This window comes from Pseudomonas sp. MH9.2, from assembly GCF_034353875.1.
Classification (GTDB): domain Bacteria; phylum Pseudomonadota; class Gammaproteobacteria; order Pseudomonadales; family Pseudomonadaceae; genus Aquipseudomonas.
The window spans coordinates 3,433,144-3,543,302 of record NZ_CP133784.1; the positions used below are offsets into that span (position 1 = coordinate 3,433,144).

116 protein-coding genes and 2 tRNA genes (2 of these 118 only partly in view) are annotated in these 110,159 nt (G+C 57.8%); 56 read left to right on the top strand and 62 right to left on the bottom strand.

All coding sequences use genetic code 11. The annotated features are described in order from the left end of the window. From RHM55_RS16040 to RHM55_RS16105, 14 genes are all read left to right on the top strand, one after another. On the top strand, positions 1-869 hold the 3' end of the coding sequence (locus RHM55_RS16040) for an aminotransferase (RefSeq protein ID WP_322177306.1). It extends 2,044 nt beyond the left edge of the window; only the last 869 of its 2,913 coding nucleotides appear in the window; its start codon lies off the left edge, out of view; it ends in the stop codon at positions 867-869. A 200-nt stretch (positions 870-1,069) separates the two neighbouring features. Beyond that, a complete protein-coding gene (gene aguB, locus RHM55_RS16045; RefSeq protein ID WP_322177307.1) occupies positions 1,070-1,948 on the top strand; it encodes an N-carbamoylputrescine amidase in 879 nt (292 codons plus the stop codon). Positions 1,949-1,953: 5 nt separating this feature from the next. Further along, positions 1,954-3,060: an agmatine deiminase gene (aguA, locus tag RHM55_RS16050; protein ID WP_322177308.1), complete on the top strand. Its 1,107-nt coding sequence runs from the start codon at positions 1,954-1,956 to the stop codon at positions 3,058-3,060. 141 nt (positions 3,061-3,201) lie between these two features. Further along, the gene (locus RHM55_RS16055) at positions 3,202-3,405 is read left to right on the top strand and encodes a hypothetical protein (RefSeq protein ID WP_322177309.1); all 204 of its coding nucleotides are present in this window, start codon (positions 3,202-3,204) and stop codon (positions 3,403-3,405) included. 202 nt (positions 3,406-3,607) lie between these two features. After that, entirely contained in the window at positions 3,608-4,870 is a 1,263-nt protein-coding gene (locus RHM55_RS16060) for an OprD family porin (RefSeq protein WP_322177310.1), read from the top strand. Between the two features lie 182 nt (positions 4,871-5,052). Further along, a complete protein-coding gene (locus RHM55_RS16065) occupies positions 5,053-5,835 on the top strand; it encodes a helix-turn-helix transcriptional regulator (RefSeq protein WP_322182978.1) in 783 nt (260 codons plus the stop codon). Positions 5,836-5,985: 150 nt separating this feature from the next. Next, positions 5,986-6,945 (top strand): zinc-binding alcohol dehydrogenase family protein, encoded by a 960-nt coding sequence (locus RHM55_RS16070; RefSeq protein ID WP_322177311.1) that lies wholly within the window; start codon positions 5,986-5,988, stop codon positions 6,943-6,945. A 259-nt stretch (positions 6,946-7,204) separates the two neighbouring features. Beyond that, on the top strand, positions 7,205-7,459 hold the full coding sequence (locus RHM55_RS16075) for a DUF2790 domain-containing protein (RefSeq protein ID WP_322177312.1): 255 nt from the start codon (positions 7,205-7,207) through the stop codon (positions 7,457-7,459). A 377-nt stretch (positions 7,460-7,836) separates the two neighbouring features. Further along, positions 7,837-8,091 (top strand): DUF2790 domain-containing protein, encoded by a 255-nt coding sequence (locus RHM55_RS16080; protein WP_322177313.1) that lies wholly within the window; start codon positions 7,837-7,839, stop codon positions 8,089-8,091. Between the two features lie 205 nt (positions 8,092-8,296). Next, the gene (locus tag RHM55_RS16085) at positions 8,297-8,536 is read left to right on the top strand and encodes a DUF4177 domain-containing protein (RefSeq protein ID WP_322177314.1); all 240 of its coding nucleotides are present in this window, start codon (positions 8,297-8,299) and stop codon (positions 8,534-8,536) included. A gap of 41 nt (positions 8,537-8,577) precedes the next feature. Further along, the gene (gene yidD / locus RHM55_RS16090) at positions 8,578-8,739 is read left to right on the top strand and encodes a membrane protein insertion efficiency factor YidD (RefSeq protein ID WP_322182980.1); all 162 of its coding nucleotides are present in this window, start codon (positions 8,578-8,580) and stop codon (positions 8,737-8,739) included. Positions 8,740-9,029: 290 nt separating this feature from the next. Next, positions 9,030-10,445, top strand: a complete 1,416-nt coding sequence (locus tag RHM55_RS16095) for a DUF2252 domain-containing protein (protein ID WP_322177315.1) — start codon at positions 9,030-9,032, stop codon at positions 10,443-10,445. Further along, positions 10,445-11,518: a hypothetical protein gene (locus RHM55_RS16100; RefSeq protein WP_322177316.1), complete on the top strand. Its 1,074-nt coding sequence runs from the start codon at positions 10,445-10,447 to the stop codon at positions 11,516-11,518. Before RHM55_RS16095 ends, RHM55_RS16100 begins: the two co-directional genes overlap by 1 nt. 116 nt (positions 11,519-11,634) lie before the next feature. Continuing rightward, positions 11,635-12,219 carry an HD domain-containing protein gene (locus tag RHM55_RS16105; protein ID WP_322177317.1) on the top strand — a complete coding sequence of 195 codons (585 nt, stop codon included), beginning with the start codon at positions 11,635-11,637 and terminating at the stop codon, positions 12,217-12,219. 95 nt (positions 12,220-12,314) lie between these two features. Here the strand turns inward: RHM55_RS16105 and RHM55_RS16110 are convergent. From RHM55_RS16110 to RHM55_RS16130, 5 genes are all read right to left on the bottom strand, one after another. Beyond that, positions 12,315-12,390: transfer RNA gene (locus RHM55_RS16110), tRNA-Thr, on the bottom strand. A gap of 479 nt (positions 12,391-12,869) precedes the next feature. After that, positions 12,870-13,559 (bottom strand): ABC transporter permease, encoded by a 690-nt coding sequence (locus RHM55_RS16115; RefSeq protein WP_219063680.1) that lies wholly within the window; start codon positions 13,557-13,559, stop codon positions 12,870-12,872. Beyond that, positions 13,556-14,251: an ABC transporter permease gene (locus RHM55_RS16120; protein WP_322177318.1), complete on the bottom strand. Its 696-nt coding sequence runs from the start codon at positions 14,249-14,251 to the stop codon at positions 13,556-13,558. The genes RHM55_RS16115 and RHM55_RS16120 overlap by 4 nt, the downstream gene beginning before the upstream one ends. Before the next feature lie 73 nt (positions 14,252-14,324). Continuing rightward, the gene (locus RHM55_RS16125) at positions 14,325-15,089 is read right to left on the bottom strand and encodes an ABC transporter substrate-binding protein (protein ID WP_322177319.1); all 765 of its coding nucleotides are present in this window, start codon (positions 15,087-15,089) and stop codon (positions 14,325-14,327) included. A 13-nt stretch (positions 15,090-15,102) separates the two neighbouring features. Further along, positions 15,103-15,876 (bottom strand): ABC transporter ATP-binding protein, encoded by a 774-nt coding sequence (locus RHM55_RS16130; protein WP_219063677.1) that lies wholly within the window; start codon positions 15,874-15,876, stop codon positions 15,103-15,105. Between the two features lie 555 nt (positions 15,877-16,431). On the opposite strand from RHM55_RS16130, the gene gabP reads away from it, so the two are divergent. Further along, on the top strand, positions 16,432-17,826 hold the full coding sequence (gabP, locus tag RHM55_RS16135) for a GABA permease (RefSeq protein WP_322177320.1): 1,395 nt from the start codon (positions 16,432-16,434) through the stop codon (positions 17,824-17,826). 104 nt (positions 17,827-17,930) lie between these two features. On the opposite strand, the gene RHM55_RS16140 is transcribed toward gabP, so the two are convergent. The 3 genes from RHM55_RS16140 to RHM55_RS16150 all read right to left on the bottom strand — a co-directional run bounded on the left by RHM55_RS16140 (position 17,931) and on the right by RHM55_RS16150 (position 20,474). Further along, positions 17,931-19,085 carry a Fic family protein gene (locus RHM55_RS16140; RefSeq protein WP_322177321.1) on the bottom strand — a complete coding sequence of 385 codons (1,155 nt, stop codon included), beginning with the start codon at positions 19,083-19,085 and terminating at the stop codon, positions 17,931-17,933. Positions 19,086-19,524: 439 nt separating this feature from the next. After that, positions 19,525-19,914 (bottom strand): bacteriocin, encoded by a 390-nt coding sequence (locus RHM55_RS16145; RefSeq protein ID WP_322177322.1) that lies wholly within the window; start codon positions 19,912-19,914, stop codon positions 19,525-19,527. 68 nt (positions 19,915-19,982) lie between these two features. Further along, complete coding sequence (locus RHM55_RS16150) at positions 19,983-20,474, bottom strand: hypothetical protein (RefSeq protein WP_322177323.1); 492 nt, start codon at positions 20,472-20,474, stop codon at positions 19,983-19,985. A 1,054-nt stretch (positions 20,475-21,528) separates the two neighbouring features. On the opposite strand from RHM55_RS16150, the gene RHM55_RS16155 reads away from it, so the two are divergent. Beyond that, complete coding sequence (locus RHM55_RS16155) at positions 21,529-22,002, top strand: hypothetical protein (protein WP_322177324.1); 474 nt, start codon at positions 21,529-21,531, stop codon at positions 22,000-22,002. Positions 22,003-22,199: 197 nt separating this feature from the next. On the opposite strand, the gene RHM55_RS16160 is transcribed toward RHM55_RS16155, so the two are convergent. Together RHM55_RS16160 and RHM55_RS16165 are read right to left on the bottom strand one after the other, a co-directional pair. Then, positions 22,200-22,400 carry a hypothetical protein gene (locus tag RHM55_RS16160; RefSeq protein ID WP_322177325.1) on the bottom strand — a complete coding sequence of 67 codons (201 nt, stop codon included), beginning with the start codon at positions 22,398-22,400 and terminating at the stop codon, positions 22,200-22,202. A 601-nt stretch (positions 22,401-23,001) separates the two neighbouring features. Beyond that, a complete protein-coding gene (locus tag RHM55_RS16165; RefSeq protein WP_322177326.1) occupies positions 23,002-23,430 on the bottom strand; it encodes a hypothetical protein in 429 nt (142 codons plus the stop codon). Positions 23,431-24,038: 608 nt separating this feature from the next. On the opposite strand from RHM55_RS16165, the gene RHM55_RS16170 reads away from it, so the two are divergent. Continuing rightward, entirely contained in the window at positions 24,039-24,569 is a 531-nt protein-coding gene (locus RHM55_RS16170; RefSeq protein WP_322177327.1) for an ImmA/IrrE family metallo-endopeptidase, read from the top strand. Beyond that, positions 24,569-25,165, top strand: coding sequence for a hypothetical protein (locus RHM55_RS16175; protein ID WP_322177328.1), 597 nt, complete (start codon positions 24,569-24,571; stop codon positions 25,163-25,165). The genes RHM55_RS16170 and RHM55_RS16175 overlap by 1 nt, the downstream gene beginning before the upstream one ends. A 467-nt stretch (positions 25,166-25,632) precedes the next feature. Here RHM55_RS16175 and RHM55_RS16180 read toward each other — a convergent pair whose 3' ends face one another. The 25 genes from RHM55_RS16180 to panM form a co-directional block, all read right to left on the bottom strand. Next, positions 25,633-26,031, bottom strand: coding sequence for a hypothetical protein (locus tag RHM55_RS16180; protein WP_322177329.1), 399 nt, complete (start codon positions 26,029-26,031; stop codon positions 25,633-25,635). Between the two features lie 170 nt (positions 26,032-26,201). After that, positions 26,202-26,822, bottom strand: a complete 621-nt coding sequence (locus RHM55_RS16185) for a hypothetical protein (protein WP_322177330.1) — start codon at positions 26,820-26,822, stop codon at positions 26,202-26,204. 111 nt (positions 26,823-26,933) lie between these two features. Continuing rightward, positions 26,934-27,554 carry a tail assembly protein gene (locus RHM55_RS16190; RefSeq protein ID WP_322177331.1) on the bottom strand — a complete coding sequence of 207 codons (621 nt, stop codon included), beginning with the start codon at positions 27,552-27,554 and terminating at the stop codon, positions 26,934-26,936. Beyond that, on the bottom strand, positions 27,551-28,171 hold the full coding sequence (locus RHM55_RS16195; RefSeq protein ID WP_322177332.1) for a tail assembly protein: 621 nt from the start codon (positions 28,169-28,171) through the stop codon (positions 27,551-27,553). The genes RHM55_RS16190 and RHM55_RS16195 overlap by 4 nt, the downstream gene beginning before the upstream one ends. Positions 28,172-28,179: 8 nt before the next feature. Beyond that, the gene (locus RHM55_RS16200) at positions 28,180-28,560 is read right to left on the bottom strand and encodes a hypothetical protein (RefSeq protein WP_322177333.1); all 381 of its coding nucleotides are present in this window, start codon (positions 28,558-28,560) and stop codon (positions 28,180-28,182) included. Positions 28,561-28,675: 115 nt separating this feature from the next. Continuing rightward, positions 28,676-29,284, bottom strand: coding sequence for a hypothetical protein (locus tag RHM55_RS16205; RefSeq protein ID WP_322177334.1), 609 nt, complete (start codon positions 29,282-29,284; stop codon positions 28,676-28,678). Continuing rightward, positions 29,281-29,595 (bottom strand): hypothetical protein, encoded by a 315-nt coding sequence (locus RHM55_RS16210; protein WP_322177335.1) that lies wholly within the window; start codon positions 29,593-29,595, stop codon positions 29,281-29,283. Before RHM55_RS16210 ends, RHM55_RS16205 begins: the two co-directional genes overlap by 4 nt. Next, the gene (locus RHM55_RS16215) at positions 29,592-29,954 is read right to left on the bottom strand and encodes a hypothetical protein (protein WP_322177336.1); all 363 of its coding nucleotides are present in this window, start codon (positions 29,952-29,954) and stop codon (positions 29,592-29,594) included. The genes RHM55_RS16210 and RHM55_RS16215 overlap by 4 nt, the downstream gene beginning before the upstream one ends. Next, entirely contained in the window at positions 29,951-31,747 is a 1,797-nt protein-coding gene (locus RHM55_RS16220) for a DUF927 domain-containing protein (RefSeq protein WP_322177337.1), read from the bottom strand. Before RHM55_RS16220 ends, RHM55_RS16215 begins: the two co-directional genes overlap by 4 nt. Beyond that, the gene (locus RHM55_RS16225; protein ID WP_322177338.1) at positions 31,734-32,615 is read right to left on the bottom strand and encodes a toprim domain-containing protein; all 882 of its coding nucleotides are present in this window, start codon (positions 32,613-32,615) and stop codon (positions 31,734-31,736) included. The genes RHM55_RS16220 and RHM55_RS16225 overlap by 14 nt, the downstream gene beginning before the upstream one ends. After that, complete coding sequence (locus RHM55_RS16230; RefSeq protein ID WP_322177339.1) at positions 32,608-32,895, bottom strand: hypothetical protein; 288 nt, start codon at positions 32,893-32,895, stop codon at positions 32,608-32,610. Before RHM55_RS16230 ends, RHM55_RS16225 begins: the two co-directional genes overlap by 8 nt. Before the next feature lie 6 nt (positions 32,896-32,901). Then, a complete protein-coding gene (locus RHM55_RS16235; protein WP_322177340.1) occupies positions 32,902-33,180 on the bottom strand; it encodes a DUF3077 domain-containing protein in 279 nt (92 codons plus the stop codon). Further along, complete coding sequence (locus tag RHM55_RS16240) at positions 33,177-33,404, bottom strand: hypothetical protein (protein ID WP_322177341.1); 228 nt, start codon at positions 33,402-33,404, stop codon at positions 33,177-33,179. The genes RHM55_RS16235 and RHM55_RS16240 overlap by 4 nt, the downstream gene beginning before the upstream one ends. Beyond that, positions 33,401-33,574, bottom strand: a complete 174-nt coding sequence (locus RHM55_RS16245) for a hypothetical protein (protein ID WP_322177342.1) — start codon at positions 33,572-33,574, stop codon at positions 33,401-33,403. The genes RHM55_RS16240 and RHM55_RS16245 overlap by 4 nt, the downstream gene beginning before the upstream one ends. 305 nt (positions 33,575-33,879) lie before the next feature. After that, positions 33,880-34,401 (bottom strand): Rha family transcriptional regulator, encoded by a 522-nt coding sequence (locus tag RHM55_RS16250; RefSeq protein WP_322177343.1) that lies wholly within the window; start codon positions 34,399-34,401, stop codon positions 33,880-33,882. Beyond that, positions 34,398-34,751, bottom strand: a complete 354-nt coding sequence (locus RHM55_RS16255; protein WP_322177344.1) for a hypothetical protein — start codon at positions 34,749-34,751, stop codon at positions 34,398-34,400. Before RHM55_RS16255 ends, RHM55_RS16250 begins: the two co-directional genes overlap by 4 nt. Position 34,752: 1 nt before the next feature. After that, positions 34,753-35,013, bottom strand: coding sequence for an AlpA family phage regulatory protein (locus RHM55_RS16260; protein WP_322177345.1), 261 nt, complete (start codon positions 35,011-35,013; stop codon positions 34,753-34,755). A 173-nt stretch (positions 35,014-35,186) separates the two neighbouring features. Further along, positions 35,187-35,984, bottom strand: coding sequence for a hypothetical protein (locus RHM55_RS16265; RefSeq protein WP_322177346.1), 798 nt, complete (start codon positions 35,982-35,984; stop codon positions 35,187-35,189). Between the two features lie 123 nt (positions 35,985-36,107). Further along, positions 36,108-37,313, bottom strand: a complete 1,206-nt coding sequence (locus tag RHM55_RS16270; RefSeq protein ID WP_322177347.1) for a tyrosine-type recombinase/integrase — start codon at positions 37,311-37,313, stop codon at positions 36,108-36,110. Beyond that, positions 37,300-37,752, bottom strand: coding sequence for an Arm DNA-binding domain-containing protein (locus RHM55_RS16275; protein ID WP_322177348.1), 453 nt, complete (start codon positions 37,750-37,752; stop codon positions 37,300-37,302). Before RHM55_RS16275 ends, RHM55_RS16270 begins: the two co-directional genes overlap by 14 nt. Positions 37,753-37,915: 163 nt before the next feature. Beyond that, positions 37,916-37,991, bottom strand: a tRNA-Phe gene (locus tag RHM55_RS16280). A 101-nt stretch (positions 37,992-38,092) separates the two neighbouring features. Further along, on the bottom strand, positions 38,093-38,365 hold the full coding sequence (locus RHM55_RS16285; protein WP_219063674.1) for an oxidative damage protection protein: 273 nt from the start codon (positions 38,363-38,365) through the stop codon (positions 38,093-38,095). Next, entirely contained in the window at positions 38,362-39,429 is a 1,068-nt protein-coding gene (gene mutY, locus RHM55_RS16290; protein WP_322177349.1) for an A/G-specific adenine glycosylase, read from the bottom strand. Before mutY ends, RHM55_RS16285 begins: the two co-directional genes overlap by 4 nt. Beyond that, positions 39,426-41,657, bottom strand: a complete 2,232-nt coding sequence (locus RHM55_RS16295) for an AsmA family protein (protein ID WP_322177350.1) — start codon at positions 41,655-41,657, stop codon at positions 39,426-39,428. Before RHM55_RS16295 ends, mutY begins: the two co-directional genes overlap by 4 nt. Positions 41,658-41,750: 93 nt before the next feature. Further along, complete coding sequence (gene panM / locus RHM55_RS16300; RefSeq protein ID WP_322177351.1) at positions 41,751-42,167, bottom strand: aspartate 1-decarboxylase autocleavage activator PanM; 417 nt, start codon at positions 42,165-42,167, stop codon at positions 41,751-41,753. 255 nt (positions 42,168-42,422) lie between these two features. Between panM and RHM55_RS16305 the strand changes: the two genes are divergently transcribed. Further along, positions 42,423-44,084, top strand: a complete 1,662-nt coding sequence (locus RHM55_RS16305) for an OFA family MFS transporter (protein WP_322177352.1) — start codon at positions 42,423-42,425, stop codon at positions 44,082-44,084. Positions 44,085-44,185: 101 nt separating this feature from the next. On the opposite strand, the gene RHM55_RS16310 is transcribed toward RHM55_RS16305, so the two are convergent. From RHM55_RS16310 to tssI, 7 genes are read right to left on the bottom strand one after another with little or no spacing between them, the layout of a single operon-like run. Beyond that, the gene (locus RHM55_RS16310; protein ID WP_322177353.1) at positions 44,186-45,322 is read right to left on the bottom strand and encodes a hypothetical protein; all 1,137 of its coding nucleotides are present in this window, start codon (positions 45,320-45,322) and stop codon (positions 44,186-44,188) included. Between the two features lie 39 nt (positions 45,323-45,361). Then, positions 45,362-46,498 (bottom strand): hypothetical protein, encoded by a 1,137-nt coding sequence (locus RHM55_RS16315; RefSeq protein ID WP_322177354.1) that lies wholly within the window; start codon positions 46,496-46,498, stop codon positions 45,362-45,364. Further along, positions 46,491-46,925 (bottom strand): hypothetical protein, encoded by a 435-nt coding sequence (locus tag RHM55_RS16320; RefSeq protein ID WP_322177355.1) that lies wholly within the window; start codon positions 46,923-46,925, stop codon positions 46,491-46,493. Before RHM55_RS16320 ends, RHM55_RS16315 begins: the two co-directional genes overlap by 8 nt. Positions 46,926-46,964: 39 nt before the next feature. Then, positions 46,965-48,101, bottom strand: a complete 1,137-nt coding sequence (locus RHM55_RS16325; protein WP_322177356.1) for a hypothetical protein — start codon at positions 48,099-48,101, stop codon at positions 46,965-46,967. Further along, a complete protein-coding gene (locus RHM55_RS16330) occupies positions 48,094-51,651 on the bottom strand; it encodes a toxin VasX (protein WP_322177357.1) in 3,558 nt (1,185 codons plus the stop codon). Before RHM55_RS16330 ends, RHM55_RS16325 begins: the two co-directional genes overlap by 8 nt. Then, positions 51,648-52,535: a DUF4123 domain-containing protein gene (locus RHM55_RS16335; RefSeq protein ID WP_322177358.1), complete on the bottom strand. Its 888-nt coding sequence runs from the start codon at positions 52,533-52,535 to the stop codon at positions 51,648-51,650. Before RHM55_RS16335 ends, RHM55_RS16330 begins: the two co-directional genes overlap by 4 nt. Beyond that, positions 52,532-54,544, bottom strand: a complete 2,013-nt coding sequence (tssI, locus tag RHM55_RS16340) for a type VI secretion system tip protein TssI/VgrG (RefSeq protein WP_322177359.1) — start codon at positions 54,542-54,544, stop codon at positions 52,532-52,534. Before tssI ends, RHM55_RS16335 begins: the two co-directional genes overlap by 4 nt. 297 nt (positions 54,545-54,841) lie before the next feature. Here tssI and hisB point away from each other — a divergent pair, with 297 nt between their 5' ends. From hisB to RHM55_RS16370, 6 genes are all read left to right on the top strand, one after another. Beyond that, positions 54,842-55,435, top strand: coding sequence for an imidazoleglycerol-phosphate dehydratase HisB (hisB, locus tag RHM55_RS16345; protein ID WP_219063669.1), 594 nt, complete (start codon positions 54,842-54,844; stop codon positions 55,433-55,435). Continuing rightward, positions 55,435-56,073 carry an imidazole glycerol phosphate synthase subunit HisH gene (gene hisH, locus RHM55_RS16350; protein WP_322177360.1) on the top strand — a complete coding sequence of 213 codons (639 nt, stop codon included), beginning with the start codon at positions 55,435-55,437 and terminating at the stop codon, positions 56,071-56,073. The genes hisB and hisH overlap by 1 nt, the downstream gene beginning before the upstream one ends. Then, on the top strand, positions 56,073-56,330 hold the full coding sequence (locus RHM55_RS16355) for a DUF2164 domain-containing protein (protein ID WP_322177361.1): 258 nt from the start codon (positions 56,073-56,075) through the stop codon (positions 56,328-56,330). The genes hisH and RHM55_RS16355 overlap by 1 nt, the downstream gene beginning before the upstream one ends. Before the next feature lie 42 nt (positions 56,331-56,372). Then, positions 56,373-57,110: a 1-(5-phosphoribosyl)-5-[(5-phosphoribosylamino)methylideneamino]imidazole-4-carboxamide isomerase gene (gene hisA, locus RHM55_RS16360; RefSeq protein WP_322177362.1), complete on the top strand. Its 738-nt coding sequence runs from the start codon at positions 56,373-56,375 to the stop codon at positions 57,108-57,110. 10 nt (positions 57,111-57,120) lie between these two features. Continuing rightward, entirely contained in the window at positions 57,121-57,891 is a 771-nt protein-coding gene (gene hisF, locus RHM55_RS16365) for an imidazole glycerol phosphate synthase subunit HisF (RefSeq protein WP_322177363.1), read from the top strand. A 78-nt stretch (positions 57,892-57,969) separates the two neighbouring features. Further along, positions 57,970-58,755, top strand: a complete 786-nt coding sequence (locus tag RHM55_RS16370; protein ID WP_322182982.1) for an ABC transporter substrate-binding protein — start codon at positions 57,970-57,972, stop codon at positions 58,753-58,755. Between the two features lie 31 nt (positions 58,756-58,786). On the opposite strand, the gene RHM55_RS16375 is transcribed toward RHM55_RS16370, so the two are convergent. The 4 genes from RHM55_RS16375 to gpmI form a co-directional block, all read right to left on the bottom strand. Then, entirely contained in the window at positions 58,787-59,578 is a 792-nt protein-coding gene (locus RHM55_RS16375; protein WP_322177364.1) for a divergent polysaccharide deacetylase family protein, read from the bottom strand. Positions 59,579-59,582: 4 nt separating this feature from the next. Then, positions 59,583-60,902, bottom strand: a complete 1,320-nt coding sequence (locus RHM55_RS16380) for a S41 family peptidase (RefSeq protein ID WP_322177365.1) — start codon at positions 60,900-60,902, stop codon at positions 59,583-59,585. 31 nt (positions 60,903-60,933) lie between these two features. Then, a complete protein-coding gene (locus tag RHM55_RS16385; RefSeq protein ID WP_322177366.1) occupies positions 60,934-62,262 on the bottom strand; it encodes a murein hydrolase activator EnvC in 1,329 nt (442 codons plus the stop codon). 157 nt (positions 62,263-62,419) lie between these two features. Beyond that, a complete protein-coding gene (gene gpmI, locus RHM55_RS16390; RefSeq protein ID WP_322177367.1) occupies positions 62,420-63,955 on the bottom strand; it encodes a 2,3-bisphosphoglycerate-independent phosphoglycerate mutase in 1,536 nt (511 codons plus the stop codon). Between the two features lie 145 nt (positions 63,956-64,100). Between gpmI and RHM55_RS16395 the strand changes: the two genes are divergently transcribed. Genes RHM55_RS16395 through secB form a run of 3 tightly spaced genes read left to right on the top strand, consistent with a single transcriptional unit; the run spans position 64,101 to position 65,301 of the window. Then, a complete protein-coding gene (locus RHM55_RS16395) occupies positions 64,101-64,514 on the top strand; it encodes a rhodanese-like domain-containing protein (RefSeq protein ID WP_322177368.1) in 414 nt (137 codons plus the stop codon). Between the two features lies 1 nt (position 64,515). Next, complete coding sequence (gene grxC, locus RHM55_RS16400) at positions 64,516-64,770, top strand: glutaredoxin 3 (protein ID WP_322177369.1); 255 nt, start codon at positions 64,516-64,518, stop codon at positions 64,768-64,770. Between the two features lie 42 nt (positions 64,771-64,812). After that, positions 64,813-65,301 (top strand): protein-export chaperone SecB, encoded by a 489-nt coding sequence (gene secB, locus RHM55_RS16405; RefSeq protein ID WP_322177370.1) that lies wholly within the window; start codon positions 64,813-64,815, stop codon positions 65,299-65,301. Positions 65,302-65,357: 56 nt separating this feature from the next. On the opposite strand, the gene trmL is transcribed toward secB, so the two are convergent. Then, the gene (gene trmL / locus RHM55_RS16410) at positions 65,358-65,813 is read right to left on the bottom strand and encodes a tRNA (uridine(34)/cytosine(34)/5-carboxymethylaminomethyluridine(34)-2'-O)-methyltransferase TrmL (protein ID WP_322177371.1); all 456 of its coding nucleotides are present in this window, start codon (positions 65,811-65,813) and stop codon (positions 65,358-65,360) included. On the opposite strand from trmL, the gene RHM55_RS16415 reads away from it, so the two are divergent. Next, complete coding sequence (locus RHM55_RS16415; protein WP_322177372.1) at positions 65,812-66,252, top strand: hypothetical protein; 441 nt, start codon at positions 65,812-65,814, stop codon at positions 66,250-66,252. The two genes, trmL and RHM55_RS16415, sit on opposite strands and share 2 nt — an antisense overlap. 318 nt (positions 66,253-66,570) lie before the next feature. On the opposite strand, the gene tauC is transcribed toward RHM55_RS16415, so the two are convergent. Genes tauC through tauA form a run of 3 tightly spaced genes read right to left on the bottom strand, consistent with a single transcriptional unit; the run spans position 66,571 to position 69,198 of the window. Then, positions 66,571-67,410, bottom strand: coding sequence for a taurine ABC transporter permease TauC (tauC, locus tag RHM55_RS16420; RefSeq protein ID WP_322177373.1), 840 nt, complete (start codon positions 67,408-67,410; stop codon positions 66,571-66,573). Beyond that, a complete protein-coding gene (gene tauB, locus RHM55_RS16425) occupies positions 67,407-68,201 on the bottom strand; it encodes a taurine ABC transporter ATP-binding subunit (RefSeq protein WP_322177374.1) in 795 nt (264 codons plus the stop codon). The genes tauC and tauB overlap by 4 nt, the downstream gene beginning before the upstream one ends. A 19-nt stretch (positions 68,202-68,220) precedes the next feature. Next, positions 68,221-69,198, bottom strand: coding sequence for a taurine ABC transporter substrate-binding protein (gene tauA, locus RHM55_RS16430; RefSeq protein WP_322177375.1), 978 nt, complete (start codon positions 69,196-69,198; stop codon positions 68,221-68,223). 597 nt (positions 69,199-69,795) lie between these two features. Between tauA and RHM55_RS16435 the strand changes: the two genes are divergently transcribed. Further along, complete coding sequence (locus tag RHM55_RS16435) at positions 69,796-71,139, top strand: OprD family outer membrane porin (protein ID WP_322177376.1); 1,344 nt, start codon at positions 69,796-69,798, stop codon at positions 71,137-71,139. A gap of 94 nt (positions 71,140-71,233) precedes the next feature. On the opposite strand, the gene RHM55_RS16440 is transcribed toward RHM55_RS16435, so the two are convergent. Further along, on the bottom strand, positions 71,234-71,797 hold the full coding sequence (locus RHM55_RS16440; protein WP_322177377.1) for a histidine phosphatase family protein: 564 nt from the start codon (positions 71,795-71,797) through the stop codon (positions 71,234-71,236). Positions 71,798-72,242: 445 nt separating this feature from the next. Here RHM55_RS16440 and RHM55_RS16445 point away from each other — a divergent pair, with 445 nt between their 5' ends. The 5 genes from RHM55_RS16445 (at position 72,243) to RHM55_RS16465 (ending at position 76,017) form a co-directional block, all read left to right on the top strand. After that, positions 72,243-72,881, top strand: coding sequence for a peroxiredoxin (locus tag RHM55_RS16445; RefSeq protein ID WP_322177378.1), 639 nt, complete (start codon positions 72,243-72,245; stop codon positions 72,879-72,881). Positions 72,882-73,146: 265 nt separating this feature from the next. Further along, entirely contained in the window at positions 73,147-74,112 is a 966-nt protein-coding gene (locus RHM55_RS16450) for a sulfonate ABC transporter substrate-binding protein (RefSeq protein WP_322177379.1), read from the top strand. A gap of 28 nt (positions 74,113-74,140) precedes the next feature. Beyond that, a complete protein-coding gene (ssuC, locus tag RHM55_RS16455) occupies positions 74,141-74,938 on the top strand; it encodes an aliphatic sulfonate ABC transporter permease SsuC (RefSeq protein ID WP_322177380.1) in 798 nt (265 codons plus the stop codon). Beyond that, a complete protein-coding gene (gene ssuB, locus RHM55_RS16460) occupies positions 74,935-75,750 on the top strand; it encodes an aliphatic sulfonates ABC transporter ATP-binding protein (RefSeq protein WP_322177381.1) in 816 nt (271 codons plus the stop codon). Before ssuC ends, ssuB begins: the two co-directional genes overlap by 4 nt. A gap of 51 nt (positions 75,751-75,801) precedes the next feature. Then, the gene (locus RHM55_RS16465) at positions 75,802-76,017 is read left to right on the top strand and encodes a TOBE domain-containing protein (RefSeq protein WP_219063645.1); all 216 of its coding nucleotides are present in this window, start codon (positions 75,802-75,804) and stop codon (positions 76,015-76,017) included. A gap of 111 nt (positions 76,018-76,128) precedes the next feature. On the opposite strand, the gene RHM55_RS16470 is transcribed toward RHM55_RS16465, so the two are convergent. Beyond that, positions 76,129-76,770: a TetR/AcrR family transcriptional regulator gene (locus tag RHM55_RS16470; RefSeq protein WP_322177382.1), complete on the bottom strand. Its 642-nt coding sequence runs from the start codon at positions 76,768-76,770 to the stop codon at positions 76,129-76,131. A gap of 108 nt (positions 76,771-76,878) precedes the next feature. Beyond that, complete coding sequence (locus RHM55_RS16475) at positions 76,879-78,255, bottom strand: glutamine synthetase family protein (protein WP_322177383.1); 1,377 nt, start codon at positions 78,253-78,255, stop codon at positions 76,879-76,881. 278 nt (positions 78,256-78,533) lie between these two features. Here RHM55_RS16475 and RHM55_RS16480 point away from each other — a divergent pair, with 278 nt between their 5' ends. From RHM55_RS16480 to RHM55_RS16515, 8 genes are all read left to right on the top strand, one after another. Next, on the top strand, positions 78,534-79,310 hold the full coding sequence (locus RHM55_RS16480) for a gamma-glutamyl-gamma-aminobutyrate hydrolase family protein (protein WP_322177384.1): 777 nt from the start codon (positions 78,534-78,536) through the stop codon (positions 79,308-79,310). Positions 79,311-79,348: 38 nt separating this feature from the next. Beyond that, positions 79,349-80,707, top strand: coding sequence for a glutamine synthetase family protein (locus RHM55_RS16485; RefSeq protein WP_322177385.1), 1,359 nt, complete (start codon positions 79,349-79,351; stop codon positions 80,705-80,707). 55 nt (positions 80,708-80,762) lie between these two features. Then, positions 80,763-82,127 (top strand): aspartate aminotransferase family protein, encoded by a 1,365-nt coding sequence (locus tag RHM55_RS16490; RefSeq protein ID WP_322177386.1) that lies wholly within the window; start codon positions 80,763-80,765, stop codon positions 82,125-82,127. A 223-nt stretch (positions 82,128-82,350) separates the two neighbouring features. After that, the gene (locus RHM55_RS16495; RefSeq protein ID WP_322177387.1) at positions 82,351-83,451 is read left to right on the top strand and encodes a polyamine ABC transporter substrate-binding protein; all 1,101 of its coding nucleotides are present in this window, start codon (positions 82,351-82,353) and stop codon (positions 83,449-83,451) included. Positions 83,452-83,697: 246 nt separating this feature from the next. Further along, positions 83,698-84,792 carry a polyamine ABC transporter substrate-binding protein gene (locus RHM55_RS16500; RefSeq protein WP_322177388.1) on the top strand — a complete coding sequence of 365 codons (1,095 nt, stop codon included), beginning with the start codon at positions 83,698-83,700 and terminating at the stop codon, positions 84,790-84,792. Positions 84,793-84,851: 59 nt separating this feature from the next. Further along, positions 84,852-85,994 (top strand): polyamine ABC transporter ATP-binding protein, encoded by a 1,143-nt coding sequence (gene potA / locus RHM55_RS16505; protein ID WP_322177389.1) that lies wholly within the window; start codon positions 84,852-84,854, stop codon positions 85,992-85,994. A 35-nt stretch (positions 85,995-86,029) separates the two neighbouring features. Then, entirely contained in the window at positions 86,030-86,911 is an 882-nt protein-coding gene (locus RHM55_RS16510; RefSeq protein WP_322182984.1) for an ABC transporter permease subunit, read from the top strand. After that, the gene (locus RHM55_RS16515) at positions 86,908-87,798 is read left to right on the top strand and encodes an ABC transporter permease subunit (RefSeq protein WP_322177390.1); all 891 of its coding nucleotides are present in this window, start codon (positions 86,908-86,910) and stop codon (positions 87,796-87,798) included. Before RHM55_RS16510 ends, RHM55_RS16515 begins: the two co-directional genes overlap by 4 nt. Before the next feature lie 76 nt (positions 87,799-87,874). Here RHM55_RS16515 and RHM55_RS16520 read toward each other — a convergent pair whose 3' ends face one another. Together RHM55_RS16520 and RHM55_RS16525 are read right to left on the bottom strand one after the other, a co-directional pair. After that, entirely contained in the window at positions 87,875-90,262 is a 2,388-nt protein-coding gene (locus tag RHM55_RS16520; protein WP_322177391.1) for a penicillin acylase family protein, read from the bottom strand. A 102-nt stretch (positions 90,263-90,364) separates the two neighbouring features. Next, complete coding sequence (locus RHM55_RS16525; protein ID WP_322177392.1) at positions 90,365-90,943, bottom strand: DUF6436 domain-containing protein; 579 nt, start codon at positions 90,941-90,943, stop codon at positions 90,365-90,367. A gap of 119 nt (positions 90,944-91,062) precedes the next feature. On the opposite strand from RHM55_RS16525, the gene RHM55_RS16530 reads away from it, so the two are divergent. Continuing rightward, positions 91,063-92,028, top strand: coding sequence for an alpha/beta hydrolase (locus RHM55_RS16530; RefSeq protein WP_322177393.1), 966 nt, complete (start codon positions 91,063-91,065; stop codon positions 92,026-92,028). Here the strand turns inward: RHM55_RS16530 and RHM55_RS16535 are convergent. Next, a complete protein-coding gene (locus RHM55_RS16535) occupies positions 92,025-92,795 on the bottom strand; it encodes a DUF2059 domain-containing protein (RefSeq protein ID WP_322177394.1) in 771 nt (256 codons plus the stop codon). The genes RHM55_RS16530 and RHM55_RS16535 overlap by 4 nt on opposite strands. Before the next feature lie 108 nt (positions 92,796-92,903). Here RHM55_RS16535 and RHM55_RS16540 point away from each other — a divergent pair, with 108 nt between their 5' ends. Continuing rightward, positions 92,904-93,536 carry a 2OG-Fe(II) oxygenase gene (locus tag RHM55_RS16540; RefSeq protein ID WP_322182986.1) on the top strand — a complete coding sequence of 211 codons (633 nt, stop codon included), beginning with the start codon at positions 92,904-92,906 and terminating at the stop codon, positions 93,534-93,536. Between the two features lie 5 nt (positions 93,537-93,541). Here RHM55_RS16540 and RHM55_RS16545 read toward each other — a convergent pair whose 3' ends face one another. Then, positions 93,542-94,315, bottom strand: a complete 774-nt coding sequence (locus tag RHM55_RS16545) for a transporter substrate-binding domain-containing protein (protein WP_322177395.1) — start codon at positions 94,313-94,315, stop codon at positions 93,542-93,544. Between the two features lie 139 nt (positions 94,316-94,454). Here RHM55_RS16545 and RHM55_RS16550 point away from each other — a divergent pair, with 139 nt between their 5' ends. Then, on the top strand, positions 94,455-94,907 hold the full coding sequence (locus RHM55_RS16550; RefSeq protein WP_322177396.1) for a DUF4399 domain-containing protein: 453 nt from the start codon (positions 94,455-94,457) through the stop codon (positions 94,905-94,907). Positions 94,908-94,967: 60 nt separating this feature from the next. Here the strand turns inward: RHM55_RS16550 and serA are convergent, their stop codons facing one another. After that, positions 94,968-96,197: a phosphoglycerate dehydrogenase gene (serA, locus tag RHM55_RS16555; RefSeq protein WP_322177397.1), complete on the bottom strand. Its 1,230-nt coding sequence runs from the start codon at positions 96,195-96,197 to the stop codon at positions 94,968-94,970. Positions 96,198-96,356: 159 nt separating this feature from the next. On the opposite strand from serA, the gene RHM55_RS16560 reads away from it, so the two are divergent. Then, positions 96,357-97,751 carry an FAD-binding oxidoreductase gene (locus RHM55_RS16560; protein WP_322177398.1) on the top strand — a complete coding sequence of 465 codons (1,395 nt, stop codon included), beginning with the start codon at positions 96,357-96,359 and terminating at the stop codon, positions 97,749-97,751. Positions 97,752-97,801: 50 nt separating this feature from the next. Then, complete coding sequence (locus RHM55_RS16565; RefSeq protein WP_322177399.1) at positions 97,802-98,467, top strand: fumarylacetoacetate hydrolase family protein; 666 nt, start codon at positions 97,802-97,804, stop codon at positions 98,465-98,467. 39 nt (positions 98,468-98,506) lie between these two features. Here RHM55_RS16565 and rpiA read toward each other — a convergent pair whose 3' ends face one another. Beyond that, on the bottom strand, positions 98,507-99,178 hold the full coding sequence (gene rpiA, locus RHM55_RS16570) for a ribose-5-phosphate isomerase RpiA (protein WP_322177400.1): 672 nt from the start codon (positions 99,176-99,178) through the stop codon (positions 98,507-98,509). Between the two features lie 147 nt (positions 99,179-99,325). Between rpiA and ilvA the strand changes: the two genes are divergently transcribed. After that, positions 99,326-100,840 carry a threonine ammonia-lyase, biosynthetic gene (gene ilvA, locus RHM55_RS16575; RefSeq protein WP_322177401.1) on the top strand — a complete coding sequence of 505 codons (1,515 nt, stop codon included), beginning with the start codon at positions 99,326-99,328 and terminating at the stop codon, positions 100,838-100,840. A 63-nt stretch (positions 100,841-100,903) separates the two neighbouring features. Then, a complete protein-coding gene (locus RHM55_RS16580; RefSeq protein ID WP_322177402.1) occupies positions 100,904-101,332 on the top strand; it encodes a DUF2269 family protein in 429 nt (142 codons plus the stop codon). A 66-nt stretch (positions 101,333-101,398) separates the two neighbouring features. Here the strand turns inward: RHM55_RS16580 and RHM55_RS16585 are convergent, their stop codons facing one another. After that, positions 101,399-102,055, bottom strand: coding sequence for an HAD family hydrolase (locus RHM55_RS16585; RefSeq protein WP_322177403.1), 657 nt, complete (start codon positions 102,053-102,055; stop codon positions 101,399-101,401). Positions 102,056-102,197: 142 nt separating this feature from the next. Between RHM55_RS16585 and RHM55_RS16590 the strand changes: the two genes are divergently transcribed. Next, positions 102,198-102,677 carry an RNA pyrophosphohydrolase gene (locus tag RHM55_RS16590; RefSeq protein WP_322177404.1) on the top strand — a complete coding sequence of 160 codons (480 nt, stop codon included), beginning with the start codon at positions 102,198-102,200 and terminating at the stop codon, positions 102,675-102,677. A gap of 22 nt (positions 102,678-102,699) precedes the next feature. Beyond that, positions 102,700-104,979 carry a phosphoenolpyruvate--protein phosphotransferase gene (gene ptsP, locus RHM55_RS16595; protein ID WP_219063619.1) on the top strand — a complete coding sequence of 760 codons (2,280 nt, stop codon included), beginning with the start codon at positions 102,700-102,702 and terminating at the stop codon, positions 104,977-104,979. A 310-nt stretch (positions 104,980-105,289) separates the two neighbouring features. On the opposite strand, the gene RHM55_RS16600 is transcribed toward ptsP, so the two are convergent. Further along, complete coding sequence (locus tag RHM55_RS16600) at positions 105,290-106,036, bottom strand: NRDE family protein (RefSeq protein ID WP_322177405.1); 747 nt, start codon at positions 106,034-106,036, stop codon at positions 105,290-105,292. Between the two features lie 116 nt (positions 106,037-106,152). On the opposite strand from RHM55_RS16600, the gene RHM55_RS16605 reads away from it, so the two are divergent. The 3 genes from RHM55_RS16605 to RHM55_RS16615 are packed head-to-tail and all read left to right on the top strand — an operon-like array spanning position 106,153 to position 108,809. Beyond that, on the top strand, positions 106,153-106,938 hold the full coding sequence (locus RHM55_RS16605) for a sulfite exporter TauE/SafE family protein (RefSeq protein ID WP_322177406.1): 786 nt from the start codon (positions 106,153-106,155) through the stop codon (positions 106,936-106,938). Between the two features lie 36 nt (positions 106,939-106,974). Then, positions 106,975-107,787, top strand: a complete 813-nt coding sequence (gene lgt, locus RHM55_RS16610; protein ID WP_322177407.1) for a prolipoprotein diacylglyceryl transferase — start codon at positions 106,975-106,977, stop codon at positions 107,785-107,787. 50 nt (positions 107,788-107,837) lie between these two features. Continuing rightward, on the top strand, positions 107,838-108,809 hold the full coding sequence (locus tag RHM55_RS16615) for a thymidylate synthase (protein ID WP_322177408.1): 972 nt from the start codon (positions 107,838-107,840) through the stop codon (positions 108,807-108,809). A gap of 98 nt (positions 108,810-108,907) precedes the next feature. Here the strand turns inward: RHM55_RS16615 and cadR are convergent, their stop codons facing one another. Continuing rightward, positions 108,908-109,354, bottom strand: coding sequence for a Cd(II)/Pb(II)-responsive transcriptional regulator (gene cadR / locus RHM55_RS16620; protein ID WP_322177409.1), 447 nt, complete (start codon positions 109,352-109,354; stop codon positions 108,908-108,910). Between the two features lie 80 nt (positions 109,355-109,434). Here cadR and RHM55_RS16625 point away from each other — a divergent pair, with 80 nt between their 5' ends. Beyond that, on the top strand, positions 109,435-110,159 hold the 5' end (the start) of the coding sequence (locus RHM55_RS16625; RefSeq protein ID WP_416152022.1) for a heavy metal translocating P-type ATPase. The gene runs 1,540 nt beyond the window's last position; 725 of the gene's 2,265 nt are visible here — the first part of the coding sequence; the start codon lies at positions 109,435-109,437; the stop codon falls past the right edge of the window.

A 110,159-nucleotide genomic window follows, 5' to 3' on the forward strand; every position in this document is an offset into this window, starting at 1 on the left:
CCGATGCCATCTCCACCTCGATTGCCGACAATCCGCAAGCCTTGAGCACCCGGCCTGATTGGGTGCACCCGGTGACAGCGCCGAATACCTATCGCGGTGAGTTCCGTGGCAGCGACAGCGCGCCGGATTACGTACGCAGCGTCGAACACACGCTGGCGGAGCTGGCCAGCCAGGAACGTCAGGTCGCCGGTTTCATCTGTGAGCCGGTGTACGGCAACGCGGGCGGAATCTCGTTGCCACCAGGCTATCTGCAGCAGGTATATGCCAAGGTCCGCGCCCAGGGCGGGGTGTGCATCGCTGACGAAGTTCAAGTGGGTTACGGCCGTTTGGGCCATTACTTCTGGGGCTTCGAAGAGCAGGGCGTGGTGCCGGACATCATCACCATGGCCAAGGGCATGGGCAACGGCCAGCCATTGGGTGCGGTCATCACCCGTCGGGAAATTGCCGAAGCGCTGGAGGCCGAGGGTTATTTCTTCTCATCTGCGGGCGGTAGTCCGGTCAGTTGCCGCGTCGGCCTGGCCGTACTGGATGTGATGGACAAGGAACAGCTGTGGGAAAACGCCCGAGTGGTAGGCGGTCATTTCAAGGCACGCCTGGAAGCCTTGATCGATAAACATCCATTGGTCGGTGCGGTGCATGGCTCCGGCTTCTATCTGGGCGTGGAGTTGATCCGCGACCGTGAAACTCTGGAGCCTGCCACTGAGGAAACCGCCTACCTGTGTGATCGACTGCGTGAGTTAGGGATCTTCATGCAGCCCACCGGTGACTACTTGAACATCCTCAAGATCAAGCCGCCGATGTGCACCACCCGGCAGAGTGTGGATTTCTTTGTGGATACGGTGTCGAAGGTGCTGGGCGAACTCGGCTGACTCGAATTCATTCGCGAAGTGTGAGGCAAGGAAAGCAGGCCTGATAATCGATTGTTATCGACTTAAAGGCCTGATTATTTTTGCTTTCCGTCTAATCATCCTTCCAAAGCCGATTTTTATCGTCTATAAAGTTGCCAAGATTGTCACGGGTCCTCTGCTAAGGTGAGGGCCCCACCGCATTTGCCCAGGAGGAGATTTCCATGAGCCGTATCGTTACTGTCGCCGCCACCCAGATGGCCTGTTCCTGGGATCTTGAAGCGAACATCGAAACCGCTGAAAAGCTGGTGCGCGAAGCCGCTGCCAAAGGCGCGCAGATCATCCTGATTCAGGAATTGTTCGAGACCCCGTATTTCTGCCAGAAGCCGAACCCGGACTATCTGCAGTTGGCCACGCCCATGGAAGAAAACGTCGCCATCAAGCACTTCCAGAAAGTCGCTAAAGAACTGAAAGTCGTGCTGCCTATCAGCTTTTTCGAACTGGCGGGGCGTGCACGCTTCAACAGCATCGTGATCATCGACGCTGACGGCACCAACCTCGGGATTTATCGTAAAAGCCACATCCCGGATGGCCCTGGCTATCACGAGAAGTACTACTTCAACCCGGGCGACACCGGCTTCAAAGTCTGGCAAACCCGTTACGCGAAAATCGGCGTGGGTATCTGTTGGGATCAGTGGTTCCCGGAATGCGCCCGCAGCATGGCGTTGCTGGGTGCGGAAATCCTGTTCTACCCAACGGCCATCGGCAGCGAGCCGCATGACAAGACCATCAGCTCCCGCGACCACTGGCAGCGCGTGCAACAAGGCCATGCCGGCGCCAACCTGATGCCGCTGATCGCCAGCAACCGTATCGGTAACGAAGAGCAGGACGGCTACGACATCACGTTCTACGGCTCGTCGTTTATTGCTAACCAGTTCGGCGAAAAAGTCGCAGAGCTCAACGAAACCGAAGAAGGCGTACTGGTTCACAGCTTCGACCTCGACGAGCTTGAGCACACGCGTAGCGCGTGGGGCACTTTCCGTGATCGTCGTCCTAACCTGTACGGCGCGATCAAAACGCTCGACGGTTCCCTGGAGTCCTGATCGCCATGACCACGCTGAAAAGCACACCACGCGCCGATGGCTTCTACATGCCTGCCGAATGGGCGCAGCAGACCCAGACTTGGATGATCTGGCCCGAGCGCCCGGACAACTGGCGCCTGGGCGGCAAGCCGGTACAGAGCGCCCATGTCGCGCTGGCCAAAGCCATCGCGCGTTTCGAACCGGTGACCGTGGGTGTTTCTGCCGCGCAATACGACAACGCTCGTGCGCGCCTCGATGTGCCGAACATTCGCGTCGTGGAGATCAGCAACAACGATGCCTGGATACGCGATACCGGGCCAACCTTCGTCATTAATGACAAGGGCCAAGTGCGCGGCGTCGACTGGGGCTTCAACGCGTGGGGTGGTTTCGACGGCGGTCTGTACGCGCCGTGGAACTTCGACGAGCAGGTGGCCAGCAAGGTGCTGGAGATTGAACGTTGCCCACGCTATGTGACCGAAGGCTTTGTGCTTGAGGGCGGCTCGATTCACGTCGACGGCGAAGGCACACTGATTACCACCGAAGAATGCCTGCTCAATCGCAACCGTAATGCGCATCTGTCTCGCGAAGAGATCGAAGCGGTGCTGCGTGATCATCTGGCGGTAGAGAAGATCATTTGGCTGCCGGACGGCCTGTACAACGACGAAACCGACGGCCATGTGGATAACTTTTGTTGCTACGTGCGCCCCGGTGAAGTGTTACTGGCGTGGACCGATGATCCAAAAGACCCCAACTATCCACGTTGCCAGGCGGCGATGCGCGTCCTGGAACACGCGCACGACGCCAAGGGTCGCCCGTTTATTGTGCATAAAATGCCCATTCCCGGTCCGCTGTTTGCCACCGAAGAAGAGTGTGCAGGCGTCGATCAGGTGCACGGCAGTCAGGAGCGCAACCCGACGGTGCGGCTGGCTGGCTCTTACGTTAACTTCCTGATAGTCAATGGAGGCCTTATTGCGCCTAGCTTTGACGACCCTCTCGACGAAACGGCGCGTGAGATTTTGCAGCGTCTGTTCCCGGAACATGAGGTTGTCATGGTGCCAGGCCGCGAACTGTTGCTTGGTGGCGGGAATATCCACTGCCTGACCCAGCAGCAACCGGCCCCGCACAAAGGCTGAGTTGGTCTTGTTCTTGCTATTAAAGCCCATCAATTGATGGGCTTTTTATTGGCGTCAAATCGCTGACCCATACTGTCCTTCTCGGGGCTGTCATAAAGCACAGGTACATTTAGCCGCTCAAGACTCAAGAGGTTGTCCCCCATGAACGCAGGTATTGAGCAGCCCTTTGCTCGTAGTTTGTCTGCAAGTAGCGAATCACGCCAGTTGATGGCGGACTGGTTAAGGACAACCAGAAGATCCCAGGCGCCGGAGCCAGACTCACGACAGTTGTTGCAGGCTCGCTACCCGGTTGGATTGATCAGCGACGCAGAGCTAGACGCATTGATGCTGATTCTGGACCGCTGAGTTTTCAAAATTGACACCCCGGTAACCCACGGCTAGGATTCGCGCCCGCCTGTGGCTACCCGCCATGTACGTAGCATCAGTAGTCCACTGCGATGATTTCGTGCGGGCCTTCTGAGTCGGTCCGATTGACCAGACTCAAAGGCCGCAACCCCTGTCCGGCCAAGGCCACAGCGCGTGATCAACTCGCATTAAGGAAAACAAGATGTTGAATGTACGTATTGGCGTGATCGTCATGTGCGCCACTCAGGCAATGGCCGATGGACAAGCGGATTCCAAAGGTTTTGTCGAGGACAGCAGCCTCAACCTGCTCTTGCGCAACGCTTACATCAGCCGTGATTACAAGAACGGCGTTCAGGACAGGGCCGAATGGGGTCAGTCCGTCACCGCTGATTTCGCATCGGGCTTCACCCAGGGCACCGTTGGCTTTGGCGTCGATGCATTTGCGATGTACGCGGTGCGTCTGGACGGCGGTAAAGGCAAAAGCGGCCGTGCGGGTATCGACTTTTTCAAGCAGGACAGCAGCGGCGAAGCGGCTGACGACCTGGCCAAAGGCGGCGGTGCCGTCAAAGTACGTTTCTCCAATACCGTGATCAAGTACGGCGAGCAAATGCCGTCGCTGCCAGTGTTGAGCTACGACAACGTGCGTCTGCTGCCCGAAAGTTTCACCGGCACCCTGATCACGTCCAAGGAAATCGAAGGCCTTGAGCTGAATCTGGGCCGGTTCACCGCCGAGTCGCGTAAAAGCGCTGAAGGCCGTGACAGCGGCGATCTGAAGAAAATCGACGTCTACGGAGGTAGCTACAAATTCACAGACAGTTTCAGCGCAGCGTTCTATGCCTCCAACGACGAAGATGTACTGAAGAAGCAATACCTCAACCTTAACTACGTGTTTGCACTCCAGAAGGACGAGTCGCTGACATTCGACTTCAACGGGTACAAGACCACGCTGGACAAAGATTTCGCTGTCAACGATGCACGCGACAACAAAATCTGGAGCCTGGCGGCGACCTACGCCCTCGGTATCCACTCCTTCACCCTCGCTCACCAGCGCAGCACCGGCGATACCGGCTACAAATACGGCGGTTATCGCAACGCGGGCGGTACGGGTGATGGCGGTAACACCATCTACCTCGCCAACTCCTACTGGTCTGACTTCAACGCCAAAGACGAACGTTCCTGGCAACTGGGTTACGGGGTCAACCTGGGCACGCTCGTGATGCCAGGCCTGACCTATAAAGTCGCCTACGTACGTGGCGACCACATCGACGACGGCTCCGGCCGCGGCAATGGCGAAGAACGCGAAATCTTCAGCCAGTTGCAATACGTCGTACAGACTGGCCCGGCGAAAAACCTCTCCGTGCGCCTGCGCAACTCCTTCTTGCGCGTCTCGGACAACGCCAGTTTCTACAATGATGAAGGTAACGAAACCCGTATCTTCGTCGACTACCCGATCAACATTTTCTGATGCTTGAACGTGTGACGCGCTGATAAAAAACGCCTCGGGTCGATCGGGGAGTTTTTGTGTGCGGGGTACATTAAATACAAGGCCGCAACCGCCTTCGTCTATAGAGGCAGGCTCATGGACTGATGGCGACAACCCATGACGCTCGTTACCATGCGCCTATCTTCTCGCTCCCGGTCACCGTAATGGCCCTCGCTGCTCCGCCCGACCTCAGTGACACCGCCGTCCCCGTGCAGCCCCTGGCGCGGACGTATCCGCGTGGCCTGTATATCGAGCCGCACGAGCATGTCTGGGGGCAGGTGCTGTACGCCATGTCCGGCGTCATGTGGCTTGAAACCCCGCACGAAGCGCTGGTCGTGCCGCCGCAACGTGCGGTGTGGTTACCGCCGGGCGTGGTGCATGGGATTCGGGTGGTGTCGGACCTGGAAATGCGCAACATCTACCTGCGCCCGGCGATTGCCGTGACGCTGGAAAGCACAGTGCAGGTCATCGAAGTCGGACGGCTGCTGCGTGAGCTGATCCTCAATCTGGTGGAGCAGGCTCAGGATCAACAGCGGCAGGACTATTACGACGCGGTCGTAGACCTTGCGTTGCTGGAGTTGAGGCGAGCCAAGCGCACCGTGCTGAAAATCCCCTTGCCCGATAGCTCCGACCGGCGCCTGATCAACCTGTGCCAGGCGGTGATGGCGTCGCCCTCGCTGGATGTGTCCTTCGAGCAACACGCGGAAAATGCTGGCGCCAGCGTGCGTACCCTGGCGCGTCTGTTTCAAGCTGCACTGGGCATGGGCTTCGCTGAGTGGCGGCGACAGGTGCAATTGGCAACGGCGGTCGCCGAGCTGATTCAGGGGGTACCGATCAGCACCATCGCGCGCGATCTCGGTTATTCGCCCAGCAGCTTCAGCGATATGTTCCGTCGTGAACTGGGCATGAGCCCTTCGCAGTACCCGGTCGGCGAGCGTGCGGCCTGACGACGGCCCGCGTGATTGTCTGACGTTGTTTGGCAGTAAAGCAGAAGCAGTTGACCGACAGCTTCCTGCGCCTCCTCCTACACTCGGGACACCTAAAACACGGTCGCTCAGCCGCACAGCGCAACGCGACGTCCAGAGATGGAGTTCCTTATGAATGCCCTGCAATTTGCCAAAACCGGCGACCTCGCGGCCCTGCACTACATTGACGTGCCCAAACCCACCCCCGCTCAAGACGAAGTACTGATCCAAGTGAAAGCCGCCGGCCTCAACCCCAGCGACGTGAAAAATGTACTCGGGCGCTTTCCCTACACCACCCTGCCGCGCATCCCCGGTCGGGACTTCTCCGGTATCGTCGTGGAAGGTCCGCAGGCACTGATCGGACAGGAAGTCTGGGGCACGGGTAAAGAACCGGGCTTCATCCGCGACGGTTCGCATGCCGAGTATTTGACCCTGCCCGCCAAAGGCGTCGCCCTCAAGCCCAAAGCCTTGAGCTTTGCCCAGGCTGCCAGCCTTGGCGTCCCGTTCACCACTGCGTGGGATGCACTGGAACGGAGCCTGGTGACTGCTGACACGCGCCTGTTGGTGATCGGCGCCAACGGTGCAGTCGGCAGTGCCGCCCTGGCTCTGGCAAAAATCCGTGGTGCCCACGTGCTCGGCGCAGTGCGTCGCCCCGAGCACGTTAAAGCGCTCAACGACCGAGGCTTCAACGCCATCCAGCTCGACACACCCGAAGACCTCGCCGCCAGCGTCAACGCAGTTTTCACCGGCGGCGCCGACGTCATCTTCGACACCACTGGCTTCTGGCTTCCTGCCGCCGTCACTGCCCTGGCCCCCTTCGGCCGCATCGCCATCATCGCCGCGCCTGCGGATGGGCACGTGCATCTGCCCGCGTTGGCGCTGTATCGCAAAGGTGGGTCTGTTGTGGGCATCAACTCATTGCTCTACGGGACAGAGGCGTGTGCCGGGATGCTGGATCAATTTGGGCGGTTTTTTGATGAAGGATTATTGCCTTTGCCGACCGGGTTGTTTGAGTCGCCATTGAGTGAGGGGCTGGCGCGGTACGAGGAGGTTAACAAGGGGAGTGGGGATAAGGTGGTTTTGCTGCCTTAAGACAGGGGTCAGAGGCCGGTTTTCCGGCCTCCAAGACGTCGCGCCAGGGATTGTTACCGTTTCGGTAAAGAACATTATGCTTCTTTTGGGTATAACTATATAACCATCCTTGTAAACTACACACATGCCCTAGCAAACGAACTCAGCAGAGCATGGTACTTCGTGTTAGACCTAACTTTAAAAGGGTCTAGCAACTTCTTCCGCCTCCTCGGCAAGTGAAGTCAGTCGGTTGTGATTGATTTAAAGGCCTGTAAATAACATGAAAAGTTTAATCGTACTTGCGTTGGTCGGCTTCTCTACAATCGCCGCGGCTGACGAAGTGCAAGCTGTTAATAGCGCAGCTGTTGAACAGTACACGTACTCTATGAATCTCGATATTGCTAAAGTTATTCACATGGATTCAGTGCCGGACACCTGCGGTGTCGTTCCGATGCACATGACTTACGAAGACCACAAAGGTCAGCGTCACACCCTCGAATACAGCGTGATGGGTAACGGCTGCTCAAACGGCTAAGCCTCACGCTTCAGATCGACATGTGACCCAAGCCCCCTCTTATGAGGGGGCTTTTTGTTGTGTGCTCGATAAGGCGTACGTCCTCGGTAACGGCTGCTGGTCATCCGCAGCCCGCAGGCCAAGGCACGGACTGATCGGCGCAACGCCTGGGAAAACACCGCCTCAGGGATTGTTACCGTTTCGGTAAAGAATATTATGGTTCTTTTGGGTTTAACTAAATACCCACCCTTGTAAACTAACCCCATTCCCTGGTAACCGAAACAAACAGGGCATGGTACTTCGTGTTAGACCTAACTCTAAACGGTTTAACAACTTCTTCCGCCACGTTGGCAAATGAAGTCAGTCAGTTGTGATTGATTTAAAGGCCTGTAAATAAAATGAAAAGTTTAATCGTACTTGCGTTGGTCGGCTTCTCCTCAATCGCAGCAGCTGGCGAAGTGCAAGCCGTCAACAACCCAGCCGTTGAACAGTACACATACGCCACAGAACTTGATGTCGCTAAAGTGATTAGCATGGACTCAGTCCCTGACACATGTGGTGTTGTTCCGGTGCAAATGACTTACGAAGACCATCAAGGTCAGCGTCACACCCTCCAATACAGCGTGATGGGTAACGGCTGCTCAAACGGCTAAGCCTCACGCTTCAAGCAGAGACGTGACCCAAGCCCCCTCCTGATGAGGGGGCTTTTTGTTGTGTGTGGCGGAAAGGCATCAAGGGTGCAGAGATCTGAAATTTAAGTAGGACGGATCGCAAAGTGCTTCAGCGCTGCGATTAAGGTCATGCCTTACCGTAGACTCGGAGCGTGGCATGAGGCCACTCAGCGACTAAGGACGGCAGATGTATCAATACAAGATGGTTCAGGTTCCACCCAACATCGAAGTAAAGGTCAAGAACTCAGGCACTGAAGCCGCCGTGTATTTGGAGTCGATCGCCAATCAATACGCAGAGCAGGGTTGGGAGTTCTACCGCGTAGACAGCGTCGGGGTTCAGATCAAGCCCGGTTGCTTTGAAGCACTTTTTGGAAAAAAAGCCGATTTCAGCACCTACTACGTCATTACCTTCCGCAAGCCTCGGTGATGATTCGGCTGTTACTGGCGCTCATACGCCTGTATCAAGCCATGGCCCCTCAAAGGTTGAGAGGGGCCTGCCGGTTTGAGCCGTCGTGTTCCTGCTATGGCAAATTGGCCATCGAAAGATACGGTCCCTGGAAGGGGAGCCGGATGACGTTCAATCGTATCTGCCGATGCCGAATCCCCAACGGCGGAGAGGATTACCCGTAAGCTCTCCAGAGGAATTGTGCCCGTGCCGAGCCATTCCTTCCGTGCTTGTCGACTCCATGCAGCTGCCAGCACCCTGGATTGCAGCTGCTACGCTTGTCTTTGTGACGATTATTCGTTTTTTCCCCATGATTTCGCCGGAAAAACGGCAGAGAGAACTGCTCGCGCCAGTTATTTAGACGCGCCGGAAAATAAATAACCTCACCCAGTAAACACTAAGCCTAATGGCTGGCCGTGGTTTGACTAGTTCTGGCGCCCAAGCGAGTTGGATTTCGTTGAGCAAAGGAGTGGACATGTCTGCCGACAAGAAAAAAACTATCAAAAGTAAAACAAAAGCAGAGGCATTCGGGATTTTCGAGCCGGTCTTTCGCTCGCGCAAAGAACGCGTGCATGCAGGCGAGAGCTTGCTTGAGGGCATGCCACATTCGAGTCACGCCGTATGGAAAGCACCGCGCAAACACCGTGACCCTACCGATGTCCTGGAAGAGTCCAACCGGTATCGGCTAGCCAGTCTGGTACCTGTCCGCTATGGGCGTATGTTGCGCAGCCCGTTTACTTTTCTGCGCGGCTCTTCGGGGTTGATGGCATATGACTTGGCCACCACCCCGAACACAGGTATTCAGGTACAGGCCTGCGGGGATTGCCACCTATTGAACTTCGGATTGTTTGCGACCCCCGAGCGCAATCTGATTTTCGACATTAACGATTTCGACGAAACGACGCCCGCACCGTGGGAATGGGATATCAAGCGTCTGGCGATCAGTTTTACCGTGGCCGCGCGCGATAACGGCCTCACCGACAAGGAGGCCGAGGCGAGCGCCGTCGAATGTGTGCGTGCTTATCGCGAGCGTCTGCGCGAATGTTCGAAGATGAGTCCGCTGGAGGTTTGGTACGACCGTCTGGATGCCCAAACGATTGTTGATATGGCCCCCAATGCCAAAGTCAAAAAGGCGCGGGAGCAATTGATTGAAAAAGCAAAGATGCGTGTAGGTGATTACCTTTATCCCACAATCAGTGGCGAGGTCGGGGGGCGGCGGCGTCTGATCGATCAACCGCCCATACTTTTTCACATTTATGAAAAAGACTTTGAGCAGCGCGTTTATAAGGCATTGCAGGATTATCGATTATCCCTGCCGCACGAGCGCCGCGTGCTCTTCGATCGTTACCGTCTGGAAGACATCGCTCTCAAAGCCGTCGGCATCGGTAGCGTGGGTACCCGTTGTTTTGTCGGTCTGTTTTTTTCCGCAGAAAACCATCCTCTGCTCCTGCAATTCAAGGAAGCTTGTCCCTCCGTACTCGAGCCTTATGCGGGCAAGAGCATTTATGACAATCACGGGCAGCGCGTTGTAACGGGGCAGCGGCTGATGCAGTCCTCCAGCGATATTTTTTTGGGCTGGACGCAAGGCCAAAGAGGACGGGATTTCTTTGTGCGCCAGTTACGGGACATGAAAATGTCCGCGCCTGTAGAAGGCGCATCGTTCGCACAAATGAAGATGTATGCCGAGCTGTGCGGTCTTACCCTGGCCCGTGCTCACGCCAAATCCGGGGATGCGGCGCTGATCAGTGGCTACCTGGGCAAGTCGGACACGTTCGACCAGGCCATCGGCGAATTTGCCCTGACCTATGCGGATCAAAATGCAAAAGACCATGCGGCGCTGGTGGCTGCAGAGAAGTCCGGACGGATCAAAGCGCTGATAGAGGAAGATTGATGACGCCGATCCGTTGTGTAGCATTGCTCACCGCAGCCTGCTACTTAGGTGGGTGCGGAACAATGGGGCCAACCTCGATTCAGCGCGATCGTACAGACTACGGCGGTGTTCTTTCCACGACCTGGAAAGAGCAGACGCTGCTCAATGTCGTCAAGTTGCGCTACGGGGACGTACCGGTGTACCTGGATGTCACGTCGATGATCAGCTCCACCGCGATGGAGAGTCAGGTCAGCCTGGGCGCGAGCTGGTTTTCGGGATGGCCTAACGATGGAGATAGCCAAGCCATCGGCGCATACGGCCGTTACACGGACCGACCGACGATCAGCTACACACCACTCTCCGGGGAGAAATTCTCACGCTATCTGCTGCACCCGCTATCACCGGCTTCCGTGTTCTCCCTTGTCCAGGCGGGCTATCCCGTGGATCGCGTGCTGCAATTGACTACCCGCGCCATTAACGGCGTCTACAACCGATCCACATCGCCCACCCGTGCCCGGGCTGCGGATCCACGTTTCTATCAGGTGCTTGAGACGCTAAGACGGATACAGCGGTCGGAATCGCTGGGCATGCGAATTAATCCGGGCGCTGACAGTGACGCCGTTCTGGTTATCATCAATCAGGGCGTTCCTGAAAGCGTCCTGAAGGACAGCCACTTTGTGCGCGAAACCCTTCATCTGCGTCCCGACACAAGTGAACTGACATTGACCTTCGGTATGGTGTCGAGGAGCGATACGGAGGTCGCCCTGCTCACACGTTCCATGTCGGAAATATTCCTAGAGCTTGCCGCGACCATCGAGGTGCCTCCCCAGCACCTGAAGGAAGGACGCGCAAACCCGGCAGCGGCCGCACCCGATAACCCAAGCCCGTGGGACGACCCGCTGGTACGTATCCACTCGAGCGTGGAGCGACCCGCCGATGCGTATTCCGCCGTTCGCTATCGTGGCTATTGGTTCTGGATCGACGACCGCGACATGAAGTCCAAATCGGAATTCCTGTTCATTCTCGTGCTGTTCTCCCTGGCCGAAACCGGCGTACCGCCGCAGGCGCCAGTGATCACCGTGCCCGCGAACTGATACCTACGTGCTGTACACCCGGGCCACTGGCTGGCGAAATCAGGCCAGAGGATCAGGCCTGACTATTGATTACCGCAGTCTTTAAATGTGTAAAAACTACATTTTGGAGGGTCGCAATGAATCCGAATTTCCAACCTTCATTCCGAATCGCAGACGCCGTCGCCCTGGCGACAACGCTTCACGCCGATCAAACCCGCAAGGCCACCGGTATTCCCTATTTGTCCCACCTCATGGGGGTCGCCTGCCTGGTAATGGAGCACGGAGGGGATGAAGACCAGACCATTGCGGGCTTACTCCACGATGCCGTGGAAGATGCTGGCGCGCACGCCGAAGCACAGATCAGAACGCAGTTCGGCGAGCGGGTCACCCGCATCGTGCTCGGCTTCACCGATGGTGTACCGGATGAAAATGGCAAGAGGGGTGATTGGCATACCCGCAAGCAGCGTTATCTGGATCATCTGCCCGATGCGCCAGCAGAGGTCTTGTTAGTCTCCGGCTGCGACAAACTGCACAACGCTCGCGCAATCGTGAGCGATCTCAATACCCATGGCCCCAAGATGTTCTCTCGTTTCAATACTGGGAAGGACGGCACCCTGTGGTACTACGATCAACTGGCAAGCGTCTTCCAGACTTGCCTGCCGAGCCCACTCGCCGACGAACTGACCCGCACAGTGGCCGAGATGAAGCGTTTGGCGGATTGACGTAGGCTGACAGAACCCCAAAACGAAAAAACCCGCCAGAAGGCGGGTTTTTCGGGGGTTTCAGAGATTTTGAAAGCTTTCTCTGGAACCTTGTATGGTGCCGGCACCAAGAGTCGAACTCGGGACCTACTGATTACAAGTCAGTTGCTCTACCAACTGAGCTATACCGGCGTGATGGGCGCAAAGTATATCCAGATTTTTTGGGTTGTAAACCCCTAGCTGACTGATTCGATTGCAAAAACTTTCAGCGATGAGCTTTTTCACTGCTTCTGTCCCGCTGCTTCCCTGATCCACCCTCGACAGTTGGGGTTTTTTCCTTGTGTTGGTCAGGTTCTGTGCACGTTCTGCACCCCTATGTACTGCCGGTAAAACAATGGCTTTGCGGGCCATATTCACTTTTGCTGGAATGCTTATGCACAATCGGAGTTAGGGGTGGCGCGCCAGTGGCTGATTTTGTGCGGCCGTTCTCAACTGCTGCAACTTACTGTTTTTTGGGCGGTTTAGGCTTGAGTGAAAAATGATCAGTCATGAACTTGGCCAGCAGGCTGCGGTTTTCGTGCCTTCTTCGAATTGTTATTAACAGACTTATCCACAGACTGGGCGCGGATGAGTGGAGTATTCAGGCTGCTCCATTCACCCGCGCGTTTGTCTCACCGCCCTTGGCAGGCGTCCACGCGCAGTACGCGTTCCAGTAGCTTGAAGCCGCGTACCAGGACGTAAGCCATCAGCAGGTAGAACATCCCGGCGGCGAAGAATATTTCGACCGGCAGGTAGGTCCTGGCGATGATGGTGCGTGCCATGCCGGTCAGTTCCATTAGGGTGACGGTGCTGGCCAGCGCGCTGGCTTTGAGCATCAGAATCACTTCGTTGCTGTAGGCCGGCAGCCCGATGCGCGATGCGCGCGGCAGGATGATGTAGAACAGGGCTTTCCACTTGGACATGCCCAGCGCCCGCGCCGCTTCGATTTCGCCCGGCGGGATGGCCTGGATCGCGCCCCGCAGGATCTCGGCGATGTAGGCTGCCGTGTGCAGGGTCATGGTGACGGTCGCACACCAGAACGGGTCGCGCAGATACGGCCACAGCGCGCTCGCCCGTACCGAGTCGAATTGCGCCAGCCCGTAATAGACCAGAAACAACTGCACCAGCAGTGGCGTACCACGGAAGAAGAAAATGTACGCGTACGGCAAGGCACGTACGGACAAATGCCGTGACGAGCGCGCGATGCCCAGGGGTATCGCCAGAATCAGCCCGGCGACCACTGCGATGGCGACCAGCTCCAGGGTCAGGGTTGCGCCCTGGGCCAGCCTTGGCAGCCATTTGATGATGACTTCCCAGTTCATGACGAACTCCTCAAGAAACCGCGTGCGGCGCGTTTTTCCAGCAGGTACATGCCGATCATCGCCAGGACTGTCAGCCCCAGGTACATGAAGGCGGCGACCATATAGAAGGTGAACGCCTGTTTGGTGAAGCCCACGGCGATCTGCGAGTGACGCATGATTTCTTCAAGGCCGATCACTGACACCAGTGCTGTGTCCTTCATCAGGATCATGAACAGGTTACCCAGGCCGGGCAGGGCGATGCGCCACATCTGCGGCATGATCAGCTTGATGAAGATCCGCGATGTGGACATGCCCAGCGCCATACCGGCTTCGCGATGACCTTTAGGGATGGCGAGGATGGCCCCTCGGAACACTTCGGTCGCATACGCGCCAAAGCACAAACCGAGCGCGATCACCCCGGCCGCAAAGGCGTTTAGCTCAAGGTCGGGTTTGCCGAGCGCTTCGCCGAGGCTGCGCATAAGGTTGACCGTGCCGAAGTAGATCAGCAGGACCCAGAGTAATTCCGGGATGCCGCGCACCAGCGTCGAGTAGGTACCGCCAAGCCATTGCAGCGACTTGTAGGGTGATGTTTTTGCCAAGGCGCCGAGCAGACCGAGCACCAGCCCCAGGCATAACGCCGACAGGGCCAGTTTGACGGTCATCAGCGCGCCAGCCGCAAGGGCCGGGCCGAATCCGTAGATATCAATGTTCATAGGCAGGCTTTGCTAGGGACCGGCACCGCGACGCTGTCACTGAAACAAGAAGCGGCGGTGCCCGTCGGGCAGGTCAGAGAATACTGAACGGGAAATACTTGTCGTTGATTTTTTTGTAGGTGCCGTCGGCGATGATTTCTTTCAGCGCTTTGTTCAGCTCCTCACGCAGTGGATCGCCTTTGCGCACGGCGATGCCGATTTTGTCGTTGCCGAACACTGGCTCGCCTTTGAATTCAAAGTTTTTGCCCGCGTCGCTTTTGAGCCATTCGTAGTTGACGAATTTGTCTGCCAGCAGTGCATCGACACGCCCGGAGGTCAGGTCGAGGTAGGCGTTTTCCTGAGTGTCATAGAGCTTGATGGTGACGGTGTCACCCAGGTTGTCTTCGAGCCAGCTACCTGCCAGCGTCGCACGCTGGGCACCAATGATTTTGCCTTTCAAGGTTTCCTTGAGGGTGGCCTTGTCGATGGTCAAATCAGTGGTCTTGGGCGCAACGAACTGCAGCTTGTTGGAATAGTACGGGTCAGTGAAGTCGACGGCCTGTTTGCGTTCCTCGGTGATCGACATCGACGAGATCAGGAAATTGAATTTATTCGCGTTCAAGGCCGGGATGATGCCGTCCCAGTCGGACGTGACGATTTCGCATTCGACTTTCATCTTGGCGCAAAGGGCGTTGCCGATGTCGACGTCGAAGCCCACGACCTGGCCGCTGGCGTCTTTGTTATTGAACGGCGGGTAGGCGGCTTCGATGCCCATTTTCAGTTTTTCTGCGGCAAAGGCGCTGGTCGCGAATGTCAGAGTGACGGCAGCGGCCAGGAGAAATTTTTTGTAGGTCTGCATGCGTGTTGCTCCGTTAGCGGTTGCTGGACATGAATTGTTTACAACGCGCCGACAAGGGGTTTTCAAACACCTGTTGCGGCGATCCTTGTTCTTCGACGAGGCCCTGATGCAGGAACACTACTTCGCTGGACACTTGGCGGGCAAAGCTCATTTCGTGGGTTACGAGCAGCATGGTCCGGCCTTCTTCGGCGAGGGCTCTAATGACGTTGAGCACTTCCTGAACCATTTCCGGATCGAGGGCGGAGGTCGGTTCATCGAACAGGATTACTTTAGGCTGCATCGCCAGGGTGCGGGCGATGGCCGCGCGCTGTTGTTGACCGCCAGACAGTTGGGCCGGGTACACATGACGCTTGTCGCCGATGCCGACTTTGGCCAGCAGGGCTTCAGCGACTTCAATGGCTTCAGCCTTGCTTTGCCCCAGTACGCGACGCGGCGCCTCGATGATGTTGTCGAGTACGGTCATGTGCGGCCACAGATTGAAGTTCTGGAACACGAAGCCGATCTCGCTGCGCATGCGATTGATCTGCTTGTTGTCGGCGGCGATCAGATCGCCATTCTTGGCGGCCTTGAGTTTCAGTTCTTCACCGGCCACCAGAATCTGCCCTTGATGCGGGTTTTCCAGCAGATTGATGCAGCGCAGCAGGGTGGATTTACCGGAACCGGAAGAGCCAAGGATCGAGATCACATCGCCATCGCGGGCGGTCAGCGAAATACCTTTGAGTACTTCAAGCGAACCGTAGCGTTTGTGCAAGTTACGGATTTCCAGCGCGGGCGTGGCCTCAGCCATGTGCGGTCCTCATTGTGTTCTGTGTGCTCCTGCTATTGGCGGCCTTCCTTGGCGAGCGCCAAGCTAGCATAGCGTTTGGAAGCAAGCTTCCGGCTATCGAAGGGTTGTCGCATTGCTAACGCAGACTGTCGCGCGGATACAAACCGCACCTCGGAAGGTGCGTTGGTCACGCGACGGCTGGGCAAAAAAGGGCCGCGATGGTGCCAGTTTCGAGAGGGTGTTGGAAGGTTTATTGCCTCGGAGGCAATCCTCTCGGTCATTTTGCGAGCGCACCACATCGGGGCGACAAATGCGCCCTGTGTGTATTTGTCATGCACGCCATCGTTAAGTGGGTGAGGCGTTCAGTAACAAACTCTGGAAAATGGCAAAAGGCCATTCCTATCAAACGCTTATGGAACGAGGCGCAAGCGCGTATATCCGTGGACGACGTCGTTATAGACACATTTTGGCGTAAATCTTGCGTAAAAAATAAGGAACAGCGTCGTTGCTTTCTTTTTACGGGGTGCGCGACGTGTACGACGAACTGAATCTCGCTTCTTTGCAAAGGTAGTTTTAATGAGCAGTGCGCAAAAATCCAACGACCTCGATCAGGGGCTCAAATCGCGACACATCACCATGCTTTCTATCGCCGGTGTGATTGGCGCTGGCTTGTTCGTCGGCTCCGGGCACGCCATCGCCGAGGCGGGCCCGGCTGTGCTGTTGGCCTACTTGGCGGCGGGCACGCTGGTGGTTCTGGTCATGCGCATGCTGGCCGAGATGGCGGTGGCCTCACCTGACACCGGTTCGTTCTCCACCTACGCGGACCGTGCTATCGGCCATTGGGCCGGTTTCACCATTGGTTGGCTGTACTGGTGGTTCTGGGTGCTGGTTATCCCTCTCGAAGCCAACGCCGCCGCGACAATCCTGCATGCCTGGTTTCCCGGCATGGCAATTTGGGCGTTCACGCTGGTTATCACCTTGCTCCTCACGGCCACCAACCTGTTCAGCGTGAAGCATTACGGCGAGTTCGAATTCTGGTTCGCTCTGATCAAGGTGTTGGCCATTATCGGTTTCGTCATTTTGGGCGTTCTGGCGATTTTCGGTCTGTTGCCGGGCAGTCAGGTCAGCGGCGTCAGTCATCTGGTCGACACGCACGGCTTCATGCCCAACGGGATGGGCGCTGTGCTGGCGGCCATGTTGACCACCATGTTTTCGTTCATGGGCACCGAGATCGTTACGATCGCTGCCGCTGAATCGAAGAACCCGGGTGAGCAGATCACCAAGGCCACCAACTCGGTGATCTGGCGGATTTGCCTGTTCTATCTGGTGTCGATTTTCCTTGTCGTCGCGCTGGTGCCGTGGAATGACAGCCGTCTGACCGCGCTGGGTTCTTATCAGACCGTGCTCGACATGATGGGCATTCCTAACGCCAAACTGATCGTCGATCTGGTGGTATTGGTCGCCGTAACCAGTTGCTTGAATTCGGCGCTGTACACCGCCTCGCGGATGCTCTTCTCCCTCGGCAAGCGCGGCGATGCGCCTGCTGTTGCAAGACGCACTAACCGCAGCGGCACGCCTTACTGGGCGGTCATGCTGTCCACCTCAGCGGCCTTCCTGGCGGTATTCGCCAACTACGTCGCTCCGGCGGCGGTTTTCGACTTCCTGCTCGCCAGCTCCGGCGCCATTGCGCTGCTGGTGTACCTGGTCATCGCCATCTCCCAGTTGCGCCTGCGCCACAAACGCACCGCTAATGGCGAGACCATTGCCTTCCGCATGTGGCTGTTCCCAGGGCTGACATGGGCCGTCATCGTCTTCATCGTCGGCGTGCTGACCATCATGCTGTTCCAGGAAGAACACCGCGTCGAAATCCTCGCCACCGGCGTGTTGAGCGCGTTGGTCATCGCAGCAGGATTGCTGGTGGCACGACGCCGCAACATCGCGGTACGGCAGGGCAAGCCGGTACTGAGTTAATGGGGCAGGGCTGTTATAGGGCTCGATAAAACAAAACGGCCGCGATCAGTGATGATCGCGGCCGTTTTTGTTGGGGGGGTAAGCTCAAGCAGCGACGAGCGCTTTCAGGGCTTCTCCAATGGCTCGGGTATGAAGCCCTGATCTCTAAGTGCTTTGATAACGCCGCGTATCAAATAATTATTGGAAAAACCAATCGTGTACTGCCTTGCACCTTCGCTGATAGGAAGTAGCATGTCTTGGTCGACGAGTTTCTTTATCAGGTAGGTTCGCTGAGCGCTTTTAAGCTTGGGTAACACGCCCGATAAATCTGCGGATTTAACGACCTTCGCCTTTATCGCCACGGACAGCACAGACTCTTCTGTCTCGGTGATCCAGCGTCTTTCACGGGCGAAAGCAATGGCAGGATTGAGGATCGACTTCGTCAGGTATGCATACTGTGTGAGTCTATCAACCTTGGCCAGTTCGTCGCGAACGCCTTCCAGGACATAGGTGCACCAGGCTTCGAGCCCTTCTTCTGTGCCTGTATCTGCTGTCGCGAGCATTGTGTAGTAGCGCTCTCGATCATTACAGAAAACGGCTGTGGGGTTGAGAACCCGCCCTCCAGTGCTCACATTGAAACCATACTTCATCAGCATTGCGTAGGTGAGTAGTCTCACCACCCGACCATTCCCATTACCGAATGGGTGTATCCATCCGAACCTATGATGAGCCAACGCCACTTTCATCAGGTCGTATTTTGGCGAGTCGTCCTTGTTTATGAAGTCGACCAGCTCTTGCATGTACCCTTGCACAAGGACGAAGTCAGGCGGCAAGTGCTCTGACTGGGATATGCGTACCGTGCCTTGTCGATAAGCCCCTGGCGTCTTGTCACCTTCGCGGTGGAGTTCCTGCACCGTCATGGCATGCAGCTCGCGGATAACATGCTCGGTAAGCGGGGTGCCGGGCTCCATGATTTTTTCTATGTAATCCATGGCCTTTTCAATGTTGGCCACCTCGCCCAATTGATCGGTGTCTTCCACCCTGCCTTCTACCTTGCTGTCGATGTAGTCAGCAAGGGTGGTGTGGTTCCCTTCGATGCGCGCAGATCCCAGGCTCTCAAGCGTGTGGAATATGGATTTGAGCTGGAAAAAGACCGGGGCGGGCGTGTCCCCTTCAAGTTTTAATCGGCGAAGGTGCTCAAGCTCGCTCAGGACGTCCACCAAGCCTGAGTCAAAGGAGGGATTCAATAGCTTAAGGTCATGGTGAAGAAATTCAGGCATGAGCGGAATATCTCTAATCGCCAAATAGATTATCTATAAAAATTTCAGCGAAAAGCTTGTATTCACTGAGTCCCTGATTAGGGCCTGATAAACATTATATTAAATCAACGATTAAGCTAAGTTAAATTTCTGCGGAAATTATGTGTAAAAACGACAGGTCTTGGGGCGTCGTGGGCAGAGTCAGCGGGCAGGGAAGATCGGCTCGGCGGGCGAGCTTGCCCTGCATGACTCTTAAAAACAAAACGGCCGCGATCAGTGATGATCGCGGCCGTTTTGTTTGGAGCGGGCTTTATTTGAACGGTTCGAGCAGGTCGCCTTCGGCAGCCAGTAGCGCTGCTCCTTTCTTAGTCACGATCTCATTCAGGGAGGCCATGCCTGCATTCCCCGGGTGAAACCGCAAAACCAAAGCCCGGCAAAAAAGCGTCAGGCTGCAAACGAATCAGTCATGTTTGCGCTTGTGTTTGCTGCCACTGGCCATGTCATTGGCAATGGCGCCACCTGCTGCGCCGCCCAGGCCTGCGCCAACGGTTGAGCCGGTAGTACCGCCCAGTTTGCCGCCGATCAGCGAGCCGCCTGCTGATCCGAGGCCGCCACCGAGTGCTGCGGAGGTCTTGTGACCTTTGGGTGCAGAGATCGCGCCTCCTGCTGCGCCGCCGACACCGGCACCCAGTGCTGCACCGGTGCTGCCGCCCATTTTCTGGCCGACGACGTTACCCAGTGCGCCGCCGATGCCCCCGCCAAGTGCGGCGTTGAGATCGCCCCCGGCCATGGCGCTTTGGGCGGCCAGAAGTCCTAGGGCGAGGGTAAGGGCAGAAAGTGTTGTACGCATGTTACTAACCTCAAAAAAAGACGATGCAAAGGTGGGGGACGGCAGACTCCTGGAGCCTGTCCGGTGGATCAGTCTCGGCGAGACAGGGTTTTGTTTTTTTCCTGCAGAATCCGTGATGCCTCGTTGTAGTCGGCCTGGAACACAGGGCCTTCCATCCATACAACGGCAGCGTCTTCGTCTTCGTCGTAGAACATCGCCCGGTACGCGATGAGCAGGCTCATCAAGAAGTCGGTGGCGTCCTCTTCTTCCTCTTCGGCAATGACCAGTTCCAGCACCGGGTATTGAAGAAAGACCACGCACATTGCCAGTTGGCTAATCGCTTCGGCGGCTTTCATGGTCTGGAACAGGTCGTCGAAGTCGGCCGGATCGAAGCCGTTTTCAAGGATGTCCTTGAAGTCGAACGTGCTCAGGTCAATGTCGACGTCATCGAAAGGCTGGTTGATCAGGGGTGACGCGAGAACCGGGTGGACGACGCTCTGCGCGGGTTTGCTCACGCGGTTCTGCCTGGCCTTGGTCTTCGCCCGTTTGGCGCGTTTCTGCTGTTTGTCTGACGAGGCCATGGGCTTGAGTCCTTTTGCAGGCAGGGGGGGCGTTGGGGCGCCATTGAAGCGCATACCTTTCGAATAGCCAAGGGGGGCGTCGGCCGCTGTGCGAGCGAACGATAAATGGCGCCCAATAAAAAACCCCTGAATCTTTCGATGCAGGGGTTTTTCGGTATTTATGGTGCCAGAGACGGAATCGAACCATCGTCTACAGACCGCGTATTTACTGGTATTTGCTGGTTATGTGTCTGGTCAATGCCCCCAAATATGCCCCCAAAACGAAAAGTACCCCTCTCATCCGGTCAATTTTCCCCGGTAATGGGGCCGCTAAGATTCGAGCTATCGGATGAGCGGCCAGACTTGGCCTATTTAGATACCGTCAGAATTTGCACGGCGGCCTTATGCCCCAACTCTGGGGAGTGAGCCTCTGGCTGAGTAAGGTTTTCGCTATCGAGTTCTTGAGGCGTTACCGGGGCCACTCGGTCAGCCAGCATTAAAGCCAGAACTAGAGAGACAAAACCCAATATCACAGGGAATGATCCGCGCCAGAACACGATGCGTTGGCGGCGCTGGTGTGCGTTCATTTGTGCCACCCCTTCTCGGTTCCGGCTAGATTATTTTGTTCGCCTGGCTATGCCGATTCAATGTAGCGTCAGCCGCCGATGTTCGCTAGCCCGTGAAAAGTTGCGGGGGCACCGACTCCTGAAAGTTTAGGACGACTCAGACCATGCCCGTAAAAAGGGGGCACATTTCAAAAAGTGAGTAGATTTGTGAGTAGAAAAAGTCACTGCCGATGACTGACTCCAGTAAACACGCGGGCTGTAGCCAATAGTACGGTTCCTGTAGACAGAACAATCGGCATTTCTCCCGCTTTTACCCTCTGCTCAGGATGGATCAAAACTGAGCCATCCGGTAATTACTGGATATTCCGTAATTAGCCTGGCCTCCCGTTTCGGTATGGCAGGTGTGCGTGGGGTAGATAGCAAACGGCCATCAATCCAGTACAATCATTTTTGTTCTGCGCAACGCAGCTCATGCCAATGAAGGCAGCCATATTTCCCAAGGAGTTACTTTGAAAGCCATCCATAAGACCATCTGCGCTGCCGCCGCAATAGGCGCTACGTTGATCTCTGGCTGCGCCAGCATCGTCAGCGAAAGCAAGCCGAAGGTTGCAATCTACAGCATGCCTACTGGTGCCAAATACGACGTTTTGAACAGTAGCGGCCAAGTTGTAGCGTCCGGAGTTACGCCGGGCGGCGCGATCCTTAAATCGAGCCGTGGTTACTTCAAGAGCGAGAGCTATAGCGTAGCTTTCCACAAGGAAGGGCATGCGGACACGGTGACGCCATTGAAGTCGTCAGTGAATGGCTGGTATTGGGGGAATATCGCGTTCGGCGGCCTGATCGGCATGCTGATCGTTGATCCGCTGACTGGCGCCATGTACACGCTACCCGATGATGTCACTGGGAATCTCCCAAGTCTGGCGAAAGCACAAGCTCCAGCACCTGTACAGACGAAGCCAATCGAGCAGCTATCTCAGCAGTAGGTTGCGACGAAGGGTGCGGCGCAAGGGCGGTCTTGATCTGCCTATCAGTGGGGCTGCCTGCCGGGGAGCAATCGCAGTGATTCAGCTTCCCGGTTTCAAACAGGAGAACTACCCGGATTTTGGGTAGTTTGTCCGCGACACAATCCGCGCATAACGAAAACGTGTCGCGCACTAGATGCCGGAAAGCTTGCCGCTATCTACAGCCGCATTTCCCTGATGATCCGCCGAGGCTCCGAACCCTGCGAGAGCGCACGCCTGGCGTCCTTGGTGAGCTGGTCGAGTGCCTGGCTCTCGAACTCTTCGGCCATGGCTGCGGCCTTCCTCACGATCAGCAATGCCAGCTCGGGTGGAAACACCACCTTGTCGATGGGCAGGTAATCACAGTCAATCACGGACATGGGGTGGCCCTCGCAGATGTGGTCGTGCTCAACAGTCGCTGAACAGGCGTTCGATTATCTGATAACTACCGTGATCCTGGTAGTTTGCTTGGGGCGTCCTGTCACCTATCGAGGCCGGTTGCGAGCGTCAATTCTCCCTTGACGAGCCCACCGAGAATTTTTGACGGGCCGCGCTCGCTGCTACCTCGCTAAATCCTCGCCAGCCCTTACAGATAAAGGCGTCCAGCCAGGCGCTGGCGCATGGTCGTCTGGCAATCCGTCAAACCCTGTCAAAAATTCCGTCAAGGCTGGGTCAAGGATTTTGGCATTCTTGACGGAGTGCGGCGCTCGGATGTGCTGAGATACTCTGCGCACCAGGTGTGCCGCTGCTTTCCGGGCAATCGTCTTGCTGAGCCAGGCCACAATCCGTCCAATGCCTGTCCAGAATCCGTCTGGGGTCTGTCAGGGGTATGAGACGACCAAGCCTGCTTGTTTGACGGCACTCGCATGGATAAAGCCTCGGACGTCCACCTGGCGCGGGTTTCGTCTCATGCCTGTCTCACATCCGACTACCGTTCCGTCAAAGCGTGGTCAAAGTACGCTCACTGCCTTGGTCTGATACTCATAGAATTTGGCCTCTGCAAAACGGCCAGAATGAGTAAAGCCACGAACCGCCTAGATCTCCGAAAGCATTCACTAAGGCCCCCACGATGGAAACCACGATTCCGACGGCGACATTGCTTCCGATACGGCGCTCCTCTGCGGTTGTCGTGACCAGGTCACCACCCTGCAGATCTCCAAGACGTCCGGCCCCCGACTGGGATCGGTAGATTCCATTGGAAAACACAGGTGCCATAGTGAACAGAAGACCAGCCACGGCAATAACCGCCCCGAATCTGTTGAGCATTGTCCAGTCGCCCTTCCAAATCGAAAGGCCGACACCCGCGATTAACGACACGGCCACCAGCACATAGAGGAATGTTCTGTTTGCCAGCCATTGCACCCAGGGGTCAAGCAGGTGGCTGTCCACTCCGTGGTGATTTGCACTCATTGCGTCCTTCCTTTGCTCGTATGAGCCCACAGCAGGCCCTAGGTCGCGAATATAGCGTACTCCCATCGTCGTCTTGCCTGATTGTCCTAAACCTTGATGTGTCGCGGATTGCATTTGCCTGGGAAGACGCAAAGTTGCCAGTCAAACCACCTGCTTTTGGTGGAAACCACAGTGGAAACCAGCGGCTGGCAACCATAGCTTTTGATAACAGGCAGGCTGACCAGGTACGCATTAGCTGGTGCGAACCAGAAGTGCGAACTTGCTGCCGGTACGGCTTGGTGAGCGCATACCGAGAGCGCTGTGCGCGAGACGCGTCTATTTACTTTTTTCCAGATGTGCCAGATTAATAGAGGTGAAGGCATCGGGCGCGAGACTCTCGGCTTTCTCGGTGTAAGAAAAGGCTTACATGGGGAGGCGCGTATGGATTACGAGAATGAATTTCTTTGTTGCGTCATGCTCAATGATCATGCAATGTGCCGCCGCTTCTTAATTACGCATCAAACTGGCGTAATTTGAGGATAGAAGCGACCATCCTTGAAAAACTCATGATCGCACCCATCTGACGGTGTCTTGATAACGCAGCAGAGCAACCCATAGGAGGTTCGGAAATGTCGATTCGTAAAGCCGTTTCTCTCGCCGAGAAAGCCTTAGGCCTGTCTTGGGATGGCGCGTTGCCTGTTGATCCGCAAGAGATAGCAGAAGACCTGCTGATCAAGAATTTTAGCGAGTCGGGCGATGACAGTCTTCCTGTCGTGGTTCGTGGTCGCTCGTCCGAGTTCCTTGACGGATGTAGTGGTCAGGCCAGGCTCGCAAAGGACAGTAGCGGCTACTACTACCTCTGTGAGTACAACAAGGAAGAAATTAGCTACAGGACGCGCTTCACCATCGCTCATGAGCTGGCTCACGTTATGTTAGGCCATGTCCGGGAAGGGAGGGCTCCAAAGCGAGACAAGTCCTTCAACAACTATAACGATCCAGATGAGGTCGCTGCGAATGCGTTCGCGGCCAACCTGCTGATGCCAGAAGATCTTGTGAGAGACCTTTATGGTTCAGCCAGAAATGTGCAGGACTTGGCAGAGGCGTTCGGCGTTTCGTCAGTGGCGATGACTTATCGTCTCAAAAATTTAGGGATAATTTGATGAGTTCGGCGAATGAAACCGTAGCCCATATTGACCGGAGTAGTGATCGAGACCAAGGCGGGCCTAAAGCGACAGCTCCTCGGGATACGGACGATTCTCTTAGTCGAATTACCAACGACACAATGGTGCGGAACGGTCTTGGGCGCGCGCTCACGCTTTGGCTTGCTATCGGAATGGGTGTCTTAGCCGCACTGTGCATAGGGTTTGCCCTATACACAGGAATGCATTTCCTCTCCAACATTGAAGCAGCTGCTGCGAAAGCCGACGAAAGAGAGCGGAATGTATTTTTGGCAAATGAAATTGCTAAGGCTGTACGGACTGCGAACCCAGATGCAGTTAAGGTTGAGCTGACGGCTCTCCCAGATAAACCAAAATTGTTCAACAACTCCGACGCTTTGCAGTTGATGGCGCCTCTAATTCCAGCAACCTTCTCATCTGCACTCGGTTTGATCATCCTAGTAACTTTGACTAGGTTTGTATCAGGCTTCGTTTTGTCTGATCGTAAAGATCCGCCGAAAGATTCGGACTACGGTGCGATTGCGGTATTGGTGCAAGAAATTGTTTCTGCTGTGAAAGCCATACGTAGCAAAGACTAGGGCTTGTCTGGACGCTTTCGCGCACTCCAGGTGCGTGAAAAGTCTGCGTGAAACACTGCGTGAAAACATGCCGATAGGCACTTGACGCGGGTCATTCATGGGGTTATTTCACAAACACGTCATTCGACCTCGATTTGGCGTGTTTTTGCCTCATTCATGGGGTTTGTTTCGCAAGTCAGCTTTCGACCAGTGAAAAGCACTGCGATACCGTAGAAACCTCAGTGGAAACCAGCGCTTTATGAGCCGCGCAAAGTGTCGGCTTTCGGTGGCAACCAGCGTGGCAATCTCACGTTTGGCAACCGCCCGGACTGGTAACCATTGGTGGTAACTTTGCTGGTAACCGCGATCCAGGTTCGCGCCAGCACTGCGAACCAAAGGTACGAGCTTATAACTGGCGCGCCTCTGTCGCGTAGGCGTTGAGGACCTTTCCGCCTCATTGCCTAAGTCATGGCTGGCCCTGGTCTAGGCTACAAGATTTTTTTCAGCGTTCCTTGTGGCATGACTTCTATCACCCTGACGAGCTTTCCGTCGTGAAATATCAGTCTGTATTCGACTGCCCCGGTGTAGCCACCATAACTATTTTTCGCGTTAACAGAAGCTATCAGCATGTAGCCTGCGGTCAGTTCGCGCGATTCAAATGCATTCCCTACGTAGTAGCCGCGGTTAACCGTCGAAAATTGATACTGCGCAGAATATGGATCTTTAAGGTACAAGCTAAAAAACTCTGTCGCCTTCTTTTCTGCCTCCCAAGAGGCTATGGGCGCGCCGTAGTTAGCGGTGGCAATGTCGTACTGGGATGGCGCGGACGCACATCCTGTAAGCATTACCGCTACTAGCAACATTGACCATATCCATCTGTTTTTCATGTCACCCTCCATAGTTGAGCTCCGACTCTATCATGTCGCGATGCCATCATTCGGTGGGCGATCACCCTATAAGTTCGCCTCGTGCCTTCTCCTGATCTCGCAATTGCCTTGATAGGTCGCGCATGAATGGACGGAACCCTCCTTGCCAAGCATTGCGCGATGATGCTTTCTTACCTTCGGCGGTCGTCGGGCCTGTGCTGTTTGCCCACGGTTGCCAGCTCCGAATCATTGCCGATTGCCGTGCTCGTCGCTCGGGTGTCCAGCCGTTGCACATGTTCTGCCTCCAATAGTTCGTTCTGCGCCTTTTTGGGGTTCCTTGTGCGCATGTGCGCGTCGGAACCGCCGTTGTTCACTTGTACGTTTTGACCGATGTTCGCCTGCTTCACGAAAGCAATTTGCTTGGGCGCCTTGAGTTCGGCCAAAGTCTGCAATGTGGCGCGGCTCTGGTTCTGCGCCCTGAAGGCTAACCGGAAAAGGGTATCGAGATTTTCCATATGCTTTGATTTCATTGCCCGCGTGGCAAGGTTGGCAAATAGTGCGTCCAGGGTATGGGCCTGAGCCAATAGCATGTTCTCGGCTCGGGTCAGGTCGCCTTTGTTGACTGCCTCGGTCTGTCGGCGCAGCTCGCGGGCGAGGTCAGTGACGGGCACGTTTACCAATCCGCTGCTGACCAATACAGCCGCGCTAAGGTTTTCCGGCATGACGTGGGCGCGGGCCAGGGTTTGCCCATGTGTCTCGCTTCCTTCCGGCGTTACCTTCAGCACGTCGGTATTGTCTTTGGGTTCGGTCATGGAGTTTGATTCGCGATGGGTGTACATGGCATCGGCGATCAATGAATGCGACTGCCGATGATGAAAGCCGCCCGAAGACGGCTGCCCTGTGAGGTTGAGTTTCCGGCTTGGCTACTGCTTATCCTCGGCAACGATGCCAACCGACACGCAAGCAGACCCCACGGTCATCTCGCCGTAGCAGAGCGGAACCGGGTTGCCTTGGGTGGTGGTGTTCTTGATGCCGGAGAAGTTATAGCTGGGTGTGTTGTTGGCTGATTCGGACGAGCTGAGACCTTTTTGCGTACCAGTCATAATCTGAGCCACACCGCCCATGGCAAGCGACATTCCGATTGATCCAAAGACAGCACCAGTCGTAGTGCCAAACAGCGACGTAGCACCCGCTCCGGCGGCCAACCCGCCAGAGAAATAGCTTGCCGCCGCTACCAGTGCGATGCCGACGATTGTTTGCAGTCCGCCACTGTTCTTGCTGCCCTGTACAACAGGAGTAATTCGGATAACCCCATTTCCTGGCGGATCACCCAATTCATCCACGCCGATGTTGCGCCCACCGTAGAAAACCGCGAACACAATGCCTTTGTCCTTCGACTCGATCATGTATTGATTGAAGCCTTTGTGAAGAACGCCAAGCGCGCGCATAAGCTCCCGGCCTGAGTTAATTGCCAAGTGATGCTCTTTGCCAAAGCGCTTACCTAGCGCTCCGTCCAGGCGGATTTCTCGAATTCGCTCACTCATACCTGATCCTCAGCATAAATCCCCGCGCTGATGATCGCGCCTCCCACCCTCCGCTTGCCGTAGCACAGCGGCACAGGGTTTCCGGAAGCGGTAGTGTTTTTGGCGTTGCCGAATGCGTAGCCCGGTGTGTTCTCGGGCGCAGCGCTGGTTTTTAGGCCGCCAGCTTGAGGGCTGAGCATTTGGATCACGCCGCCAATCGCCATGGCCCAACCAGTAGCAGCCATCGCACTTGTAAGCGGTGTGGCCGTGCCGCCTGATGCGGCGGTGATGAATGCAGCCGCGACGATCAGCACCGCTCCTACGACGGTTTGCATGATGCCTGCGCGCTTGCTGCCGCATATCACCGGAACGATGCGGATCTCCCTGGCGCCCCCAAGCTTTAGCTCATCCTCACCGACGTTTTTCCCGTTGCGGAAGATGGCGAACTCCAGGCCCATGGCCTTAGCGTTTGCGAGGTACTTCAAGAAGCCCGGATGGTTTACATCGATTGCCTTCGCAACCTCATGCACGCTGCCGGTTGAAAGTTCGTAAATGTGTTCCCGACCGAACAGCTTCGCGGCTGAGCCGCTGAGCAGGATTCGGGTTTTTGGTCTGTATTCGATTGCTGATGCGCTCATGTTGGCTCCTATCTGTTGGCAGTGTTGTGGGTTGGAACTTCGACGCCGATCTGCATAGCCAGCATCATTCGGGATGCCATGGCATCGTCACGGATTGCCTTTTCTCGGCCAAAATCCGGGTTCCAGGCCCAGCAGTGAGTGGCCTGATAGGCTCGAGCCCCACGGAACGTTCCGCGTAGTAGGTCGGCTGAGATTCTGGCCTCATCCTCTGTGAAGTAGGGGCCGTCGATAACCACTTTCTGGCCCTCCTGAACATACTGAACATCCCAGACTAAATAGCCGCCAACCATGCGAATGTCGCTGGCAAAGTCAGCGGCCTTGCACGCCTCGGCAAAGCGCTCTTTGTGGGTGGGCGGTTGCTGGGCGGTATTGCTGTGTTGGTTTGTCATGCGTACCTCTGGTGCGCCGCTGGCGCTGGTAATGGGCTGATGCCCGGTGGCGTTGCTCTGGTGGTGCGCGACACGTTTTGCGTTTGAAGAAAACGTGTCGCGACACGGGAAGGGTTTATTTGCCGACGATGCGCAGGTCGGGCGGTAACTTCGGCCCGAACAATTCACCAGGCGCGAACGGATCTGGCAGCAGGTCTTCCGGGCATTCCTTGATGAAATGGATCATTGCGGCATTACAGGCGCGATACAGCGGGCCACCGGCACCCCATTCGCCGCCGTACCCGGTGGCGCTGTCCTCCAGTTGGGATAGGTAGGCCACTCCGCGAAGACTGGTGTCACCGTCCTTGTGCGCTTGCTGGCGATGAACCGGGTTGACGCTCATCAGGTCGCACATGCGGTCGAAGCCCAGCGCATCGGCCAACCCTTCGCGGTCGAACATCAGTGATTGTCCAAACCCAGTCAGTACGCGGCGCGCCCCACTGCGCTCATCTTCTCGGTGTGCCTGCGCTCGCTGCTCCAGATCTGCAATGGCTTGCCGGGTGAATGGCATAAACGCTTTCAATTTTCCCGCTTCACGGCGCATGGCACGGCGTTCGCTGTGGATTGAGTCGAGTTGATGAGCAACGACGCGACAAATACGCCGGTTGGTGATGAGTTTCGTGGTGGCGCTGGTGTTTGGCTTCAATCCGATGTTGCACAGCGCGATGATGAGGTTCGGCGTCATTGGTGCGACTCCATAGGTGTGCGGTCATAAGTGGCGCGCAGGTCAGCGCCAGCAGCGCAGTAGCGGCCGGTGGGCGCGCAGCAGGAACGACACGCCATAAGGTGGTTGATGTATTGGTCGCGGGTATGGCGCCACTCAGGCGTTGCCATGGCGGAATTGGTGTAAGTGCGTGCCGGTAATTGGACTGGCCGCTCTGCGCGATTGACCAGCACCAGGCGTGGACGATCCGGGGAACGATTCGCCATGGTCGATTTGTCGGCGCCAGCGATGGTCGGCGGCATGTGATCGAGCAGGCTGGAAAGCAGGCTCATGACGTCACCCGCCCCGGACTTTTAACAAGCACATGTTCCTGTGATTTCAAAAACACCGGCAACAGTGGCAACAATGGCAACAGCCCCGTAAACCATGGCCTCCAGCCGTTGCCGATGCTGCCATTTTGTTGCCACTCGGTTTTTTGTGGCAACAGTGATAACCAAAACAGGCAGTAGGCGAAGTCTCTTATATTGAAACTTAGGTGTGTGTTGCCAGTTGTTGCCACTTTTTTTATAGGGTGGCAACGGCTACAAGCCACGTTCCACAAGGCCGTTGCCGGTGTTGCCACTGTTGCCAGTGATTCTAGGTTCCTGTGAACTTGGGCAATCCGGGAAAGTGGTGTTTGGGTGCCATTCATACGCCGCCACCCTCCATGTCCACGGCTTCTGGATCGACGACATACAGCCGGGCTTGGCCGCCACCAGGGAGACGATAGTTCTTCGTTTTCCGCTCGTTGTCACGGCGCGCCAGAACGCCAGCTCCCTCCAGCGCTTTGACGACACGGCTCAGACCGTAGCCGGGCGCCGCCTCACCCAATGCCGACTTGTTGAACAGGTACAGCCGTTTACCCATGGACAACTCCCAGTACCCGGCCCGGTTGAACACCTTGGTGTCGGGCGTCTGGTCGTTCACGTCGGAGAATCGGCTACTGCCGTGCTTGTCGATGAAGTCCAGGATGCCAGCGAGGATCTGCCGGTCTTCGGCATTGCCACTGCCAACACGGCTCAGCCACTCGCCATAGAGCAACTGGCAGTCAGCAAGTGCGCTACCAGGCGTCCAGGGCAACAGGCCATAGGCGATAGCCATTTCCCCGGCCAGCGCAATGACGGCGAACCTGTCCGCTACCCGTCCGGCTTGAGCGTTGTCCTCGACGAAGCTGGCGCGTATACCGGCGAAGTCTTTCAGCAGGCCGGGCCGGTCATCGCTGGCGAGCAACTTTTCCACGAATGCCGATCCAATGTGCCCATGGTGTGCGGCGACAGCGACGGTCAGCAGGCGGTGAAAGTCGGCGCCCGCCAGGCCATGCAATTCGTCGAAAGCGCGGTGGGTGCGCGTACCGGCGTTCACGTCCACCATGCGCAACTCAGCGCCAGCGTGGGCCGCATTGCCGCCGATGGCCGCGTGTTCAGACAGGGAGCGTTCGCCGCTGGAGAGCGTCAGCAGGCGCCAACTCAGCTTGGCCCGACCTTCACGCTCACGGGTCATGGTGCCTTTACCCTGGCCGTTGGCGAGCGAGTACGCCATTTCCTGTACGCGCTTGGGGTCGGCTCGTTTGATTTCGTCCAGAGGCAACAGGGTGTCATTGCGGCCCGAGGCTTCAATCTCCAGCCCGCCCTTGGTCATGTCCCAGCTGGCGGCGAATATGCCGGGGTCACCCCATACTGACGAACCGATCAGTTGCGCCAGTGACTTACCGCTGGAGCTGTCGCCCACCAGGTGGACGCCGCCACCCAATACGCCCACCAGACTCAGCAACGGGCCAGCCAGCGCGCAGCCAATCGCCAGCGTCAGTACCGGGTTGCCCTCACACTTGGCCGCAACTTCGGTTTTCCAGCTCTCCAGATCGCCACGGACGCTGAATAGGTTCTGTCCCTTGCCGCTGGCCTGATAACGCACCTTGTCACTGCCGATGGTGCGGCCCGGCAACACGAACGCGCCCGACTCATGCCAGCCGGGGCGGCAAGTGGTTGCGAATACTTGGTCGGGGCGCTGGTCTAGGAGGTACTCCATGAACGCGCCACGTTTCTTGAGCGCGATAATCACGCCCATCCCGAACAGTTGGCGCCTGGCGTCCTCACCACTGCCGCCGAACACTTCCATTGGGATAATCCATTCCTTGATGCCGTTCTCCGTCACCAGGCGCAGGAAGCGGCCTTCGCTGCCGTCGTCACTGTTGGTCGTCCGGGCCGCTACGGTCACGGGGCTGGATATCCATTCATCCGTGATGGGACGTTCGACGCCATCGTTATCGTCGTCGCTGTCATCTTGGCCAGCCACTCGCTTGAAGCCGTGCCGATACACGCCGGGGCGCAGCCTGCGGCCTTTCTCGTTCGTCACCCAGTGCTCATACACGGCCCAGCAAGGGCGCTCAGGCTTAACCATGGGTGCCTCGGGGCGCAGGTTGATGACGTTGTTTTCAGGCGATGCCATGGGCTTTGCTCCATACGGCCAAATCATTGAAGTCGGTCAGCGTGTCGGGCGCATCGGCGGGCCATTCGGGAAAGGTCACCAGACAGCCAGCAAGAGCGGCGGCGGCATTGGCGGCGGCGCGCCCGGGGTTGCCGTCGGTACGCCTGTCGTCGTCACCGGCGATGATGATTTCTTGATTCGGGTACCGGGCACGAAGCGCCAGCGCCACCGGTTTGAGGTTGCCGGCGTTCATCGCGCAGGCGACGGTGTAGCCGCCGTCCTGATGGAGCGTTGCGCCAGTCGCCCAGCCCTCGCAGACACAAAGCGGACGATTAGGGGTGATGGTGCCGAACGTGGAATAGCTGGCGTTGACCTTGCCGCCAGCGAGGAAGCGCTTGCCGCCGTCCGGGGTAATCCGTTGCAGGTTGACCAGCTGGCCGTTGGCGTAGAGCGGGACTAGCAGCTCGTCACCGCGCTGGCGCAGGCCGTGGCCACGTACACCCTTGGCGACCAGATACGCGTGGTCAGGGTCGGCTCGGCGGGCGTGACTCCACCAGCGACAAGCCCATTCGGCGGCGTTCTTCTGGCGCCGCCGGCGTTCGGCTTCGCGCTGGTGCCGGGCCTGCTCAATGCGTTGGCGCACCTGCTCGGCTTCACGGGCGTCGACCGGCACACGGCTACACCAGGTGTTAGAGCCGCCAGACTTCCAACTGCCGAACGCGCCCGAGGCGATAGCGTCCAGGTACAGGACAAGCCAACCATTGAGGGTGCCGGGTTTATCGCCGGGGACGTGGAAACGGTGAATCTGCCCATCAGGCACGGGCAGGAAGTCGAGCGGCCCAAAAACCGACTGGAGCGCATCACGGAAAAGGAGCGTCACGTCACTCATGATTCACCTCCAGGCGATCAGCGCCAGCAAAGGCCCGGACTACTTGCCCGTTATTCACGGCGTGCCAGTAAGTCAGATCGTCCAGCGAATCAATGAGGCAGGCCGTCACTACGGCGTCGGCACTGCGCATCACGACACGCCCACACTCTGCGTCGGCCTGGCTCAAGAACGGCCCCAGCAAAGCCTTGGGCGCTTTCGGATGCGTGACGTAAAACAGTTCGGCGACTTTCTTCGGGCAAGCCGGTAGCGCACCCACTGTGTTGCAGGTTTGGTTATTCATGGTGGGTTAAGCCTCTACGGGGTCAGGGCTATCGAACTGCAATGTGGCCCACAGCGCGTCAATGATCGCCTTAGCGCTCTCTATGGTGTGATAGGCCATCCAGGCTTGATTGCCCTTGAGCGGCGTCCCCATACCGGCAAGCTCGATGCTGTCAGCGACGCAAGACAGGAGGTCGGACGCTTTGTTTAGCGCGAACTCAGCATTAATACCGGGGGTAACGCTGAAGATTTTTTGACTGCCAATCTCTGAGAATCCTTCCTCGGTAGTAATCAGCGGCTTAATCACAGATCACCCCCATTCGACTCAATCACGCCTTCGAGCAGTTCGGCCCAGGCCATGGCGGTGTGCTGGGCGAACGTCGCCAGAACTTTCGACGCAAGCGGCTGCGTGGTTGGCGCGGCAATCACTGAGAGAGCCAGTGCGAGCATGACAAGAATTTCTTGCACGTCGCGCAGATCGTCGAGGGGGCTATCGACGGGCGATGCGGCGGATTGGATAGGGCAGGTCATGCGGCACCGCCTACAGCTTCCAGGCTGCGGGCTTGTTCCATGTGGGCGTTGTAGCGTTTCAAGCGAACGGAGAGGGATGAGTCGGCATGAAGTGCGGCGATTGCCATAGCGCGGTGCGCGGCGGCTTTACCGGATGTTGCGGACGGATTTTGAGTGCGGGAGAACTGCATAGTTACGGCTCCAATTTCATTTTTGGAGCTGCCACGGATCGTCGCCAAACGATTTAAGGGTGACAGCTGTGCGCAGGTTGGCGAACCGGGGAAATTGAAACCCGGCAGACCCGAAGATCTCCCACGCACAGCCGTCATAGAGCGAAATTGCAGACAAACAAAAGGCGCCTGCTTTCGGATCATAGACGCCTGTGCGTCAATTTCATTTCCGGGTCGCCAAACCCGAGTCGCTGATTTTGCAGCGACGGGCGCACCATACCGCCGATGTGCGAACTTGGCAACACTCGGGAATGATTGAGTGGTGTTCATGGGCGCCCCTCTTCCAGTGCGAGGGGCAGCTTCAGTTGCTCCCTCAAGTGGGCGACGTGCTGATGCATGCCTGGCTTGTCATAGCGCCAATGAGCCAGCCGACTACCGCTCTGGCTCGCCTCCTTCTTGCGAGCCTCCAGCGTCTGGCAGGCGTGCCCGTAACGGGCTTCACGGAATGCCATTATCAGACTCGACTTCAGCTCCACGACGCGATCAGTGTTGCGAGACAGCGCCAGTAGGAAGAACGCTTGATCCTCGTTCAGCAGGGAAAACTTCATGTGCTTAACGCCGCGAGACTCCAGCGTTTTCACTGCCTCCGTTTGAAACGGAACAAGCCCAAACTCTTTGAACTTACCAAGGTAACGCTCGATCAGTTCCATGGTGTTCTTGTGTTGATTGCCCGTCTGCTCGGCCAGCAAACGGCTATCTATGCGTAGCTCACCCTTGTATTGGATCAGGGTAACGTGTGATTTCCCCACATTACTTTCGTCCATTGGCTTGATGATCTTGGCTGTCATTCCGCCACCTTCTGGCGTTGCTTCAAGGGCTTGCCTAGCATCAGCAACACGTTGACGGCGCGGCGGCGCTCACTGTCTGGCAGGGTGTAGCGCGTGACGGTGCAAGGTTCGCCCCAGTGGTTAGGCACGCGTTCAAGCTGGCGCTCGAATTTCAGGCCGTAGCCATTCGCCAAGCTGCTGATGGTCGAATGTAGGCAGTGGTCGCCCAGGTGTTCGGCTTCAAACCGGATCAGGCTACCGTCATACAGCATGTGTTCCAGTACGCGGGCGATCTTGCTCGGTGCTTTGGGGGTGGTAATATCGCCATGCGAGGGGCTGGTCGGCTGGTAAAGAGGCTGGTCTTTTTTCATGTCAGGCCACCGCTCGGCTTTCGGCGATGCGGTCATTCATCCATCCGTAAATTTCAGCCTCGACCCACACTACGCACTTCGGCCCCAGTACGACCTGTTTTGGGAAGTTGTCGGCGGCGATGCGGCGGTAAATCTCGGTACAGGAAAGGCCGGTGATGCTTTCCACTTTCTGGCGCTTGATGAACTGGATTGCTGGTTTATCACCAGCGACCAGAACGGCCTGTTCGGTTTGTTTGCGGATAGGGTGGGTAGTGGCTGTCATCGTCTAGTCGCTCCAGGGCGGTTTGGGTAATCGACGATGGCAATGCTGGGGTGGCGTGATCGAAGAGTCATTGCAATTGCAAAAAACAGATTTGCAATTGCAAATCGTGGGCTTGTGATTGCAAAACAAATCAGGCGCAGCGCAAATCAGTTTCGATGCGGCGGGAAGGGACCTTAAACGCGGGACCTCGCGGCTAACTCGGCTTGTTCGGCAAACTTTTTGGAGTCAGCCAAAAGGTGCTTGATAGTGGTTTCACCTGCGCCATGCCAGCCCTTATCGACTATTTCGGCCACGATTGTTTCTTGTGTATGGTTGGATCGAGATGAGTTGATGATGTAATCACACATGCCTGCAATCACTAGGTATGCGGATTTCTTCGGTGACTCAGACGCTTGCGCAGATATGTCATGGAGTCTCGATATCTCACATCTGAGATCGCCAATTTCTGCGATGGCACCCTGTAACTCTAGCTGGACCTGCTCTTTTCCCCGTCTATGGTTCTCGGCTGCTGTCTTGAACTTTTCGACTTCTGTTGCCGTTGCGGCCAGCTCATCAGCATTGATCGTGTCGCCCAGAGCCTCTACATGAAAATTTTGGAATGCTAGCGAGTAATCATCTACGTTTGCCGCGGTGAACCATTTTAGCTGCTCTTTGGTATTCCTCCCGTCCTGTCCAAATACCATCACCTCGCCTTGCAAGCACAGGCACGCCCCTTGAAGACCTGGCTTCAGCGTCAAAATTTCCGGGTTATCCAGGCGATGGTAGCCAGAAGCGGCCACGTCTCTATCCCAGTCATCGTCGTCAGTACCAAAACACCCCATGCCAACATTGATAAAAACCTCAATGCTGCGAGCAGCGCAATAGCAGAGAACGATGTCCTCTGTGACTTTGGCGCCGGTAATGATGCGCAGATAGTCGGCTGTCTGGCTTAGATTGAGCCATGGCAGGCTTTTATAAATCTTGCGCATCATGGGAGCTAACCGATTAGTAGGGCTGTATGGGCATACATGAGTTGCTAATAGCAACATGCTACCAACAAAGCCCCACGACAACCAACCAATGGTCAGCACTTGCGGATATCTTGCGCTTAGGTGCTAAGCCTTTCGCTTGATGCTCACCACGTTGGCGCCAACGCACACGGCGTCGATTGAGTCAGCCCAGGCTTGCATCATTTCCCGGCGCTGCTCGACATAGGCCGCATGGTTGTAGGTGCCGCGTATCTCGTCGCTGTCACCGTGAGCAAGCTGGCGCTCGATCCAATCCTTGTTGTACCCGCGCCCGTTCAACTCGGTGCTGAGCAGGTGGCGGAACCCGTGCCCTGTCTGTCGTCCTTCGTACCCGGACAACCGTAAAGCCTTGTTGATGGTGTTCTCGCTCATGGGGCGCTCAGGATTGGCGCCAGCAAAGACCAGTGAGTAACGCCCGGTGATTTCGTGGAGCTGGCGCAGGATGGCGACGGCTTGGCGGGGCAGGGTGACGATATGCGGGCGGCGGGCTTTCATGCGCTCTTTCGGAATCGTCCAGGTCGCGGTGTCTAGGTCGAACTCAGACCACGGCGCTTGGCGTAACTCACCAGGGCGAACCGCCGTCAGCGTCAACAGTCGGACGGCGTGCTTGGTCAGGGTATGAATGTTCGCGGCTTCGACCTTGCCCAGTAGTTCGGGCAATTCGGCAAAGGTGACGTGCGGGTGATGGCGAACGGTTTTGGCTGGCGCAGCGACCACGTTTAAATCGGTGGCCGGATTTACCTCCACGACGCCCCTTGCCAAGCCGTATCGGAATATCTGGTGTAGCCATTGGCGGATCTTGCCAGCGGCATTCAACGTGCCCCGCGCCTCAACCGTGCGCACCAGTTCCACCAGTTCGGGCCGAGTGATGGATTTTATCGGGCGGGCGCCGATGCCTGGGATGATGTCGTTGTCCAAATACAGTTTGGCCTTGTAGGCGGTGGCCTCTGCCCATCGTGGCGAGTTGTAGTCGTACCATTCCCGCGCTAGCGTCTCGAAAGTCAGCCCATCGACCTTCTGTGCGACCTTGGCGGCTTTCTTCTGTTCTCCGGGGTCGGTGCCTTCGGCTAGTTGCTGACGTGCTTCGTCGCGGCGCTGGCGGGCTTGTGAAAGGGTGATCGCCGGATATGCGCCGAAGGCTAGTTTCTTTTCTTTGCCCGCTACCCGGTACTTGAGCCGCCACAGCTTGGAGCCGTTCGGGGTTATCTCCAGGTACAGCCCTTGCGCGTCGCTCAGCTTGTATGGCTTTTCTTTGGACTTGGCGGTTTTGATGGCACTGTCAGTAAGCGGCATTTGAGGCACCCTCCGGTTCGACGGCCAGCAGGAAGGCGCGGACGGCGGCGGTCTGCTCAGGCGTCAGGCTAAGAATCTGGCGGGGTGTTTCGATGGTTAGCGAGTTTTCCAGCGTCATAACTAAGCGAAAGGATTTTGCCCTTGATCTATGGGCGGCGCGCTCGGTTCGTTCAGCTTTGCGTGCCGCGCTTGGGTCGTCACCGGCTTTCAGTAGGGCGCGTGCTTCGTCCCTAGCCTTGATCGCTTGCGCAAGTGTGACTCCGGGGTAGGCGCCCATGCTCAAGCTTTTTGCTACCCCATCCAGGCGATAGCGGAATCGCCACAGTTTCGAGCCTGTGGGATTGACCAGCAGGTAAAGCCCTTGGCCGATAGTTGTTTTGTACGGCCTTGCCTTGGGCTGTAGTGCGGCAAGCGTTTTTCCGTCGGGCGCTGCGTCCATTCTGGGGGCCTATTTTTCGACCGAACTGATAGGCCACCAATTAAGCCCCCATTTGTTTGGGCTTACAAGGGGCCGCTCGGGAATCATAGGCAACAAAAAACCCGCACTAGGCGGGTTGTCTGTGGGCTTTCAGGTGTTTTTGGCACCACCTGAAAACGAAAGGTGGTGCCCAGAGACGGAATCGAACCGCCGACACGGGGATTTTCAATCCCCTGCTCTACCGACTGAGCTATCTGGGCAACGGGGCGCATTAGACTTGTTTTTCAGGGGGTCGTCAAGCGTGTTGTTAAAAAAATTTCAGTTATTACCGTCGCTTACGACCCTTACCTGCTGGAAACGCTTATTTCTCTGGGGGAACGTAGCCTTCGGCCTGGGCGTATTCTTCGCCGGACAGGTACTTGTCCATCTCGCCCTGGATGAATTTGCGGTCGTCGATGTTCATCATGTTCAGGCGACGTTCGTTGATCAGTAGCGTCTGGTGTTTCTGCCAGTCGCCCCAGGCTTTTAGTGAGACGTGGTTGAAGATATCTTCGCCTTTGGCACCTGGGTACGGAGGGCGCTCAAGGCCTGGCAGTTCTTCTTTGTACTTGCGGCACATTACGGTGCGGGTCATGACAACTCTCCTGCGTTCAATACGTCGGCTGCGCGTTTCAACAGCTTCTTCACCGGGGCAGCAAGGCCCAGGCGCGGTGGGGTGGCGAGGTTATACCAGAGCCAGTCGGCCTCGGCCACGTGGTGGCTGGACTCTTCGACCTGTATCAGCCACGGCTCGATGCTCAGTTGGAAGTGGCTGAAGGTGTGGATCAGGCCTGGCAGTTCGTGGTGGTTGCCCAGTTCCAGGGCATGTTGATTCGCCAGATGCTCCAGATCGCTGAAGTGATCCAGCTCCGGCAGGCTCCACAAGCCGCCCCAGAGCCCCGTGGACGGGCGCCGGTAAAGCAGAATGGCGCCGTCGCGGTTGGCGAGCATCGGCATCAGCGTGCGCTTCTGTGGGATGGTTTTACGCGGCTTGGGGATCGGGTAGCGAGTCTCCAGCCCGAGCAGGTGCGCTTCACAGCCTTTTTCCAGGGGGCAGAGCAGGCAGCTCGGTTTGCTCCGGGTGCACAGGGTCGCGCCCAGGTCCATCATCGCCTGGGTGTAGTGATTGACCCGTGACTGCGGGGTAAAACACTCAGCCGTGGCCCATAGCTGTTTGGCGACCTTCGGCTCGCCGGGGTAGCCCTCCTGGGCGGTGTAGCGCGCCAGAACGCGTTTGACGTTGCCGTCGAGGATCGGCGCACGCAGGCCCATGCTCAGGCTGGCGATTGCACCGGCGGTAGAAAGACCGATCCCCGGCAGTTCTGTGAGCTGTTCGACATTGCGGGGAAACTCGCTGCCGTGGTCTGCCACGACGATTTTTGCAGTCTTCTGCAAGTTGCGTGCGCGGGTGTAGTAGCCCAGCCCGGTCCACAGGTGAAGTACTTCGTCCTCCGGCGCGTCGGCCAGGGCCTGGACCGTCGGCAGCGCATCCATGAACCGGTCAAAGTAATTGAGCACGGTACTGACTTGGGTCTGCTGCAACATGATCTCCGAAACCCACACCCGGTACGGCGTGATGCCCTGTTGCCAAGGCAAGTCATGCCGACCGTGACGCTCATACCATTCCAGTACGGCCGCTGAAAACTGCTCGGGTTTCATCGATTGAACAGACCTTTGAGGGCGTCTTTGAGTTGTGGGCTGACTTTATCGCCGAGCTTGTCTTCGATTTTCTGCTGGAGCTTGTCGCCGGCCAGTTTCGCCGCGACTTGGCCCAGTTTTTCGTTGTCCAGGCGGCAGGCTTTGGCGCCCAGTTCCAAAGGACCACGGCAGCGCACGGGCCATTCGATGCCGGCGTAGCGTTCGTTGACCTGACACGCTGGGTCGGGCATGTCGCTCTTGTCGCCTTCGATGATGATGGCGATGCGGTAATCCATGCCCAGAACGCGCAGGTCTACGTCACCATCGCCTTTGACCGTGAGCCCCGGAATGCCCACTTTGAGGTCCGGGTTACTGGCGACACCGTTATGAAAGACCAGATTGCCGTTGAGCTGCTGGAACGGGGTGTCCTTGCCGCGCGGTTCGCTGTCGAGGGTTTTGCGGTTGAGCTTGGCAATGCCCTGGCAAAGCTGTTGTTCCAGGTTGGCGTTGACCAGCACGCCGTCGTTGAGCATGAAGCTGGCGGTGCCGTTGAGTCCGTCGATCAGGACTTTTTCGCTGTTGCCTTTGCTGGTCAGGTCGCTGCTCAAGGTCAGCAGGCCTTTGACCGGCGGCGTTTGGTCCTTGCTCTGGATGAAGCGTTCGACCGGCACTTTGGCGATGTGGGTTTGCACGCGCATCAGCGGAATGTCCGGGCGCACGTCAAGGTTGCCTTTGACTTCGAAATTGCCGTTGTAGAGATCGCCACGCAGGCTTTCGAGGGTGATCTGCCCGGCCTGGGCCTGGGTTTTGAGTACGGCATTCTGGATCGGCAGCTTGTTGAGGGTCAGCGTGCCGAAGTTGAGATCAGCCTGGACATCGAGTGTGCGCATGCGCTCCAGCGGCAGTAGCTGGGTGTTGCTCCATGCGCCTTGCGTCGGCGCGTTCGGCAGCGGGGTTGTGCCGCCACTCGCTGCAAAGGCCTGGCTTTGGGTGCTCTCAACTTCGGATTTACGTGCTGCGCCAGCGCTTTTGGCGGCTTCGGACTTGCCCGGGCGATAGCGATCAGCGTCGAAGGTGTCACCCTTGAGCTGGACGCGTAGCGCCTGTTTGGCGAAGTCGTCGACGGCAAGGCGTCCGGTGAAGGTGCTGTCGTCGACCTTCAGGTTGAGGTCTTCGAAGGCCACGCTGGTCGGGTTACCGGTGAGGCGGCTGACCATTTCGAACTTGTTCAGGCTGCCTGCGGCCATCTCGGGTACCGGTTGACCGATACCTTCGAGGAAATCGTGCAGGTTGAACTGCGCGATGGACAGGCCGCCACTGAGCTGTGGTGTCTTGTCCAGGTCGCGAACGTGCAGTTCGCCCAAGGCGCGCAGTTGGTTGGCTGAGAGCTTCAAGCCGTTCCACTCCGCGACGTTGGCTGCCAGGTCCACCAGCAGTTGCCCTTGTGCAGCAAAGGTCAGGGTTTTCCCGTCCAGCGGTTCGCCCGATGCTTCGCCGGACAGGCGCATGTCTTCGAATTGGTAGCGTTTGAGCACACGATCGAAGCGCAGTTGCCCGGCCAGTTCGGTCTTGGCGCGGATCACCGGCTGGTTAGTGCTGAAGAAGGCGGTGAGTTTGACCGGGATGTTGGTCCCTTCATGCACTGCGCCGGTACTCAGTTGAATGCTTTCGGCACTGAATTGCCGACCATTCTTGGCATCGTTGAAGTCGATGCGCGCGTTGTTGACGGTCAGGCTGTCGATGTCCAGTTTGATCGGTTGCGAGGTTTTTTCCGGCGTTGTTGCCGTGCCTTGTGCAGTCTGACCGGCTGCGCCTGGTTCAACCGGGGGCGGCGTTGCGGGCTGTGCCGGACGCCCAATGTCCTCCCAGTTGCCATGGCCATTTTCGTCGCGGTTCAGCGTCAGGTTGAGGCCTTCGACCCGAACATCGCTCATCTGCACTTCGCGGCGCAATAGCGGCAGGACGCGCACGGAGAGCCCGAGCATCTGCAGGTCGGCAAAGGGTTTGGTGGGGGCGGTCAGGGTCGCCACGCTGGCGTCATGCAACTCCAACCCAAGCCAGGGGAACAGGCTCCAGCCGATGTCGCCGTTGAGTGTCAGCTCTAGGTGGGCCTTGTCGCGTGCCAGCTGGCGAATCTCGTCTTTATAGTCGTTGGGATCAAACAGATGGCTCAGAGCAAAGCCCAGAGCCACGATGATCAGCAACAGCCCGAGAATAACCAGACCCAGGATTTTGCCGAACGCTTTCATGGGCGAGTCCTTGTAATTGAATCATTCAAAATTTAGCCCGCGAGTATAGCCTCCACAAACAGTAACCGGGCTGCCGATGCCTCCGGGTGTGACTTACCCTTGGTTCAGGGCCTGTTGCGCGTCCAGTTGCAAGTCGAGTTTAGCCGCCAGCGCCTGAGCCTCCAGTTGTCCGACTGGCGCCAGCAGGCGTAGTTCACAACCCGCCTCATGAGCCATTCTTTGCGCCTCGACCAGCAAGCGTTCGGCCACCCCCCGGCGCCGGGTGAGCTTGCGTACGCACAGCTGCGACAGGTGCCAGACGTTGCCCTGGCGTTGCACGCGAGCGGCACCCAACAGGCGGTCATTGAACCGAGCAGCCAGCAAGCTGCCGTTGCTCAGGCCTGCGGTGATCAACGCCTGACTATCGCCAAACGGTGCAAGCAGCCACTCCGGTGCATCGCGGTAAATCTTCTGCAGATCTTCCTGATCCTGATAGGAGGCTGAATGTACGGACTCAATGACGATGGGCATTACGTTTCCTCGATCAAGCGTGAGTGGTGTAGAGCGTAGTGGCATTAGGGCCAGACAGCGCGAATAAAGGTGCTGGCATATAGCCTTCCTTAGAGGCCGTGATGGTACCCTCTGGGCCATCGTCAGTCCTCCTGCGTCTTTTTGTCACGTCTGGGGGATCTCTGCCGATAAGACAAGCGTTGCCTGCGTGCATGGAAGGTTGTGGGTGAAACACGTAATTGCCTTGCGAGCTACATCCAATCCGGGGAAATAATAATGAACACACACGCTACGCTGAGCGGCATTGTCGCGCAGCCCGCGTTCTTGTCCAAAGAACGCATCATCGCCAAGCCCGGTTTCAACCGTTGGCTGGTACCCCCAGCAGCATTGGCCATCCATCTGTGCATCGGCATGGCGTATGGTTTTTCGGTGTTCTGGTTGCCGCTGTCCAAAGCCATTGGCATGACCGCGCCGGTTGCTTGCGCGCCGAACATGAGCTTCCTGGCCCAGGTGTTTGCATCGGATTGCGACTGGCCGATTTCGATGCTGAGCTGGATTTTTACCCTGTTTTTCATCTTCCTGGGCTGTTCCGCAGCCATTTGGGGCGGCTGGCTGGAGCATTCCGGTCCGCGTAAGGCGGGCGTCGTTTCGGCGTTGTGCTGGTGCGGCGGGCTGGTGATTTCCGCGTTGGGTATTTATACCCACCAGATATGGCTGATGTGGCTGGGCTCCGGTGTGATCGGCGGTATCGGCCTGGGGTTGGGCTATATCTCGCCAGTCTCGACGCTGATCAAGTGGTTCCCGGACAAGCGCGGCATGGCGACCGGCATGGCAATCATGGGTTTCGGTGGCGGGGCAATGGTCGGCGCACCGTTGGCTGCAGCCTTGATGGGCCATTTTGCTTCGCCCGCTGGTGCTGGTGTGTGGCAGAGCTTCCTGGTGATGGCGGCGATCTATTTTGTCTTCATGATCGGCGGTGCCCTGGGTTACCGCGTTCCACCGACCGGCTGGAAGCCTGAGGGTTGGACTGCTCCGGCAAAGAAAGCCAGCAACGCGATGATTACTCACCGCCATGTGCACGTTAGCGTGGCGTGGAAAACTCCGCAGTTCGCTCTGGTGTGGCTGGTGCTGTGCCTGAACGTGTCGGCGGGCATCGGCATCCTCGGCATGGCCTCGCCACTGCTGCAGGAAGTGTTCGCCGGTAAATTGCTCGGCAACGGTTTGGCGTATGGCCAACTGGACGCCGTTCAACTGGGGCAGATTGCTGCCATCGCTGCGGGTTTTACCGGTTTGCTGAGCTTGTTCAACATCGGTGGACGTTTCTTCTGGGCGACTTTTTCCGATTACATCGGCCGTAAAGCCACGTACTTCGTGTTCTTTTTTCTGGGCTTTTTGCTCTACGCGTCAGTGCCTTCGTTGAGTCACTTGGGCAGCATTGCACTGTTTGTGGCAGCGTTCTGCGTGGTTCTGTCGATGTACGGTGGTGGCTTTGCGACTGTTCCGGCTTATCTGGCGGATCTGTTTGGCACGCAAATGGTCGGCGCGATTCATGGTCGTCTGCTGACTGCCTGGGCTGCAGCGGGCGTATTGGGTCCGGTGTTGGTCACCTACTTGCGTGAGTATCAGTTGAGCATCGGCGTTGCACGCGCTGACGCCTACGACATCACCCTGTACATCCTTGCGGGCCTACTGGTGCTGGGCTTTATCTGCAACCTGCTGATTCGTCCGGTGGCCGATAAGCATTTCATGACTGACGAAGCGTTGGCTGTGGAGCAATCCTACGGTCACGATGCCGGTGCGGATCACACCACCGTGCTGGAGTGGAAAGCTTCGCCTGCCAGCATGCCTCTGGTCGTCGCGGCCTGGTTGGCGGTAGGCATCCCGCTGACTTGGGGCGTGTGGGTCACCCTGCAAAAAACGGCCGTGTTGTTTCACTGACAGCCGACTGTAAACGCGCGTTTGTGTGGCACGGGTGTTGATTTAAGTGCCACATGAACGTCTGGGGGATGATGCAGGCGTTGGTTTCAGAGTAACCATAATTACGCGCTACGCCTCCCCGACTTCTCGGCGCGATAAACCTCGGCGAAAATATCGGTGATCGGGCGTTGTGGATGACGTGTGTGCAGCGCCCGGACCTGAGCGCTCATCCGCAGCAACTCGGGGCTGGGCTTGGCCCATTGTTCTTTGGGCAGCGGTTCCGACCAGTCGCGCATCGCCTCTGGCAGCGCTTGACGAGCCATGCGTTTGACCCGGCCAACCTCCCACTCAGTCAGGTAAAACGGCAAGGTCCAGAAGGTCATGACGTGAAACAGGTACCAGAAAAAGCCATAGACCCAGCCGCGCTGCTTGTCGCGAATCTCCTGATGCAGGCGAGCGCGGGCGTTGCGGAAGGTGTGCAGGCCTTCGTGGGGTGGATCGTCGGGACCTTGTAGATCGAGCGGGTCGGTGATCTCTTTCAGGGTGTGGACTTCGTACTCCATGTACGCGCGGATGGCCTCCCAGTTGCTGATGGCGATGGGCAGTGCGGGGCAGACGAACTCCAAGGTAAAACGCTCGCCGCTGGCCTCATGGTAAAAACCCACGCCCATGCCGTATTGACGTTGGACGCCGTATTGATTGGCGCCCTGGGCTTGAATCACCCAGGCGGTGACCGATTCCCAAGGCACGATCACGGGTTCGCTTTCGCCGTTGGGGACGAAGCAGACTTCACGGCGTTGACGGTTGAAACGCGTGGGGATGACTTCTTCGTATTTGTTGTGGACGTAGAACCAGATAAGGAGGGTCGTGGCGAGTGCACAAAGGCTGACTCCCACAGTCAACCCCCAGCTAACTCGGTGCGTTCCAACGACCACTGCCCAAGCCTCGGATGAGCCAGCGCCGACCGACATAGCAATCAGCCCCAAAATCAGCGGCAATACAAAGCTGGCCGCGACAAAACAATTAAAAGGGCCACCCAAGGTGACCTGCCATGAAAAAGCTTCCGGCCACCCCAATCCAAAATCCAAATACACATCGTTAAGTTCTCCCACATAGGGACATTGCGGCGGCAGCTGTGTAGGTAAAGGCAGTGGGGCCAGATAGGTAATACGACCGCTGGGAAACGGTTCCACATCACCCGCCTGCTTGGGTTGCTGAAGCTGCGGTTCGGGCAGAGTTATTTCAGGCGCCTTACTCATCAGCGCCCTCCAGCTTTAGCGGGTCGGTATGACTGCCCATCATGCGCTGCGCTTCCCCGACTTCTCGGCGCGATAAACCTCGGCGAAAATATCGGTGATCGGGCGTTGTGGATGACGTGTGTGCAGCGCCCGGACCTGAGCGCTCATGCGCAACAATTCGGGGCTGGGCTTGGCCCATTGCGCTTGAGGCAGCGGTTCCGACCAGTCGCGCATTACTTCTGGCAACGCCTGACGGGCCATGCGTTTGACTCGACCCACCTCCCACTCGGTCAGGTAAAACGGCAAAGTCCAGAAAGTCATGACGTGGAACAGGTACCAGAAGAAGCCATAGACCCAGCCGCGCTGCTTGTCTCGAATCTCCTGGTGCAGGCGAGCGCGAGCGTTGCGGAAGGTGTGCAGGCCTTCGTGCGGCGGGTCGTCGGGGCCTTGCAGGTCTAGGGGGTCGGTGATCTCTTTCAGGGTGTGGACTTCGTACTCCATGTACGCGCGGATGGCTTCCCAGTTGCTGATGGCGATGGGCAGTGCGGGGCAGACGAACTCCAAGGTAAAACGCTCGCCGCTGGCCTCATGGTAAAAACCCACGCCCATGCCGTATTGACGTTGGACACCGTATTGATTGGCGCCCTGGGCTTGAATCACCCAGGCGGTGACCGATTCCCAAGGCACGATCACGGGTTCGCTTTCGTCGTTGGGGACGAAACAGACTTCACGGCGTTGACGGTTGAGGCGCGTGGGGATGACTTCTTCGTATTTGTTGTGCATGTAGAACCAGATGAGGAGAGCCATGGCGAGAGTAAAAAGGGTGACCCCCACAGTCATTCCCCAGCCAGCTCGGTGCGTACCAGCGATCACCTCCCAAACCTCTGGCAACTCCGCGCCCATCAACATAACCATCAACCCCAAAATCAGCGGCAACAAAAAACCGGTCATGACAAAGCCGTTGAATGGAAGGCCTAAGGTGACCTGCCATGAAAACACCTGCGGCGAACCCAATCCAAAGTCCAAATAAACGTCGTTAAGCTCCCCCACATAGGGACATTGCGGCGGCAGCTGTGTAGGTAAAGGCAATGGGGCCAAGTAGGTGATGCGACCGCTGGGAAACGGCTCCACATCACCCGCCTGCTTGGGTTGCTGAAGCTGCGGTTCGGGCAGGGTAACTTCAGGCGCCTTACTCATCAGCGCCCTCCAGTGTCAGCGGATCGACCGTGAACAACTTCGCCGTATCGTATCGGGGCTCAAAGGGCGCCACCGGGAAAACACCTCCGCCATTAGGGTCCAGCCGCAAATGGTAGAGATGCGTCTGGGCCTCACCCTCGCTGTCGTAGGTTTGCACGGCGACAGCCAGGACCAGTGCGGCCTTGGCCACGGTCGAGGGTCTCTCCCATTCATCCGGGTAATCCAGCCTAAGTATCAATGGCGCGGACTGCACCACCCGCAAACTGGCAATCACCCGCTCACTGACGATGGCCCATTGGTCGCTGTCGAAGCCGCGGTCCCACTGGGCGGTGATGATCCGATACGCAGCGATGCTCAGGCGATGCGAGGTGTTGTGGCGGTTGTAGCGCGAGGTGCCACCCCGTTCAACTTCAGGCGACTTACTCATCAGCGCCCTCCAGCTTTAGCGGGTCGGTATGACTGCCCATCATGCGCTGCGCTTCCCTGACTTCTCGGCGCGATAAACCTCGGCGAAAATATCGGTGATCGGGCGTTGTGGATGACGTGTGTGCAGCGCCCGGACCTGGGCGCTCATCCGCAGCAACTCAGCACTTGGCTTGGCCCATTGCACTTGACGCAGCGGCTCCGACCATTCGCGCATCGCCTCTGGCAGCGCTTGACGAGCCATGCGTTTGACTCGGCCAACCTCCCACTCAGTCAGGTAAAACGGCAGAGTCCAGAAGGTCATGACGTGGAACAGGTACCAGAAAAAGCCATAGACCCAGCCGCGCTGCTTGTCGCGAATCTCCTGATGCAGGCGAGCGCGGGCGTTGCGGAAGGTGTGCAGGCCTTCGTGGGGTGGATCGTCGGGACCTTGTAGATCGAGCGGGTCGGTGATCTCTTTCAGGGTGTGGACTTCGTACTCCATGTACGCGCGGATGGCCTCCCAGTTGCTGATGGCGATGGGCAGTGCGGGGCAGACGAACTCCAAGGTAAAACGCTCGCCGCTGGCCTCATGGTAAAAACCCACGCCCATGCCGTATTGACGTTGCATACCGTATTGATTGGCGCCCTGGCCTTGAATCACCCAGGCGGTGACCGATTCCCAAGGCACGATCACGGGTTCGCTTTCGTCGTTGGGGACGAAACAGACTTCACGGCGTTGGCGATTGAAGCGCGTGGGGATGATTTCTTCGTATTTGTTGTGCATGTAGAACCAGATAAGGAGAGCCATGGCGAGTGCATAAAAGGTGACCCCCACAGTCATTCCCCAGCCAGCTCGGTGCGTTCCAACGATCACCTGCCAAACCTCGGGCAACTCAGCGCCCATCGACATAACTATCAACCCCAAAATCAGCGGCAACACAAAACTGGCCAAGACAAAAAAATTAAATGGGAGGCCTAAGTTGGCCTGCCATGAGAAAGCCCCCGGCCACCCCAATCCAAAATCCAAATACACATCGTTAAGTTCTCCCACATAGGGACAGTGGGGTGGCGATTGTGTAGGCAGCGGCAGCGGAGCCAGGTAGGTAATACGACCGCTGGGAAACGGCTCCATATCACCCGCCTGCCTGGGTTGCTGAAGCTGCGGTTCGGGCAGGGTAATTTCAGGGGCCTTACTCATCAGCGCCCTCCAGTGTCAGCGGGTCGACCGTCAACAGCTCTGCCGTAGCGTATCGGGGCTCAAAGGGCGCCACCGGGAAAGTGCCTTCGCCATTTGGGTCCAGCCGCAGGTGGTAGAGATGCGTCTGGGCCTCACCCTCGCTGTTGTAGGTGTGCACGGCAACAGCGAGGATCAGTGCGGCCTTGGCTACGGTCGAGGGTCTCTCCCATTCATCCGGGTAATTCAGCTGAAGTATCAATGGCGCGGACTGCACCACCCGCAGGCTGGCGATCACCCGCTCACTGACGATGGCCCATTGGTCGCTGTCGAATCCGCGGTCCCATTGGGCGGTGATGATCCGATACGCAGCGAGGCTCAGGCGATGAGAGGGCGTATCCGACAGCGGTGTTCGCAGGTTGGCGAGACTGAGGCCGGGCAGTGTTAGATGGATACTGCCTCGCCGGGCTTGTCGCAGCATGTCTTGCCAGCGGTCGCTGTGGAGTTTAGGACCGACCTGTACCTGTGGCGCCTGCAATAGCCACTTCAGGTTTCGTTGATATTCAACGAGGCTCAGGAATTTGCGTTTGTCGCCATCCAGGCTCCAGGGGGTGCTTTCCAGCCATTGATCATGAGGCGAGGTGTTGTGGCGGTTGTAGAGCCAGGTGCCACCCAGTTCAACGAGGGTGAAAAACGCGCCAGCTATATTGACGCGAAAGAACACTGTCGACATCCGTACTCCGGCGGCGGCCCAAGCAGCGATGCGCGCGGCGCTATTAGGCGCAACTATAACTCTATAGGCCGAATGCAATACATTACCTAGGTCATAAGAATGACTCGCGAGTTGCCCTCCTGCACCTACCATGGCCAACGTTGCGCTGTTTTGAAGTGTACGGTTGCCGCTACGCACAGCCTGCTGCCAGTTGCTATGATGTGCGTTGAGACTAGCGCCAGTTGCGAAAACCCCAAAAAGCGAACCTAGCCCCCCCAACCCAACATGCACTTTGCCCAACTGCACATGCACGTTATTCAAAGCATGCCGCTGAAAAACGCTCGCAAGCGCGGCAGCCCTCGCCGTCAAGGCCGTGTCAAAAATTCCACGAACCGCCGTAAACCCAGAAGTGGCCGTAGCAGTACCGGCAACAACAAATGAACGAAACGCCTCATCGTTCCACGTCTGCGCCTTGGCCTCCCTCCCCACCACCACCAAATTCACCATCTGCGCCACAAACAGCAGCACCCCCACCCCATCGCCCAGCACATTCAGCTTCGGCGCAGTCTGTATCCCCTGGCGCACGTTCCCCATCAAATGTCCCAACTCCTGCTGTTGCGCAGGCGGGAACAGCAAGGTCACGCCCGCCTTGCCCTGCGCGGCGCCGTAGAGTCTGACGGATTCATGGGGCAGCTCGGGGATGGGGCTGATGGCTTTGGCCAGGCGCGCCTCTATCGTGTCCAGTGTCCCGCGAATTTGGTAGATTTCGGTCTGCAGTCTTTTCGCTTCGGGCTCCTTGTGGTCCCTGCTGCGGAGGATCTGGTTGCGTTCATGGGTCACCCGCTTGAGCGCTCGACGCTGCTCAAGCACTTCTTTGAGGTCGTTCTGCAAGGCGGTTTGTTCGGCCGGGGTGGCGAAGGTGAAGGTCGCGCCTTCGCGTTTTGCGGCTTCGAGAATTCGCCCCGGCAGGGCTTTGGGCAGGTTGCGGAACAGTTGGTCCAGGTCTGGCATCTGTTCGCGTTGAATGCCCTGGATGAATGCGCTTTGTATCCGTTCCATTCCGCGACTCAGGGCTGGCGCCAAGGTATCGCGCGCGCCTTCTGCGACCACGCGAACGTTGTCGGGCAATTGATCGAGGGCCGGGAGTCTGCCCTGAGTGATCCGTTGCCACTCGCTGATCCAGTGCGGCAGATTGTTGAGCAACGCATAACCGACGTTGACCAGCGTGGCGTACTGGGTGGTCAGTTGGCTTTGTTCGCTCAACGGCAAGGTATGCAGGAGCGGCAGGCTGAACTGCGGATTTTTCTCCAGCCACTCGAGCATCGCTTGGCTGGACGTGTCGCTGCGGCAGATGTCTTTCAGGCAGGCGTATTCGGCGCTGAACGCCGCCAGTTGCTGCGCGGCCTGTTGTGCATCGAAATACCAGGCGGCACGATGGAAGCGGCCGGCAGCGACCAACGCCACCCGGTCTTCGCTGATGAGGTCGAGCAAGGGATTCCAGCGCGCCAGATTTGCCCTGTGCTCAGCCAGCACGTGATCCATGGCGGCACGGTCGATCAGTTCATTGACGCCGCGCTGCCCGATTTTTGCACCCGCGAGCACGTCCTTGATGCGTTGGTTCTGCTCTTTGCCCAACTGGACCAGCGCCTTGAGGTGGCGCTCGACAAAGTCGTCCGGCGCTGGCCGCATGAACTGGCGAGTGTGATAGCGCCAGTCAACATCCTGAAGGATCACGACCTTTATCGACCCCAAGGCGAGGCTGCCGAAAAAGCCTTGCTCCTTGCGAAACTGATCAAGCGCTTCCTGACGCTCTTCCAGCAAGGCCTCGGGGGGATCGGTTTTTTGACTGGAAACGGCCTGACCGCTGTTATTCAAATGATCGAGTAATGCGCGCCCGGCATGGTTGCGCTGTGGTGACGGCAGGTCATCCAGGTCCTGAAGCATGGCCTTGATCGCCGGATCATCGCTGGCATTGGCCAGTCCCGTCAGGTTGCTTTCATTGAGCAGGGTCAGGGATTCGATGTAACAGGCCAGCAAGTAATCGCGCTCGTTGGCGTTCTCCTGCGCGCCACCCTCGGCCCACCCCTCGATCCAGCCGACCACCGCGTCTTGATAGTTGGCCAGATCGGTCAATACGCCGATGTCGTCGTGCACCACCAGACACAGCGTGTCGTGTTGGTAAAGCGGCAGCACGCGCGTTAGCAGTTCGCCGACATGCGCCTCGCGAAAGCGTTTGGGGGTCTCCCACAGATAAGGCATGCGCTCCTTCGCTGGCAGGTCGGCGTCGGGCAGCAGCGCATCATCTTCGGCCAATTCAGCCAGCCAGCGCTCAGTCTGTTGCAAGGTGAGCAGGTCCTTGCCACCGGTTTCGCAATTGACGTTGGCAAGCGCGACAGCTTGCATGAAGTGCGCGCGCTCGTCGGCGCTATTCAGCATCCGGTTGCATTGGTCGGCGGTCCATTGCACGTCGGCAAAACTGACATGCAGGGTGCTGCTCCTGGCAAATACCAAGGCCGGTTCCGCACTTTGCGGTTCACGCTGGTCGTTGCTGACCTCGGCACCTTGCCAGAGCAACGCGCTGATGACGCCTTCGAGAACGCGGTATTCGTGCAGCTCACGGGTCGCGCTGTCGATGATGTACAGCCAGCCGTCACGCAACAGGCGCACGCCCAGCGGCCGGCTTTTCAGCGCATAAGGCAGCGCCAATTCGGTCGACGGATCAGCGCGCTCGACCAGACCGTAACGCAACGGAAGTAACTGCACCTTGGGCTGGCGCAGGGGGCACATGCCGTAGCCGAGGACATCGCCTTTGGATTCGGCGGCGGCAGCGAGGTTGGGGTCTTTGCGGCGATTTTGGGTCATGGGCGGTCCTTGTCTGCCGAGTGGGCCGAGGCCGAGGCCCAGGCGCTTGCCAGTTGGGCGGCTGCGGCGATGCGAGCACTGGGTGTCTGAGCCGACGGGGTGCTCAGCAGCCGCGCAATCTGTGGGTGTTGCTCCAGAGGCGACGAACCCAGCCACGCGAAAATGTTGGCGTAATACGTCAAGTCGGACTGGCTAGTAAAACCCTGCGCGTAGGCGGTGCGGACCTGTCGGTCGAGCGCAGGCCAGCGCTCCGGCAATGGCCTGACGCGGTCGTCGGGAAAATACGCCAGCAGGTGCGCATCGAGTTTCAGTGTGGCTCGACGCAGGTCGACGGCATCCAGCGCAGCATTCTGTTCGGTGCTCAACTCATAACGCTTTGGCAGGTCGGCAGGCGTTGTCAACGCACGTGTGTGCCGATGCCAACCGCCCGTGACACTGTCAGGGATGACCCAGGTATGAATCGGCCCGAACAATCGCTCGTCGCGGGTTTGCGTACTGATCAAAGCGTGCGCCACCGCTGGATCAGCCAGACGTAACATCACCTCGGGCCCCTCACTGACGTGTACCGTCAGCAGTTTGCGCAGATGTTTCGTTAGTTGATTAAGCGGTTCGCGGGTGAACAGCAACGAGCCCCACTCTTGCGCGACATGTTCGAGGTAGAACTGAAACGCCGGATCGTCGGGCGGTCCGATGGTCACCAACAAGGGGGAAATATCGCGGAGGGCGTTGAAACGCGTTTCCTTGTACAGCGGGATTTTGAGGATGCCGGGCGCACATGCCGCCAGCCTGAGGGGTAAGTCGGGTACCGCTGCGCCATCGAGAAGCAGCACGGCCTGCCCCTGACCCCAAGGCAGGTCCTGAGGAAGTGCAGTGAGCGTATTCATGCTTTCACGGCCTCCTCACAGAGCACGCAGCGTGATCGATGCTCAACGACCAGGTTATGTTTCTGATCGCCCGGTAGAACATCGCGCACCAGCACAGGTACCTCGCCGGGTGCCAGCGGCATGGCCAGCGTCCCCGGTACCGGTGCGCCGCCGATCTGGATCGGTGTACTGCTGAAAATCCCCGCCGGATTGATGACGATGTGCTGACCGTTGATCGACAGCGTCAAGCTGAGGCCACCGTTAATGACGATGTCGCTGCCAGTGATGTGCACTTCTTGGCTGGCGGCCATCAACAGGTCGCCACCGACGCGGGTGTGACTGCTGCCAGAGACGTCGAGGTGATCATCCGCCAACAACTGCACTTTGCGGGCGCCGGTAACGGTGACGTTTTCCTCGGCCTTGAGCACGGTGGTGCTGTTGCCTTTGATGGTTTCCAGACGTTCGTTGCCGATTTCGATGCGGCTGTCGTTCTGGATCAACTGCTCCATGTCGCGCTGGGCGCGGAGGTAGATCAGCTCTGCCCCGCTCCTGTCTTCCAGGCTCAGCTCATTGAAACCAGGCGTTTTTCCGGTGCTTTTACTGCGCAACACGGTTTTGGTTTTGTTGTCCGGCAGGTTGTAAGGCACTTGATGGGTGTTGTTGCTCAGGCATCCGACCACAATCGGCTTGCAGGCGTGCCCTTCTTCAAAGGCGACCAACACTTCCATGCCCACGCGCGGGATGGTGACCGCGCCGTATCCGGCGCCGGCCCAGCTGGAGGCCACCCGCACCCAGCAGCTGGTGCTTTCGTTTTCTTCACTGCGGTCCCAGTGAAAACGGACTTTTACCCGCCCGTATTGATCGCAGTGGATTTCTTCTTCGGCAGGGCCGGTCACCACGGCGGTTTGCATGCCTTGAATCTTCGGAACTGGATGCTTGAGGGCCGGCCGAAACTGCACGGTCTCGCGGATAGCGATGAACTCATTGCGATAACCCTGAGTGATTCGACCGGACTCCACCGGCTCGTCACTGACCGCGTACTCCTCTAATACAGCAGGCTGGCGACCGTCATGAAACACCCAAGTCGGTAGCCAGGCCATGTTCCAACCCGGCTCCGGGTGTTCTTCTACCTTTAACGGCGTGCCACTGCGCAGCAAAGGTTGGTCGCTCTGACCTTGAGCGAGTTCGGCGTCGCCGCGAAGCCGCTCCAGCGCCCGGCGCGTTCGCACCCGCCCTTGGTGCGCGGTATCAAACTCTCCGGGGTAGATGTACGTCTCAAGGTTCGGAAATACCTTGGAGTCCCGGTCCGCTTCCAGCGAGATGTGTGCGTTTTGGAAGTCGTAATCGCGGTGGGTGACGCGGCTGGCGCGGGTGCTCAGGCCTACGCCGAACGCCTGGATCACCGGATGCTCTGCCGCCATGCCGTTGATCGGCCGAAACGGCATCACCACGGTGGGATTGCCCGCGTGATAGAACTCGGTTTCCTGGTCGGCGAAGATCAGTTGGTGCCCATCGGGGGTGTGTTTGAAGTAATAGAAGTAGCCTTCGGCCTCGCACAAACGGCTGACGAAATGCAGGTCAGATTCATCGTACTGAACGCAATATTCGTGCGGGACCGGTTTCTCCGGGCCGATGTTGAACAGCACGTGCAAACCGTTCAGCAAACCATGCCCCTTGAGCACGTCGCGGAGGATGGCTTCAGTGGTCAGGTTCTGGAAAATCCGCCGATTACTGGCGTGCTGCAAATAGCGCAGAAACGGCACCATTACCAGTTGGTAGTGGCTCAACCGGGTGCCCACTTTGCCTTTCCGGATGGAGTAGATATGGCCGTGCAGGCCCTGATCGCCAAAGGCCAGATAGGCTTCTTTGTGCAGCAGGCTTTCCAGCTCGCGCGGCGGTCGGTCGGTGACCACATCGACGGTGATTTCGAAGCACTCGCTGATGGCCTCTTCGCCGGAAAAGGCTAGAACAAGTAACTCGTTGTCTTTAGCTCCTTTGATGCTGAGCGTGAATGTCGGGGTGTTGGACATCGGCCGGTTTCCATATCTGAAGGACTCGGCAAGTGTCCAGCAGCAAATCATAGATATATAGATTCCATGGCTGACAGGGTGGGTAGGACGATTCCCATTGTTCAGTGGGGATTTGCTTAGGCACCCTTCGACGGCGCCTGTACGTACTCATTTCTCTGGGCTGAACACGCTCCAATCGGGTGCATCCGACCGGTTGCACCCGTGATATTCCTTTCCCTGCTTCTGTTTGCTTCATGCCAGCCGGTTCTGGGTCTATAATGCTCGCCTTTTTCGCCCAATGATTTTGCGGAGTTGGTGATGGCCGAACGTAAGGCGTCCGTCGAGCGCGACACTCTGGAAACCCAGATCAAAGCCTCGATCAACCTGGATGGCACCGGAAAGGCCCGATTCGATATCGGTGTTCCCTTCCTTGAGCACATGCTCGACCAGATCGCCCGACACGGGCTGATCGACCTGGATATCGAATGCAAAGGCGACCTCGCTATTGACGACCACCACACGGTGGAAGACGTCGGTATCACCTTGGGTCAGGCCTTTAGCAAGGCGATTGGCGACAAAAAAGGCATTCGTCGTTACGGCCACGCTTACGTGCCGCTCGATGAAGCACTGTCGCGCGTGGTCATCGACTTCTCCGGCCGCCCTGGCTTGCAAATGCATGTGCCGTATACCCGCGCTACCGTGGGTGGCTTCGATGTGGACTTGTTCCAGGAATTCTTCCAGGGCTTCGTCAATCACGCCAACGTCACTCTGCACATCGACAATCTGCGTGGGCACAACACCCACCACCAGATCGAGACCGTGTTCAAAGCCTTTGGTCGTGCCCTGCGCATGGCGATAGAGCTTGATGACCGTATGGCCGGGCAAATGCCTTCGACCAAGGGCGTGCTCTGATGCAGACGGTCGCGGTTATCGATTACGGCATGGGTAACCTGCACTCGGTTGCCAAGGCACTGGAACACGTCGGCGCCGGCCGGGTACTGATTACCAGCGATGCCACGGTGATTCGCGAAGCCGACCGGGTGGTATTCCCCGGCGTCGGCGCGATCCGCGATTGCATGGCGGAAATTCGTCGCCTGGGCTTCGATGAGCTGGTGCGTGAAGTCAGTCAGGATCGGCCATTCCTCGGCATCTGCGTCGGCATGCAAGCCTTGCTTGATCGCAGCGAAGAGAACGGCGGCGTTGATTGCATCGGTCTGTTTCCAGGTCAGGTGCGTTTCTTCGGCAAGGATCTGCATGAAGACGGCGAGCACCTGAAAGTGCCGCATATGGGCTGGAACGAAGTGTCTCAGTCGGTGAATCATCCGCTGTGGCATGACATCCCGGACCTGGCGCGTTTCTATTTCGTGCACAGCTACTACATCGATGCCGCCAACCAGCGGCAAGTCGTTGGGCGCGGGCACTACGGCGTCGACTTCGCTGCCGCGCTGGCGGACGGTTCGCGCTTTGCCGTGCAGTTCCATCCAGAGAAGAGCCATACCCATGGCCTGCAACTTTTGCAGAACTTCGCCGCATGGGATGGTCGCTGGTAATGAGCAAGAAGACCAAGCCGCCGATCTTGACCCTCACGCCCGAACAGGAGCGTGATGCGAATCACAAGATCAAGCGCTTCATGGAGGAGCGCTTCGAGCTGGATCTTGGTTCGTTCGAGGCCGGTGAAATCCTCGAACTGTTTACCCGCGAAATTGCTCCGCATTATTACAACAGGGCGATTTTCGATGTGCAGACGCACCTCAAAGAGAGGTTCGAGAGCATCGAAAGCGACGTGTGGGCGCTCGAGAAAAGCTGATTTCCGAGCGATGCTGAACTACTGAATTTGAAGGTTTTCCAGATGCTGATTATCCCCGCTATCGATCTTAAAGACGGTGCCTGTGTGCGTCTGCGCCAAGGCCGCATGGAGGACTCCACCGTGTTCTCCGATGACCCGGTGAGCATGGCTGCCAAGTGGGTGGAAGGTGGCTGCCGTCGTTTGCATCTGGTCGATCTGAACGGTGCGTTCGAAGGCCAGCCAGTCAATGGCGAGGTGGTCACTGCAATCGCTAAGCGCTACCCGCGTTTGCCGATCCAGATTGGCGGCGGTATTCGCTCGCTGGAAACCATCGAGCATTACATCAAGGCTGGCGTCAGCTACGTGATCATCGGCACCAAGGCAGTCAAAGAGCCTGAGTTCGTCGCTGAAGCCTGCCGCGCATTCCCCGGCAAAGTCATCGTCGGTCTGGATGCCAAAGACGGCTTCGTCGCCACCGACGGCTGGGCTGAAATCAGCACCATTCAGGTGATCGATCTGGCCAAGCGCTTTGAAGCGGACGGCGTGGCTGCCATTGTTTATACCGACATCGCCAAAGACGGCATGATGCAGGGCTGCAACGTAACCTTCACGGCGGCGCTGGCTGCGGCGACGCGGATTCCGGTGATCGCTTCGGGCGGTATCCATAATCTGGGCGATATCAAGACTCTGCTCAACGCCAGAGCCCCGGGCATTATCGGTGCGATCACCGGGCGGGCGATCTACGAAGGCACACTCGACGTGGCAGAGGCGCAAGCCTTCTGCGACAGCTACCAAGGCTAAGGAGCAACTCATGGCGCTGGCGAAACGCATCATCCCTTGCCTAGATGTCGACAACGGTCGAGTGGTCAAAGGCGTCAAGTTCGAAAACATCCGCGACGCCGGTGACCCGGTGGAAATTGCCCGTCTTTACGATGAGCAGGGCGCGGACGAAATCACTTTTCTCGATATCACCGCCAGTGTCGACGGGCGTGATACCACGCTACACACCGTCGAACGCATGGCCAGTCAGGTGTTCATCCCGCTGACCGTCGGCGGCGGCGTGCGCACCGTGCAGGACATTCGTAACCTGCTGAATGCCGGTGCGGACAAGGTCTCGATCAACACCGCTGCGGTATTCAACCCGGATTTCGTCGGTGAAGCGGCCGCACACTTCGGTTCGCAGTGCATCGTGGTTGCCATCGACGCCAAAAAAGTCTCTTTGCCGGGCGAAACGCCGCGCTGGGAAATCTTCACTCACGGCGGGCGCAAGCCGACGGGCCTGGATGCCGTGCTGTGGGCGAAGAAGATGGAAGACCTTGGTGCCGGCGAGATCCTGCTGACCAGCATGGATCAGGACGGTATGAAAAACGGTTTCGACCTGGGTGTGACGCGGGCGATCAGCGACGCGCTGGGTATTCCAGTGATCGCGTCTGGCGGTGTCGGCAATCTGGAGCACTTGGCAGCTGGTGTATTGGACGGGCACGCCAGCGCGGTGTTGGCGGCGAGCATCTTTCACTTCGGTGAATACACTATTCCAGAAGCCAAGGCCTATATGGCCAAGCGTGGCATTGTGGTCCGCTAAGCCCGCCGGCTGATGTCCTCTGGACATCAGTCGCGACGCACTGCACTCTGGGCATTGCCATGGATAGGGGTGATGCACGTGTTGAAACGTCTTCTCGTTGCACTCGCAAGTGCGGGTGTTCTGCTGACAGGTCTTGCCCACGGTGAGGCCGCCCCGGCTCAAGGCGCTTCTGGTGGAGATCCCCCCGCCTATTCAGTGGTCTTGCTGACCGAAAATTTTCCGCCTTACAACATGGCGGTCGATGGCAAGAACTTCGCTCCCGAAGACAGGATAAAGGGCATTGCCGCAGAGATCCTGCGCGAAACCTTCAAGCGCGCGGGGGTTGGCTACAGCATGACCCTGCGCTTCCCGTGGGACCGTATCTACAAGCTTGCGATGGTAAAACCCGGTTACGGCGTGTTCGTCACCGCGCGCCTGCCCGAGCGTGAAAAGCTCTTCAAGTGGGTTGGCCCCATCGGCCCGGACGACTGGATCATGCTCGCTCGCGCCGACAGCTCGATTGAGCTGACGACACTGCAGCAAGCGAAGCGGTACCGGATCGGCGCCTACAAGGGCGACGCGATTGCCGAGCAGCTAACCGCTGAGGGCATGAATCCGATCATGGTGTTGCGCGATCAGGACAACGCGAAGAAGCTGGTCGACGGGCAGATCGACCTGTGGGCCACGGGCGATCCTGCGGGTCGTTATCTGGCTCGGGAGGAAGGCGTTATCGGTCTCAAAACCGTGCTGCGCTTCAACAGCGCCGAGTTGTTCCTGGCGCTGAACAAAGACGTCCCCGATGAAATCGTCGCCAAGCTGCAGAAAGCGCTGGATCAAATGCGCGCCGAAGGACGGATTGACGAGATTCTTGGGCGTTACTTGTAACGGCCGCTATCGTGAGGGACTTGGTGCGGTCTCAGCGATAGATCCCATTCTTGCCGTGCGCGGCCATCGCCTGATTGCCACGTACGCTGATCATCCGCCGTAGATCGATCCATTGGATGCCTTGCGCCTTCAGGCGTGGCAGCTCGCGTTCCAGGACGTCGAGAGTCATCGGGTAGGGGTGACCAATCATCACCACTGAACCTTGTTTGTGCGCCAGCTTGATCGCAGCCTCGAACTGAGCGGTGATGGCTGCTGCCGTGCGTTCATCATCGAGAAAAATATCCCGCGAAAGACTGGCCAGACCGATGCGTTGTGCTTCGGCGGCGGCCACGGTGCTGGCGCTGGTGCGGCTGTCGAGCAGAAACAGATGACGGCGTTGCAGTTCAGCCACCAGCCACGTCATGGCCTCTGGCTCGGCGGTCATGCGGCTGCCCATATGGTTGTTGATCCCCACCGCGTAAGGCACGGCAAGGAGCGCCGCGTTCAGGCGCTTTTCCAGCTCGGCAAGCGGGAGTTCGGGATGCCAGGCAAAGGGCCCGGTCGCCGGGTCCATGGGCATATGCAATATGACCGTTTTGCCCGCGCGATGGGCCTCGCGAGCAAAATCGGCAGCGTGGGGTGTGTCTGGCATCACGGCCAGCGTGACCGGGCCTGGAAGCGTCAGGGCTCGATAGTCGCGGGCCGGGTTTTGCCCGAGGTCATCGATGATCAGGCTGAGGTAGGCAACACGCGGTGGGCCGGTTGTCTTTTCAGGCTCAACCGGCGTTGCATGGGCAACGCCGATCAGGCTGCATGAAAGCGTCAGTAGCAGCCATAAGCGCATGACACTAGTTGCCGCGAGTGACACTCAGGCCCTTAAGCAGGCTCAGTGCCTGGTTCAGCTGGAAGTCATCGTCTTGTGGACGAGCTTTCTTCCCGGCCGATGCCTTGGTGGTCGGTTTGTCCGCGCCGCCATTGCCGTTACCCAAGTGCCCCGCCAGATCGGCTTCCTTGTAGTTCTCGGAATCCACTTCGCTGGTCAATTTGCCACGACGCACTTCGATGTCCGGCAAAATACCCTGAGCCTGAATTGAACGACCATTGGGCGTGTAATACAGCGCGGTGGTGATTTTAATCGCGCGGTCATTGGCCAGCGGCAGAACGGTTTGCACCGAACCTTTACCGAAGCTTTCGGTACCCATCAGTACGGCGCGTTTCTGATCCTGCAAAGCACCTGCAACAATTTCAGCGGCTGAAGCACTGCCCCCGTTGATCAACACCACCAGCGGTACGCCTTCACTGGCGTCGGCCGGGTCGGCGTAGAAGCGCAGTTCGGAGTTGGCGATACGACCCTTGGTGTAAACGATAAGGCCCTTGGTCAAGAACTGGTCGGCCGTTTCAACGGCGGCTTGCAGCACGCCGCCGGGGTTGTTACGCAAGTCAAGGATCAGCCCGCTCATTTTCTTGCCGTTGTCTTTGCGCAGCTTGACCAGCGCCTTGCCGACTTCTTCACCGGTCTTGACTTGGAACTGAGTGATGCGGAGATAGCCATAACCATTTTCCAGCATCTGCGACTTGACGCTCTTGACCTGGATGGTTGCCCGCGCGAGCGTCACGTCGAATGGGGTGCCGCCTTCGCGAATCAGGGTCAGGGTGATTTTTTCACCGATCTTGCCGCGCATCTTGTCGACGGCTTCTTGCATGGTCTGACCACGGGTCGGCGCGCCATTGATCTTGACGATCAGGTCGCCAGCCTCGATGCCAGCCTTGGAGGCGGGCGTGTCGTCGATAGGCGAGACCACTTTGATAAAGCCGTCTTCGATGCCGACTTCGATACCCAACCCGCCGAATTCGCCGCTGGTGCTTTCCTGCAGTTCAAGGAAGTCTTCCGGGCCGAGATAAGCAGAGTGCGGATCAAGGTTGCTGAGCATGCCTTTGATGGCGTTCTCCAGCAGCGTCTTATCGTCTACTGGTTCGACATAGGCGGCTTTGACCCGATCCATGACCTCAGCGAAGGTGCGCAGCTCTTCGAGCGGCAACGGTGCCTTGGCGCCTGCCGAAGTGGCGGCGGCTGCGGGCTTGACGGCCTCGGCGGCTTGCGCCAGAGGAGCACCGATAACGATGGCAATAGCCAGGGCCAGCGAGGTGAGGCGGGACAAATGCAGCATGTCTAACGAACTCCTAAACCTAAAGTAGTGCTTACCCTTGAGCATGGCACCATTGCGCTGGATCACTTGGGCGACCCTGCTGACGAATAGCGAAATACAACGCCGGAGTGTCCTGACCCCCACTGCTGCCCACAGTGGAAATCGCTTCGCCGGCTTTAACAATGTCGCCAGCGTCTTTGAGCAGACTCTGGTTGTGGCCGTACAAACTCAAAAAGCCGTTGCCGTGATCGAGAATGACCAGAAGCCCTGCACCGCGCAACCAGTCGGCGAACACCACACGGCCACCATGCACAGCATGCACCTGGCTGCCCGCAGCGGCGCTGATCATTACGCCATCCCACTTGGTACGAGCGTCATCGCCGCGGGTTTCGCCGAAGCGCGCCAACAGTCGACCATCGACAGGCCATGGAAGTTTGCCGCGTGCCTCGGCAAAAGGTCCGCCATAGGAAACGCCAGCACTGGAAACCAGCACGCCCGGAGCTTTGACCGGGCGTTTTACTGGGGCCTCGTCATCGTCCTCAGCGCTTTTTTTGCTGCTGCTGTTTTTCGCCAGGGCGCGGGCCTGCTCTTCACGTTTGCGCTGTTTTTCTGCTTCCTGCTGGGCGATCAAGGCTTTCTGTCGGGCTTCTTCAGCCTCGCGCGCTTGTCGGGCCAGGGTTTCTTCAATCGTTTTCAGGACATTGGCCAGATCGGCCTGTTCTTGTTGGCGAGTCTGCAGTTTCTGATCGCGGGCTTTCACGTCCTGATTGAGTTTGGCCAGCGCCTGTTGGCGTTCCTGGCGAACTTTGTCCAGTTCTTCGCGCTGACTATCGAGCGTGCTTCTTTGCACCAGTAACTGTGCCTGTTGCAGATCAATGTCTTTTTCGACGCCGGCCAGCTGGCGCAGGGTTTCATTGAAACCGTGCAGTTGAGCCAGGCGCGCCTGGCTCAAGTAATCGTAGTAGGTCAGGGTGCGCGCGAATTTTTCCGGGTTCTGCTGATTGAGCAGCAGTTTGAGGTATTCCTCGCGGCCACTTTGATAAGCAGCCCGGGCCTGGATCGCGATCAATCGTTGTTGTTCAACGCGTGCGCTTTGGAGTTTTTTTTTCTCTTGGTCGAGCCGTTGCAGCTCGCTTTCAGTCTTTTTTTGTTCTTTTTGCAGGGCCTCCACCTGCTTTTCCAGCTTGCCCATCTCGGTTTCTGTACCGCGCAGATCTTTCTGCACGCCGGATTTTTCCTGCTGCAATTCACCGAGGCGCTTTTTCAGCTCGGTAACATCCTTGCGTGCAGCATCCAGCTGTTGTTGGGTTTGCGCGCGCTCATCGGCAAACGCCGGATTGAGCAAACACGTGAGAGCAAGGACGATCAGGGCGCGAAGCATGGGGCGGGCGACACCAAGGAAAGAGGATGAACAAAGCCTAGTATGCCCGCCGCGAGCCGCAAAAAAAACGCCTCAAGACGACTGCTTTGAGGCGTTTCGGACAATTAACCGGCGCGATGGTTTTTAAACGTGCCGGTTTAGAGCCTTTTTGTGCTGTTTATCGGGGAACAAGGATCGAATGACCGGTCATCTCTTCCGGTTTTTCCAGGCCCATCAACTGCAACAGAGTCGGCGCGACATCGGCCAGAACCCCGCCGTCACGCACTTTAAAGTCGCGTTTGCCCACATAAATGAACGGCACGGGTTCGGTGGTATGAGCGGTGTGCGCTTGACCTGTGGATTCGTCCGACATTTGTTCGACGTTGCCGTGATCAGCGGTAATCAATGCTTCACCCCCGACCTTCTCCAGCGCGGTCACGATCCGGCCAACGCACACGTCTAGGCATTCCACGGCCTTGATCGCCGCGGCCATGATCCCGCTATGGCCGACCATGTCGCCGTTGGCGTAGTTGACCACGATCACGTCGAAGCGCTGGTTTTCGATAGCCTCGACGATCCTGTCGGTGACTTCCGGTGCGCTCATTTCTGGCTGCAAGTCATACGTGGCAACCTGTGGCGACGGGATCAGGATGCGCTCTTCGCCAGGAAACGGTTCTTCGCGGCCGCCCGAGAAGAAGAAGGTGACGTGGGCGTATTTCTCGGTTTCGGCAATACGTAGCTGGGTTTTGCCGTTTTTTGCCAGGTATTCGCCCAGCACGTTATTCAGGCTGCCGGGTGCAAAGGCTGAGGGCGCCGGAATATTCGCTGCGTATTGGGTCAGCATGACGAAGTCAGCCAGTTTCGGTTGGCGGGCCCGCTCGAAGTCCTTGAAGTCATCTTCGACGAAGACCCGGGTCAGTTCACGGGCGCGGTCGGAGCGGAAGTTCATGAAAATCACGGCGTCGCCGTCTTCGACCCTGACCTGCTCGCCAATGCGGGTGGCTTTGACGAACTCATCGTTTTCGCCACGCTCGTATGCGGCTCCAAGCCCAGCCTGGCTGTTCGCGGCCTGGAATTCGGATTGGCCGTCGACGATCAGGTTGTAGGCGGAGGCTACGCGGTCCCAGCGATTGTCGCGGTCCATGGCGAAGTAGCGGCCAATGATCGTAGCGATGCGGCCTTTGCCCAGGCGGGTGAAGGTTGAATCCAGTAGCTCCAGCGATGACGTGGCGCTACGCGGTGGCGTGTCGCGACCGTCGAGGAAGGCGTGCAGGTAGATTTTTTCAGCGCCGCGCTGGGCCGCCAATTCGGCCATGGCAACCAGATGGTCCTGATGGCTGTGTACGCCGCCGTCGGACAGCAGGCCCAGGATGTGCACGGCTTTGCCCGCGCTGACGGCTTTGTCCACCGCGCCACAAAGGGTCGGGTTCTCGAAAAACTCGCCGTCGCGGATCGCTTTGGTCACGCGAGTGAAGTCCTGATACACCACTCGGCCAGCGCCGAGGTTCATGTGCCCGACTTCAGAGTTGCCCATCTGGCCGTCCGGCAGGCCGACATCCATCCCGGAGCCTGAAATCAAGCCATGGGGCTGGGTGGCGTACAAGTGGTCCATAACCGGCATCTTCGCCGCATAGATGGCGTTGCCCTCGTGACTCTCGCTGTGACCGAAGCCGTCCAGGATGATCAGGACCAAAGGTTTTGGTGTGGCAGTCATAAGAACCCACTCGTGGCTAGTGAAGTAACTTGAAAAAGATCGGCATTTTAAGGACAAGTTCAAACGGCGTCACTGCTTTACGGGCTTTGGCCGACCTTGGGTGCTGTGTATACTGGCCGACATTTTAACGCCCTGGAACCTACTGATGGTTGCTCACCTGATTGAATTTGCCACTAACCACTATTTGCTCGCTGGCGCTTTCGTCGTTCTGTTGGCTCTGCTGATTGCATACGAGCTGAGCAAAGGCGGCCGCAGCCTCAGTACCCGTGAGCTGACGTCGCTGGTCAACAGCGATCAGGGCGTGGTTATCGATGTGCGTAACGCCAAGGATTTCGCGGCAGGCCATATCGTCGGCGCACTGAACTTCCCGCAGGACAAGGTGATCGCTCGTATCGCCGAGCTGGAAAAACACAAGGCCAAGACCCTGATCATTGTTGATGCCATGGGCCAGCACGCTGGCGCCACTGCGCGTGAATTGCTCAAGTCCGGCTTCACCGCAGCCAAGCTGTCGGGTGGCATTTCCTCCTGGCGCGCCGATAATCTTCCTTTGGTGAAATAAAATGGCTGACGTCATCGTCTATTCAAGCGACTGGTGCCCTTACTGTATGCGCGCCAAGCAGTTGCTGCAGAGCAAAGGGGTGGCCTTCGAAGAAATCAAAGTCGATGGCCAGCCTCAAGTTCGTGCCGACATGACCAAGAAAGCCGGGCGCACGTCAGTCCCGCAAATCTGGATTGGCGCCTTGCATGTGGGCGGTTGCGATGACCTGTTTGCCCTGGAGCGCGCCGGTAAGCTGGATGCGCTGCTTCAGGCTTGAATCCGAAACCCTACAAGACCTTAAAAGTAAGAAGGATCTAAGATGACTGACCAACCGACCAACGGCGGTGTAGCAACCGAAGATGAAGCACCGCAGTTTTCCCTGCAGCGCATCTATGTTCGTGACTTGTCGTTCGAAGCCCCAAAAAGCCCGGCGATTTTTCGCAAGGAATGGACTCCAAGCGTCAGCCTGGATCTGAACACCCGTCAAAACGCTCTGGAAGGCGACTTCCATGAAGTGGTCCTGACGCTGTCGGTCACCGTTAATAACGGCGACGAAGTAGCCTTCATCGTTGAAGTGCAGCAGGCCGGGATTTTCCTGATCAAGGGTCTGGACGCAGCCGCCATGAGCCACACGCTCGGCGCGTTCTGCCCGAACATCCTGTTCCCGTATGCTCGCGAAACGATCGACAGCCTTGTCGTGCGTGGTTCGTTCCCTGCGCTGATGCTGGCGCCGGTCAACTTCGACGCGTTGTATGCGCAAGAGCTGGCCCGTATGCAAGAGTCGGGTGAAGGCCAGACTGTGCAATAAGCGACACGCTGGGATTGAAAAAAGCGCCTCTCGGGGCGCTTTTTTATGGCGCGTACTTAGACGAAATCCAGCTGACGCCAGGCTTCATACACTGCTACGGCTACGGTGTTGGACAGGTTCAGGCTGCGGCAGCCTTCACGCATAGGCAGGCGCAGGCGGTGATCGCTCGGCAGGGCGTCGAGTATGTCCGCTGGCAGGCCACGGCTTTCCGGGCCGAAAAGAAAGGCGTCGCCTTTTTCGAAGGCCGCCTGGTGGAAAGGCCGTGAGCCTTTTGTGGTAAAAGCAAACAGCCGTGGGTGCCCGAGGCTTTCCAGGCAGCTGGGCAGGTCGGGATGGCGATGCAGAGTGGCGTACTCGTGATAATCGAGTCCGGCCCGGCGCAGGCGCTTGTCGTCGAGTTCGAAGCCCAACGGCTCGATCAAATGCAGGGTGCAGCCACTATTGGCGCACAGCCTGATGATGTTGCCGGTATTCGGCGGAATTTCTGGTTGAAAAAGGATGACGTGAAACATGCACGGCTCCGAACTGAAAGACGGGCTGCATTCTACTCCTGAAGAGGACCCGCGACCGAAGCTCTGGCCGCGAGTTCTTGGTTCTATGGCAATTGTCGGGGTCATGGTGGGTCTGATGATTGGCCGTTTGACCGCTCCCGACCCGCTGGAGCTGCAACAAATCGAGGCGCTGCCCAACGGGCTGGCAGTGTGGTTCAACCACGAGCCGCAAGTGCATGGCGAGGAGATTGAAGGCGCGGTGGCATTGCTGTTCAACGTGCACGGGGTGGCGCAGCGCGGAGCGTTCAAGCTAAACGGGAAGGATGTTCGCTGGAGGGTACAACGCAGTGACAAGGGGTTATTGCTTAACCTGATGGCGGCCCGTCCATTGCACGGCGACTGGCGCGGTGCAAAGGTGGACGGGCGCTGGAGACTGGAGATTAGCCTCCGGGAGGAATAAAAGAGGGGAATCCCCGGCCTGCCTGTACCAAGGTCCCCAAAACTGGTGTTACTTAACCTATTGCAGGTGGCGTGCCAGTTTGAGTGGAAATGCTTATTTTCGTTGCTCAGGCCTTTAAAAGCGGGCTTTTCGCGATTTTCGAATGAAGGTACGAAACGTTTCGGTCGGTTTCTTGATCCGTATTCCTGCACATAATGTGCGCACCCAGGCACGCCAGGTTCCCAAAGTGATGCATTTCTCGCCCTTCGCGAATGACATCACGCAGTATTCCTGCCTTAAACGGTTTATCCCCTATGGGGTGATGATCCCGTGAGCTAGTCAGTGGGTCTGGCCGTGCCATGGCACCAGTTTACGTTGCAGGGCGCGTAGACCCATTTCCATGGCGAAAGCGATCAGCGCGATCACCAGAATGCCCAGCACCACGACGTCGGTGACCAAAAACTGCGCCGCCGACTGGACCATAAAGCCCAGGCCACTGGTGGCGGCGATCAGTTCAGCAGCAACCAGCGTTGACCAGCCCACTCCCAGACCGATGCGCACGCCAGTCAAGATGTCCGGCAGGGCGCTGGGCAGGATCACATGACGAATCAGCTGCCAGCGCGTTGCACCCAGCGATTGCGCGGCGCGGATTTTTGCCGGGTCTACGGTGCGCACACCGGTAGCGGTGGAGATCGCAATCGGCGCAAAAATCGCAAGGTAGATCAGCAGCACTTTGGACAGCTCGCCAATGCCGCACCAAATCACGATCAATGGCAGGTACGCCAGCGGTGGAATGGGCCGGTAGAACTCGATAAGCGGATCGAAGATGCCCCGGGCGATCCGGTTATGACCGATCGCGATGCCGATTGGAATGGCCGTCAGCACAGCGAAACCCAGACCCAGGCCGATACGTTGCAGGCTGGCGCCTAGATGCTGCCAGAGCGTGGAATCCATATAGCCCTTGGTTGCCAGCAGCCAGCCTTTTTCCAGCACCGCCGCCGGTGGCGGTAGGAACAGGGGTTCAATCCATTCGGCCGCCGTGACTGCCCACCAGATGGCCAGCAGGGTCACCAGAGTCAGAACGCTGATCCATCGGGTGCTCAGGCTGCGGCGCAGGGGTACGAGGGTGGACGGGCTATTGCTGGCCTTCACGGTGACCGGTAATTCGTAGCTGCTCATGCGCGCTGCTCCCATGTCGGGATACTGCGTTGAGAAAAGACCCTGGACAGGACGTGCTCGCGGGTCTCGATAAATCGCGGGTCGGATTTGAGTGCGCGCGCCGATTCGCCCGCCGCGTAACGCTGACCGAAGTCCAGTTGCAGACGCTCGACGATCTGCCCCGGATGGGGGGCCAGCAGGATCAAATCGGTGGCGAGAAATACCGCTTCTTCAATGTCATGCGTGATCAGGAACACCGGTTTGGCGGTGCGTTGCCAGACGTGCAGGAGCAACTCCTGCATCTGCTCGCGGGTAAACGCATCAAGGGCGCCGAAGGGTTCATCCATCAGCAATACTCGCGGGTCGGCGGCCAAGGCACGGGCCAGGCCGACGCGTTGTTTTTGCCCGCCGGACAGCTGCCAGACACGCCGCTGCTCGAACCCGGCGAGATCCACCAGCGCCAGCATTTCCCGCGCTTTGGATTCACGTTGGGTGCGTGGTACTCCCGCCAGTTGCAGACCGAAGGCAACGTTGGCCAGAACATCCTGCCAAGGCAGCAGGGCATCGTCCTGAAACACCACGCCGCGCTCGGCACTTGGGCCTCTGACGGCAACGCCATCAAGGGTAATGCGCCCGGCGCTGGGCTCGACGAAACCAGCGATCAAATTCAACAGCGAAGTCTTGCCACTGCCGGACGGACCGAGTGCGACCAGCAACTGCTGCGGGCCCAGGCTCAGGGAAATATCCGCCAGTACCGGCTCGACTGCGCCGGGGTACTGTGCGCTGATGCGCTCCAGCTGTAATAAGGCCATGACAAGAACCCCTGACTGATTATTGAGTGATGAACTTGGCGCTTACGTAGGGGGAATAATCGGCCAGTACTGCATCGACCTTGCCTTGCTCCTTGAGGAACGCAGCCGTCTTGGTCACCGCGTCGATGGTCGGTGCGCCCAGCGCGACAACCTGATCGGCGGCCAGCGGGTACGCATTGCCTTGCAGCAGCACGGGAATGTCAGCAGGTTTTGCACCTGACAATTTCACCAGCTTGTCGACATTGCCGCTGTTGGCGAGCCAGGCGGTCGGGTCTTTGCGGTAGTCGGCGTAGGCGTCGAGGGTGACCTTGGCGAATGCGCTGACGATTTCCGGGTGCTTGGCGGCGAAGTCTTTGCGCACGATCCACGCATCGAACGTCGGGGCGCCGAGCTTGGCCAGGTCGCCAGAAGTGATCAGCACTTTGCCGGTTTCTTTGGCAACACCCAGCGCCGGGTCCCAAACGTAGGTGGCGTCAATGTCGCCGCGCTTCCAGGCGGCCGCTATCGCAGGTGGAGCAAGGTTGAGGATCTGCACTTTGGACGGGTCGATATTCCAGTGTTTCAACGCCGCCAGCAGGCTGTAGTGGCCGGTGGAAACGAACGGTACAGCGACTTTTTTGCCGATCAGGTCCTGGGGCGAATTGATGCCCGAACCGTTGCGCACGACCAGCGCTTCCGAGGCGCCAATCTGGGTAGCGATCAAAAAGGTTTCGATCGGTAATTTACGTGTAGCCGCAGCGGTCAGCGGACTTGAGCCGAGGTAACCGATCTGTACGTCGCCCGAGGCGATGGCGGTGATGACGTCGGCACCGTTGTCGAATTTGCGCCAGTCGACCTTGGCGTGGGTGGCCTTTTCATAAGCCCCGTCGGCCTGCGCAACTTTGGCCGGGTCGACGGTGGTTTGGTACGCGACGGTAAAATCTGCGGCGTGCGCGAGAAGAGTTGTGGTGACCAGGGATAGGGCCGCCAACACGCGTAAGGGGGTGTGTAGTTTCATTTGAAAGCTCCAGATCAGGCGGTCGAGGTTCGGCTGAAATAGAGACTAAATGATCTAAGAAACATTAAGTAAATAACTTATTGGTATTAGCTTATGAGGGGAATTTCTCTGGGAGCGATGGCTGAGTGGCCAATTGTCATCGTCCAGTCATAAAAGTGTGACTATATGTGTGGCCGGTATCGACGACGGGTAGGGAAGCAAAAACGCCTTATCCTTTAGTATTACTGGGCGATTACGTGACCGGTCGGTCTGAACGTCGGCAATTTGGTGGGAGAAAATAGACTCCCTGCTGAAAAACGCGCCGAAATATTTTTGGGAATTAAGTCATGAGGTCGATACACTCCGGCTCGACGAACAGAAACAGTTTGTCACTTATAACTCGATGATCTAAAAAATATTAAGTAATACCTTTTAGGTTGAGGAATTTTTGATTACCGTGCAGCGACCCGCACGCGCGGTCTAATCAATTAGTCTCGAAGCGACCAGTAACCATTGACTCAACAGGTCGGGTCTGGCGCTAATCGCGCATCTGCGGGCTTGAGCTTTTGCCTCAAGACCCGTGGAAATACAAAAATTAGATACACGAGGAGCGAAACAATGAACAAGTCCACCTTGGCTTTGGCCATCGCAGTAGGGGTTTTGGCCCAACAAGCCGGTGCTGCTGGTTTCATCGAAGACAGCAAGCTGAACCTGAGTTCCCGTACGTTTTTCTTCGACAATGACAACCATTCCGGCAAAGCAGATCAGCGCGAAACGGCTGAGGTTCTGAAACTCGATTACCTTTCCGGTTTCACCCAAGGCGTCATTGGCGTCGGTGTTGACGCACAGCTGATTTACGGGCTGCACCTTGATGGTGGCCGTGGTAACCATCCAGATCCAAACACATTCTGGCCAAGCGATCACGACAACTCTGCCGTACATGACCTTGCTCGTGGCGACGCGAACGTCAAGTTCCGTTACTCCAAAACAGAATTGCACGTGGGTGGCGCCTTGGCCCCACAACTGCCGATTCTGACGGCTAACGACAGCCGCACCATGCCGGCGAACTACGACGGTGGCATCATCACCTCCAAAGACCTCGACAACGTAACATTTGTCGGTGGTCAACTGGAGCACTCCACCGGCCGTGCAACCACCAACAGCACTGGCCTGTCGGTTAACGGCGCCACGATGGACAGCAACCAGTTCCGTTTCGCCGGTGCTGACTGGAAGGTTACTAAAGACCTGACCTTGCAGTACTACTACGCGAATCTGGAAGACTTCTACAAACAGCACTTCCTCGGCTTGGTACACGTTCTGCCAATCGGCGACAATCAGTCGTTCAAAACCGATGTGCGCTATTTCAACAGCAGTTCCGATGGCAAGAGCAGCGCCGGTGATGCTGGGTACGCGTTCAACAACAACGGTGGTTACGCCAAGAAACCAGGAGAGGTTGATAACACCACCTGGAGTGCGATGTTCACCTACCAACTGGGTGGCAACTCGTTCTTGCTGGGTCACCAGCGTGTCAGCAACGACGGCGGTTTCGTCTACCTGAACCAGGGTAATGTCACTACAAATGGTAAGGCATCTGGTGCAAACGAAGGCAACGGCGGCCCGAGCTTCTACCTGTTCACTGACTCCATGATCAATGGTTTCGTTCGTGCCGGTGAGAACACCACGTTCGGTAAGTACACCTATGACTTCGCAGGGCTTGGCGTTCCGGGCCTGAAAGCCTCGATCGCTTACTTGAGTGGCGATAACATCAAAGACAAGACTCTCGCGGGTGTAGATCACTCCGAGTGGGAACGTGACATGCGTGTGGATTACGTGATCCAGACCGGTTACCTCAAAGGCTTCGGCACCACCCTGAGCAACGGCGCTTACCGTGGCGACGGTACTGGTATTGATTCCCAAAACCAGACTCGTCTGATCTTCAACTACACCTACTCTTTCCTGTAAGTGTATTGAGTACAAGAAGCCCCGCTTGCGGGGCTTTTTGTTGTCTGGGTTTTCATGGTCCAGACGGTGCAACACTATTTGCTATCAGCTGAATTCAATTGGCCAGGACTTTCGGCCAATCGTTCGCGTTGATAAAACCGAGCAAATGGGGTTGCTGTTGATCATCAACCGTGATGAACAGCGACGATCCGTAGTCGGGCGTCGGTGAGTCACGAAACTTCATGGTTTTCGCCAGCGCGTTCATGCATTCGCTGTGGGTCACCAGAACAAGATTGCGGTTCTTCGCTTTGTGTTGAAGCGAGTCGCTGAGCATGTTTTGCCGACAATTGGACAGCCACTCCTGACCCGCGCCCGTGTAGTTGAACATGAAGGCTGCGGTTTGTGCCGTTCGGGTCATAGGGCTGCTGTAAATGTCGGCCTTCCCCAGACCGAGCGTTTGAAAGTGTTGCCCTACGGCTTCGGCGACACTTTTGCCCGGCAGGGTGATGCCGTCTGCGGGGCCCAGGCAAGGCGCAGAGGAGTGATCGCAGCGCTCGACGTGGCGCACGAGGACGATCATGTCACCTTGAGCCCAGCGTGATTTGAAGTCGGTGATCGTGACGTTGTTGCCTTTTGCAAGGTCAGGAACCGCAGCGGGTTTCAACAGGAAAAATGTCACGCTTGCCAAAGCGGCTACACAGACTAACGCGGCCAGTTTTGTTTTGTTTTTTGCGAAGTTACTTGGATGGAACAAACGTCGGGTTCCGCTCAGCAAAGTCTGTACTCCATGTTTAAACCGCTCCCACGGCAATTCTCAGCGTTGTAACGCGTCATCAGATAAACAACAAAATACGTTCCAACGGGTGAAGGTTCTGAACCCGACGCCCAATAGCACCAGTAGGAGGTTAGTGTGCAGGTCCATACGTCAATGAACGGTGAAATAGGCGTGAAAATTTAACTGTTCCGGGCGTCCTGGGTGAGAGCCTTGCTGAGTTGAAGGGGGCAGAGGAAGGCAGTGAGGTTCTTTAGATTCAAAATGAATAAACAAATTAAAATTCATTCTTTTTTATTTCTTTTGGATCGGTGCAAAGTAGGGCGCTTCATAGTCAACCAGGAGCCGCACCATGAGCCTACGACTCGGCGATATCGCCCCCGACTTCGAGCAGGAATCAAGTGAGGGGAAAATCCATTTCCATGAGTGGCTTGGGAGCAGCTGGGGTGTATTGTTTTCCCACCCGGCCGACTTCACGCCGGTGTGCACCACTGAGCTGGGTTTTACGGCCAAGCTCAAGGATGAATTTGCCAAACGCGGGGTTAAAGCGATTGCGCTGTCGGTGGATTCGGTCGATTCCCACATCAAGTGGATTGACGACATCAATACCACCCAGAACACGATCGTTAATTTCCCTATCCTGGCCGACGCCGACCACAAGGTGTCGGACCTGTACGACCTGATCCACCCCAATGCCAGCGACACCCTGACGGTGCGTTCGCTGTTCGTGATCGATCCGAACAAAAAAATTCGCCTGACCATCACCTACCCAGCCAGCACCGGGCGTAATTTCCATGAAATCCTGCGGGTCATCGACTCGCTGCAACTGACCGATAACTACAAAGTCGCAACGCCGGCCAATTGGCAGGACGGGGATGACGTGGTCATCGTGCCGTCGATCAAGGACGAAGACGAAATCAAGAAACGCTTCCCCAAAGGCTATAAGGCCGTCACGCCTTACTTGCGTCTGACGCCGCAACCTAACCGATAAGCCTCGCTGTCTGGTGAGGTTGTTTTTTGTTGAAAAGAGGGCCGTTGAATCGGCCCTTTTTTTCATCTGCGATTTGGAGGCCTGCTAATTTCATGCGCTTAAATTGCATATGCAATTTAAGAATAAACAAATGAAAAAATAAGATTTATAGATATAAAAAACACCTGTTAATGTCTGTTCACTTAGCGAAATCGCTAACCCCACCTTACTCACCCGCCAACGGGCAAGCAGGTGCAACTTTATAGCTACAGCAAAGGAGAGCGCCATGCGCACTGTCATTTTGCGTCGAAGCTTGGTCGCTCTGTTTGCTGCGGCTGTCACCTTCGGCGCTATTACTCAAGCTCAGGCAGAAACCCTGCGCATCGGTTATCAGAAGTACGGCACGTTGGTTTTGTTGAGGGCCAAAGGCACGCTGGAGAAGCGCCTCGCCGAGCAAAACGTGCAAGTGCAATGGACCGAGTTTCCGGGTGGTCCGCAGTTGCTGGAAGGGCTGAACGTGGGTTCCATCGATTTTGGCGTGACCGGCGAAACACCGCCCGTGTTCGCTCAAGCGGCCGGTGCCGACCTGCTGTATGTCGCGTATGAGCCGCCGGCCCCGACCAGTGAAGCGATTCTGGTCCCCAAAGATTCACCGATCACGTCGATAAAGGACCTCAAAGGCAAAAAAGTCGTACTGAATAAAGGCTCCAACGTGCATTACCTGCTGGTGCGTGCGCTTGAAGATGCTGGTCTGAAGTACAGCGATATCCAGACCGTATTCTTGCCGCCGGCCGATGCGCGTGCCGCTTTCGAGCGCGGCAGTGTGGATGCCTGGGTTATCTGGGACCCCTACCAAGCGGCCGCCGAGCAACAACTGCAAGCGCGCACTCTGCGTGACGGCACCGGCATCGTCGACAACCATCAGTTTTATCTGGCAACCAAGCCGTACGCTGAAAAACATCCGCAAGTGATTCAGGCATTGGTCGAGGAAGTTCGCGCCGTCGGCGAGTGGTCCAAGGCCAACCCCGATGAAGTGACCCAACAGGTCGCGCCATTGCTCGGCCTGACGCCGGACATCACCCGCACCGCCGTCAAACGCCAAGGTTACGGGGCACTGTTCATCAGCCCAGACGTGGTCGCGGCGCAGCAGAAAATCGCTGACACCTTTTACCAGCTCAAGTTGATTCCCAAGCCGCTGAGCATCAAAGACGTGATCTGGACGCCCCCGGCCAAAGTAGCCACGGCTCAGTAATCAACAGGCCCCTAGAGGAGACAATTCCATGAGCCTCAGTGCTTCGCAAAAAATCATTCACAGGCTGGCGCCTTGGGCACTTCCAGTCTTGTTGTTGGCGGTCTGGCAACTCTCGGTCAGCGCGGGCTGGCTTTCGACTCGCATCCTGCCGGCGCCGAGCGCCGTCATCGAAGCGGGCATAAGCCTGGTGCGCAGCGGCGAAATCTGGAAGCACCTGGCAATCAGTGGCTGGCGTGCCGGGATCGGATTCGCCATTGGCGGTGGTCTCGGCCTGGCGCTGGGCTTTATCACAGGCCTGTCGAAATGGGGTGAACGCCTGCTCGACAGCTCGGTGCAGATGATTCGCAACGTGCCGCATCTGGCGCTTATTCCGTTGGTGATCCTGTGGTTTGGCATTGATGAGTCTGCGAAGATTTTTCTGGTGGCGTTGGGCACCGTGTTTCCGATTTACCTGAACACCTATCACGGGATTCGCAACGTTGATCCGGCGCTGGTGGAAATGGCACGCAGCTATGGCCTGTCCGGTTTCGCATTGTTCCGGCAGGTGATTTTACCGGGCGCATTGCCCTCGATTCTGGTGGGGGTGCGCTTCGCTCTGGGCTTTATGTGGTTGACCCTGATCGTGGCTGAAACCATTTCCGCCAGTTCAGGAATCGGTTACCTGGCAATGAATGCCCGGGAGTTTCTGCAGACCGATGTGGTGGTCCTGGCGATTCTTCTTTACGCGGTGCTCGGCAAGCTGGCGGACCTTGCGGCGCGCGGTCTGGAGCGTGTCTGGCTGCGCTGGCATCCGGCGTATCAAACGGTAAAAGGCGGTGCGGTATGAGCAGTCTTAAGCAGCAACAGCCGCCCCACCTGCTGCGCGGTATTCCGCTGGCGGTACGCAAGCTGCGCAAAACCTTCGGTCAGCGCGAGGTGCTTCGCGATATCGATCTGCATATCCCGGCGGGGCAATTCGTCGCGGTGGTTGGTCGTAGCGGTTGTGGCAAAAGCACTCTGCTTCGCTTGTTGGCCGGTCTTGATAAACCGACTGGCGGTGAACTGCTGGCGGGGTCAGCACCGCTCAGTGATGCGCTGGAAGATACCCGTTTGATGTTTCAGGAAGCGCGGTTGCTGCCCTGGAAAAAAGTTATCGATAACGTGGGTCTTGGCTTACAGGGCAACTGGCGCCCACGCGCTTTGGACGCATTGGGTGCTGTGGGCCTGGCGGAGCGCGCCGATGAATGGCCGGCAGCCTTGTCCGGCGGGCAAAAGCAGCGCGTGGCCCTGGCTCGGGCATTGATTCACCAACCGCGACTGCTGCTGCTCGATGAGCCCCTAGGTGCGCTGGATGCACTGACCCGTATCGAGATGCAGCAACTGATCGAACGCCTTTGGCAACAGCATGGCTTCACCGTGTTGCTGGTCACCCATGATGTCAGCGAAGCCGTGGCGATTGCTGATCGGGTGATCCTGATTGAAGAGGGCCAGGTCGGCCTCGACGTGATGATAGACCTGCCTCGTCCAAGGGTACGTGGCTCTCATCGCCTGGCTGCGCTTGAAACCCAAGTACTGAACCGGGTGCTGCAGATACCCGGCTCGCCGCCTGAACCGGAGCCCGTATCACCGTTGCCCACGCAGTTGCGTTGGGCCCAATAACCGAACCGTACCGATACCGTTTGAACCCCCAACTCTTACAGGAAATACATCATGACTATTAAAGCTATCAACGTTCGTAACCAGTTCAAAGGCACCATCAAAGAAATCCTCGAAGGCCCGGTGTTGTCGGAAATCGACGTACAAACAGCGTCAGGTGTCGTCACTTCCGTGATCACTACCCGCTCGGTCAAAGAGTTGGAGCTGGTGGTTGGCAGCGAAGTGATCGCCTTCGTCAAATCCACTGAGGTATCGATCGCCAAGCTGTGATCGATGCGTTGCAGACAACCCCGGACGGCCAAAGCCCTTCGGGGTTTTTTATGTGAAAAACGCAATCCATGTAAGCGCCCTTGCCCCGTCTTATCGCGGGCAAGCGCGCTCCTACAGGGGGGCGATGTGTTTCTTGGGCAGATACGGCGGTAAATACAATCCAAGGTACGCATCGAACACCCGCATGCCTTCTTCGGCCAGGCGCGGGGTGATCTGGTCGTGGAGCTGCACCGAACGGGCGTAAACCCGGTCGCCGAGTTCCATCGCCAACGCAAACACGTCGACATCGTCCGGCAGGGCAGGGAGCTGGAAGTGCCTGGCGAACAGCGCGTGCATCAGATTGCCGAGCTCGATATCGTGCTGCCGGTCGGCCTGGGTGACTTCGGTCAGGCCGTGTTGTGCGAGGATCAGTTGGCGGGCGGCGGCATCGGCGCTGTAGATACTTAACATCCGTTGTTCGACCAGTCGTGATAGGTCGCGCCAGCTCGTCAGCTGTTCGTGTTCTATGGGCGCTTGCAGGCAGGCGCGAAAGGCAGCGTGGACGTCTGCGGTCAAGGCTTCGAGCAGGGCCGGGACGCCGGCAAAGAAGTGATAAACCGAAGACGGTGGTATTTGCGCACGTTCGGCAACGCTGTAGATCGACAGACTGGCCACCCCTTCGGCGGCAAGCAGCGTGCGGGCGGCATCGAGAATCGAGTCGATCCGGGCCTGGCTGCGTGCGCGGGGTTTACGGGGCGCGGCGAGTCGCGTCATGGGTGATTTCCTGTTTTGGGCAGTGGGCATTGTACGGGTTGCAGTGCAGCGGCCACAAAAAAACGCCGCCAACCTTGCGGCCGACGGCGTTCTTTTTATTGCACAGCGTTAGACGGTGTGCAGGTACCAGTTGTATTCGAGGTCGGAGATGGAGTGTTCGAACTCTTCCAGCTCACTTTCCTTACAGGCGACGAAGATATCGATGTATTTCGGGTCGATATAGCGCGCCATGATTTCACTGTCGTCCAGCTCGCGCAGGGCATCACGCAAGTTGTTGGGCAGGCTTTGTTCGTTCTGCTCGTAGGAGTTGCCTTCTACGGGGGCGCCTGGCTCGATCTTGTTGGTCAAGCCGTGGTGCACGCCCGCCAGCACAGAGGCCAGCAGCAAGTACGGGTTGGCATCGGCACCGGCTACGCGGTGTTCGATACGCACGGCATCGGGAGCGTCGGTCGGAACGCGCAACGCGACCGTCCGGTTGTCCAGGCCCCAGCACGGCGAGTTCGGCACGTAGAACTGTGCGCCGAAACGACGATAGGAGTTAACGTTCGGGCACAAGAACGCCATTGATGCCGGTAGGGTCTCGAGCACACCGCCGATCGCGTGACGTAATGCGGCGTTCTGCTCGGGATCCTCACTGGTGAAGATGTTTTTACCATCGCGATCAAGGATCGAGATGTGGACGTGAAGACCGTTACCCGCCTGACCCGGATAGGGTTTGGCCATAAAGGTCGAATCCATTTCGTGGTCGTAAGCGATGTTCTTGATCAGGCGCTTGAGCAGTACCGCGTAGTCGCATGCCTTGATCGGGTCGGCAACGTGGTGCAGGTTCACTTCGAACTGCGCCGGGGCACTTTCCTTGACGATGGCGTCAGCCGGGATGCCTTGTTCCTTGGCACCTTCCAGAACGTCCTGGAGGCAGTCGACGTATTCGTCCAGGTCATCGATCAGGTAAACCTGAGTCGAGTGAGGGCGTTTGCCGGAAATCGGCGAGCGCGGAGGTTGTGGGCGACCGTTCACGTTCTCCTGATCGATCAGGTAGAACTCAAGTTCGAATGCGGCGCAGATAGTCAGGCCCATTTCGTCGAACTTGCTGACGACCTGACGCAGTACTTCGCGGGGGTCGGCAAAGAAGGGTTCGCCTTCGATTTCGTGCATGGTCATCAGCAGTTGCGCGGTTGGGCGCTTTTGCCACGGCTCATTGCACAGGGTGCCCGGGATCGGATAACAGATTCGGTCAGCATCACCGATATCCAGACCCAGACCGGTGCTTTCCACCGTTGAGCCATTGATATCCAAGGCAAATAAAGAGGCAGGCAAGTTAATGCCTTTCTCGTAAACCTTATGGAGGCTGGTGCGTTCTATGCGCTTACCACGCACCACACCATTCATATCTGCAATCAGAAGGTCAACGTACAGAACCTCAGGATGTTCCTTAAGGAACGCGTTCGCTTCGTTAAGCTGAACGGCACGCGGGGGTACCGACATGATGCAACACCTTTGTTGTTAAAAATATCAATCATCGAGCTTCGTGGGATTCAGTCAATCCGAAAGCCATCATGAAGTCAATAGAGCTCTTTTTTGCACTCAAAAAGCGCTCAGAGGCCGTTTTTGCCGCAAATTAGGGCAAGTATTGCGTTTTGACAGCCTTGGAATCTGCGGGCTTGAGCGGGCTGTGTTCTATTTTTTACGGGGGTGTTGTGAAAAAAAATGAACAAGGCTAAGCTCGATTGCAACCCATAACAGCAATAATACTCGGGGGTTCCATGTCTCGCCTGCCGTTAATCGGCGTGACCGCCTGCACCAAGCAGATCGGTCTGCACAGTTATCACATCAGTGGCGACAAGTACGTCCGCGCAGTCGCAATCGCTGCCAAGGGCTTGCCGCTGATATTGCCGTCACTGGCTGAATTATTTAACACGGCCCAGATACTCGCCAGCGTCGATGGACTCCTGTTCACCGGCTCGCCCTCCAATGTCGACCCCTCCTATTACGACGGTCCAGCCAGCGCGCCGGGCACCGCTCATGATCCTGATCGTGACCGCACTACTCTACCCCTGATTCGTGCTGCTGTGGCGGCGGGCGTACCGGTGTTGGGAATTTGCCGGGGGTTTCAGGAGATGAACGTGGCCTTCGGTGGCAGCCTGCATCAGCGTGTTCATGAAGTTGGAACATTCATGGACCACCGTGAACAGGATAACGAGCCGCTCGAAGTCCAGTACGGGCCAAGCCATATCCTGCATATCCAGCCGGGCGGCGTGCTCGCGGGCCTTGGCCTGCCAAGCGACATTCAAGTCAATTCGATTCATGGTCAGGGCGTTGAGCGTCTGGCGCCGGGCTTGCGCGTCGAGGCTCTGGCGCCTGACGGGTTGATCGAGGCGGTCTCGGTCGCGGCAGGCTCGGGTTTTGCTTTAGGTGTGCAATGGCACCCCGAGTGGCAAGTGACCTCGAATCCGCATTATCTTGCGATTTTCCAGGCATTTGGCGATGCCTGTAGAAAGCGGGCAATACAACGCGACGCAGCCGCGTCAGAAAGTGCCTGACCCCTTCGGGGCCAAGGTGTCTACCTCCTGAGGTATTTATGAGTACCAATCTCGACCAGCTCACCGATTGGTTGAAAGAGCACAAGATCACTGAGGTCGAATGCATGATTGCCGACCTCACTGGGATTACTCGCGGGAAGATCTCACCGACCAATAAGTTCATCGCCGAAAAAGGCATGCGCTTGCCCGAGAGTGTGTTGCTGCAAACGGTCACCGGCGATTATGTCGAAGATGACATCTATTACGAACTGCTGGACCCGGCGGACATCGACATGATCTGCCGCCCGGACCAGAACGCGGTGTTCCTGGTGCCATGGGCCATCGAACCGACGGCTCAGGTGATTCACGACACCTACGACAAGCAAGGCAACCCGATCGAGCTGTCGCCGCGCAACGTATTGAAGAAAGTCCTGAAACTCTATACCGACAAGGGCTGGCAGCCGATTGTGGCCCCGGAAATGGAGTTTTACCTGACCAAGCGTTGCGAAGACCCGGACTTCCCGTTGCAGCCGCCGATTGGTCGCTCCGGTCGCCCGGAAACCGGTCGTCAATCGTTCTCTATAGAAGCTGCCAACGAATTCGACCCGTTGTTCGAGGATGTTTACGACTGGTGCGAACTGCAGAATCTGGACCTGGACACACTGATCCACGAAGACGGCACGGCGCAGATGGAAATCAACTTCCGTCACGGTGATGCGTTGTCGCTGGCCGACCAGATTCTGGTGTTCAAGCGGACCATGCGTGAAGCCGCGCTGAAGCACGACGTGGCGGCAACCTTCATGGCCAAGCCGATGACCGGCGAACCAGGCAGCGCCATGCACTTGCACCAGAGCGTGATCGATATCGCCACCGGCAAAAACATCTTCTCCAACGAAGACGGTTCGATGAGTGAGTTGTTCCTGTGCCACATCGGTGGCCTGCAAAAATTCATCCCCGAGCTGTTGCCGTTGTTCGCGCCGAACGTCAATTCGTTCCGCCGCTTCCTGCCTGATACTTCGGCACCGGTGAACGTGGAGTGGGGTGAAGAGAACCGGACCGTGGGCCTTCGGGTGCCAGATGCGGGTCCGCAAAACCGTCGGGTGGAAAACCGCCTGCCGGGTGCCGACGCCAACCCGTATCTGGCCATCGCGGCGAGCCTGCTGTGCGGCTACATCGGGATGGTCGAAGCAATCAATCCGAGTGCGCCGGTCGTGGGGCGTGGTTATGAACGACGCAATCTGCGTCTGCCGTTGACCATCGAAGACGCGCTGGAGCGAATGGAAAACAGCAAGACAATCGAAAAATACCTCGGTAAGAAATTCATTGTCGGTTACGTCGCGGTCAAGCGTGCCGAGCATGAGAATTTCAAGCGCGTGATCAGCTCTTGGGAACGTGAGTTCCTGCTGTTCGCGGTCTGATTATGATGGGCGCGGCTATGGTCGGCCGCGCCACTTTGAATACGGAGAGAGCGGCATGAGTAATAACAATCCACAAACGCGCGTCTGGCAGGCCTTGAGCAATGATCACCATCTGGCGCCGTTCAGCGACTTCAAACAATTGAAAGAAAAAGGCCCGCGCATCATCACTCGCGCCAAGGGCGTTTATCTGTGGGACAGCGAAGGCAACAAGATTCTCGACGGCATGGCCGGTCTCTGGTGCGTGGCCATCGGTTACGGCCGTGACGAACTGGCCGATGCCGCCAGCAAGCAAATGCGCGAGCTGCCGTATTACAACTTGTTCTTCCAGACCGCTCACCCGCCGGTCCTGGAGTTGGCCAAAGTCATTTCCGATATCGCGCCAGAAGGCATGAACCATGTGTTCTTCACCGGTTCGGGCTCTGAAGGCAACGACACCGTGTTGCGCATGGTGCGTCACTACTGGTCGATCAAAGGCCAGCCGAAGAAGAAAATAATCATCAGCCGAATCAACGGCTATCACGGTTCGACCGTTGCTGGCGCCAGCTTGGGTGGCATGGTTGGCATGCATGAACAGGGCGACTTGCCGATCCCCGGTATCGTCCACATCGCACAGCCGTATTGGTTCGGCGAAGGCGGCGACATGAGCCCGGATGAATTCGGGGTATGGGCTGCCGAGCAACTGGAGAAGAAAATTCTCGAGTTGGGCGTCGACAACGTGGGCGCCTTTATTGCCGAGCCGATCCAGGGCGCGGGCGGTGTGATCGTTCCACCCGACACCTACTGGCCGAAGATCAAAGAGATCCTCGCCAAGTACGACATCCTGTTTATCGCTGATGAAGTGATCTGCGGGTTTGGTCGCACCGGCGAATGGTTCGGCAGCGATTTCTACGGCCTGAAACCGGACATGATGACCATCGCCAAAGGCCTGACCTCGGGTTACATCCCGATGGGTGGCCTGATCGTGCGCGATGAAGTGGTCGACGTGCTTAACGAAGGCGGCGATTTCAACCACGGATTCACTTACTCCGGTCACCCAGTTGCCGCTGCGGTGGCCCTGGAAAACATCCGTATTTTGCGCGATGAAAAAATTATCGAGCACGTCCGGGAAGAAACGGCACCCTATTTGCAAAAGCGTTTACGTGAGCTGAATGATCACCCATTGGTAGGTGAAGTTCGGGGCGTAGGGCTGCTGGGTGCAATCGAGCTGGTGAAAGATAAATCCACTCGTGAGCGTTATACCGGCAAGGGCGTCGGGATGATTTGCCGACAGTTCTGCTTCGATAACGGCCTGATCATGCGCGCCGTGGGCGACACCATGATCATTGCGCCGCCGCTGGTGATCAGTTTTGCTGAGATTGATGAGCTGGTGACCAAGGCTCGTACGTGCCTGGACCTGACCTTACGTGCCATACAAGGCTAAGTGCTGGGATCAGGTGGAAAAGTGCTTGATTGAGGTGAGTGAAACCGTAGCAAGTTCAACGATTTTCACTCACTTTAAACAGGGCTGGTTTTTGATGTATGCAGTGGACAGGTATTAAGGCGGGCCATGTGGTCTTGAAAGCCCGCCCGGAATCTTGCCAGACTCATGGCGGATTCAGTTGCCGCTACCCAACGGTTAGTGTTCAAACAACGGAGCTGTACGCATGAAGATATTTGGCAAGACCCTCCTCGCCTTGTCCCTTATGGGCGTAGTGGCCGCTGCTGCTCAGGCCGATGACAAAGTTCTGCACGTCTATAACTGGTCCGACTACATCGCACCGGATACCGTCGCGAAATTTGAAAAAGAGTCGGGCATCAAGGTCGTTTACGACGTCTTTGACAGTAACGAAACCCTCGAAGCCAAGTTGTTGGCCGGCAAGTCCGGTTACGACATTGTGGTGCCGTCCAACAACTTCCTGGCCAAGCAAATCAAAGCCGGCGTTTATCAGGAACTGGACCGCTCCAAGCTGCCTAACTGGAAAAACCTGAACGAGAATCTGCTCAAAACCGTGGGCGCAGCCAGCGACCCAGGTAACAAGCATGCCTTCCCGTACATGTGGGGTTCGATCGGCATTGGTTACAACGCCGAAAAAGTTAAAGCAGCCTTGGGCGCTGATGCGCCGGTCAATTCCTGGGACTTGCTGTTCAAGCCAGAGAACGCAGCCAAGCTGAAGGGCTGTGGCGTCAGCTTCCTCGACTCGCCAACCGAGATGATTCCGGTGGCCCTGCATTACTTAGGTTATCCAACCGACACCAAGGACAAAAAGCAGCTGAAAGAAGCTGAAGACTTGTTCCTGAAAATCCGCCCATCGATCACCTATTTCCACTCTTCCAAGTACATCGGTGACTTGGCCAACGGCAACATCTGTGTGGCGGTCGGTTACTCGGGTGACGTTTACCAGGCCAAAGCCCGTGCTGAAGAAGCCGGTGGCAAGGTCAAGGTCAGCTACAGCATTCCTAAGGAAGGGGCCGGTAGCTTCTACGACATGGTTGCGATTCCCAAGGATGCCGAGAACGTCGAAGGTGCTTACAAATTCATGACCTTCCTGCAGAAACCGGAAATCATGGCTGAAATCACCAACAGCGTGCACTTCCCTAACGGCAACGCCGCAGCAACACCGTTGGTCAACGAAGATATCCGTACCGACCCAGGCGTTTATCCGTCGACCGAAGTGCAGGCAAAACTGTACGCCATCAGCGATTTGGATGCCGCAACACAGCGACTTCTGACGCGCAGCTGGACCAAGATCAAATCGGGCAAGTAATGCTCGTGTAAGACCAGCGTGGATCACTTGCAGGGGCTGATGTGTTGGCGAAGAACGCAACGCGGTGTGATGGATACGCCGCCTTCGCCAATACATGGGTTCTTGCAGGGGATCGCACCCATGCTATTGAAGTGTTTTTGGCTGGATGGGTTTATCGAAGGTCAGTTACGCGCCGATTTTGTTGTTCGGCAGGTACCGTGCTGTCTGACACGGGCAAAAGGCCCGCAATAGAAGAGGACCACCCCATTGTCTATTTCTTATTTTCACAACGCATTGTTGGTCGGTGCGAGCTTGACCTTGGCGGTCAGTGTTCAAGCCGCTTCCACGGTGCATATTTATAACTGGTCTGATTATATCGGCGAGACCACCTTGGTGGACTTTGAAGCGGCCACCCACATCAAACCGTTGTATGACGTATTCGATTCCAACGAAACGCTTGAAGGCAAGCTGCTCGCCGGGCATACCGGTTATGACGTGGTCGTTCCGTCCAACCACTTCCTGGGCAAGCAGATCAAAGCCGGGGCGTTCCAGAAACTCGACAAGGCCCAGTTGCCCAATTGGCAGAACCTCGACCCGGCGCTGCTCAAGCGTCTGCAGAAGAATGATCCGGGCAATCAGTACGCCGTGCCGTATCTATGGGGCACCAATGGTATTGGTTACAACGTCGATAAAATCAAGGCGGTACTGGGTGTCGACAAGATCGACTCCTGGGCAATGTTGTTCGAGCCCGAGAACATCAAAAAGCTTTCTAAATGCGGCGTAGCGTTTCTCGACTCTGGCGATGAAATGATTCCCGCCATGCTCAATTACATGGGCCTGAAACCCAACAGTGAAGACCCGGAAGATTACAAAAAAGCGGAAGCGAAGTTACTGGCCATCCGGCCCTACGTGACGTACTTCAACTCGTCCAAATACATCACCGACCTGGCCAACGGCGACATCTGCGTGGCCGCCGGATTTTCCGGTGATGTGTTCCAGGCAAGAGCCCGCGCGGCAGAAGCCGGCAAGGGCGTGAAGGTGGCTTACGTCATCCCCAAGGAAGGCGGCAACCTGTGGTTTGACATGCTGGCGATCCCCCGTGATGCGAGCAACGTCAAAGAGGCCCATGCCTTCATTAACTATCTGCTCAAGCCGGAGGTGATTGCTCAGGTCAGCGACACCGTCGGCTATGCCAACCCGAACTTAAAGGCTGACGCGTTGATGGATCAGAAAGTACGCACCGATGCCGCGGTTTATCCACCGCAAGAGGTCCTGGACAAGCTTTACGTCAATGCTGAGTTGCCCCCGAAGGTGCAACGTTTAATGACCCGCAGCTGGACTAAGGTCAAGTCGGGTAAATAAGAAAAATCCAGGCCCGGCTGTACTGGTCGGGCTGCAAATTTTGTTGGGAGTTTCACCAAATGGCAGTTGCCTCCGGCGCCTATAAGAAAGCCCTCGAAGGTGGTCAGCAACCTAAACAGGTGCTGGTCAAAATCGACCGGGTCACGAAGAAGTTCGACGAGACGATTGCCGTGGACGACGTGTCCCTGCAAATCAATAAAGGCGAGATTTTTGCCTTGCTCGGCGGCTCTGGTTCAGGAAAGTCCACGCTTCTGCGCATGCTCGCAGGCTTTGAGCGGCCGACCGAGGGGCGTATCTACCTTGATGGCGTGGACATCACCGATATGCCGCCTTACGAGCGGCCGATCAACATGATGTTCCAGTCCTACGCGCTGTTCCCGCATATGACCGTCGCGCAGAACATCGCCTTCGGTTTAAAGCAGGACAAGATTTCCGCTCAGGAGATCGATGCCCGCGTGGCTGAGATGCTCAAGCTGGTGCAGATGAGCCAGTACGCCAAGCGCAAGCCGCATCAGTTGTCCGGCGGTCAGCGCCAGCGTGTGGCCCTGGCGCGCTCGCTGGCGAAAAAGCCGAAGCTGTTGCTGCTCGACGAACCCATGGGTGCGCTGGACAAAAAACTGCGCTCGCAAATGCAGCTGGAATTGGTCGAGATCATCGAGCGCGTTGGCGTGACCTGCATCATGGTGACCCACGATCAGGAAGAGGCCATGACCATGGCCCAGCGCATCGCAATTATGCACCTGGGCTGGATCGCACAGATTGGCAGCCCGATTGATATTTATGAAACCCCGACCAGCCGGCTGGTCTGCGAATTCATCGGCAACGTCAACCTGTTCGAAGGCGAAGTCGTCGATGACGCCGAAGGTCACGCGCTGATCGCAAGCCCGGAACTGGAACGCAATATCTTCGTCGGCCACGGTATTAGTACGTCGGTTGAAGACAAGCACATTACCTATGCGATTCGTCCGGAAAAGCTTTTGGTTACCACGATGATGCCAAGCTGCGAGTACAACTGGTCGCGCGGCAAAGTACACGACATCGCTTACCTGGGGGGCCACTCGGTGTTTTATGTCGAGTTGCCGTGCGGCAAGATGGTCCAGTCGTTCGTTGCCAACGCTGAACGCCGTGGTGCACGTCCGACCTGGGACGATGAAGTCTACGTATGGTGGGAAGACGACAGCGGCGTGGTATTACGCTCATGAAAATGCGAAAAATAACACGCACGCTCAGCCGAATAATTCCCGGTGGCCGGCAGTTGGTCATCGGGGTCCCTTTCCTCTGGATGTTCCTGTTCTTCATGCTGCCGTTCATCATCGTGCTGAAAATCAGCTTCGCTGAGGCAGACGTTGCGATTCCGCCGTACACCGAAATTTTCAACGTTATCGAACAGAAACTGCAGCTGATTCTCAACCTCGGCAATTACGCGATGCTCGGCGATGATGAGCTGTACATCGCTGCTTACCTGGGCTCGCTGAAGATGGCGTTTTTCAGCACGCTGCTGTGCTTGCTGATCGGCTATCCCATGGCCTACGGCATCGCCACGGCGCGCAAAGAAAGCCAGACGGTCTTGCTGCTATTGATCATGATGCCAACCTGGACCGCGATCCTGATTCGCGTTTACGCGTGGATGGGCATCCTTAGCAACAACGGCCTGCTCAACAGCTTCCTGATGTGGCTGGGGGTCATCAACGAGCCCTTGCAGATACTCAATACCAACCTGGCGGTCTATATCGGCGTGGTGTATTCCTACCTGCCGTTCATGATCCTGCCGCTGTACGCCAACTTGGTGAAACATGATCAAAGCCTGCTTGAAGCCGCTTCGGACCTGGGTTCGAGCACCTTCAACAGCTTCTGGAAAATCACCGTGCCGTTGTCCAAAAACGGCATTATCGCCGGCTGCATGCTGGTCTTCATTCCGGTAGTGGGCGAGTTCGTGATCCCGGAACTGCTGGGCGGTCCCGAGACGTTGATGATTGGTAAAGTGCTGTGGCAAGAGTTCTTCAATAACCGTGACTGGCCGGTAGCGTCTGCTCTGGCGGTGGTGATGCTGGCGATCCTGATCGTGCCGATCATCCTCTTCAACCGTAGCCAGGCCAAAGAACTGGAGGCTAAAGCATGAAGCGCTTCAGATTCTCGAACATGATGCTGATATTGGGCCTGGTATTTATCTACGCCCCCATGGTCATCCTGGTTATCTACTCGTTCAACGCCTCCAAGCTGGTGACGGTCTGGGGTGGCTGGTCGATCAAGTGGTACGTTGGCCTGCTGGATAACACCCAACTGATGGGTTCTGTCATGCGTTCGCTGGAGATCGCGTGCTATACGTCGATCGCCGCCGTGGCGCTGGGGACCATGGCTGCGTTTGTGTTGACGCGTATCGCTCACTTCAAAGGCCGGACGCTGTTCGGTGGGTTGGCGACGGCCCCTCTGGTGATGCCTGAAGTGATCACCGGTCTGTCGCTGTTGCTGCTGTTCGTGGCCATGGCGCAGATGATCGGCTGGCCGCAGGAACGCGGCATCGTCACCATCTGGATCGCTCACACAACGTTCTGTGCGGCGTACGTGTCGGTGGTGGTTTCGGCTCGCTTGCGTGAGTTGGACCTGTCCATTGAAGAAGCGGCCATGGACCTGGGGGCGCGGCCGTGGAAGGTGTTTTTCCAGATCACCATCCCGATGATTGCGCCGTCACTGGCTGCGGGCGCGATGATGTCTTTCGCCCTGTCGCTGGACGATCTGGTCCTCGCCAGTTTCGTGTCGGGCCCTGGCTCGACGACCTTACCGATGGAAGTGTTCTCCGCCGTGCGCCTGGGCGTTAAACCGGAAATCAACGCCATCGCCAGCTTGATCCTGTTGGCCGTTTCGATAGCGACCTTCATGGTCTGGTTCTTCAGCCGTCGGGCTGAAGATCAGCGCAAGCGCGCTATCCAGCTCGCCATCGACGAAGCTGCTGCCGAGACCTGGTCACAACCCGATCCACGTCGGGCGCAGGTATCTGAAGTCGCGTGATTGATTGTGCCGGACGTCGTTATAAACGGCGTCTGGCACTTGGCTTTTGCCGAGAGACCGGCAGCGCCAGCGAACTCTATCTGGCTGGCACCAGCTTCAACGTCCCCCGCATATTTGCCGCTACATCCCCTTCATCGAAATGCTCCTGCACATAGCCGCCTTCGATGTAGGTCTTGGCTTGATCCGAATAATGCTCATCGAACATCACGCCACTTTGCCCAACCGGGTTGATGCCCAGGCTGTGGGCCGGGTCTGCAAAGTCGATCAAGCGTCGGGTCGAGGGGCCATAGGTCACTGGCCACGGCGCTGAACTGATACGGGCAGACTGGTTGTTCGGCACTTCATGGGTGCCCGGCGCGGGAAACGGGCCGACGTTGAACAGCCCGTCCAACGGTTTCTGCATACCCAGCGGGTGACCATGGGTCAAGGTATGCGCCTTGCCCCAGCGCCATTCATCAGGGTTAGCGCCATACAGGGATTTGAGGTGCAAGACGCTGGCGTGCCACGCGGCTTTGACCACGTCTGCCCGGTTCTTTTCGGCGGGTGAATTGCGGTTGTTCCACCACGGTGAGTCGGCATCGGCCACCAATCGCGGCAGCGCCGCGTCGATCACACGGCTCGAGAGCAAGGTGTCGAAAAAGCCATCGCCCAGTTCATCGTGCATCGCTTCCCGGATCAGGTCCGAGACGAACTGATTGAACAGCGTCGCCCCGACTGAATCCAGTGAGTAGTCGCCTTTCCAGTTGGCCAGGCGCTCGACCATTGCCCGTTCTTCGGGGTCGTCCACGGCGCTGCGCAAGACCGGAATCAGTGGCTTCAACACCCGTGGCGCGTAGTCGGTCTGGGTGCCCAGTTGCAGTTTTTTGCTGCTTTCCAGATCCCACTTCACGGCCGGGTCGCTCAGTTGCCTGTTCAGTTGTTGACCGCGGTCTGCGAGGTTGTAGTAACCGGGAATTTCCATGCCTGTCGGCGACACGGGCTGGAAGTTGGCCGAGACGATGTAGCCGCGTGCCGGGTTCTCTTCCTGCGGGTTGGCGCTGAAGGGGTAGAAGCCTGCCTTGTCTGCCTGCGCGGTGCTGCCGTCGAGGATGAAAGTGGGGTTCACGCCCTCGGGCCTGATGGGCAGTTGTGCCGCGGCCCACCAGCCGATGTCGCCTTTGGCGTTGGCCCAGACCACATTCAGCCCTGGCGATTGAATTTTTTCGGCCGCCGCGCGCATTTTGCTCAGGGTGTCGGCGCGATTAGCTTCGTAGAAGCCTTGCAGAATCGGGTTCTCGGACGCCAGAAACGACCACCACATCGCGACCGGTGCGGTGCCGGCTGTCGCACCCAACGCATCGTTGATGATCGGGCCGTGAGGCGATTGGCGTAGGTGCAGGGTGACGGCAGGCGCGTCCTTGACCAGGATTTGCTGCTCGCTTTGGATCATGTCGACCCAGGCCCCGTGATACCAGACCTGATTGGGGTTGTCCGGGTTGGTCTTCTCGGCGATCAGGTCCAGATCGTCGTTCTGGAACATGGTCAGGCTCCAGCCGAAGTCGCGGTTGTGCCCCAGCGATGCGAATGGGTTGAGCGCCTGGTGATGGCCATACAGCTCGAATCCCGGCGCCGACAATTGCGCTTCGTACCACACCGACGGCACGGCAAACCGAATATGCGGGTCGCCGGCCAGCAGCGGCTTACCGCTTTGGGTGCGGCTGCCGGAGATCGCCCAGGCGTTACTGCCTTCGAATTGCGGCAAGCCGGCCTCTTCCAGCGCGCGCAGGCTCAGGCGAGACAGGTCGTTCAAACCTTTCCAGTCGGCACTGGCGAGCGCGGGTGCCTGGCCCAGCGCGCCTTGTGGCTGCCAGGCGAGGTCAAAGACTTTCAGGTAGTCGGCCCCCAACTGGTCGCGCACATAGGTCAGCAAGGGTTCGGTGCGAAAGGCTGCGGCAAAGCTGTACGCCATGTAACCGCCGACGCTCAGGGTGTCTTCGGCGGTAAACGGACGCTTCTTGATGCCCAGCAGGTCGAACTCGATGGGTTTGGCGTGGGTGTCCTGATATTGGTTAATACCGTCCAGATACGCTTCCAGGGCCTTCCAGGCAGGCGTTTGTTTGTCCTGTTGGGCGACGTAGGTGTCGGCATGCTCACGAATGCGCAGGCTGCGGAACAGTTTGTCGGTGTCCAGCAGCTTGGGGCCCAGCACCTCGGCCAGTTCGCCACGCGCTAGCCGCCGCAGCATCTCCATCTGAAACAGCCGGTCCTGCGCGTGGACATAACCCAGGGTGCGATACAGATCCGCCTCGTTTTCGGCGCGGATGTGCGGCACGCCGCGCTCGTCGTAACGTACGGTGACTGGCGCCTGCAGGTGGGCCAGGGTCATTTCGCCCTGACGCACGGGCTGCTTGCTGTGGATATACCAGGCGCCACCGCCCGTGATGAGGGTGATAACGAGGGTGACGGCGGTCAGGCTGCGCTTCATCTGCGTTCTCGTGAATGATTCAGGCCGGGGTTTGCAGGCTACAGAGTTGCTTTAGGCCTGTGTAGCGGCGTCGGGGGCTTGATCAGTGTCCGGAATGTCGGATCACAGCCCGACCCGCCAAGGGCAATAGCAACCGACAGCCATGGTGTGCGTGGCATTGACTGCGCGACCGGCGCTCAGGGCCTTGAGAATCGGCTCGATAAAGCTGTTGCCGGAATTGCAGGTGGCGCCTTCGCTGTAGGGACCGAAGTAGGCCAGGCGACCTTCACGGTCCCAGATCGCGACAGCGGGGCTGGCGGTGATGCGTTCCGCACCGGGCAGGCTGGCCAGCGGTTTGATCGCGTCCAGGGTGCTGGGTAATTGGCCGTGGGTTCCCGGTTTCTGCACCGAGTAGAAGTCCACGCCCTGTGCGCCGCCGTAGTGCTCGACCAGTTCGCTCAAGTGCTGCTGATTGCCGACGTTGCACGGGCAGGCCGGGTCCCAGAAATGCACCAGGCGAATTCGCCCCGGCCCGGCCAGTTCGGCAGGCAGACTCAGTACGTCACCGGCGAACAGCGCCGTCTGGTCGCTGAACGGGCGGATGTAGCGGCCCTGGAACCAATCGTATGCCGCCCACAGCCCGGCCGCGCACATGAGGGCAAGCAGGCACGCGAGGAGGGTAGGGCGATGACGTGAGTTCATGCGGGACAGTTCGGTTTAGGGAGGCGTAGCTTGCCATGCCTGACGAGACAGATGAATATCGCAGCCAAATCATTGTCATGTTCGGATGAAAATGACCTCCGTTTTTGCCTGGATACCCCATGACTGCCACGTTTGCCCCTGATTCTTTACGATCCAGCCTGCAACCTTTGCTCGCCGCGCAGCCGATGTCCAGCCAAGGGCTGGCGTATCAGCGCTTCTATGGCCTGACGTTTGTCGGACGCGCGACTCCGGTGCGCAGTTGGCTGGGACGCTTTGACATCGGTGGTTACCAAGTAGTCAGCCAGGTCTGGCTGCCCGAACAGCCTGTCGCGACCTTATTTTTGATCCACGGTTTCTACGACCATATGGGTTTGTATCGGCATGTCATCGAGTGGGCGCTGGATCAGCATTTTGCGGTGATTGCCTGCGATTTGCCGGGGCATGGCTTGTCCAGCGGCGCTCGCGCGAGCATCCATGACTTCGCCGAGTACCAGGAGGTGCTGCACGCGTTGTTTGCCGAAGCGATGGGGCTAAAGTTGCCGCAACCCTGGCATCTGTGCGGGCAAAGTACGGGCGGGGCGATAGTGATCGACCATCTGCTCAACCACGGCATCGACAGCCCTGCGCAAGGGCAGGCGATCTTGCTGGCGCCGTTGATCCGACCACGGGCCTGGGGTTGGTCGAAACTCAGTTATTACCTGCTCAACCCCTTCGTCAAAGGTATTGCTCGGCGTTTCAGCGAAAACTCCAACGACCCTGCGTTCCTGCCGTTTCTATTGGCGGATCCCCTGCAACCGCAACGCCTGCCGACCGCCTGGGTAGGCGCCTTGGCCAAGTGGATCAAACGTATCGAGGCCGCGCCACGCAGTACCCGCAGCCCGTTGATCGTTCAGGGTGACGCGGACATGACCGTCGACTGGGGTCACAACCTCGAGGTGCTCAAGGATAAATTCGCCCAGCCACAGATATTGATGCTGAGCGGGGCACGGCATCACCTGGCTAATGAACTGCCTGCGTTGCGTCAGCGTTATTTTGCATTTTTGAGTGAGCGAATGGGTCAGGCGCGTTTTTCGCCCAACGCTTAACTCCCCGGCTGCCCTGCGGGTGCCAGGCTCGATGTACTTTGCCCAACCGCCAGCCCGGCGCGAATCGCTGCCAGCGCGGCTTTGTAATACGCTTTGCCTGCGGGGGATTCGGCGAAGGTGGTGAACTCTTCCAGTTCCGGGTCTGAAAGGTCGCGGTAGACGTAGAGCAGGGTGTTGTTCATGTCGTTGCCGATCTGCGCCATCAAGCGTTCGCGCTGACCATCCAGCATGCCTTGGGCCTGGCCACCGCCCAGCAGGCCGGGGATCATCTGGCTCAGGCTGTCGGCCGCAACGCCGGCGATGGCAAGGCTGACCTCGGCTCCCGCCTCACGGGCGGGCAGGTCCTGGGCCAGATGGCCGATCAGTAATTGACGGGTTGCGCTGGCTTCAATGTGTGGCAGGCCTTGAGCGTTTTTCGCCAGTTGATCGGGGCGGGTCGCGGTCAGTTCGGCGGTGACGATCTTGCGGCCCAGGGGCGACTGGAAAAACTGCAGCGCTGGCGCCGGGTCTTTCAGGGCTTGTCGCAAGTGTTGCTCGGCGCGCTGATCCATGGCCTGCGGAGCGAAGCGCTGATTGCTGTTGTTGACCAATGCGTCATAGACCGCTGGCGGCAAGCTGTTGCGATAGCGTTGTTGAGCCGCGCTCAAGGCAGCATTGAAATGCGCGCGTTGTTCTGGCCAACCGGCGACCGTGTACAACTGGTCGTGGCCGTCTGCCCACGCGGGCATCGTGCAGAACATCAACAGCAAAACAAACAAACGGCGCATAAGGACTCCTGTCAGCAGGCCGCTATTCTCAGTGCGGTGGCGGGGACTTGTCGAGTTAACACTTCGTTCGCTCGGCGGTGCTGTCGGTTTTCAAGACGTATGGATACTATGCGCGACATGCAAATACCCTCTGATCACCCGCTACTGCTACGAATCGTCGATGATCTGGCCGCTCACGGTTGGTCACAGCAGAATATTTTCTTGCCGGAAACGCTGACCCTCGAGTTGGCCGCCGAGTGCCGCGAGCGTGCGGCTGAGGGCGAACTGTCGCCAGCGGCGGTGGGACGCGGCTCGACTCAGGAAGTGCGAGAGGGGGTTCGCGGTGACCATATCCAGTGGCTGGAAGCCAGTGAGTCCGCAGCCTGTGACCGTTATCTGGGCTTGATGGAGAGCCTGCGCCAGGCGCTCAATCGCGGATTATTTCTCGGACTGGAAGACTATGAGAGCCATTTTTCGCTCTACCCACCGGGCGCGTTCTACCTCAAGCATGTCGACCGCTTCCGCGACGATGACCGGCGCACGGTCTCTGCGGTGCTTTACCTGAATCAAGGCTGGTTGCCCGAGCACGGTGGCCAGTTGCGCATGTTTCTAAAAGAGGGCGTCGACCATGACGTGCAGCCCAAGGGCGGCTGTCTGGTGGTGTTCCTCTCTGGCGAAATTCCCCATGAGGTGCTGCCGTCGACCCGCGAACGCCTTTCCCTGACGGGCTGGTTTCGGCGACGCGGGGATGATCCGTTCTGACCCGGTTACGGTTTGGACGGCTTGCTCGCATCAATACCGAACCATTTTTCAGACAGCGCGCTCAACCGGCCATCGGCTTTGATTCGCTGCAATGCCCCGTCCAGCACGCCCTGGAATGCTGGATTACCCTTCTGAAACGGGATTGCCAGGACCAAGGGCGGTCCGACGTCATTGCCGGGCTTGACGGGCAGATGGCTGTCACGAATCGCAGAAGGTACTAGCAGGCGATCACTGATCGCGGCGTCGATCTGGTCGTTGGCCAGCGCCTTCAACGGCTGCTGTGCATCCGGGTAGCTGCGCAGGTCGATGCCTTCACGGGTACGCGCCTCTTCGGCGAACTGGCTGCTCTGGGCGACGCCCAGCGAGAGACCTTTAAGGGCGTCCAGAGTGCTCAACGGGCGCTTTTCCTCACTGCGCACAATCAGTTGCGCGTTGGAATAGCTATAGGGCTCGCTGAAATCGACGCGCGCCTTGAGTTCCGGGGTGACCGCAATGTGATTCAGGGCGATGTCGTATTTGTCGCCTTCGACACCTGGCAGCAGGTCGGCCGCGTCGGTAGTGACAAACGAAGCGCGTACGTCCAGCTCATCGGCCAACAGCTGGCCGAGTTCGACTTCGAAGCCCGTCAGTTTGCCGTCCTGCATGAAGCTGAAAGGCGCAAAGTTTGCCTCCATGGCTATGCGTAATTCGCCACGATCATTCACTTCGTCGATCAAGTCGGCATGAGCCAAGGGGCTCAAAAAGACAGATAGAAATAACAGGCTTGGCACAAAATGCATGAACGCTCCTAAGGTAAAAGAAATCACAACCGCTATGCTTTATGGTGTTTAGCTTAGTCGGCCGCAGCTTTGGACACTTAAATGAACCGAAGTTGTTGTTGTAGGTCCGATTTTGTGTAAAAAATTACCTGGAGAAACCATGAAGACCTTATTTTCAAGAACGACTATCGCCGGGTTGTTATTGGGAGGCTCTTTGTTAGGCGCTTCTTTAGTAGCTAACGCTGCCGATGTTCCGCGTACCGCCTCACCTGCGGGGGCCGAGGTGTACATTATTTCACCCAAAGATGGAGCCACTGTCGGCAAGACCTTCAAGGTCCAGTTCGGCCTTAAAGGCATGGGCGTTGCGCCCGCGGGTGTCGATATTCCAGACACCGGCCACCATCACCTGCTGATTGATGTGAAAGATCAGCCCGCGATGGATGCACCCCTGCCAGTGACCGACAACATCAAGCACTTCGGCAAAGGTCAGACCGAAACCGAACTGACCTTGACGCCAGGCAAGCACACCCTGCAATTGCTGGTGGGCGACAAGAGCCACATCCCGCTGAACCCGCCGGTCGAGTCGAAGAAAATCACGGTAAACGTCAAGTAACCTGAACTCGACGCGATAAAAAAGGAGACCCGAAGGTCTCCTTTTTGACATCTGAAAAACCTAGAACAGCACGCGGCTACGGATAGTGCCGTTGATGGTCTGCAGCTTTTCTTGCGCCAGATCGGAGTATTCGGCGTCGACATCGATCACCACGTAACCAACTCTCTCGTTGGTTTGCAGGAACTGACCGGAGATGTTGATACCGTTTTCGGCGAAGACCTTGTTGATCTCGCTCATCACGCCCGGGATGTTCTGGTGGATGTGCAGCAGACGGTGCTTGCCAGGGTGAGCCGGCAACGCCACTTCCGGGAAGTTGACCGAGGACACCGACGTACCATTGTCGCTGTACTTGACCAGCTTCTCAGCCACTTCCAGACCAATGTTGGCCTGAGCTTCGGCTGTCGAACCACCGATGTGCGGGGTCAGGATCACGTTGTCCAGGCCACGCAGTGGGCTTTCGAACTCTTCGTTGTTCGAGCGAGGCTCGACCGGGAAGACGTCGATGGCCGCGCCGATCAAGTGTTTATCCTTGATGGCGTCTGCCAGGGCGTCCAGTTCGACCACGGTGCCGCGAGCGGCGTTGATCAGGATGCTGCCCTTTTTCATCGAGCGGATTTCTTTTTCGCCGATCATCCACTGGGTCGCAGCGGTTTCCGGAACGTGCAGGGTGACGATGTCTGCCAGACCCAACAGTTCGTTCAGGCTGGAGACCTGCGTCGAGTTGCCCAGCGGCAGTTTGGTCAGGGTGTCGTAGAAAAACACCTGCATGCCCAGGCCTTCAGCCAGCACCGAAAGCTGAGTGCCGATCGAGCCGTAGCCGACGATGCCCAGTTTCTTGCCGCGAATTTCGAAGGAGTTGGCCGCGCTTTTGATCCAGCCACCACGGTGGCAGGAAGCGTTTTTCTCTGGGATGCCGCGCAGCAACAGGATCGCTTCAGCCAGTACCAGCTCCGCCACCGAACGGGTGTTGGAGTAGGGGGCGTTGAAAACAGCGATGCCGCGTTCGCGGGCAGCATTGAGATCGACCTGATTGGTACCGATGCAGAAACAGCCGACCGCGACCAGTTTCTTGGCGCAATCGAATACTTCTTCAGTCAGTTGGGTGCGGGAACGGATGCCAATGAAGTGTGCATCGGCGATCTTTTCCTTCAGCTCGGCTTCCGGCAGAGAGCCGGTGAGGTACTCAATAGTTGTGTACCCGGCCGCCTTGAGGACGTCCACGGCGGATTGGTGGACGCCTTCGAGAAGAAGGAACTTGATCTTGCTCTTATCGAGAGAAGTCTTGCTCATCTGCGTAAACCTGTGTCCCGGAGAAAATGGCAGGGGTCGCAGATCGGCCATAGGCACGATTAGCGGGGGGCGTATGCTAGCATATGCACCCCGCGAAACACCCATTCCTGGACGTGAAGCGTTCTCAGGATGACCATGAATTGTTCGAGAGTTCCTTCGATGACCCATCCTGCTTTGATAGATGAGCTGAAGACCCTGGTTGAGCCTGGCAAGGTGCTGACCGATGCCGACTCCCTCAACGTTTACGGCAAGGATTGGACCAAGCATTTTGCGCCCGCGCCATTGGCCATTGTGTTTCCCAAAAGCACCGAACAGGTACAGGCCATTGTCCGTTGGGCCAATGAGCGTCGGGTTGCGCTGGTACCGTCCGGGGGACGGACCGGGCTCTCCGCTGCGGCCGTTGCTGCCAATGGCGAAGTGGTCGTTGCGTTCGACTACATGAACCAGGTGTTGGAATTCAATACCACGGACCGCACCGTGGCCTGTCAGCCGGGTGTTATCACCGCACAGCTGCAGACCTTGGCTGAAGAGAACGGCCTGTATTACCCGGTCGACTTCGCTTCCGCCGGCTCCAGCCAGATTGGCGGCAATATCGGCACCAATGCCGGCGGGATCAAGGTCATTCGCTACGGTATGACCCGCAATTGGGTGGCGGGCCTCAAAGTCGTTACCGGCAAAGGCGACCTGCTCGAACTCAATAAAGATTTGATCAAAAACGCCACCGGCTATGACTTGCGTCAGCTGTTCATCGGCGCCGAGGGTACGCTTGGCTTCGTTGTCGAAGCCACCATGCGCCTTGATCGTGCGCCGAAAAACCTGACCGCCATGGTCCTGGGTACCAGTGATTTCGACGCGATCATGCCGGTACTGCATGCGTTCCAGAACAAGCTCGACCTGACCGCTTTCGAATTTTTCTCCGACAAAGCGCTGGCCAAGGTGCTGGCGCGCGGCGATGTTCCGGCACCTTTCGAGTCCGATTGCCCGTTCTACGCGTTGCTGGAATTCGAGGCGATCTCCGAAGACGTGGCCAACGATGCACTGGCAACCTTCGAGCATTGCGTTGAACAGGGCTGGGTACTTGACGGCGTAATGAGCCAGAGCGACCAGCAGTTGCAGAACCTGTGGAAGTTGCGCGAGTACATTTCCGAGACCATCTCACACTGGACTCCGTACAAAAACGACATCTCGGTGACGGTGTCGAAAGTTCCAGCGTTCCTCAAGGAAATCGACGCTATCGTCGGCGAACACTATCCTGATTTCGAAATCGTCTGGTTCGGCCACATTGGCGACGGCAACCTGCACTTGAACATCCTCAAGCCGGACAACCTGAGCAAGGATGAGTTTTTCGCCAAGTGCGCGACAGTCAACAAGTGGGTGTTCGAGACCGTGCAGAAGTACAACGGCTCGATCTCTGCCGAGCATGGCGTGGGCATGACCAAGCGTGACTACCTGACGTACAGTCGTTCGCCGGTAGAGATCGAGTACATGAAAGCGGTTAAAGCGGTGTTCGACCCGAACGGGATCATGAACCCTGGCAAAATTTTCGCTGTTTGATCCGTTGGCCTGAACGGGCCGTATCGTATAGAGAGACCCAGGAGTCGCCCATGAGCTATCAGCACCAGTATGTAGACGGTACGCGGATCCACTTCCCGGTGGGTAAAGTCGTCTGTATCGGCCGTAACTACGCCGAACACGCCAAGGAACTGGATAACCCGGTGCCGACCGAACCGCTGTTGTTTATCAAGCCCGGCAGTTGCGTGGTGGCTTTGGACGGTGGTTTCACTATTCCGGCCGACCGTGGCTCGGTGCACTACGAAGCCGAAATCGTGGTGTTGATCGGCAAACCGTTGACGCGTAACCCGTCGCGTGAAGAAGTGCTGGATGCGATCACCGGTTTTGCGCCTGGCCTCGACCTGACCTTGCGTGACGTTCAGTCCAGGCTCAAGGAAAAGGGCCTGCCTTGGGAGATCGCCAAGTCGTTTGACGGTGCTGCGGTATTGGCGCCCTTCGTCTCGGCTGACGCCTATGAAGACCTGACCGATATCGGCATTCGCCTGACCATCAACGGTGAAGTGCGCCAGGACGGCAACAGCAGCGCGATGCTCAACCCTATCGTGCCGATGATTCAGTACATGGCGTCGAACTTCTCCTTGCAGGCCGGTGACGTGATCATGACCGGAACCCCTGCGGGTGTCGGTCCGCTCAATGTGGGCGATGAAATCGTGCTGGAGCTGACCGGCAAGAGCCGTTTCGAAAGCAGCGTGCGCTAAACCATTCGCAGCGGGACGCGTCCCGCTGCAAATGTAGTCTCAGCGTTTAAGTGTCTTCACGCCTTCAGCCGTACCCAAGAACAGCAAGTCAGCCGGACGCGCAGCGAACAACCCGTTGGTGACCACTCCGACGATGGCGTTGATTTGGGTTTCCAGCTCCACCGGGTTGGTGATGTTCAGGTTGAACACGTCGAGGATGATATTGCCGTTGTCGGTCACCACGCCTTCGCGATACACCGGATCGCCGCCCAGTTTCACTAGCTGACGGGCCACATGGCTGCGGGCCATAGGGATCACTTCGACGGGCAGCGGGAAAGCACCCAGCACGGACACCAGCTTGCTGCCATCGGCGATGCAGATGAAGGTCTGGGCCACGGCCGCAACGATTTTTTCCCGGGTCAACGCAGCGCCGCCGCCTTTGATCAGGTGCAGGTGCTCATCGGCTTCGTCAGCACCGTCGATGTAAAACTCCAAGTCACTGACGGTATTCAGTTCATACACCGGAATGCCGTGGCCCTTGAGGCGCGCTGCAGTGGCTTCGGAACTGGCGACAGCACCGTCGAACGCACCCTTGTGTTTGGCCAGCGCATCAATGAAACAGTTGGCCGTGGAGCCGGTACCCACACCCACAACGCTCTTGTCGTTGAGTTTTGGAAGGATGAAGTCGACAGCGGCTTGGGCCACGGCCTGTTTGAGTTGATCCTGGGTCATGCGTGCTCCACGGTGCCAAAGGTGTGCAAAAGGACGCGCATTATAGCGGCATGGCAGGCGTAAAACCCTGTCATTCGTGTGGGCGTGTATCTGAGTGCTGGGTTAAACTTCGCGACCTCGTCCCCATTCGCCAGTGATGCTTTCCCGATGCTTGAACAGTACGTCAAGAAAATCCTCACCTCGCGCGTCTATGACGTGGCCGTTGAAACCCCCTTGCAGCAGGCTCGCCAGCTGTCCGAGCGCCTCTGCAATCAGATATTGCTCAAGCGCGAAGACTTGCAGCCGGTGTTCTCGTTCAAGATTCGCGGCGCGTACAACAAGCTGACGCAACTGAGCGAAGCCGAACGGGCCAAGGGCGTGGTCACCGCGTCGGCCGGCAATCACGCGCAGGGGTTGGCGTTGGCGGCCAAGGTATTGGGGGTCAAAGCCACGATCGTCATGCCAAAAACCACCCCCGAGATCAAGGTCGAAGGCGTGCGTTCGCGCGGCGGCAAGGTGGTATTGCACGGCGACTCGTTCCCCGAGGCGCTGGCGTTCTCCCTGAAACTGGTCGAAGAAAAAGGCTACGTCTACGTCCACCCGTATGACGACCCGGACACCATTGCCGGGCAAGGCACCGTGGCGATGGAGATCCTGCGTCAGCATCCGGGTCGTCTGGACGCGATTTTTGTCCCGGTGGGCGGTGGCGGTTTGATCGCGGGCATCGCAGCGTACGTGAAATACCTGCGCCCGGAGATCAAGGTGATCGGCGTCGAGCCGGACGACTCCAACTGCCTGCAAGCGGCCATGGCCGCAGGCGAGCGCGTGGTGCTGAGTCAGGTCGGTCTGTTTGCCGATGGCGTGGCGGTGGCGCAGATCGGCAAGCACACCTTCGATGTCTGCAAGGATTACGTCGACGACGTGATCACCGTCAGCACTGATGAAATCTGTGCGGCGATCAAGGACATCTACGACGACACCCGCTCGATCACTGAGCCTGCCGGCGCATTGGGCGTGGCCGGGATCAAGAAGTACGTCGAGCGGTACGGCGTCAGTGGTCAGACCCTGGTGGCCATCGACTCCGGGGCCAACGTCAACTTCGACCGTCTGCGCCACGTTGCCGAACGCGCCGAGCTGGGCGAAGGCCGCGAAGCGATCATCGCGGTGACCATTCCCGAGAAGCCGGGCAGCTTCAAAGCCTTCTGCAAAGCCATCGGCAAGCGCCAGATCACCGAATTCAACTACCGCTATCACACCGATCGCGAAGCGCACATCTTCGTCGGCGTGCAGACCCACCCGGAAAACGACCCGCGCGCCGCGCTGCTCAGCAGCCTGACCGAACAGGGCTTCCCGGTGCTGGACCTGACCCATAACGAACTGGCGAAGCTGCATATTCGGCACATGGTCGGTGGCCATGCGCCACGGGTCAGCGATGAAGTGGTGTTCCGCTTCGAATTCCCCGAGCGTCCCGGCGCGCTGTTCAACTTCCTGAACAAGCTCGGCGGCCAGTGGAATATCTCGATGTTTCACTACCGCAACCACGGCGCGGCAGATGGCCGGGTCATGGCGGGGCTGGTGGTGCCGGAAGAGGAGCGTCACCTGATCCCTGCGGCACTGGCCGAGATCGGTTATCCATACTGGGATGAAACGGATAACCCGGCGTACAAGCTCTTCCTGGGATAAAACGCTGGGATGAGGGGCGCGCTGCTACGCTGACGACAATGATCTGACAGGGATTCAAAGAATATGGAAACTTTCACCGCCCTAAAAATCGTGCACAGCGTGGCAACGGTGCTGTTTGTACTCAGTGCCCTGGGACTTGCGGGCTGGGTCATTCGCGGCCGTTTTGCGGGCGACGCACTGGTCCAGAACCGTACGTTGCAACTGCCTTGGGTGCTCGTTTGGGCCTTGATGGGCCTATGCATGCTGACCTTGCCCGTCAGCGGCTGGTGGCTGGTGCATTACGGCGGCTGGCCGCTCAGTCAGACTTGGCTGTTGACCGCAGAAGTGCTGTATCTGTTCGGCAGCCTGAGCTGGTTGTGGCTGCTGGTGAGACTGAACCGCCTGCGCGTACCGGGCGCAACAGGTAACCCGAAACTCACCGTGGCGCTCGCCGTGTTCAGCGGTCTGTGTTTTATCGCGATTGCCGGGTTGATGGGCGCCAAGCCGGTCTGACCGATGACCCGTTAAGGTCCTTCGGACCTTATTCGCAGGCCTGACCGCGAAGGGTCGCAATGAGGGTCACTTACGCAGCGTAATCACCGGCCAGCCGCGACGTTTGGCTTCGGCGCGCAGTTGTGAGTCGGGGTCGACCGCTACCGGGTTGGCGACTTGCTCCAGCAGTGGCAGATCGTTCATCGAGTCGCTGTAGAAATAGCTGTCGTCCAGGTTCAAGCCGGTTTCCTCAAGCCAGAGGTTCAGGCGCGTCACTTTGCCTTCACGAAAGCAGGGTATATGGATGGTGCGGCCGCTGTAGCGCCCGTCGATGATTTCGCATTCGGTGGCAAGCAGGGTATCCACACCGAGGCGCGTCACTATCGGTGCCGTAACAAATCGGTTGGTGGCGGTGATGATCACCAGTTTGTCGCCTGCTTCACGGTGTTTGGCCAGCAACGCTTCGGCTTTGGGCAGAATGATCGGCTCAATGCAGTCGCGCATGAACTCGCGGTGCCATTGATCCAGCTGAGCCATCTCGGTACGGCCGAGGATTTCCAGGCTGAAGTTCAGGTAATCGTTCAGGTTCAGGGTGCCCGCCAGGTAATCCTGGTAAAACGCGTCGTTGCGCGCCTTGTAGGCGATGGCGTCAAGAATGCCGCGTTCGCATAGGTAATCGCCCCAAGCGTGGTCGCTGTCGCCACCCAGAAGTGTGTTATCAAGGTCGAATAAAGCCAGGCGCATGGAGTTACTCACTGAAATAGCTGAAAAAAGGCCACCAGAATACGGCGTTTTCACAAGAGTGCACATAAGCTGCGCAGCCTCGTTGCTGCTTTCATAATCTTTGTGGAACAATGCGGCAACATGCGTTTACGAGGTTGTTGCCGTGATCGACCCCGATGGTTTTCGCCCTAATGTCGGGATTATTCTGACAAATGATGCTGGCCAGGTCTTATGGGCTCGGCGAATCAACCAAGATGCCTGGCAGTTTCCTCAAGGTGGAATCAACCCTCAGGAGACGCCGGAAGACGCTTTGTACCGCGAATTGAATGAAGAAGTCGGGCTGGAACGGCATGATGTGCAAATTCTCGCCTGCACCCGGGGCTGGTTGCGTTATCGTTTGCCGCAACGTTTGGTCCGTACCCACAGTCAACCGCTGTGCATCGGCCAGAAACAGAAGTGGTTTCTCCTGCGCCTGATCTCCAACGAGCAGCAGGTGCGGATGGATTTGACCGGTAAACCGGAATTTGATGGCTGGCGTTGGGTCAGTTATTGGTATCCGTTGGGCCAGGTGGTGACATTCAAGCGCGAGGTGTATCGACGCGCCCTTAAAGAGCTTGCCCCGCGCCTGCTAGCGCGCGACTGACGACGGAGTTCGACCCCGAGCCATGCTCAATACGCTGCGCAAGATCGTCCAGGAAGTTAACTCCGCCAAGGATCTCAAGGCGGCGTTGGGGATTATTGTGTTACGCGTCAAAGAGGCCATGGGCAGCCAAGTCTGCTCGGTCTATTTGCTCGACCCTGAATCCAACCGCTTCGTGTTGATGGCCACCGAGGGCCTGAACAAGCGCTCTATCGGCAAGGTCAGCATGGCGCCCAACGAAGGCCTGGTTGGCCTCGTGGGCACCCGCGAAGAACCGCTGAACCTCGAAAACGCTGCTGATCACCCGCGTTATCGCTACTTTGCCGAGACGGGCGAAGAGCGCTACGCGTCCTTCCTGGGTGCGCCGATCATCCACCACCGTCGTGTGGTCGGCGTATTGGTCATCCAGCAAAAGGAGCGGCGTCAGTTCGACGAGGGCGAAGAAGCCTTCCTCGTGACCATGAGCGCCCAGTTGGCGGGTGTTATCGCCCACGCTGAGGCCACCGGCTCGATCCGTGGGCTGGGCCGTCAGGGCAAAGGCATTCAGGAAGCCCGATTCGTCGGTGTGCCGGGTTCGCCGGGCGCAGCAGTGGGTACGGCTTTCGTCATGTTGCCGCCGGCTGATCTTGAAGTCGTGCCGGACAAAACCGTCAGCGACATCAAAGCCGAACTGGCCTTGTTCCAGAATGCCCTGGAAGGCGTGCGCGGCGACATGCGCTCGCTGTCGGCCAAGCTTGCCACCCAGTTGCGCCCCGAAGAGCGCGCATTGTTCGACGTTTACCTGATGATGCTCGACGACGCTTCGCTGGGCAGCGAAGTGACCGACGTAATCAAGACCGGGCAGTGGGCACAAGGCGCGTTGCGCCAAGTGGTCAGCGAGCACGTCAAACGTTTCGAATTGATGGACGACGCTTACCTGCGTGAGCGGGCGTCCGACGTCAAAGACCTGGGCCGCCGCCTGTTGGCCTATCTCCAGGAGGCGCGCCAGCAGACGCTGGTCTACCCCGATAACACTATTCTGGTCAGCGAAGAGCTGTCACCGGCCATGCTCGGCGAAGTGCCGGAAGGCAAGCTGGTCGGCTTGATCTCGGTACTCGGTTCCGGCAACTCCCACGTCGCGATTCTGGCTCGGGCCATGGGTATCCCCACGGTCATGGGCGTGGTTGATCTGCCGTACTCCAAGGTCGATGGCATTCAGTTGATCGTCGACGGCTACCACGGCGAAGTCTTCACCAACCCCAGCGAGATCATGCGCAAGCAGTACGCCGAGGTGGTTGAAGAAGAACGGCAACTGTCCCAGGGCCTCGATGCCCTGCGTGAGCTGCCGTGTGTGACCCTGGACGGGCATCGCATGCCATTGTGGGTCAACACCGGCCTGCTGGCCGATGTCGCCCGTGCTCAGCAGCGTGGCGCCGAAGGGGTGGGCCTGTACCGCACCGAAGTGCCGTTCATGATCAATCAGCGCTTCCCGAGCGAAAAAGAACAGCTGGCGATTTATCGCGAACAACTGGCGGCCTTTCATCCGCTGCCAGTCACCATGCGCAGCCTGGACATTGGTGGCGACAAATCGCTCTCGTACTTCCCGATCAAGGAAGACAACCCGTTCCTCGGCTGGCGCGGGATTCGCGTTACCCTCGATCACCCGGAAATCTTCCTGGTGCAGACCCGGGCGATGCTCAAGGCCAGCGAAGGCTTGAACAACCTGAAGATCCTGCTGCCCATGATTTCGGGCACCCATGAGCTGGAAGAGGCGCTGCACCTGATCCACCGCGCCTGGGGTGAAGTGCGCGACGAAGGCACCGACGTGCCGATGCCGCCGATTGGCGTGATGATCGAAATCCCGGCAGCGGTTTACCAGACGCGCGAACTGGCGCGTCAGGTGGACTTCCTGTCAGTGGGCTCCAACGACTTGACTCAATATTTGTTGGCGGTCGACCGCAACAACCCGCGTGTAGCCGACCTGTATGACTACCTGCACCCGGCCGTGCTGCAAGCCCTGCAAAATGTAGTGCGCGATGCTCACGCCGAAGGCAAGCCGGTCAGCATCTGCGGTGAAATGGCTGGCGACCCGGCGGCGGCCGTGCTGTTGATGGCGATGGGCTTCGACAGCCTGTCGATGAACGCCACCAACCTGCCGAAAGTGAAGTGGATGTTGCGTCAGATCAACCTGAGCAAAGCCAAGGAACTGCTGGCGCAGTTGATGACCATCGACAACCCGCAAGTGATCCACAGCTCCCTGCAACTGGCCCTGAAAAACCTGGGCCTGTCGCGGATGATCAACCCGGCATCGGTGAAAGGGCATTGACCTTTAGCGCCTGACACTCAGCCATCGCGGGCAAGCACAGGGTGTCCCCACGCTCTTACAAGGTGCTGCGGCTTACTGTAGATACCGTCCGCCAGTTTAGGGTCAAACCCAAACCTGCCGGAAGCCCGTGCCGGGCTTATTCGCAGACAAGTCAGCTCCTACCTATCAAAAGCATTGTGCCCACACGGTCTCAGCTTCTGGCCGCTATGCCGTAGGAGCAGACTTGTCTGCGAAAGGCCGGGGTCTTCGGTCGGACCCCGGCCCGATTCGCAGCCTTCGGCAGCGCCTGCAAGGGAGTGACACCAACGCCCTAAACCCGCAACTCAACCTCACCCAAGTGCCCGCCATAGGGCCCGAAACTGTGCTCGACGAAGTGGCGGCTGCCGTCGGCGTTGACGATCAGCGCGCTGCTGGCGCGGGTGCCGTAGCTGGGGCTGGCGATGAATACGCTCGACAGTAAGCTCTCGGTGGCCAGGCCCACGCCGGTATCGGGCAATTCAGCGAACGGCGCTGTCGCCGGATCTCGCAGCAAGGTCAGAAGCCCCGACGGCTGCGGGTCGTCCAGCTGCGCGACCAGGGCGGCCTTGGCCTTCAGCAGTTTCGGCCACGGCGTATCCAGGCTTGCGTTCGACACGCCATAGACGCCTTCCTCCAGGCGTTGCGGGTGCGGATTCACGGCGCTCAGGTAATACAGCGCTTCGGCATTCCCGAGCAACAGATTGAAGCCCGCGTACTCATCGGAGCGGCCCACCACTTCGGCCAGATAGTCCTCCATCGATTGCTCGCCACACAGAAATTGCGCCACCAGCTCGCCTCGAGAGCGACGCCCCAGCGGCTGATTCGGGTTGCGGATATTGGTCAAGGCGGCAAAGCGCCCATCAGCGCCGATACCCAGCCAGGTTCCACCCGCCTCAAGGTCACGTCCGGCATATACGTCGGGTGCCTCTGGCCACTGGGCCAGCGGCACGGTCGGGCGCGCATAAAACTCATCGCGATTGGCGGCGACGACCAATGGCTGGCGATGAGCAGGGCGCCAGGCGAAGACAATCAGGCACATGCGGGACTCCTTTTTTCTTCACTCTACCTTACGGATCAAGCGTACATCACATCGCTCACCGCTAGAGCTGAGTGCCGTGCTTCCGTTACCATGCCTGACTGATTTGAGGGACACCCATGGAATTCCTGCTCTATTTGCTATTGGGCGCCGGCGCCGGCGTGCTGGCGGGGCTGTTTGGTGTGGGTGGCGGGATCATCATCGTTCCGGTGTTGGTCTACAGTTTCACCCTGCAAGGCTTCGATCCGTCGATATTGACCCACCTGGCAGTTGGCACATCGCTGGCAACCATCATTTTTACCTCGATCAACGCGGTGCGCGAGCATCACCGTCTCGGCGCGGTGCGCTGGGCAATTTTTATCTGGATGACCGTGGGTATCCTCGTGGGGGCCGGGTTTGGCGCGCTGACGGCAAAAGCCATCGCCGGCCCGCACCTGCAAAAGATCATTGGCGTGTTCGCCGTGTTGGTGGCCTTGCAGTTATTTGCCGAGTTCAAGCCCAAGGCCAGTCGCGGCGTGCCGGGCAAGGTGGGTCTGACACTCGCGGGCACTGTTCTCGGCTGGGCCTCGGCCATCTTTGGCATCGGTGGCGGCTCGCTGACCGTGCCGTTTCTGGTCTGGCGCAGCGTGCCGATGCGGCAGGCAGTCGCAACCTCGTCGGCCTGTGGCTTCCCGATTGCGGTGGCCAGCGCCTTGAGCTTCATGATCCTGGGCTGGCATGACCCGCGGTTGCCTGCGCACAGCCTGGGGTTCATCTACTTGCCGGCGCTGCTGGGTATCGCCTTGACCAGTATGATTTTTGCGCGCTTCGGCGCCCGACTGGCGCATACACTGTCGCCACGCTTGTTGAAACGAATGTTCGCCGCGCTGCTGCTGTGCGTGGGTATAAGCTTTCTGGTTCAGTAGCTCTAGTGACTAGAGCGTTTTATTTGAGGAGTCGCAATGCTGCCTTACCCGCAGATTGATCCGGTTGCATTGGCCATTGGCCCGCTGAAAATCCATTGGTACGGCTTGATGTACCTGGTTGGTATTGGCGGTGCATGGTTACTCGCTTCACGCCGTCTGAACCGTTTCGACCCGACCTGGACCAAGGAAAAGCTCTCCGATCTGATCTTTTGGCTCGCCATGGGCGTGATTGTCGGCGGCCGACTGGGTTACGTGCTGTTCTACGATTTGAGCGCGTATATCGCCAATCCACTGTTGATTTTCGAAGTCTGGAAAGGCGGTATGGCATTCCACGGCGGGTTTATCGGCGTGATGCTGGCGGCCTGGTGGTTCGGCAAACGCAACGGCAAGTCGTTCTTCGAGTTGATGGATTTTGTCGCGCCGATGGTGCCGATTGGTTTGGGGGCCGGGCGCATTGGCAACTTCATCAACGCCGAGTTATGGGGCAAACCGACCGATGTGCCGTGGGCGATGGTCTTCCCGCCGTTCAGCGATCCGGCGCAGTTGGCGCGTCATCCGTCGCAGCTGTATCAGTTCGCTCTGGAAGGCGTGGCGCTGTTCCTGATTCTCTGGCTGTTCTCGCGTAAACCGCGCCCAACGATGGCCGTTTCGGGGATGTTCGCCCTGTTTTACGGGATTTTCCGTTTTGTCGTCGAGTTCGTTCGCGTGCCGGATGTGCAACTGGGCTATCTGGCCTGGGGCTGGGTCACCATGGGGCAGATCCTTAGCCTGCCGATGATCATCGGTGGTCTGTTGTTGATCTGGCTGGCTTATCACCGCGCTCCCTCGGCCAAAAACGCTGCGGTTTAACACTAAACGCCGGGGATACTGCCCGGCGAGTTCACCGATACAGGTAATTTATGAAGCAATATCTGGATTTAGTCGCCCATGTGATCAAGAACGGGACCTTGCAGGCCAACCGTACCGGAGTGAAGACCATCAGCTTCCCCGGCGCGATGTTGCGTTATGACCTGAAGGAAGGTTTCCCGGCGATCACCACCCGGCGCATGGCCTTCAAATCGGCTGTCGGCGAAATGGTCGGCTTCCTGCGCGGGGTGAATAACGCCGCCGAATTCCGTGCGCTGGGCTGTAAAGTCTGGGACCAGAACGCCAACGAAAACGCGCAGTGGCTGGACAATCCGTTCCGCAAGGGCGAAGACGATCTGGGCGAAATCTACGGTGTGCAGTGGCGTAAATGGCCAGCCTACAAAAGGATTGAGAGCAGCAATCCTGCGGCCATCGAACGGGCAATCAGTCAGGGTTATCAGCAGATCGCTCAGTCCGAAGAAGACGGCCAGGCCTACGTCGTGTTGTACAAGGCCATCGACCAGATTCGCCAGTGCGTCGACACCATCATCAAAGACCCTGGCAGCCGCCGGATTTTGTTCCACGGCTGGAACTGCGCTCAGCTCGATGAAATGGCGCTGCCGCCGTGCCACCTGCTCTACCAGTTCCACGCGAACCAGGAGACTCGCGAGATCTCCCTGACGCTGTACATACGCTCCAACGATCTCGGACTGGGCACGCCGTTCAACCTGACCGAAGGCGCGGCGTTGCTGTCGTTGATTGGTCGCTTGACCGGTTACACGCCGCGCTGGTTCACCTATTTCATCGGTGATGCCCACGTCTATGAAAACCATCTGGACATGCTCAACGAACAGCTCAAGCGCGAGCCATTCCCGGCACCGCAATTGGTGATCTCCGAGCGTGTGCCCGCGTTCGCCCAGACCGGTGTGTATCAGCCTGAGTGGCTGGAGCTGATCGAACCAGGCGATTTTACGCTGGAAGGGTACGAGCACCATCCGGCGATGACGGCACCGATGGCGGTGTGATGCGTTGTGGCTGATCGCTCTCACAGGACTTTCGAGATCTTTGTGGGAGCGAATGCATTGGCAAATGTCTCGACGCGGTGTGTCTTGATGCAACGCGATCAATGCCCGTGGCTTCTTCCCACATGAGAGTGTTCACTCTCTGCCGCCACAACCCCTCCGCTGGCTTCCAGCTGCTGCAAGATCCCGCAATGCTCCAGGGTGCCATCGATGCAGCGCTGACGCAGCTCCAGTAGCTGTGCCTGCAACGCTTGCAGGCTCGCCACCCGGGCGTTGACATGCTGGATGTGCTCGTCGATCAGCGCATTGACGTTCTCGCACTGGTCTTGCGGGCTGTCGCGCAGGCTTAGCAGGCTGCGAATTTCTTCGAGGGTCATGTCCAGGCTGCGACAGTTGCGGATGAACGTCAGCCGTTCGACATGCGCCTGGGTGTAGAGCCGATAGTTGCCATCGCTGCGTGCGGGCGGCGGCAGCAGGCCTTCGCGTTCGTAATAGCGGATGGTTTCTACCTGGCAATCCGTCAGTTTTGCCAGCTCGCCAATCTTCATGGGGATTAATCTCGTTTACGCGCTTGACCCTATAGTGGCTACAGGGTGTTCACTTGGCAACAAGCACCTTCAAGGACTCGATGATGAGCCGCTCTGAACATCCGCATTCCGAACACGACCATTCTGAACATCGCCACGCCAAGCCCCATGCGGCGGCTGATCATGCGCACACCTGCTGTTCGTCAGCCGCCACACCTGCGGTCGTCCAGTTCAACGAATCCGCTTCGTCCTCGGCGCAGTTCAGCAGCTTTCGTATCGAGCAAATGGATTGTCCTACCGAGCAGACGCTGATCCAGAACAAGCTGGGCAAGCTGGCGGGGGTGCACAAGCTCGAGTTCAATTTGATCAATCGCCTGCTGGGCGTCTGGCACGAGTTGCCGTCTACCGATCCAATCTGCGAAGCGATCAGCTCGCTGGGCATGCACGCCGAGCCCGTTGAGAAGGGTGCCAGTGCCGATGCGACTGCTCCTGCGCCGGTGAAAAAACCGTGGTGGCCGCTGGCGTTGTCGGGCGTGGCCGCGTTGGCGTCTGAAGTGATCCATTTTGCCCAGTTGGCACCCAACTGGGTGGTAGCGCTGGTGGCGTTGGTCGCGATTGTGAGTGGTGGCCTGAGCACCTACAAAAGGGGCTGGATTGCCCTGAAAAACTTCAACCTGAACATTAATGCGTTGATGAGCATCGCCGTGACCGGTGCGTTGTTGATTGGTCAATGGCCGGAAGCGGCCATGGTGATGTTCCTGTTCACCGTGGCTGAGTTGATCGAAGCCAAGTCTCTGGATCGGGCGCGTAACGCCATCGGTGGCTT

Excerpts from the sequence above, each read along its gene's own strand:
- aguB (WP_322177307.1), top strand. The coding sequence starts at position 1,070 with ATGAGCCGTATCGTTACTGTCGCCGCCACCCAGATGGCCTGTTCCTGG.
- aguA (WP_322177308.1), top strand. The coding sequence starts at position 1,954 with ATGACCACGCTGAAAAGCACACCACGCGCCGATGGCTTCTACATGCCT.
- RHM55_RS16055 (WP_322177309.1), top strand. The coding sequence starts at position 3,202 with ATGAACGCAGGTATTGAGCAGCCCTTTGCTCGTAGTTTGTCTGCAAGT.
- RHM55_RS16060 (WP_322177310.1), top strand. The coding sequence starts at position 3,608 with ATGTTGAATGTACGTATTGGCGTGATCGTCATGTGCGCCACTCAGGCA.
- RHM55_RS16065 (WP_322182978.1), top strand. The coding sequence starts at position 5,053 with ATGGCCCTCGCTGCTCCGCCCGACCTCAGTGACACCGCCGTCCCCGTG.
- RHM55_RS16070 (WP_322177311.1), top strand. The coding sequence starts at position 5,986 with ATGAATGCCCTGCAATTTGCCAAAACCGGCGACCTCGCGGCCCTGCAC.
- RHM55_RS16075 (WP_322177312.1), top strand. The coding sequence starts at position 7,205 with ATGAAAAGTTTAATCGTACTTGCGTTGGTCGGCTTCTCTACAATCGCC.
- RHM55_RS16080 (WP_322177313.1), top strand. The coding sequence starts at position 7,837 with ATGAAAAGTTTAATCGTACTTGCGTTGGTCGGCTTCTCCTCAATCGCA.
- RHM55_RS16085 (WP_322177314.1), top strand. The coding sequence starts at position 8,297 with ATGTATCAATACAAGATGGTTCAGGTTCCACCCAACATCGAAGTAAAG.
- yidD (WP_322182980.1), top strand. The coding sequence starts at position 8,578 with ATGGCCCCTCAAAGGTTGAGAGGGGCCTGCCGGTTTGAGCCGTCGTGT.
- RHM55_RS16095 (WP_322177315.1), top strand. The coding sequence starts at position 9,030 with ATGTCTGCCGACAAGAAAAAAACTATCAAAAGTAAAACAAAAGCAGAG.
- RHM55_RS16100 (WP_322177316.1), top strand. The coding sequence starts at position 10,445 with ATGACGCCGATCCGTTGTGTAGCATTGCTCACCGCAGCCTGCTACTTA.
- RHM55_RS16105 (WP_322177317.1), top strand. The coding sequence starts at position 11,635 with ATGAATCCGAATTTCCAACCTTCATTCCGAATCGCAGACGCCGTCGCC.
- RHM55_RS16115 (WP_219063680.1), bottom strand. The coding sequence starts at position 13,559 with ATGAACTGGGAAGTCATCATCAAATGGCTGCCAAGGCTGGCCCAGGGC.
- RHM55_RS16120 (WP_322177318.1), bottom strand. The coding sequence starts at position 14,251 with ATGAACATTGATATCTACGGATTCGGCCCGGCCCTTGCGGCTGGCGCG.
- RHM55_RS16125 (WP_322177319.1), bottom strand. The coding sequence starts at position 15,089 with ATGCAGACCTACAAAAAATTTCTCCTGGCCGCTGCCGTCACTCTGACA.
- RHM55_RS16130 (WP_219063677.1), bottom strand. The coding sequence starts at position 15,876 with ATGGCTGAGGCCACGCCCGCGCTGGAAATCCGTAACTTGCACAAACGC.
- gabP (WP_322177320.1), top strand. The coding sequence starts at position 16,432 with ATGAGCAGTGCGCAAAAATCCAACGACCTCGATCAGGGGCTCAAATCG.
- RHM55_RS16140 (WP_322177321.1), bottom strand. The coding sequence starts at position 19,085 with ATGCCTGAATTTCTTCACCATGACCTTAAGCTATTGAATCCCTCCTTT.
- RHM55_RS16145 (WP_322177322.1), bottom strand. The coding sequence starts at position 19,914 with ATGCGTACAACACTTTCTGCCCTTACCCTCGCCCTAGGACTTCTGGCC.
- RHM55_RS16150 (WP_322177323.1), bottom strand. The coding sequence starts at position 20,474 with ATGGCCTCGTCAGACAAACAGCAGAAACGCGCCAAACGGGCGAAGACC.
- RHM55_RS16160 (WP_322177325.1), bottom strand. The coding sequence starts at position 22,400 with ATGTCCGTGATTGACTGTGATTACCTGCCCATCGACAAGGTGGTGTTT.
- RHM55_RS16165 (WP_322177326.1), bottom strand. The coding sequence starts at position 23,430 with ATGAGTGCAAATCACCACGGAGTGGACAGCCACCTGCTTGACCCCTGG.
- RHM55_RS16170 (WP_322177327.1), top strand. The coding sequence starts at position 24,039 with ATGTCGATTCGTAAAGCCGTTTCTCTCGCCGAGAAAGCCTTAGGCCTG.
- RHM55_RS16175 (WP_322177328.1), top strand. The coding sequence starts at position 24,569 with ATGAGTTCGGCGAATGAAACCGTAGCCCATATTGACCGGAGTAGTGAT.
- RHM55_RS16180 (WP_322177329.1), bottom strand. The coding sequence starts at position 26,031 with ATGAAAAACAGATGGATATGGTCAATGTTGCTAGTAGCGGTAATGCTT.
- RHM55_RS16185 (WP_322177330.1), bottom strand. The coding sequence starts at position 26,822 with ATGACCGAACCCAAAGACAATACCGACGTGCTGAAGGTAACGCCGGAA.
- RHM55_RS16190 (WP_322177331.1), bottom strand. The coding sequence starts at position 27,554 with ATGAGTGAGCGAATTCGAGAAATCCGCCTGGACGGAGCGCTAGGTAAG.
- RHM55_RS16195 (WP_322177332.1), bottom strand. The coding sequence starts at position 28,171 with ATGAGCGCATCAGCAATCGAATACAGACCAAAAACCCGAATCCTGCTC.
- RHM55_RS16200 (WP_322177333.1), bottom strand. The coding sequence starts at position 28,560 with ATGACAAACCAACACAGCAATACCGCCCAGCAACCGCCCACCCACAAA.
- RHM55_RS16205 (WP_322177334.1), bottom strand. The coding sequence starts at position 29,284 with ATGACGCCGAACCTCATCATCGCGCTGTGCAACATCGGATTGAAGCCA.
- RHM55_RS16210 (WP_322177335.1), bottom strand. The coding sequence starts at position 29,595 with ATGAGCCTGCTTTCCAGCCTGCTCGATCACATGCCGCCGACCATCGCT.
- RHM55_RS16215 (WP_322177336.1), bottom strand. The coding sequence starts at position 29,954 with ATGAATGGCACCCAAACACCACTTTCCCGGATTGCCCAAGTTCACAGG.
- RHM55_RS16220 (WP_322177337.1), bottom strand. The coding sequence starts at position 31,747 with ATGGCATCGCCTGAAAACAACGTCATCAACCTGCGCCCCGAGGCACCC.
- RHM55_RS16225 (WP_322177338.1), bottom strand. The coding sequence starts at position 32,615 with ATGAGTGACGTGACGCTCCTTTTCCGTGATGCGCTCCAGTCGGTTTTT.
- RHM55_RS16230 (WP_322177339.1), bottom strand. The coding sequence starts at position 32,895 with ATGAATAACCAAACCTGCAACACAGTGGGTGCGCTACCGGCTTGCCCG.
- RHM55_RS16240 (WP_322177341.1), bottom strand. The coding sequence starts at position 33,404 with ATGACCTGCCCTATCCAATCCGCCGCATCGCCCGTCGATAGCCCCCTC.
- RHM55_RS16245 (WP_322177342.1), bottom strand. The coding sequence starts at position 33,574 with ATGCAGTTCTCCCGCACTCAAAATCCGTCCGCAACATCCGGTAAAGCC.
- RHM55_RS16250 (WP_322177343.1), bottom strand. The coding sequence starts at position 34,401 with ATGACAGCCAAGATCATCAAGCCAATGGACGAAAGTAATGTGGGGAAA.
- RHM55_RS16255 (WP_322177344.1), bottom strand. The coding sequence starts at position 34,751 with ATGAAAAAAGACCAGCCTCTTTACCAGCCGACCAGCCCCTCGCATGGC.
- RHM55_RS16260 (WP_322177345.1), bottom strand. The coding sequence starts at position 35,013 with ATGACAGCCACTACCCACCCTATCCGCAAACAAACCGAACAGGCCGTT.
- RHM55_RS16265 (WP_322177346.1), bottom strand. The coding sequence starts at position 35,984 with ATGATGCGCAAGATTTATAAAAGCCTGCCATGGCTCAATCTAAGCCAG.
- RHM55_RS16270 (WP_322177347.1), bottom strand. The coding sequence starts at position 37,313 with ATGCCGCTTACTGACAGTGCCATCAAAACCGCCAAGTCCAAAGAAAAG.
- RHM55_RS16275 (WP_322177348.1), bottom strand. The coding sequence starts at position 37,752 with ATGGACGCAGCGCCCGACGGAAAAACGCTTGCCGCACTACAGCCCAAG.
- RHM55_RS16285 (WP_219063674.1), bottom strand. The coding sequence starts at position 38,365 with ATGACCCGCACCGTAATGTGCCGCAAGTACAAAGAAGAACTGCCAGGC.
- mutY (WP_322177349.1), bottom strand. The coding sequence starts at position 39,429 with ATGAAACCCGAGCAGTTTTCAGCGGCCGTACTGGAATGGTATGAGCGT.
- RHM55_RS16295 (WP_322177350.1), bottom strand. The coding sequence starts at position 41,657 with ATGAAAGCGTTCGGCAAAATCCTGGGTCTGGTTATTCTCGGGCTGTTG.
- panM (WP_322177351.1), bottom strand. The coding sequence starts at position 42,167 with ATGCCCATCGTCATTGAGTCCGTACATTCAGCCTCCTATCAGGATCAG.
- RHM55_RS16305 (WP_322177352.1), top strand. The coding sequence starts at position 42,423 with ATGAACACACACGCTACGCTGAGCGGCATTGTCGCGCAGCCCGCGTTC.
- RHM55_RS16310 (WP_322177353.1), bottom strand. The coding sequence starts at position 45,322 with ATGAGTAAGGCGCCTGAAATAACTCTGCCCGAACCGCAGCTTCAGCAA.
- RHM55_RS16315 (WP_322177354.1), bottom strand. The coding sequence starts at position 46,498 with ATGAGTAAGGCGCCTGAAGTTACCCTGCCCGAACCGCAGCTTCAGCAA.
- RHM55_RS16320 (WP_322177355.1), bottom strand. The coding sequence starts at position 46,925 with ATGAGTAAGTCGCCTGAAGTTGAACGGGGTGGCACCTCGCGCTACAAC.
- RHM55_RS16325 (WP_322177356.1), bottom strand. The coding sequence starts at position 48,101 with ATGAGTAAGGCCCCTGAAATTACCCTGCCCGAACCGCAGCTTCAGCAA.
- RHM55_RS16330 (WP_322177357.1), bottom strand. The coding sequence starts at position 51,651 with ATGACCCAAAATCGCCGCAAAGACCCCAACCTCGCTGCCGCCGCCGAA.
- RHM55_RS16335 (WP_322177358.1), bottom strand. The coding sequence starts at position 52,535 with ATGAATACGCTCACTGCACTTCCTCAGGACCTGCCTTGGGGTCAGGGG.
- tssI (WP_322177359.1), bottom strand. The coding sequence starts at position 54,544 with ATGTCCAACACCCCGACATTCACGCTCAGCATCAAAGGAGCTAAAGAC.
- hisB (WP_219063669.1), top strand. The coding sequence starts at position 54,842 with ATGGCCGAACGTAAGGCGTCCGTCGAGCGCGACACTCTGGAAACCCAG.
- hisH (WP_322177360.1), top strand. The coding sequence starts at position 55,435 with ATGCAGACGGTCGCGGTTATCGATTACGGCATGGGTAACCTGCACTCG.
- RHM55_RS16355 (WP_322177361.1), top strand. The coding sequence starts at position 56,073 with ATGAGCAAGAAGACCAAGCCGCCGATCTTGACCCTCACGCCCGAACAG.
- hisA (WP_322177362.1), top strand. The coding sequence starts at position 56,373 with ATGCTGATTATCCCCGCTATCGATCTTAAAGACGGTGCCTGTGTGCGT.
- hisF (WP_322177363.1), top strand. The coding sequence starts at position 57,121 with ATGGCGCTGGCGAAACGCATCATCCCTTGCCTAGATGTCGACAACGGT.
- RHM55_RS16375 (WP_322177364.1), bottom strand. The coding sequence starts at position 59,578 with ATGCGCTTATGGCTGCTACTGACGCTTTCATGCAGCCTGATCGGCGTT.
- RHM55_RS16380 (WP_322177365.1), bottom strand. The coding sequence starts at position 60,902 with ATGCTGCATTTGTCCCGCCTCACCTCGCTGGCCCTGGCTATTGCCATC.
- RHM55_RS16385 (WP_322177366.1), bottom strand. The coding sequence starts at position 62,262 with ATGCTTCGCGCCCTGATCGTCCTTGCTCTCACGTGTTTGCTCAATCCG.
- gpmI (WP_322177367.1), bottom strand. The coding sequence starts at position 63,955 with ATGACTGCCACACCAAAACCTTTGGTCCTGATCATCCTGGACGGCTTC.
- RHM55_RS16395 (WP_322177368.1), top strand. The coding sequence starts at position 64,101 with ATGGTTGCTCACCTGATTGAATTTGCCACTAACCACTATTTGCTCGCT.
- grxC (WP_322177369.1), top strand. The coding sequence starts at position 64,516 with ATGGCTGACGTCATCGTCTATTCAAGCGACTGGTGCCCTTACTGTATG.
- secB (WP_322177370.1), top strand. The coding sequence starts at position 64,813 with ATGACTGACCAACCGACCAACGGCGGTGTAGCAACCGAAGATGAAGCA.
- RHM55_RS16415 (WP_322177372.1), top strand. The coding sequence starts at position 65,812 with ATGCACGGCTCCGAACTGAAAGACGGGCTGCATTCTACTCCTGAAGAG.
- trmL (WP_322177371.1), bottom strand. The coding sequence starts at position 65,813 with ATGTTTCACGTCATCCTTTTTCAACCAGAAATTCCGCCGAATACCGGC.
- tauC (WP_322177373.1), bottom strand. The coding sequence starts at position 67,410 with ATGAGCAGCTACGAATTACCGGTCACCGTGAAGGCCAGCAATAGCCCG.
- tauB (WP_322177374.1), bottom strand. The coding sequence starts at position 68,201 with ATGGCCTTATTACAGCTGGAGCGCATCAGCGCACAGTACCCCGGCGCA.
- tauA (WP_322177375.1), bottom strand. The coding sequence starts at position 69,198 with ATGAAACTACACACCCCCTTACGCGTGTTGGCGGCCCTATCCCTGGTC.
- RHM55_RS16435 (WP_322177376.1), top strand. The coding sequence starts at position 69,796 with ATGAACAAGTCCACCTTGGCTTTGGCCATCGCAGTAGGGGTTTTGGCC.
- RHM55_RS16445 (WP_322177378.1), top strand. The coding sequence starts at position 72,243 with ATGAGCCTACGACTCGGCGATATCGCCCCCGACTTCGAGCAGGAATCA.
- RHM55_RS16450 (WP_322177379.1), top strand. The coding sequence starts at position 73,147 with ATGCGCACTGTCATTTTGCGTCGAAGCTTGGTCGCTCTGTTTGCTGCG.
- ssuC (WP_322177380.1), top strand. The coding sequence starts at position 74,141 with ATGAGCCTCAGTGCTTCGCAAAAAATCATTCACAGGCTGGCGCCTTGG.
- ssuB (WP_322177381.1), top strand. The coding sequence starts at position 74,935 with ATGAGCAGTCTTAAGCAGCAACAGCCGCCCCACCTGCTGCGCGGTATT.
- RHM55_RS16465 (WP_219063645.1), top strand. The coding sequence starts at position 75,802 with ATGACTATTAAAGCTATCAACGTTCGTAACCAGTTCAAAGGCACCATC.
- RHM55_RS16470 (WP_322177382.1), bottom strand. The coding sequence starts at position 76,770 with ATGACGCGACTCGCCGCGCCCCGTAAACCCCGCGCACGCAGCCAGGCC.
- RHM55_RS16475 (WP_322177383.1), bottom strand. The coding sequence starts at position 78,255 with ATGTCGGTACCCCCGCGTGCCGTTCAGCTTAACGAAGCGAACGCGTTC.
- RHM55_RS16480 (WP_322177384.1), top strand. The coding sequence starts at position 78,534 with ATGTCTCGCCTGCCGTTAATCGGCGTGACCGCCTGCACCAAGCAGATC.
- RHM55_RS16485 (WP_322177385.1), top strand. The coding sequence starts at position 79,349 with ATGAGTACCAATCTCGACCAGCTCACCGATTGGTTGAAAGAGCACAAG.
- RHM55_RS16490 (WP_322177386.1), top strand. The coding sequence starts at position 80,763 with ATGAGTAATAACAATCCACAAACGCGCGTCTGGCAGGCCTTGAGCAAT.
- RHM55_RS16495 (WP_322177387.1), top strand. The coding sequence starts at position 82,351 with ATGAAGATATTTGGCAAGACCCTCCTCGCCTTGTCCCTTATGGGCGTA.
- potA (WP_322177389.1), top strand. The coding sequence starts at position 84,852 with ATGGCAGTTGCCTCCGGCGCCTATAAGAAAGCCCTCGAAGGTGGTCAG.
- RHM55_RS16515 (WP_322177390.1), top strand. The coding sequence starts at position 86,908 with ATGAAGCGCTTCAGATTCTCGAACATGATGCTGATATTGGGCCTGGTA.
- RHM55_RS16520 (WP_322177391.1), bottom strand. The coding sequence starts at position 90,262 with ATGAAGCGCAGCCTGACCGCCGTCACCCTCGTTATCACCCTCATCACG.
- RHM55_RS16525 (WP_322177392.1), bottom strand. The coding sequence starts at position 90,943 with ATGAACTCACGTCATCGCCCTACCCTCCTCGCGTGCCTGCTTGCCCTC.
- RHM55_RS16530 (WP_322177393.1), top strand. The coding sequence starts at position 91,063 with ATGACTGCCACGTTTGCCCCTGATTCTTTACGATCCAGCCTGCAACCT.
- RHM55_RS16535 (WP_322177394.1), bottom strand. The coding sequence starts at position 92,795 with ATGCGCCGTTTGTTTGTTTTGCTGTTGATGTTCTGCACGATGCCCGCG.
- RHM55_RS16540 (WP_322182986.1), top strand. The coding sequence starts at position 92,904 with ATGCGCGACATGCAAATACCCTCTGATCACCCGCTACTGCTACGAATC.
- RHM55_RS16545 (WP_322177395.1), bottom strand. The coding sequence starts at position 94,315 with ATGCATTTTGTGCCAAGCCTGTTATTTCTATCTGTCTTTTTGAGCCCC.
- RHM55_RS16550 (WP_322177396.1), top strand. The coding sequence starts at position 94,455 with ATGAAGACCTTATTTTCAAGAACGACTATCGCCGGGTTGTTATTGGGA.
- serA (WP_322177397.1), bottom strand. The coding sequence starts at position 96,197 with ATGAGCAAGACTTCTCTCGATAAGAGCAAGATCAAGTTCCTTCTTCTC.
- RHM55_RS16560 (WP_322177398.1), top strand. The coding sequence starts at position 96,357 with ATGACCCATCCTGCTTTGATAGATGAGCTGAAGACCCTGGTTGAGCCT.
- RHM55_RS16565 (WP_322177399.1), top strand. The coding sequence starts at position 97,802 with ATGAGCTATCAGCACCAGTATGTAGACGGTACGCGGATCCACTTCCCG.
- rpiA (WP_322177400.1), bottom strand. The coding sequence starts at position 99,178 with ATGACCCAGGATCAACTCAAACAGGCCGTGGCCCAAGCCGCTGTCGAC.
- ilvA (WP_322177401.1), top strand. The coding sequence starts at position 99,326 with ATGCTTGAACAGTACGTCAAGAAAATCCTCACCTCGCGCGTCTATGAC.
- RHM55_RS16580 (WP_322177402.1), top strand. The coding sequence starts at position 100,904 with ATGGAAACTTTCACCGCCCTAAAAATCGTGCACAGCGTGGCAACGGTG.
- RHM55_RS16585 (WP_322177403.1), bottom strand. The coding sequence starts at position 102,055 with ATGCGCCTGGCTTTATTCGACCTTGATAACACACTTCTGGGTGGCGAC.
- ptsP (WP_219063619.1), top strand. The coding sequence starts at position 102,700 with ATGCTCAATACGCTGCGCAAGATCGTCCAGGAAGTTAACTCCGCCAAG.
- RHM55_RS16600 (WP_322177405.1), bottom strand. The coding sequence starts at position 106,036 with ATGTGCCTGATTGTCTTCGCCTGGCGCCCTGCTCATCGCCAGCCATTG.
- RHM55_RS16605 (WP_322177406.1), top strand. The coding sequence starts at position 106,153 with ATGGAATTCCTGCTCTATTTGCTATTGGGCGCCGGCGCCGGCGTGCTG.
- lgt (WP_322177407.1), top strand. The coding sequence starts at position 106,975 with ATGCTGCCTTACCCGCAGATTGATCCGGTTGCATTGGCCATTGGCCCG.
- RHM55_RS16615 (WP_322177408.1), top strand. The coding sequence starts at position 107,838 with ATGAAGCAATATCTGGATTTAGTCGCCCATGTGATCAAGAACGGGACC.
- cadR (WP_322177409.1), bottom strand. The coding sequence starts at position 109,354 with ATGAAGATTGGCGAGCTGGCAAAACTGACGGATTGCCAGGTAGAAACC.